Origin of the sequence: Streptomyces sp. NRRL F-5630 (assembly GCF_000719475.1) — a bacterium.
Classification (GTDB): domain Bacteria; phylum Actinomycetota; class Actinomycetes; order Streptomycetales; family Streptomycetaceae; genus Streptomyces.
Window position 1 is genome coordinate 1 of the sequence record NZ_JOGO01000036.1, and the last position, 95669, is coordinate 95669.

The window sequence follows — 95669 nt, forward strand, 5'->3', positions numbered from 1 at the left end:
TCCCGCCCCCGCCCCCCGCCCCCTGCTCCCCCAGAGGGAGGGAAGGGCCCAGCACCAAGGGGTATCCCCGTGTCCCAGTCACCGCCGCCCACCACCGCGCCCTCCCCGGAGCGGCCGGGGCGCGCCCCCGCCCCCCGAGCCGGTCACCCCCGGGTACGCGAACCCGTCGTGTTCGTCGTCCTCGTGGTGCTCTCCGTCGTCGGCGCGGTCATCGGGGCCGACCTCGTCGCCAAACTCGGCATCTCCGCCAACACGTCCGTCGTCGGTGCGCTCATCGCCATGCTCATCGGCCGGATACCTCTCGCCGGACTGCGCTCGATGCGCGACGTGCACCGGCAGAACCTCGCGCAGAGCGCCATCTCGGCCGCGACCTTCGCCTCCGCGAACGCGCTGCTCACCTCCATCGCCGTGCCCTACGTCTTCGGGCGCCAGGACCTCGTCTGGCCGATGCTCATCGGCTCCTTCGCCGGTCTCCTCATCGACACCTGGGTGCTCTATCGCTCCTTCGGCTCCCGCCTCCTGCCCGCCGACGGCGCCTGGCCGCCCGGCGCGGCGGCCGCGGAGACCATCAAGGCGGGCGACAAGGGCGGCAAGCGCGCCCTGGTGCTCGGCGCGGGCACGCTCGTCGGCCTCGGCGGCACCCTCCTGAGCCTGCCGTTCTCCGCCGCCGGGGTGGCCTTCCTCGGCAACGTCTGGGCGCTGCTCATGTTCGGCGTCGGGCTCGGCCTCCGCGAGTTCGGCCCCGACCTCTTCCACACCGACCTCGGCGCGGGCTACGTGCCGCACGGCGTCATGGTGGGAGCCGGGATCGTCGCGCTCGGGCAGGCGGTCGTCATGCTGGTACGGCGCCGGGGGAGCGGCGGGACGAGCGCGAGCGCCGCGACCCGCACGGGTGCCGCCCCGAGCGGGAACGCCGCGACGGGTACGGGGGCCGCGGCGGGGCAGGCGGCGCCGGAGGCCGCCGACCCCACCACCGCGTACACCGTCGACGAGACGGCCCTGCGCCGCAGCCTCGTGCACGGCTACGCGCTCTTCGTCGCGGGCGCCGTGCTGCTCGCCGTGCTCGGCGGTCTCGTCGGCGACATGGGCCCGGCCGCCCTCGTGGGCTGGGTGCTCTTCGCCGCCTTCGCCGCGCTCGTGCACGAACTCATCGTGGGGCTCGCTGCCATGCAGTCCGGCTGGTTCCCCTCCTTCGCCGTCACGCTCATCTTCCTCATCCTCGGGCTGCTCATCGGCATCCCCTCCGTGCCCCTCGCCCTCCTCGTCGGCTACGTGTCCGCGACCGGGCCCGCCTTCGCCGACATGGGCTACGACCTGAAGGCCGGCTGGCTCCTGCGCCGCGAGCACCGCCCCTGGGACCCGTACGAGCGCGAAGGCCGCCGCGAGCAGTTCCGCGCCGCCCTCATCGGCTTCACCGCCGCCCTCGTCGTCGTCGCGGTGCTGTGGCAGTCCTACTTCCGGCAGGGCCTCGTGCCGCCCGTCGCCAAGGTCTACGCCGACACCGTGAAGAACGGCCTCGGTGAACCCGGCGTACTGCGCACCCTGCTGCTCTGGGCGATCCCCGGAGCGCTCGTCCAGCTCCTCGGCGGCGTGCGCCGCCAGATGGGCGTGATGCTCGCGACGGGCCTGCTGATCCTCACCCCGCACGCCTGCTGGATGGTCCTCGCCGCGCTCGCCGTGCGCGTCGGCTACCGCAAGTGGCGCGGCCCCCGCGCCGACGAGGAGCTGAACCTCGTGGGCGCCGGGCTCATCGCGGGCAGCTCCCTGGGCGACTCCGCCCAGATCGTCAAGGCGGGCTGAGCCCCCGCCCCTCGACCACCTCCCCGCACGGCGCCGCGCACCGGGGCGCCGGGCACCACGGTGCCCCGGAGACACCTCGCCGGAGCACCACCGCACCACCGAAGGAGACACCAGCACCATGGAGATGTACAGCCGCCTCGAACCGAGGCCCGAGTACCTGAGCTACGAACTCGCCCTCGCCGCCCGCAAGCTCGTCGAGCAGGTCATGCTCGTCAAGCCCGGCGAGCACGTCGTCCTCACCGGCGACACGAGCAGTGACCGCCGCGTCGTGGAGGCCACCGCGCAGGCGGTCGCCGCCGCGGGCGCCCACCCCGTCGTGGTCTGGTACGAGACGATGCCTGGCTCCTCGATGGAGCCGCCCCGCCCGGTCGCCGGGGCGATAGCCGACGCCGACGTGTGGATCGAGTTCGCCGTCTCCTACGTCATGCACTCCGACGCCTTCCGCCGCGCGATGGCGAACGGCTGCCGCTACACCAACCTGACCGCGATGGACGTGCACATGCTCGTCGCGACGGTGGGCCGCCCCGACTTCGAGGGCGTCATCAAGCTCGGCAAGGCCCTCGTACGGCTCCTGGAGCAGGCCGAGGAGGTGCGCATCACCTCCGCGAACGGCACCGACATCCGCGGCCGCAACGGGGACCGGCCGATCAACCTGCGCGGCAAGCCCGCCGAGAAGCCCGGCGAGACCGTCATGCTCTCGGGCCAGATCTCGTGGAACCCGCTGGAGGAGACGCAGGAAGGCGTCCTCGTCTTCGACGGCGCCCTGTGGCCGCCGGACCAGCTCGGGCTGCTGCGCTCCCCGGTGCGCTGCACCGTCGAGAAGGGCGTCGTCACCAAGATCGAGGGCGAGGGGCAGGACGCGGAGATCTTCCGCCGCTGGATGGCGTCCTGGGAGGACCCGAACATGTACCGGGTCGCGCACTGGTCGCTCGGCTTCAACCCCGGCGTCCCGGCGCCCACCGGGCGCATCGTCGAGGACGAGCGCGTCTTCGGCTGCGTGGAACTCGGCATCGGTACCAAGGGCGCCTGGATAGGTGGCGAGCCCTGGGTCTCCGCCGCCCACACCGACGGCTCCGTCCTCGGCCCCTCGCTCCACCTCGACGGCGAGTGCGTCGAGCGCGACGGCGTCTACGTCCACCCCGAACTCGTGGAGATCTGCCGCGAACTGGGCGTCGCCGGCTACTGAGCCCGGCCCCGCCCGCGCGCCGCACGCGCCCGCCCCACCCGTCACCCCCGCACTGGAGCCGGACTTGACCGACCTGACCACCTACCGACACAACGGGCTCGTCTGCACCGACCACACCCTCGACGTCCCGCTCGACCACAGCAGGCCCGAAGGAGCGCGCCTCTCCCTCTTCGCCCGCGAGGTCGTCGCCGAGGGTCTGGAGGGCCGCGCGCTGCCGCGGCTGCTCTGGCTCCAGGGCGGGCCCGGCGGGCGCGCCGAGCGCCCGAACGCCGCGGGCGCCTGGCTGCGCCGCGCGCTGCGGGACTTCCGCGTCGTCCTCCTGGACCAGCGCGGCACGGGCTGCTCCACGCCCGCCGACCGCACCACCCTCGCCGCCTGCCCCGACCCGGCCTCCTACCTCGGCCACTTCCGGGCCGACGCCATCGTGCGCGACGCCGAACTGCTGCGCCGCCACCTCCAGGGCGACCGCCCCTGGACCGTGCTCGGCCAGAGCTTCGGGGGCTTCTGCACGCTCACCTACCTGAGCCTCGCGCCCGAGGGCCTCTCGCGCGCCCTGATCACCGGCGGACTGCCCACCCTCACCGGGCACGCCGACGACGTCTACCGGGCCGCCTACCGGCGCGTCCTGGACGCCAACTCCCATTACTTCGCCCGCTACCCGGGCGACCGGGAACTCGCGGCCCGGGTCATGGACCACCTCCGCGCGCACGAGGTGGCGATGCCCTCGGGCGAGCGGCTGACGGCCCGCCGCTTCCAGACCCTGGGCATCACCTTCGGCACGTCCTCCGCGTACGACTCCCTGCACTACCTCCTGGAGACCGCCTTCGTCCCGGGCCCGCACGGGCCCGCGCTCTCCGACCCGTTCCTGCGCGGCGTCGACGCGGTCGTCTCCTTCGCCCCCCGGCCGCTCTACGCCGTCCTGCACGAGGCGATCTACGCCCAGGGCGGCCGCGCCACCGCCTGGTCGGCACACCGGGTGCGTGCGGAGTTCCCCGAGTTCGACGCGGAGCGCCCGGGGCCACCGCTCTTCACGGGCGAGATGATCTACCCCTGGATGTTCGACGAGGACCCCGCTCTGGTCCCGCTCAAGTCCGCCGCCGAGACCCTCGCCGCGCGCACCGACTGGCCGGCCCTCTACGACCTCGACCGGCTCGCCGCCAACGAGGTTCCCGTCGCCGCCGCCGTGTACCGGCACGACATGTTCGTGGACCACGACCAGTCCCTGGAGACCGCCGCGCGCGTACGGGGCCTGCGCCCCTGGGTCTCCGCCGACCACCGCCACGACGGGGTGAAGGCCGACCCGCAGGTCCTGGACCACCTGCTCGGCCTCGGCTGAGGAACTGCCGGGGGAGGGGCGCGGAACCGGGAGAGCGGGGCCGCGCCCCCGCCCCGGCGGTGCGTGAAGGGCCGTCGCCGTCCGTGCCGCCCCGGCGCTGCGCGAAGGCGCGCCGCCGTCCGGCGGCGCCCCCTCACCCCAGCGCGGCCCGCAAGTACGTCGCCGTCCGGCTCCCCTCCGCCTTCGCCACGTCCTCCGGGCGGCCCTCCGCCACGAGGCGGCCGCCCTGGTCGCCGCCGCCCGGACCGAGATCGACGACCCAGTCCGCCGAGGCGACGACGGCCATGTCGTGCTCGACGACCACGACCGTGTCGCCCGCGTCGACGAGGCGGTTGAGCTGGCGCAGCAGCACGTCGACGTCGGCGGGGTGGAGGCCCGTCGTGGGCTCGTCGAGGATGTAGGCGGTGTGGCCGCGGTGCACGCGCTGCAACTCGGTCGCGAGCTTGATGCGCTGGGCCTCGCCGCCCGACAGCTCCGTGGCCGGCTGGCCGAGGCGCAGGTAGCCGAGGCCGACGTCGAGGAGCGTGCGGAGGCTGCGCGCGACGGCGGGGACGTCCGCGAAGAAGTCCGCCGCGGACTCGACCGTCAGGCCGAGTACGTCCGCGATGTTCTTGTCCCGGTAGCGCACTTCGAGCGTGTCGGGGTTGTAGCGGGCACCGTGGCAGTCCGGGCAGGGCGCGTACGTGCTCGGCAGGAAGAGGAGTTCGACCGAGACGAAGCCCTCGCCCTGGCACGTCTCGCAGCGCCCGCCGCTGTTGTTGAACGAGAACCGTCCCGCGCCGTACCCGCGCGCCCTCGCCTCCTCCGTCGCGGCGAAGACTTTCCGCACGGTGTCGAAGAGCCCTGTGTAGGTGGCGAGGTTGGAGCGGGGCGTGCGGCCGATGGGGCGCTGGTCGACCCGTACGACGCGCTGGACGCCCTCCGCCCCTTCGAGCGCCGTGTACGGCGGGGCGGGGCCCGGGTCCTCGCCGCGCGCCCGCGCGTCGAGCGCGCCCGCGAGGACGTCGGGCACGAGCGTCGACTTGCCCGAGCCCGACACCCCCGTCACGGCGGTGAGCACGCCGAGCGGCACGCGTACGTCGACGCCGTCGATGTTGTGCTTGCGCACCCCGCGAAGGCGCACCCACCCGGCGGGCTCGCGCGGCGGCGCCGGGCGCGGGCGCGGCCCGCCGAAGAGGTACTCCCTGGTCACCGAGGCGGCGACGTCCCGGAGCCCGGCGACGGGCCCGCTGTGCAGCACCTCGCCACCGTGCTCCCCGGCACCGGGGCCGACGTCCACGAGCCAGTCGGCGTGCCGCATGACCGTGAGGTGGTGCTCGACGACGAAGACCGAGTTGCCCGCCTGCTTGAGCCCGTGCAGGACGTCGAGCAGCGCCTCCGTGTCGGCGGGGTGCAGCCCCGCCGAGGGCTCGTCGAGCACGTACACGACACCGAAGAGCCCGGAGCGGAGCTGACTGGCGAGGCGCAGGCGTTGCAGTTCGCCGGCCGAGAGCGTCGGGGTCGCGCGGTCGAGCGAGAGGTAGCCCAGGCCGAGACCGATCACCGTCTCGACACGCGGGAGCAGGTCCTCCACGAGCACGCGCGCCGTGGTCCCGCCGCCCGCCTCGCGCAGCATCGCCGCGAGCGCGGTGAGCGGCAGCCGGACCGCCTCGGCGATCGTCCGCCCCGCGAAAGTCACGGCGAGGGCCTCCGGCTTGAGCCGCGTCCCGTGGCACACGGGGCACGGCTCGCTCACGAGGAAGCGCGCCGCCTTGGCGCGCAGCACGTCGCTCTTGGAGTCGGCGAAGGTCTTCATCACGTACCGGCGCGCGCTCTGGTACGTGCCCTGGTACGGGCGTTGCACCCGGCCCGCCTCGCGGACCGGCTCGACCGTCACGGTCGGTGTCTCGTCCGTGAAGAGGATCCACTCGCGCTCCGCCGGGTCGAGTTCCCGCCAGGGCCGGTCCACGTCGTGGCCGAGCGCGTCGAGCACGTCCCGCAGGTTCTTGCCCTGCCAGGCCCCGGGCCAGGCGGCGATCGCGCCCTCGCGGATCGTGAGGGAGGGATCGGGGACGAGCAGTTCCTCGGTCGTGCGGTGCACGCGGCCGAGGCCGTGGCACGCCGGGCAGGCGCCCACGGCCGTGTTCGGCGAGAACGAGTCCGAGTCGAGCCGTTCGGCGCCCTCGGGGTAGGTCCCGGCGCGCGACCAGAGCATACGGAGCAGGTTGGAGATCGTCGTCACGGTGCCGACCGAGGAACGCGAGGAGCCGGCCGAACGGCGCTGCTGGAGCGAGACGGCGGGCGGGAGCCCGGTGATCTCCCCGACGTGCGGGGCGCCGACCTGGTGGATGAGCCGTCTGGCGTACGGGGCGACGGACTCGAAGTAGCGTCGCTGGGCCTCGGCGTAGATCGTCCCGAAGGCGAGCGAGGACTTCCCCGAGCCCGAGACGCCGGTGAAGACGGCGAGGACGTCGCGCGGCACGTCGACGTCGACGTCCCGCAGATTGTTCTCGCGCGCGCCGCGCACCCGGACGCAGGGATCGTGGGGGCTCTCCATACGGAGATCGTAGGCAGGCGGGGGAGTCGCCGCAGGTCCGGGGCGGGGGAGCGGGGCGGGGCCCGTGGGCGAGAAGGTGACGGCCGCGAGGGCCCCGTACCGGGGGCGGTACGGGGCCCTCGCGGCCGTCACAGGGGCGCGGGCGTCACACGACGCTCGGCGCCACCGAACTGTTCGGGTCGAGGCTGTCCATGAAGGAACTCACCGAGAAGACGGCGTTGCCCGCCCCCGCCGGGCCGTAGCCGGGGGGCGAGGAGAGCCCGTACTCCTCCATCGTCGCCCGGTACGCCTGGAGCAGCCGGATGTGGTACTCCAGCGGCGCCCCGCCCGGATTGGTCTTGCCGAGCGGCGTGGTGGGCTCGGGGCACCACGTCGTGAAGCGCGGGGTGATCCCGTGCGACATGAAGAAGCGCAGGCCCTCGGTCGTCGAGGCGATCGCCTCGTCCACCGTCGTGAAGCCGAAGGGCTCGGCCATCTCGACGCCCGCGACGAAGTTCGGGATGACATTGCGCGCGCCGAAGATCTCGGCCGAGTCCAGGATGCGCTTGTGCCACTCGTCGCGGCCGACGTAGCGCTCCTTGCCGGGGCAGTACAGCTCGAAGAGCCGCCGGTCCCACACCTCGAAGTTGGGGTGGTAGATCTGCACCCCGTAGTCCTTGAAGCGCCGCACGTCGTCCTTGGGCAGCGCCTGGGCGACGACCTTGCCGATCCAGCGGCCGGGGAAGCGCTCCTCGATCGCCTTCGCGTAGTGCCCGTAGAAGTCCGCCTCGTCGCGCCCGGCGACCTTCGAGGTGATCGCGCCGCCCGTCAGCGTGTACGCGGTGGAGGTTTTCGCCGTGTCGTACTTGTCGATGATCTCCAGCGCCTCCAGGACCTCGTCCACGTCCTTGACGCCGGTGTACGGGCGGCCCGCCGCCTTGTGCTGGCGCCAGTTGTGGTTGATGTCGCAGTACTGGCACTCCTCCTTGGCACCGAAGTACTGGCACACCCGGAACACCGTGAGGTAGATCAGGTAGCCCCACTGGATCGTCGGCGCGACCTCCATCACCGACTTGCCGTTGGAGAGCTTGTGCTTGTAGTACTCCGGCATAGGCGGCACGCCCACGTCCGCGATCCGCTTGCCGTCGAGGAAGAGCGCGAGCATCCCGTCCTCGTCGGCGGCCACCCGGTAGGGCGAGGCGGGGTTCACGCGCACGGAGACGACGGTGCGGCGCAGGTCGTAGGGGCCTCCGGTGAGGACGATCTCCTCGGGCGGACGGCGCAGCGCGGCCTCGCCCAGCTCGGGGAGCGTCCCGTGGTCGAAGGAGAAGATGAAGTACGACTTCGGTTTGACCTCGCCCGACTCGTTGTCGCTCAGCGCCGACTTGTCGAAGGCCACGCCGCCGCGCAGCAGGTCCTCCTTGAAGACCGCTTCCCTCGGTACCCCGGGGAACCGGCTGAGCAGGTCCTCCACCAGGGCCGTACGGCTGTCCATCCTCACTCCTCACTCTCCCCCGTGTCCTGGCCGCCCACGGTAGACCCCCGTGCGCGACACCTCTGGCACCCCTCCTGCCCCTCATGGCCGGGGGCACCGGGGTCTATTGTCCGGTTCGCCCCGCGAGCCCCGTCAGCCGGGCCAGCCTCCGGTACGAATCGACGAGCGCGGCACGGTCGTAGGTGCTCGTCGTCACGAGGTACTCGTCGGCGCCCGTACGGGTCAGCAGCCGCTCCAGCTCCGCCGCGACCTCCTCCTCGGTGCCCGCGACGTGCCCGCGCAGCGCCTCCTCGTACAGCGGGCGCTCCCGCTCGCTCAGCGTCCGGCCCTCGATCTCTTCGGCGGGGACGAGCGGCGGGAAGACGCCCCGGGTACGGGACCACATCGAGGCGTACGCCTCCGGGAGGAGCAGCCGCCGCGCCTCCTCCGCCGTCCCGGCGACGGCGACCGTCCCGGAGAGGACGACGTACGGCTCCGGGTTCCCCGGCGAGGGGCGGAAATCCGCACGGTAGGCGTCGAGCGTGCGCAGCAACTCGTCCTCGCCGCGCACCGCCGCGATCACGAGCGGCAGCCCGGCGCGCGCGGCGAGGCCCGCGCCCCGCCCGGTGGCGAGCACGAAGAACGGCGGGCGCAGGCCCTCGGCGGTGACCGCGTGCACACCCCGGTACGTGGACTGCGTGCCGTCGAACCAGCCGCGCAGCTCCGCGAGCTGTTCGCCGAAGCGCTCCAGGGCCGCGTCCTCCTTGTCGTGCCCGAGCGCGCGCCGCACCTCGTTCGTGAAACCGACCGAGCGGCCGAGGCCGAGATCGGCACGGCCGGGGTGGAGTCCCGCGAGCACACCGAACTGCTCGGCGACGACGAAGGGCCGGTGGTTGGGCAGCATGACGCCGCCCGTGCCGACCCTGATCCGCTCCGTCGCCCCCGCCACGGCCGTCGCGAGCACGAGCGGGGCCGCCCCGGCGACACCGGGCACGCCGTGGTGCTCGGCGACCCAGAAGCGGTGGTAGCCGAGCGCCTCCGCCTCCCGGGCGAGGGCGACGGAGTCGCGCAGGGCCTCGCCCGCCGAGTGGCCCTCGCGCACGCGGGAGCGGTCGAGCACGGAGAACGCGGTGGTGTCGATGGCGGAACTCACGGTCGTGATCAACGCTCCGGGTGGGCGCGGGATTCCCGGCGGAGGGGTTCGCCGTACGGCCGGGACCGGGTCGGCAGGCGGCCCCGTACGGTGGGAGTGTGCGCGATACCCGGCCGCTGGCCCTCTTCGACCTCGACAACACCCTCTCGGACGCGGGGCACCGGCAGCACTTCCTGCGCGGCGCCCGCAAGGACTGGCCGGGCTTCCTCGCCGCCGCCGTGGACGATCCGCCGCTCGCCGACGGCCTCGCACTCGTCCGCAGGACGGAGGCGGAGGGCACCGCGATCGGCTACCTGACCGGGCGTCCGGAGCGCTGCCGGGCCGACACGGTGCGCTGGCTCGCGGAGCAGGGACTGCCGGAGGGGCCGCTGTGGCTGCGCGGCGACGCGGACCGCAGGCCGGCCAGGGTCACCAAACTGGAGCGGCTGCGCGCCCTGGCCCGTACCCGCCCGGTCGCCTTCCTCGCGGACGACGACGAACTCGTGTGCCGGGACGCGGAGGCGGCGGGCTTCCGCGTCGTCCGGGCGGTGTGGGGGCGCGAGGCGACGGAACTGCACGAGGCGCAGGAGAAGGACGGGCGGACGTGAGGGTCTCGCGGTGCCGTCACGGGGGCGGCGGGTAGCCCTTTCACGCCTGGGTTCCGGGACCCTCTCGCATGGCGACTACCGGGCCCAGCGTCTCCGCAGCGCCGCGAGCCGCCCGGCGTCCACCTCCGGGGGGACGTGGGCCCGGGCCCGTACCGCCGAGAGGAAGTCCACCGGGAGGCGGACGTGCGCATGGGCCACATAGTGCGCGAGGTCGAGACGCCAGACCCAGGTCCCGTCGGTGAGGAGCGAGGCCGCGCGGGTGAGCGGGGGCGTGTGCGGGGCGAGGGCGTCGGGGAGCGCGGCCCGCGCGGTGCGCAGGAGCAGGCCCGCGCGGAGGTAGGCGAGCAGTTCCGGCTCGTCCGACTCGCCCCGCGCCCGCGTGGCCGCGCGCAGCGGCCCCGCGTCGCGCGCCGCGCGGGGGCGCGCTCCGGGCAGCCCGGAGAAGAAGCCGAGCGGGAGCCCCGGCGCGGCGAGGCGGTGGGACGCCGCGTTCCGGGCCCGCAGGGCCCGTCTGCCCGCCACTCCTCCCGCCTCCTCAGGCCGCCGCGTCGCCCGTCGCCTCGTCGGCGCCGTCGATGCGGAAACCGACCTTGAGACCGACCTGGTAGTGCTCGATCTCGCCGTTCTCGATGTGCCCGCGCACCTGCGTCACCTCGAACCAGGAGGGGTTACCACTGACAAGTCCGGCTGCCATACTGTCTCCATGAGCGATGTGGAGCGACTCATCGACCTCTTCTGTCGTAAGTCGAAGGCGGTCCGAGTGCCCAGGAGGCACGGGGGCGTGCGGTGGCGGCCGAGCTGGGACTGACGGTCCGCCACGTCTGGATCGAGGTCGGCAGCGCGTCGAGGTTCAGCACCCGCAAGCGTCGTGACGAGCAGGACAAGGCGCTCCAGGCGCTCGTCAACGGTGAGACAGGCGCACTGTGGGTGTACAAGCTGGACCGCTGGGACCGGCGAGGGGCCGGCGCCATTCTGGAGATCATTGAGCCCAAGGACGGAATTCCCCGGCGGCTGCTGTTCGACAACGGAGATCCCGAGAAACCTGGGATCGAGCTTGATTCTACCAATCCCCGGGACAGGGGCGAATTGATCAGGCGCGCCGAGTCGGCCCGCGAAGAGACGGACAGGCTCAGTGACCGGGTACGTGACACAAAGGGCCACCAACGGGCGACCGGCCAGTGGATTCAGGGGAGGGCCCCCTACGGGGCGAAGGTCGTCATCGTGGAAGACCCGGAAGACCCCGAGGAGGATCTTCGAATTCTCGCGCCGGACGACGCACCTGCGATCACCGGTAAGCCGGACCCCACCAAGGCGGGAGTGGCGGCTCGGATTTTTGAAGACGTGGCCGAGGGGTGGAGTCTACGAAAACTGGCGGCCCAGCTAGACGACGAAAAGATTCCCGGGCCGCGCGGTGAAGGCACACACTGGGTTCACGCGACGCTACGGAAAATGGTCCACAACCCCATCTACGCGGGGTGGCAGCCCATCACACTCACGCCGGGTGGCAAGAGCGTGCAGTTTCGCGGGGAAGACGGTAAGCCGATCCGGGTGTGGGAGGGCCTCGTCAGCGACGAACTACAAGCACGTGCCGTCGCCAAGCTCGTGTCGGTAGAGCCCGACGAAAAGACCCAACGGCTTCTGACGGCGGGGGCATCGGGAGGGAAGGCCCGCCACCTCCTCACGGGGCTACTGGTCTGTGAAGCGGACGGCTCCCGGATGCCTCACCGAGGAAACGGCTACGCCTGTTGGCGGTGGGAGAACTGCCCGAAGCCGACGTTCGTGGGGACGAAACCGATCGAGACGTACGTACTCGATCGGTGGTTGACCCGCCTCTCGCAGGCCGACCCGGATGACCCCCTCCTCGAAAAGGTGGCCGCCCGGTGGGCCGCCCTAAAGCGACCCGACGAGACACGGGAGCTGCTGGAGGCCAAGGCGGCGCTGCACAGTGCACAGGAGGCCATGAAGCGGCTGGAACGGGACCGGCGCGCGGGGCTGTACGACGGACCGGCCGAGTCCCTGTACGCCCCCGCCATGCGGGAGACGATGGAGCTAGTAAGTCGGGCGTCGGCACTCGTGGCGGACGTGTCGAACGTCGGCGCTCCGGACGTGTCGTTCCTCTTCGACGAGGAGCTGTGCATGAGTGCCTGGGCGGTGGCCGATACATCCACGAGACGAGACCTCCTCCGACTGGCAGTCGACAGGATCGTAGTGGCCAAGGCGCCGTACCACGCGGCCCCGTTCCGAGGGCTTGAACGGGTGCTCATTCACTGGGTTGACGGGACGGCGGACTAGGACCCGCCGACGTCGGTGGAGGTCAGTTATCCACAGCCGGGCTGTGGATAACTCCACCGAGTAACCAATGAGGCCCTGAACCTCACCCTCCGTCCTCCCCCTCGTGCAGACCGCACGCCAAACCGCCAAACTAACCCCTGTTTTCATTTCTTCTCTAACGCGTTAGAGAGAAAGTGAAACTAGGGGTTAGTTTGGCGTTTTGGCACCGAGTCTGCACGCGGGGGAGGACGAGGACCCGGTCGACGGCCCGCGAGGGTCAGTTGGCAGGGTCGACGGTCCTTCAAGATCATTAAAACCAAACAGCTACACCATAACTAAGGTAGGAAGAGTTTTCGCAGCCGTCGCGACTGGCGGGCGGCTCGACTCCTCCCTGACGGCCGGCGCCGCTCCCGCTGTTCCCCCGCCCTCTCCTCCGGGGTTGAGCGCGGTAGAAGCGGCCCCGGCCGTCCCAAGCTTCCCGCCGACGACCACACCGCCCCGGCCACGAGCCGCGGAACGGTCCCTGTATCGGCGGGGGAGGACGCTACGCACCCTGGGACCTCTCGGGGCAAGCCTCTGGCGTCCAGGCGCTGGAGTGCACACCCAATGCGGCTTCGGCCGCACGTCCCTGCCCCAGAGGGCACGGCGAGTCGCTACGGCGCATCTCGCGCGGTGCCCGCTAGGTTTCTTCGGCTAACGGCAAGCCGCCCGTGTAGGCCCCCGAGGCCGAGGGGTAATCCCGGTTCGACTCCGGGCGGGACCACTGACGAATCGGAGTGATGCGCACACTCGCGCGGTAGCTGGCTGGCGCAGCGCTGGTCCCGTCGTTATGCGACGGCTTACCGGGGCAGGGGTTCGAATCCCCGCCGCGACGGTTCGTCACGCCCCTTCCCAAGCCTCTCTCGGACGCTCAAATGGGAAGGGCCTTGCTTCCGTAGCTCAGTGGCCAGAGCGTCCGCCTGTCGAGCGGAGGGCCGCCGGTTCGAGTCCGGTCGGGAGCGCTGCGGTACGTGATCGTCTAAAGCCGGTCGCGCCGGAGGGCGGAGGATCGCCTCCTCGACGTACCGCAACCTTGACGCGCGGCGTCCAAGGCAACTGGGTAGTACATTGCTCCTCGCCCTCCCCCGGGACTGGTGAGGCTAGGCAGTCTCCGGGACGTCGGGTCCTGCCTCAACAAAGACCCTGACGAGGAAGGTCGGGCACTGGCGTGCCAAGCGCTCCCGAAAAGCGTCACGGGGCAACCCGTTGGGGGTTCGACTCCCTCACCTTCCGCGCACCACCTGACGCGCGGCGCCCGAGGCAACCGGGCACCTTCCGCGCTCAGCCGGACGTGGGGCACCGCCCGCGACGTCCAACCCGAGCCCCGGTGGACCGCTGAGCCGCCCGCTGACGCGGGTGACACGTCGCCGGGGCCGAGCGGGCGTAGCTCAGTGGCAGAGCAGCGGTCTCCAAAACCGTGCACGGAGGTTCGATTCCTCCCGCCTGTGCAAGAGCGGCCCGCACCGCTCGGGCCCCGACCACCCTGGAGGCCCGATGCCGACGACCGCAGCAACTCCCGACGACCTCAACGCTATTGCGACGAGGACGACCGCCCTGGAAGGCGTAGTGAAGGCCCTGAGCGGCCCTCAGGCGTCCTCTGGGGCTTCGTTCGTCGTTCGCCCCGAGGACTACGGCGCGAAGCCCGGGAAGGACGCCACAGCGGCGTTCAGGGCCCTCATGGACGACGTGGACAAGCGGCTCACGCCCGACGCCGGAGGAGGCGTCCCCGTCGCCACGGTGACCGTGCTCCTGACGGGCGTCTACACCGTGTCGGGCAGCATCATGCGGCCGAAGAGCGGACGCGCGCAGGGGCTCACGTTCCGCGGGCTCGGGAAGCGATCGTCAGAGATCGTGATGACCGGCGCGGAGCCACTGCTCGTGAACGCCGACAGGTGGATGGGTGTCCGCTTCTACGACCTCTCGTTCCGATCCACGAACGCCAAGGCGTCGTTCCTCTACAGCTCCAGCACAGGAGCGTGTCAGGACTGGGCGTTCACGAACGTTGAGTGGCGCGGGAGCTGGAAGTACGGCATCGGGCTCGACGGCCCGCAGACGAGCAATACGAACAGCGAGTGGCGCTTCGACGGCTGTCACATCAACGGCGCGTACGACGTTGCGTTCCTGTGGTCGGGGATGACGCCGAGCGTCGCCCAGCAAGACCAGTTCCTCAACTTCTGGATCACCGGGTGCAAGGTGGAATACGCCTCCGGCGACGCCTTCCGCTTCGATCGCGGAGGTTTCATAACGGTCGACGGTGGCAGCTTCATCATCACGGGGCAGCGTCCCGATGGCGGCCTCAGCCGCTTCTTCAACTTCCCGGTCGCCGGCCATGCGGACTCGGTCCAGCACCTCAACGTGCGCGGCGTCCGCTTCGAGCTGCGCAACGCCAAGTCGCGCGTGATCGAGAGCCGGTGGACGGGGCAGATCGTTTTCGACGGCTGCGACGACACCGCACTCGGCTTCCAGGCGCACAGTCCCGCGCTCGTGGCGCACGACTACACGAACCCCGGGATCGTCGCCTACCGCAACTGCGACCTCGTGGGCCGGCACGCGTACCACCTGACGGCCGCACCGGCGCGCCAGGTGGTCGCCTATGAGATGTGCACGAGGAAGAACAACCGGACGGCGGCCTCGTTCCTCGTGGTCGACGGGGTGAAGGCGACGGCGAAGAGCACAACGAGCGCCCCCTTCGTTCACGTCAACGACGGAGACGGGATCAAGTAGTCGGCAGCTTCACCGTGAAGAACGGCGCTTGATCGTCGGAGGCGGCGTTGAGGAGCGACACCTCACCACCCCTCGCTGCGACGTCGAGCACTACGGTGCCGGTCACCGACTGCCCCGGCTTGTAGGTCGTCTCCAGGTCGGGACCTCCCAGCCCTTCCAGCGTGGTCGCGTCCTGCGCGGCGTGGTCAGCATCCTGCCAGTTCATCAGGCCGTAGACGCTGATTTGAGCCGGCGCCTCGCCCACGTTCTTCAGTGTGAGCGTCAGCGCGACGTACTGTCCCTGTTCCGGCTCGTTCCCGTTGATCTCCTCCGCCGTCACGTACTTCGCCTTGACGGCCGTGACGCTCATCTTCGTGACGATCTTGTAGTTGCTCTCGTCGTCCAGGTCGCCGAAGTCGAAGGTCTTCGTGTCCCCGACGTTGAGCACAGGTGCCGTGGGTGAGGCGTCAGTCTTCGACGCTTCCGGGCTGGGCTCCTTCTCCTTCGCCGGCTTGACCGTGGCTACCGCCTTCGGCTCCTGGTCCTTACCCGAGTCCGAGGACGACGAGCATCCCGCTACCAAGGCGACGGACAAAACAGCAGCGGCCCCCGCCGCACGCACCGCAGCACGCATGTGAACCCCCATGAGAACGGCCCCTGACGGCCCGTAGAGCGCCCATCGTAGGGCAGCACGGCAGCGGAGGTGGGCGAATGGCGTGGGAGGGCAGCACACGACGCCAGAGGCTCCCGAAGGACTGGCCCGCACGACGGCGCCGGGTACTGCGCAGGGACGGCCACAGGTGCGTCGAGCTGTACAGCGACGGACGACGGTGCACGCAGCCCGCGACCGACGTAGATCACATCGTGCCTGGTGACGACCACCGAATGGAGAACCTGCGGGCCCTGTGCTCGTGGCACCACGCACGCAAGAGTGCGCACGAGGGCGGCACAGCGGCGGCACGCACACGGGTCAGCTCGGCACGCCCGACGGCCAAGCATCCAGCACTGGAGGACTGACCATGCGCGGTGCCCATGTGGTGCTGGAGGAGGCGGACGACACGGGCGAGGACGGAGTCCAGGTGACGCGCGTACTCGTGGATGGTCACGACGTCGGCCGACTCGCACGAGCGCCGAAGGTCGCAGTCGGCTCGACGCGCGACCGGTCGGTCACGACCGTGACGCTCGTCCTCGTGCCGAGCCGCTTGGAGGTGCGGGGCGAGCACGCGGACGGCGTCCAAGATCGATCGGGCCCCCGGGCTGGCTTCGCGGCGAAGATCGACTAGCCCCGCCCCAGGGGGGTGATCCCCTCCGGGCAAACAGGCCGACCGAAGAGGTGCTGGGCCTCTCCCCGTGTACGGGTCTGGGGGATGTGGAGCGGCGCGTCAGGTCGGCAACGGAGAGCGCCCCGCAGGCGCCCGCCCGCAGCTCCCTGACCCCCTCGCAGCTTTGGCCGACCGCTCGAAGCGTGACCGGCCACCCTGATTCTCTCAACCAAACATGCAGGTGGGAGGCTTGAAAGTGTGACCGGCCCCCTGTACTCTGAACCCATGGACAGGACGTGCGAGCACTGCGAGGAGCCGATGCCGATCATGGCTCGCTCTCACGCGCGCACCTGTTCACCCCGGTGCCGCAAGGCACTGTCCCGCGCGAAGGCGCGCAACCCGCTCCCCGTCGAGCTGACGACCCGCGACAGGTGGGTGCGTCGCAGCGCGACGAAGGTCCCTTTGACGGCCGCCGGCATGGCAGCGTCTTCGACGGACCCGCGGACGTGGAGCAGCTACGAGGACGCCGCCGCTTCGACGGTCGGCGCCGGCCTGGGCTTCGTCCTGAGCGACGGGGACGACGTCGTGTGCGTCGACCTGGACCACTGCTTGAACCCGCTCACGGGCCGTCTGGCGCCGTGGGCCGCAGCCATCGTGCGCGACGCAGGGACCTGTTACGTAGAGGTCTCACCGTCCGGAGACGGCTTGCACATTTGGGGTCGCGCCAACGTCCGACAGGGGCGGAGGATTCGGCGCCCGGACGGCACTGCCGTCGAGATCTACGGAACCGGGCGCTACATCGCCATGACAGGTGTGCGGCTCCACCACAGCCCAAGAACACTAGGCGACCTGACCGACGTTGTGGGGTCGCTGACGACCTGAACCCGGAGGGCACGTGACTCACCCACTTGCAGATGTCCGCGCTCGCGGTGCCGTCAACGAACGGCTGAAAGCGCTCGGTGTACCTGCAAAGGCGTGCGCGTCATGTCTCGTGGTGAAGTCCTCAGAGCAGTTCGCGCCCTACGCGCGGACCAAGCTCGACGGTCGCCGTCCGTCCTGCCGACTGTGCCGAAGTGCCAGCCGGGCGGCCAGGGCTGAGAGTATCCGCCAGCAGAAGCGGGCACACCACGCCGCCAACCGCGACGAGATCAATGCGCACAGGCGAGATCGGTACCCCGAGATTGCCGGGAGCGAGCGCGAGCGCAATCGACAGTGGGCTGCCAACAACCCCGACAGGGTCCGCGCTAAGGGGCACCGTCGCAGGGCAACCCTAGCGAGCGCCACCGTGGTGCACTTCAAACCGAGCGATGTCCGCGACGACTGGGCAGAGCATGATTTGTGGAACTGCTTCTTCTGCGCGGGACCGTTGACGGACCTCGAAGAAGAGCACTTCTACCCCCTGACCCCGGCGCCTGGTGTGGTTCAAGGCATGCATTCCGTAGAGAACCTTGTCCCGGCATGCCAGAGCTGCAATAGGGCGAAGGGGAACCGCGATCCGTGGGATTTTCTTTGGTCCCTCCTCGACGCCCGCAGCGGGCCGAGCTGACGGTCTAGCACGAGTAGCACTGCTGACCACGACACCAGGAGGTGCCGCTATGGCCGGACGAGGACCCGCCCCCAAGAACCCGGCGACGCGCCGCAGGCGCAACGCCACGGAACCTGAGACCGTGCTCGCCCCTGACGACGAACTCCGCGGCCCCGAGCTGCCGGAGGGAGTCCTCGGCGCGGACGAGAAGACCGGCGAGGTGTATGAGTGGCACCCCATGACGCAGCTCTGGTGGACCTCCTGGCGCACCTCCGCGCAGGCTGCGCTCTTCACTGACACGGACTGGCTTTTCCTCATTGACACCGCCCTCATGCACCACACCATGTGGGCGAAGGGCCGATGGGAGTTTGCCTCCGAAGTCCGCCTGCGCGCAGCCAAATTCGGCGCAACCCCCGAGGACAGGGCCCGCCTGAAGATCAAGGTGGACGACCCGACGGCCTCCACCACCCGCGCACCTGCGCAGCGCCCCGACAACGTCTCGGACATCAACTCCCGGAGGGCCCGCCTCACCGGATAGCCGCGGAGAGGGGGCGCCATGCCGCGCGCAGTTGTACGCGCCCCCGGACACGACCGGAACCGCTCCCTCGGGTGGCTCGCGGTGGCGTGGATGGAGCACTTCGTGGTGCACGGCCCCGGCGATGTCCAGGGCGAGCCCGTACGCCACGGCGACGAGTACACCGGGTTCGTGGTGGACTGCTACGCCGTCGATGAAGACGAGGGCAAGCTCCTCTACGACTCCGCCTTCTTCTCCCGCCCGAAGGGCTGCGACAAGAGCGGCCTTGGCGCTCGTATCGGCCTCTTCGAAGCCTTCGGCCCCGCTCGCTTCGACCGGTGGGCCGAGGGTGGCGAGATCTACCGCGATCCCTGGGGCCTCGGCTTCGAGTACGTCTACGAGCCCGGGGAGCCGATGGGGCGCCCGGTCAAGGTGCCGTACCTCCGCATCATGGCGACGGAGGAGGGTCAGACGGGCAACGTCTTCGACACCATCCACTTCAACCTGACGGATGAGACGTCGCCGCTCTCTCAAGTGCCTAACACAGACGTCGGGTTGACGCGAATCATCCTGCCGGACGGCGGAGAGATCACACCATCCACTGCGTCTTCGTCCTCGAAGGATGGCGGCAAGGAGACATGGGTCTGCTTCGATGAGACCCATCTGTACAACACGCCCGAGCTGCGGCGCATGTATTCGACGGTCACCCGTAACCTGCGCAAGCGCAAGAGGGGCGCGCAGACGTGGTACCTCGAAACGACCACGATGTTCGCCCCCGGGCAAGACTCCGTCGCCGAGCGCACTTACGAGGAAGCGGGAGCGATCCGCGACGGCCGCAAGAAGCGCGGTCGGGCGAGGCTCCTGTACGACCACCGCTGGGGTGAGTGCAAGAACCTCAAGAACGAGGCTGAACTCCGCGCCGCCATCGTTGACGCCTACGGCGACGCGATGGAGTGGATGGACCTGGAGTCGCTGGTCGATGACTTCTACGACCTCCGCAACGACTCCGCCGACGGGAAGCGGTACTTCCTCAACAGCCGCACCACCGCCTCTGACGCGTGGATGGAGGCCGACGCCTGGGCCCTCTGCCGACGCGAGGAGGAGCTACAGCCCGGCGACCTCGTCACCCTCGGCTTCGACGGATCGATTCGCGACGACGCAACTGCCCTGACGGCGTGTCGAGTTACCGACGGGCATCTCCAGCTCCTCGGATGCTGGGAGAAGCCCGAAGGTCCCGAGGGCGACGGCTGGCAGGTGGACCGCGAGGCGGTCGACGCCGCTGTGGCCCGCGCCTTCGACCGCTACGAGGTGTGCGGCTTCTACGCCGACCCCCCGCACTGGCAAGACTACGTGGACGCCTGGACGCGCGACCACGGAGACGATCTCAAGGTGAGAGCCACGCAGTCGCGCCCCTTGGAGTGGTGGACGAACCGACCGACGGCGATGGAGTCGGCCCTCGATCGCTTCATGGAGGCCGTGGACGACAAGGCCCTGTCGCACGCCGAGACCCTGGACCCGGAGCACGAATCCGAGGCCCTGCGACGTGGTGCCACGCTCACCCGCCACGTGCTGAACGCTCGACGCCGCCCGATGGGTCGAAACCACCTCGGGATCGGCAAGGAACACCAGAAGAGCCCCAAGAAGATCGACGCCGCCATGAGCGCCGTACTCGCCTACGAGTGCCGTGCCGACGCCGTCGCACTCGGCATCACCAAGCGCAAGAAGCGCTCCCGCAAGCTCAACGCCTTCTAGGGAGGTCCGTGTATGCCTGTCGCAGCCGACGAGGTGGGGTCTCCCGGGTGGTGGCTGAAGCGGTTGGGCAAGAAGCTCCTCGATGAGCGCAACGACGCCCACGATGACGAAGGTGAAGTGACGCCAGGGCTCGACACCTTGAGGAAATACGCCGAGGGACGCGCACCGCTACCCACCCTGCCCGGCGTCGATCCGAAGGAGGTCGCCTCCTGGATGAAGGATGCGCGGACCAACTGGACCTCGCTCGTCCTTGACTCGCCTGTCGAGCGCTTGGGCGTAGACGGCTTCCGCTTCGGTGGTGCCGACGACCCGGACAGCAAGACCGCCGACGAGGACGCGAACCGCATCTGGCGCGAGAACGGGATGCGCGCGGACTCCGGCCTTGTGCACTACGGCGCCTTGTCCCAGCGGCGGGCCTTTGTCCTCGTTGAGAAGGGGGACGATGGTCGTCCCATTCTGACGCACGAAACTCCGCAGCAAGTAGCTGTAGAGCATGAGCCGGGCAACCATCGGCGTCTAGCGGCCGGCCTTAAGATGTGGCGGGACGACTGGACTGGCGGCACACGAGCGACTTTGTGGACCCCGAACCGAATCTACGGGTTCACATCGCGTCGCGAGAGCCCAGCCTTCGTCCTAAGCTCCGCAGCGTTGAATGAGTGGGACGCAGCAGCACTCCCGGGGGTTCGGGACTCGGATGTCGAAAACCTCCTCAAGCTGGTCCCCTTCGTTCCGTTCATCAACCGGCGCAACCGTCGACTGAGCGGATTCGCGGAGCACGAGGACGTCATCAGCGTCCAGAACCGAATCAACCTATCGTTGATTATGCTCATCGCTGCCATGAAGTATGGCGCCTTCCGACAGCGTTGGGCCGCGGGCCTGGAGGTGGACGAGGACCCGGTAACGGGCGCCAAGATCCAGCCCTTCACGCTCGACATCAAGAAGCTGTGGACGACCGAGGACCCCGAGGTGAAGTTCGGCGAGTTCGCCGCCACTGATCTGGTCCCCTACGTGCGCGCCGTCGAAGCCGCCGTGCAAGACCTCGCCGCCATCAGCCGGACACCGCCTCACTACCTGATCGGTGCCGTGGTGAATGTGAGCGGCGACGCCCTGAAAGCGGCGGAGACTGGTCTCGTAGCCAAGGTGAAGGACCGCCAAGCCAGCTTCGGCGAGTCCTGGGAAAACGTCATGCGCCTCGCCTTTCGCGTCCTCGGCGACGAGGAGAAGGCGAGCGCGTACGACCTCTCTACCATCTGGCGCGACCCCGAGTCCCGCACGGTATCCGAACTCGCCGACGCAGCCGTGAAGAAGGCTTCGGCTGGTGTCCCGTGGCGTCAGCGCATGGAGGACATGGGCTACACCCCGCAGCAGATCTCCCGCATGGAGATCGATCGCGCGGCCGACGCCCTGAACGCCGCTCCGACGGAGGACCTGCAGCCCGCATCCCTCCAGGCCGCCCGGGACGCCCGCCAGCAGCGGGACCCGCGTACCGTGATCGGACGGAGCACGGATGACCTCCCCGACGCCGCTTGACGCGCGGTACGGAGCCGCTGTGCGAGGCGTATGGACACCCGTCCTCGGGCGGGTGGGCCGTCTGTGGTCCGGCCTCGGCGCATACCGCGACGCTGACGTGACGCGCTTCCAGCGCCAGGCCCTCCCGCAGATCTTCGCGGGCGAGCGGCAGGTGGCCACGCTCACGGCGAGCTACCTGGAACAGCTCTACAAGGAGGTAGACGACCGCGCGCGACGGATCGCCCTCGACACTGACACGGTGACGGGGGAGGCTCTGCGCGGCGTCGACCCTCGCGAGGTGTATGAGCGTCCGTTCAAAGAGGTGTGGACGGCGCTCAGCAAGGACGAGCCGGTTGACGTCGCCGTTGACCGCGGAGCGCACCGCCTCGAAACGCTGGTGAAAACAGACCTTCAGCTCGCCCGAACGCACACCGTACGGGTGGTGGCGGAGAACATGCCCCGCTTCGAGTACACCACTCGCGTCCTCCAGGGCGAATACGACTGCGCCCTCTGCATCGTCGCCTCGACGCAGAGATACCGGAAGAAAGACCTCGCTCCGATCCACCCCGGCTGCGACTGCACCGTCAAGCTCGTCACCGCTGCCGAAGACCCTGGTCAGGTCGTGGACGAAGCGAAGCTGGAACAGATCCACGACGCCGTCCGCGCCGCACTCGGCCAGGCGGACGCCGGAGGCCGCGCGGTGGATTACCGCAAGATCCTCGTGACCAACGACCACGGCGAAATCGGCCCGATCTTGGGCTTCGCCGGCCAGAACTTCACGGACCGGACTGACCTCCGAATCCCGAAGTAACCTCCGCCCGCCATGGGTAACACTTCCGACTATCCCGACAGGGGAGACCTCGTCATGCCTCGACGCACTCTCGCGCGACACCGCCACCTTCTGACCTTCTCCGCACAGCCCTGGCACCTCTTCGAGGACGACCCGGGCGCCGGAAGTGGTGGCGGAGGCGGTGTCCAGCTCAACGAGCACGGATACCCGGACAACACTCCGACCGCCGAGATGTCCGCCGAACACCAGGCGGCGTACTGGAAGCACCACGCGCGCAAGCACGAGCAGCGCGCCAACGCCGCCCCCGACGCCGCCGAGCTGGAGCGTCTGCGCGCCGCCGATGAGGAGCTGAAGACCCGCAAGGCGGCGGAACTCTCCGACGTCGAGCGCGCGCAGGCCGAGAAGGACGCCGCCGAAACCGCCCGACAGACCGCCGAGCGCGAGCGTGACGAGGCCCGAGCCGAGGCCCTGCGCATCACCGTGGCGGCGGATAAGGGCCTCACTCCCGCCCAGGCCGCACGACTCCGAGGCACCACCAAGGAGGAGCTGGAGGCCGATGCGGACGCCTTGAAGGCGCTCTTCGGCACCACCACTCCGGCGCCCTCTCCCCGCTCCGGCGGCCCGCAGGGCGGCGACGTCGGGGGCACCACCACCGTCACCGCTGGCGCCGACCGGTATCGGCAGAAGTACGGCAAGCACTGACCACCACCTCGTAGGAGGAAACATGGACCTCAGCCTGAAGGTTGAGTCTTTCTCGCAGGACCGTCGTGACTGGCTGGGGTCTGCTCACGGCACCGACGCCCCGGTCTCCGTGACGCTCGACGTCGCGAAGTTCACCAAGGCGACGCACTACCCGGACGGCTACCTCAAGAGCGGCATCCCGCTCGGCAAGGTGACCGCCTCCGGGCTCTACGGCCCGTACGACGGCGCCGCCAGCGACGGCCGACAGACGGCCGTGGGCTTCCTCTTCACCGCCCAGGACGTGGACGCGCGACGGGTCGCCTCGACCAAGGTCGTCGGCTCCATGCTCATCCACTGCTTCATCCGCGAGGCGAAGCTCCCCGTCACCATCGACGCCGACGGCAAGGCGGACGTCGCCGGCCGCATCATCTTCGTCTGAGAGGTACTGACACATGCAGCTCACCACCGAGTACGCCTCTCCGGCGGAGCTGACGGGGTACGCCCGTGCCGCGCTCCGGGACCGGGAGGAGAACGCGCTCAGCCTGAACCGTTGGCTCCCGAACGCCACGATCAACGACCTCACCTACCGCTTCAACCGGGGCGGCGGTGGCCTCATCGAGGCGGCCGTCTACCGCGCGTACGACGCCGAGTCGGACATCGGCTCGCGGGCCGGCGCTGCGCGGGTGAGCGGCGAACTGCCGCCCATTTCGCGCAAGATGCCGGTTGGCGAATATGAGCAGATCCGCATGCGGAACGTCGACACGCAGGCGGCGGAACTCCGTGACGCGATGGAGTCCGACGCCGAGAAGCTGGTCAACGCCATCGCCGCCCGTGTGGAGCTGGCGCGCGGTGACGCGATCTTCAACGGCTCCGTGACCATCAACGAGAACAACGTCTCTGCGGGCGTCGACTTCGGCCGCAAGGCCGGGCACAGCGTCACGGCGGGTGTCTCGTGGAACCATAAGGACGGCGACGACGACTATGACGCCCCGGTGTACGACCAGCTCATGTCCTGGCTCGATGTGTACACGGACACCAACGGGGAGCTTCCGGCCGTCACGCTGATGTCGCGGAAGATCTACAATCTTCTGCGCCGGAACAAGCAGCTCCGAGAGCTTGCCTTCTCCGGCGCCTCGACGGCCCCGCCCGTGCTCACCCGTGATGGGCTGAACACGGTTCTCGGTGACTTCGACATCCCGCCCGTCGAGATCTACGACGCGAAGGTGTCGGTCGGCGGCACCGCTACCCGCGTGACGCCCGAGGACAAGATCGCATTCCTCCCGGCCCAGGGTGACGCCCTCGGGAAGACGCTGTGGGGCGTCCCGGTGGAGGCCAACGACCCTCGGTACGGGCTCCAGGGCGACGGTGCCGGCGTGGCGGTCGGCGGCTACAAGTCGGAGGACCCGCAGACCCTGTGGACCCGTGCGACGTCCATTGTCCTCCCCGTCGTCGGCGCCCCCGACCTCACTCTCGTCGCGGACGTGATCGCGTGAGTGATTCGCGCTGGGTCCGCATTAAGGACGCCAACACAGACCCGGAACGACGCACTGTCGACTTCAAGGATCTGTCGACAGTGACGGCGATCACCATTCGGCAGATCCCAGCGAACACAGGCATCGCACCCGGGTTCTACGTCGAGTTTGAGGGTGTTCGCACCCTCGGACCGTACCCGACATACGACGCCGCTGAAGATCTCGTGGCGGCGCTCATCGCCCCATACTTCCCGGATCTTCCCGCCTGAGAGGGGTGCCCGTGGCCAGACTAAAGTCCTTCGTCCACGTGACGGACGCCCACGGCGAGGCCCACGTGTTCGGCCCCGCTGACGACGTCCCGGCGTGGGCACAGGCCCTCATCACGAACCCGAAGGCGTGGGCCGAGGCGCCCGAGCCGGAGGCACCTGCCCCCTCTGGCGCTCCTCGCCCGGCCGCCAAGCGCGCGGCTCCGCGGAGGAAGGCATCCTGATGACCTTCTTCGCCCAGGCGGAACTAGAGGCCATGCTCGGGCGACAGGTCACCACTCCGCAGTACGAGCTAGCCCACGAGACCGCCCTTGACGTCATCCGCGTGGAAGTGGGCCCTCGGCTCACCGACCCCCCGCAGGACGGCGTACGGACGATCGCCCTCGCCCTCGCCGCGCGGGTCCTCACCAACCCGGGCGGCGTGCGGAGCGAGCAGGCGGGCGGATTCCTCGTCACCTATGCGGACGCGCAGACCGGTGCGGGCCTCTCCAGGGACGAGCGGCGCCGCCTTCGCCGTGCGGTGGGACTGCCGTCTAGCGCGTCGTCTCTGGACATCGCCCCCGCAGAACAGGCGTCCCGGCCGCCGACACCGTGGCGGGCGCCCTCGGGTGACGCAACCCCACCGGACACCACAACGCCGGTGTCGCTTCTCTGGCAGGCACTATGAGCCTCCTCGCCCAGCTCATGTCCGAGACGTGGTACATCGAGCGTCCCGGGGAAATGGTGCGCGACTCCACGGGGTCGTACGTCCCCGGGCCGCCTGTTCGCATCCCCGTCGAGCGGTGCGCCGTGGCCACCCCGTACGGCGTCACCGTCGGATCGTCCTCCGAGCAGAACGAGGGGCAGTCGACGGTGACCACCCGGCGCGTGCTCTTCGCGCCCATCGGAACGGACGTGCGCCCAGCCGACCACATCGTTCGCGGGGACGAGCGGTACGAGGTGGTGGGTCGCCCTGTGGTGCTCCCGCTGACGTCCCTTGCCCATGTAGAGGCGCAGCTTCAGGAGGTGACGGGGTGACCCAGTTCCGCAGCACGTACACCGGTAACTTCCGGGGCATGGGCCGCCTCCTCCAGCGCCCCGCTGTGCAGCTTGCCTGTCGCAAGGTGGCGGTGAAGATGCAGGCGACAGCGGAGGCGATGAGCCCCGTCGGGAACCCGACCAACGATCACCACTCGGGGAAGTACCGGTCGTCCTTCGTGGTGGTGCCCATCGAGAAGAACGTCCCTTTCCGCGGGCGGCCTCACCTCCGCGCGGGAGCGCGCCTGATGAATACGGCCCCTCACTCCCGGCACGTCGAGTACGGCAACGGCGAGACACCCCGGTATGCGGTCCTCTCGAAGACCATCGACGCCTTCAAGGCGGCGCACCATGGCTGACGTGGAGGCGATCCTCGCGCCGTGGATCGAGGCCCGATTCCCCGTGACCGCCGGCTCCGAGACGCCTCCTGACCTGGAGAAACGCCTTCCCTTCGTACGCGTCGAGCGCATCGGCGGAAGTGACGAGCGGTTCACTCAACGCCCCCGGGTTGCTGTCGACGTCTTCACCACCACGGCCGACGAGGGACGACACCTCTCCGGTGACATCCGGGACGCACTCCTCCTCCTCCTCTCCGGCCCGGTCGGTGGGGGAGTGGTGCAGAGCATCCGGTGTGACTCCGGCCCCTCCGCGCAGCCGTGGGCGGGCGACACCGTCCGGCGCCGTGGTGCCACCTACACCGTGACTCTCCGGGCCACCTGACCACCTGACCACCTGACTTTCAGACCCGCCGCCGACGAGGTGCGCGGGTCTTCACCATGCCCAGGAGGGCACATGGCGGACACCCGCAATGCCGATCTGACTTTCGGCGCAACCGACTACATCGTCTACGTCGCGCCGCGAGACACCGCGAGCCCCGTCGACTTCGCCGACCCCGCGACCCCCTGGCAGTGCATGGGGTGGATCACGCAGGAAGGCGGCACCCTCGGCGTCGATGAGGACACCACCGACGTCATGGCGGCCGGTAGCGTCGACCCGATCCGCACCCTGATGACGAAGAGCACCAAGACGCTCCAGGTCACCTTTCAGGAGGCCATCAACCCCATCGTGCGTGCCCTCTGGGACAACGTTCCGGTGTCGTCGCTGGAGCCGACGGACGGTGTCGCCACGTACTCCCTGCCCGACCAGCCGGCGGACCTCCGTTACGCCTTCGTCCTCGACAGTATCGACGGCGACAAGCGCAACCGCCTCTTCATGCCGAACGGGAAGGTCACGGCGCGAGGTGAGGAGCAGCCGCAGACCACCGACGTGTGGAACGTCCAGATGACCTTCACCTTCTCCAAGGGCCTGGTCCTGCCCGCTGTCACTCGCACCATCGACTACGGCGGCGTGGACGTGAGCGGCTTCTTCCCCGTCTCCGGCGGGGGCGGCGGATCCTGACGCTCCTCCGCTAGTCGACTAGCGGGGCCCGTATCTGCGCGGGTCCGGGCCCCGCTGCACCACCCCAACCGACCCGCGCCGCAACGCACTTAGGAGACCCGCGCATGACCGAGCAGACCCCCGCCGAGGCCCAGGAGACCGAGGCCACCCGCGAGTACGTGACCGCCGACCTGTGCGGCACCACACTCCGCGTCAAGAACATCACGGGGTGGCGACCTTCGTACCTCCGCGCTCTGCGCGAAGCGGATTATGACGCCTGGGCAGCGGGAGTGCTTCACGTTGATGACGTCCCGACGTTCATCGACCTGGACGCCACCTTCGAGGAGATCAACGGATTCGTCGGCGCCGCCATGGAGGCCGCCGGGGAGGCCCCGGGAAAGTCCAGTGGACCGCGCAGGTCCTCCAGGACCACGCGGAAGCGCTAGAGGCTGACCTCGCGTACCGCGGGATCGACCTCCTCGACGTCTACCGAGGACGCCTCTCCCTCCGTCGGCTCCGGGTGCTGATCACACACCTCCCGCCGGAGAGCGCGACGAAAACAGCCCTACGCCTCGCGATGACGGACGAGGAGCGGGCCGCAGCGCAGGACGGAGCGGACCCAAGTGCCGCTCCATGGAGTGGAGTTGAACTCCTCCTCGCGCAGCTCCGCGACGAGCTGGTGTTGTCCCGGGGCGTGGCCATCGCAGCCGCAGGGGGCAAGCCGCCAGCTTTCCAGCCGTACCCCCGCCCCGGGGTGGTGTCCGGCACCACCTCTTCGCGCCGACACCTCTCCGACGAGGACCGCGCGCGTATCGACCCACGCCTCCGGGCGGCCAGTGAGTAGGAGGCGTGGTGCCTGATCACGACATCGTAGGGACAGTCGGTGTCGACGTCGTCCCGCTCCTCGTCAACTTCCACCGGAGACTGCAAGAGCAGATCCTCCCCGCTGCCGAGCGCGCCGGGCAGGCGGCAGGGGACCGCATCGCCGACGCCATCGGCCGACAGGTCTCCTCCGCCCTCCCCGACGCCATTCGCGAGAGCGGCCGACGTGCGCAGGCCCAGGCGACGCGGAGCGGTGACCAGACGGGCGGCGCCTTCGCGTCGTCCCTGCGTCGTCGCCTCCGCGCCGCCATGGCGGCCCTCCCGGACATCGACGTCGGGATGGACGCCTCGGGGGTGGATGCCGAACTTGCGCGCATCCGGGCTGAACTGGCACGTCTCTCAGATCAGCGCATCGGCATCGGCATCGACACCGTCTCAGCGCGGGCCGACGTGGCGCACCTGGAGGAACGCCTCCGCGCGCTGGGGGAGCAGCACCCCAACCCCCGGGTTCGCGTTGACACCGCCACTGCTCGCGCGGCTCTCGCCGAGCTGCGCGCGGACATCGACGCTGCTACGCGTTCTGTGGACCTGGAGGTGCATGTCCCTGGCGGCGAGCTGGCGACTCGCCTGCGGTCCGCAGTACAGGCGGCACAGGCGGCCCTTCCCGACGTCCGGGTGGACGCCGACACCTCTCCCGCTGCCCGCGAACTCGCGGCTTTGCGCGGCGACCTGGCGGCGCTCGGTGAGGCGAACATCGGGGTGGACCTCGACGCAGGGGCCGCCATGGAGCGCATCTCCGCCATCGAGGTGCGGCTCCGCTGGCTCTCCGCTCACGACGCCGACATTCAGGTGCGCGTGGATGCGGCGGCAGCACTCGCCCGCCTCGCCACGGTGGGGGCGGCGGTGGAGGCGCTGAACCGCCGCGAAGTCAACATCAAGGTCGACACCTCGCAGGCGGTCTCCGCGCTCCTCGTGCTGAGTGCCGCCCTCGGTGGTGTCGCCGTTATCCCGGCCCTCCCTGCCATTGCCGCCGGCCTTGGAGCCGTTGCAGCAGCCGCCACGGCAGCAGCCGCAGGGCTAGGGGGTATGGCCCTCGTCGCCGTCCCCGCCATCAAGAAGGTCTCCGAGGTCTTCCAGGCGCAGGCGGCGGCGTCCGACGAGGCGGCGAAGTCGACGGACAACGGCGCTAAGGCAACCACTCAGGCCGCCCAACGAGCGCTCCAGATGGCCTCCGCGCAAGACTCCCTCGCTCAGGCTCACCGCCAGGCAGCCCGCTCCATCGCTCAGGCGAACCGCCAGGTGGAGAGCGCAACGCGCGCCGTCGAAGACGCACAGCAGCGAGCTGCGGACCAGCGGACGCAGAGTGCCCGTGCCATCGAGCGCGCGGAGCAGTCCATCGTCGACGCTCAGCGCGGAGTGGTGCGAGCCGAGCAGTCCCTCACCGACTCCCACCGCTCCGTCACCCGCGCTGAGCGGGACCTCTCTGACGCACAGAAGTCCGCCCGTCAGGCACAGGACGATCTCACTGCCGCTCGCAAGACGGCCGCTCGGCAACTCGCGGACCTGGACGACCAGCTCCGGGACGGCCAGCTCGATCAGCGAGACGCCACTCTCCGCCTCCAGGAAGCACAGGCGGACCTCACCAAGGCGATGAACGATCCGCGGTCGACGCAGCTCCAGCGCGACCGTGCACAGCTCGCCTTCGAGCAGGCACAGCAACACCTCAAGGAGCAGAAGCAGAGCTACAAGGATCTACAGACGGCCGCCGACGAGCAGCGCAAGGCCGGAGTGGAGGGCTCGAAGGTCGTCCTCGACGCACAGGCCAGGCTCACTCAGGCACAGCGCGCGCAGGTCGACGCCGTCCAGGCCGTGGCCGACGCCCAGCGCTCGGAAGCCGAGGCCGCTCAGGGCGTCGCGGATGCTCAGCGCCAGGTGCGCGAGCAGACGCAGGCCCTCGCCGACGCCCAGAAGCAGGCGGCCCGCGATCAGGTCGACGCCGCCCAGCGGGTCAAGGACGCTCAGCGGGGCGTTGCCGACGCCGTCCAGGCCGTGGCCGACGCACAGGCGGACGGTTCTCGTCAGGTGGAGGCCGCAGAGCGTGGTGTGCAGTCGGCCCGCCTGTCGGGTATCGACACCACCGTCAAGGCGGCCACCGCTCAGGACAAGTACCGTGAGGCCCTGGCGGGTTTGACGCCAGCTCAGCGAGCGCTCTACGACTCCGTAGTGCGGCTGAAGGCCGAATTCAAGGAGTGGTCGGAGTCACTACAGCCGGGTGTACTCGCGCTTTTCACACGCGGAGTCAATGCCGCTGGGAGGACGCTACCCGCTTTCACGCCCCTCGTGGAAGGCGCAACCCGGGCGGTATCGCGTCTCTTCGACGCCGCTTCCCGGAATCTTAAGACGCCCTTCTGGCGGGACTTCAAGAAGGACATTCAGACCTCCGCCGAGCCCGCTGTCTACGGATTCGGTGTCGCCTTCGGAAACGTTATCACCGGAATAGCCGGAGTGATCGACGCTTTCTTCCCGCACATGGACGGGATCTCCCGTCGCCTGGAGGACGCCACAAAGTCCTTCGCGGACTGGGGGAAGGGGCTCAAGGGGTCGCCGGAATTCGAGCGCTTCCTAAACTACGCCTCGACGAACGGTCCGATCGTGTGGCAGACGCTCAAGGACATTGGGGGCGCATTCCTCGACGTCGGAAAGGCACTCTCTCCCCTCTCCGGGCCGCTCCTCCAGATCATTGGTGGCTTTGCCAAGGTCATTGGTGTCATCGCCACAGACGCGCCATTTGCCGTACAGGCGATATGGCTAGTCATTGTGGCGACGAAAGCATGGACGCTCGCTCAGTGGTTGCTCAATGCAGCACTCAGGGCAAACCCCATCGGTCTCATCGTCACAGCCCTTGGCGTGCTGGTCACAGCCATGGTCGTCGCGTACAAGCGTTTCCCCGCCTTCCGTAAGGTGGTGGATACGTGCTGGTCGGGAATCAAGACCGCCTTTTCCCTCGGGTGGAAGCTCGTCAAGCCGATCTTTGACCTCTGGGTACTGGAGCTGAAGCTAGTCGGAAAGGTCTTCGGCTGGCTGTACAACACCATCATCAAGCCCATCGCGGACCGGATAGGGAAGCGGTGGAAGGGGCTTTACGAGAAGGACATCAAGCCTTTCTCTGACGCCGCCAAGAAGGTGTTGACGAGCCTCGGAAAGACTGGCTTCAAGTGGCTTGCTGACCTCGCCATCCTCAACCTGAAGGCCATGGGCACCGCTATCAAGTTCCTGGCGGACAAGGTGGTGCGGCCCGGATTCAGTGTGATGCGGACGGTCATCAAGGGGACGTGGAACGACGGCGTCAAACCGATATTCTCCGCGATGCGCAAGGGCGTCAAGGCCATCAGTGACTCCTTTGACACGGCACAGAAGGCCATCGGGAAAGCCTGGGGGAAGCTCAAGGAAATCACCCGGAAGCCCGTCGCTTTCATCGTTAATACGGTTTATAATAACGGAATTCGAGCCGTTTGGCGCAAGGTGGTTGACGCTTTCGGAGGCAAGCCACTCAAGAAAGTGGAAGGCTTCGCCCGAGGCGGATTCGTCCTCCCCGGCACCTCCTCTTTCCGCGACGGGGACGACCAGCTCGTCCCGATGAGAAAGGGCGAGGGCGTCTATGTCAGCGAGGCGATGCGCGACCCGTACGAGAGGGCCCGCCTCTACGCCGTCAACAAGGCCGCCATGCGCGGACAGTCGCTCGCCCAGTACCAGGGCGGGGGCGGCGGATTCGCGCTTGGAGGCATCTTCGACGGTCTGGGCGACGTTGCCTCGGATGCCTGGGACAAGGCGAAGAAGGGCGCGAAGTGGCTGAAGGACAGCTTCGGTGGTGCGGTCTCGTCCGGTGTGAAAAAGATCATCAACCCGCTGATCAACCGCATCCCTGGTGAGTCGCGGTTCACCGACGCCCTGAAGGACACCACTCGCGCTCTGGTGGACAAGCTCCTCGGCGCCGGGAAGAAGGCCGACAAGGAAGGCATTGCGCACGTCAACTACCGCGCTGACGCGGGCGTTGAACAATGGCGCCCCGTCGTCCTGCAGGCCCTTCGAGCGGTGCACCAACCCACCAGCCTCGCCGGCTCGACGCTCCGTCGCATGAACCAAGAGAGCGGCGGCAACCCGACGGTCGTCAACAAGTGGGATAGCAACTGGCAGGCGGGTCATCCGTCGGTCGGGTTGATGCAGGTCATCGGCCCCACCTTCGAGTCCTACGCGGGGAAGTACCGGAGCAAGGGACCGAAGATCTACGGAGTCTCTGTCGACCCCATGGCGAACATCTACGCCTCGATGCGGTACGCCTTGGGCAGCTACGGTTCCCTCTCCAAGGCGTATGACCGACCGGGCGGATACGCCAAGGGCGGATTCCCTCCCGTCGGCGAGAACGTCTGGGTGGGCGAGAACGGCCCCGAACTGGTCCGCTTCCTTGCCCCCGCGCAGGTCCACGACGCCAGCACCTCCCGGGCGATGGTCCGCGGGGTACAGGCAGGTGGTGGGGCCCCCAACATCACCGTGGAGTCCCACACCTACGTCGGCAATCGCGAGATCACCGACATCGTGGACCACAAGATCAAGGTGTACGACGCCAACTCCGCCCGTCTTCTGGACAACGGACGGTACTGAACACCACCCCACGAGAGGCCCGCTAGTCGCCTAGCGGGCCTCTCCTTTGCGAGGAGGACGCATGTCCGAGAGCACCCCCGAGTCGCCTACCGAGACCGAGGACGACGCCCCGTCGGGCATCGACGTGGTACCGGCCCCCGACACCCCGTACACGCAAGACCCGGTGGAGCCGTCGCCTGAAGTGGTGCCCACTGCTCCGGAGGCCCCGAACTATCCCGCACCTGGTGAGCCCGTGGAGGATTGATGGCGTACGGCAACCTCCTCTCTACGAACGTCGCCAGCATCGAGACGGACACGACGGGGTGGACGGCGCTCACGAACACGTCCGCCATCCTGGCGCGCTTCACCGGAGGCACCTCCGGTGGCTATTGCCTCCGATGGACGGCGACAGCGTCAGGCGATTCGCAGGTAGGGACTGCCGCACGAGTCCCCGTCACCGCCGGCGCGGAGTACTGGGCGTGTGCGAGTGTCTTCCCGCCGATCGCCTCGGCCTCCGCCCGCATTGAGGTCCGCTGGTACAGCTCCGCGGGGACGCTGGTCTCGACGTCGACCGGCCCGACGACTACCGGTCCGAGCCCTGGAACTTGGTTTCAGGTCGGCGTCATTGCCACGGCCCCCACAGGCGCCACCACGGCAATGGTGGTGGTCCGGTCCACGGCCACTGCGGCATCTCAGCCGTGGTACCTGGACCGTGTCCACCTCGGCCTGACTGCCGACGCGCGCACGAAGTACAGCCTCCTCCCGTGGCTCTCCGAGTCTGCGGAGACGGGGACGAGCGGGTGGACAGCGGACGCGAACTGCGCGCTGGGAGTGGCTTCGGCTGCGGTCTCCGCGTACCAGAGCCTCGCAGTCACAGCACTCGCATCGGGAGACCTGAGCGCGGGCACCACTCCTGCGGTCCCCGTCTCCCCGGGGACGGAGTACCTGGCGGCCCTGTGGGTGCAAACGGCGACCACGGCGACGCTCCGACCGACGATCCAGTGGCGAGACAGCACGGGCGCGGTGATCGCCGCCACGTCCGTGGACTGGGCGCCGTCCACCACATGGGCGCGAGTGGTTGCAATCGGAGTGGCCCCCGCCGGGGCGGCTACAGCTCGTGTCCTCCTCACCACCACGGCGACGGCAGCGGGGCAGTCCTGGGCGGTCGACGGGGTGGTGCTCCAGCGCACACAGGATCTCGCCCAGGTCGGGAACTTGCTGCCGTATGGAGACGCGAGTTTCGAGACCTCCGTCACCGGCTGGTACGTCACGGGGGCGACGAGGAGCCGGTCCTCCGTGCAGAAGCTCGACGGCACTTCGGCTCTCCGTCTGGATCGAGACGGGTCCTCGGAGATCGTGGTATCACTGTCAACCCCGGTCCCCGTCACCGCAGGACGGAGCTACGAGGTATCCGCCCCACTGTGGCGTAGTGACGGCAGCGGGCAGAGCGTCGTGCGGCTCGACTGGCTCGACGCATCTTCCGCCGTGATCCGCACGCGCTCGTACTCGTGGAGCGGATTGACCGAGCGGTGGCAGGTGGGGCCCTCTAGCGATCGAGCGCCGACCGGGGCGGTAGCACTGCGGCCGACGATCACCTTCCCCCCGGGGGCAGGCTCCACCACCTACCTGGACCGAATCTATATCGGGGAGGGTGGTCTCTCCGTGGTGGCGGAGGAGTCTGCGGCCCGCACCGTCAGCCTGCGTGTCTCTGGCCTCACGGTCGGCAGCTCGGGGTGGCGGTGGCGGCTGGAGCGGCTTCTCGAAGGACAGGCCCCGGCCCCTGTGCGCGGGTACACCGGAGACCTCATCGCGCAGACCATTGACTCGGACGTGGTGGTGGTGCCGGATCATGAGGCGCCCCTCGGAGTCCCTACACAGTGGCAGGTCACGGTCTACAACCCCAGTGGTCCCGGCGAGTATGGCTACATCTCCGACGCCCTGACGCTCCCGGCGGACCCGGACGTGGTGTGGATCAAGGACCCCACGCTCCCGGCCCGTTCCACGTCGGCGGTGGTGCAGACGCTCCCAGACTGGCAGCGAGCAGCACGTCAGGGGGTCTACGAGGTCCGGGGACGGGCGACCCCCGTCGTGATCTCCGACGTCCGCAGCTCCGCCACTGGCACACTCACCCTCACGACGGAGACCGCCGCCGAGCGTGACGCCCTCTGGTGGGTGCTCGACGCCGGCTCCACCATCCTCCTCCAGTTCCCTCCGGGCTGGCGCGAGCCTGACGCCTACGTGGCAGTCGGCGACGTCACGGAGTCGCACATCGTGGATCTGGCGGAGTACACCGACCGGGCGTGGTCCCTCTCCCTGACTGTGGTCGACCGCCCCGTGGGCGGCCTAGTCGGCAGTGTCGACCGCACATGGGCATCGGCTTCGACAGGTGGCACGTGGTCGGAGACGACCTACCCCTTCACCACGTGGCTCGCGTTTCTCACGGGAGGTGCCGTCTGATGTACGACGTATCCGACCGCTACCTCCGCGCACTCCCGTACCCGCACACCTCCGTGACGCAGGTCGACGCCTACTTCGGCGGGGAGCTGACGGCGAGAGACATCCCTATCTCCGACGGAGGGGTCACTGTCGACCGCGGGAGCAAAGCCCGGCGCTCACTCTCGCTGACCGTGCCGGACCTCAGCCTCGTCCCGTGGGACGCCACTGACCCGCTCGCGGTGTACGGGCAGCGGCTTGTGGTCCGGCGCGGAATCAAGTTCGCCGACGGAGTCGAATGGGTTCCGCTCGGTATCTTCCGCATAAATGAGCCGAGCGCCGATCTTTACGAGGGCCCGATCACGCTGACCGGCGTGACGGAGGAGGCGACGATATCCGACGACCTCTTCATGGCTCCCGTATCCACAGCGGGTTATCCCGGGGCCGTGGACGCCATCACGATGTTGATTCGGAGAACCATCCCGGATGCCGTGATCATCAACCAGACGTCGGACAGTCGGAATCCGAGCGTGGCAACTGTTTCGTGGGATGCCGGAACGGACCCGTGGGACGCCGTTGTTCAGGTCGCGACGGCAATGCGCGCAGAGATCTATGCCGACGCCCTCGGGAGTTTCGTAATTCGGGACTTGCCCGATCCGTTGACGTCCCCCGTTGTCTGGGAGATAGCCGACGGTGAGGGCGGAACGCTCATCGATATGGGCCGCCAGATGTCTCGAACGGCCGTTTACAACGCCGTTGTGGTATCCGGTGAGAACTCTGCCTCCGATGCGCCCCCTGTTTCTGGCGTTGCGTACGACAACGACCCCTCATCGCCGACGAGATGGGGCGGCCCATTCGGAAGGGTGCCGAAAATCGTCACGTCCTCCCTGGTGTACACGCAGGGGGATTGCAATTCTCTCGCCGCGTACATGCTCGGTGATCTCACAGCGCCGAACGTCGAGACCTCAATCTCCTCTGTTCCGAATGCCGCTTTGGAGGCGGGAGACTGCATCAGGACCGGGGCAAAGGGACGACGTCAACTTCACATCGCGCAGAGCTTCACCGTCCCCCTTGCGCCCACAGGGGATTTCCCGATAACTCTGCGCGGAGGAAAGGACGATGTCGATGTCTGAGCGCTTCCTCGCCTCGGTCTCACGCGTCGCCACACGCACGGTGGAGCAGGGTGCCGCCTCCTGGTTCCTGGCTACCGTGACGGCTGTCTACGCCTCCGGGCACGTCGACCTGACGACCGCCACGGGCCCCGTCACGAAGATCCGACGCCTCCGATCTTACGGAAACCCGCAGGTGGGGGACCGGGTAGTGGTTCGTCGCCGCGCGTCGGGTGACTGGGTGGTGGACGGGGCACTTGCCACTGCCTCCGACGCCTGGCAGCCCCTCACCCTGCGCGCCGGTCACACGCTGACGACCGGCCCGAACGACGCCCCGCCATCGGTGAAAAAGACGTCAGACGGCCTAGTAGCCCTCTCCGGAATGCTCGCCCCGAGCGGCCTGACGACGTCGGACAGTTTCGTTATCGCCGATATGCCGAGCGGAATTCGCCCGCAATACCGAGGTGCCTGTATGTGCGTCGGTGACGCCGTGTCCGTTCGCATCTACATCAACGTTGACGGGACCGTAAGTGCCCGTCTGATTACCGGCTCGTCCCCGTCGTGGATTTCCCTCGACGGGGCGCAGTGCCGATGACTCCCGAGGAGTAAAAAGAATGCCGAAGCCTGACGGGTACGGCCAGGGGATCAATTACCCCGTTCTCTCCGACGCACCGAACATCGAAACGGCCTTCCAAACGGTAGTAAACGGCACCGTTGCACGGACTATTCTCCGGTTCGCGAACTCCAACGAACGTGCGGCGACCCTTGTTGGCGATTACGCGCCCGTTCCCGGGATGATTACCTACCTCATCGCCGAGGACCGGTACGACCGCCGAGACGGAGACAACGTTTGGCGGCCGTTGTCGCCGGGTCCGTGGACACCGCTCACATACTCGTCGGGATACAGCGCCAATGCCGCAAACCCTGGGTACAGGATTGTCAACGGCGAAGTGCAACTCCGCGGCTCGGTCCGCCGGTCAAATGGCGCGGATCTCGCCACGGCCACCGAAACGCAGTTTCTGACGATGCCGAGCAACGCAAGGCCCATTGGTGGCGCAGTGTCGCTCATAGTCGCGTCGAACGTGTCAACAACTTCCGGCGTGAGCCGCTTGTCCGCCCGCCTGACGTTCAACGTCAACGGGTCGGTCACGTACTGGCTCGGCCAGAACTCTCATAGCGCCTGGGTGGCGCTGGACGGCGTTCGCTACAGCGTCGAGTAATCGACGCCGCACCTACATACAGCCCCGCAGCGACGGGGCTTTTTTCATGCCCTACGAGAGGACGAGCACATGGCACGCATGACCGGCGCCACCTGGCGCCCCATCCCCGTCAACTACACCGGAGGCGGACAGACCAGCGTCCGAGGCGTCGTCGTCCACATCATGGCCGGGACGCTCGCGGGCACGGACTCCTGGTTCCGCAACTCCGCCGCCCAGGCGTCCTCGCACTTCGGCACCGGCAGGTCGGGGGCCCTCTACCAATGGGTGGACACCAAGGACCGCGCCTGGGCGCAGGCGGACGGAAATCGCTCGTGGCTCTCCGTGGAGAACGAGGGTAAGGGCGGGGACGCGCTGACGGACGCGCAGCTCGACCGCAACGCGCAGGTGCTCGCGTGGGCGCACGAGGTCTACGGCGTCCCCCTCCAGGTCGCGAGCGGTCCCTCCGGCTCCGGCCTCGGCTGGCACGGGATGGGCGGAAGTGCATGGGGCGGGCACACCTCTTGTCCCGGCCCGAAGATCGTCGCCCAGCTCCCCGAGATCGTGAAGCGCGCGAAGGCGCTCGTCGGCGGGAGCGGCACGGCACCCCAGGGCGGCTCCTCCTCGACGCCGGTCACGCCCTCGGTATCCCGCGCGAAGGTCACGATCAACGGCCTGACGTACGGCTACGGCGCCAAGGGCGATCACGTGACGACCGTCGGCCGTGCCCTGGTAAAGAACGGATGCTCCGCCTACGTCAAGGGCCCCGGCCCGACGTGGAGCGACGCGGACACCCGGAGCTACCAGAAGTGGCAGACGAAGTGCGGCTACTCGGGTGCTGACGCCGACGGTGTCCCCGGTGAGGTCTCCCTGAAGAAGCTCCTGGGGAAGCTGCCGTCGAAGCCGGCGGCCAAGCCCTCGAAGCCGAAAGTCTCCCTGAAGAACGTCATCGCTGCCGCGCGCCGAGACCCCGGCCTCAGGCAGGGCGGCACCACGCACGCCGCTGACGTGAAGGTGGTGGAGGCGGCCCTCAAGGCAGAGAAGCTGCTCAGCGCCGCCTACGCCTCTGACGGCTCCTTCGGTTCCATCACCGTGGCCGCCTACGCGAAGTGGCAGCGCTCCAAGGCGGGCGGCTCGTACACCGGAAGCGCCGCCGATGGCATCCCGGGCTCGGACTCCCTGAAGCGCCTCGGCGCCCGGCACGGCTTCACGGTGGTCGCCTGATGGCTCCTGAGATCGTGACCGCCCTCGTCTCCTCCGCCGGCCTCGTGCTGGTGGCGGTGGTGGGGGTGGTCCCCGCCCTGGCCGCGCTGCGGCGCACCCGCGCGGCCGTACAGGAGCAGGCCGAAGAGACCCGGGGCGTCACCCTCGAAGCGCTCGACGCCGTCGGGTCCCGCCTCAGCGCACGCTTCGACGCCCGCGTGGACGACATCCGCGATGACATCGATGCCATCCGCGAGGACGTCGCGCGCGTTCGTGAGTGGCAGGCGGGCCACGACGCCGAACACCTGATCATCGGACGACACCACGGAGGCCCCACCGCATGACCATGCCCGACGGCATCGCAACCGTAACTCTGACCGGACGCTACATCCGCCCGGATGGCACCCCGGCGAGTGGCACCATCACCGTGGCTACTCCGTCCACGCTCACCATCCCGGACGCCGACACCATCGCCGTGGGCGCCGCAACGGCGGTCCTCGATGAGAACGGCCAGTTCTCCGTCGTGCTCATCGCGACGGACACCCCTGGGACGCAGCCCGAGGGGTGGAACTACACCGTCACCGAGCGGTTCCGCGGGAGCGCGACGAGGACGTACGGCATCGCGCTCCCGCAGGCGGTGCCTGTCGTGGACATCGCCGACATCGCCCCGGCCGACCCGTCCCAGGGAAAATACATCCCCGTTCAGGGCCCGCCTGGTGCCGACGGGAGGACGATCCTCTCCGGCGCCTCGACACCTGGCGCCGGCCTCGGCGCGGACGGAGACTTCTACATCCAGACCGCAGGCTCCACCTGGACCATCTACGGCCCGAAGGCGGGCGGCGCCTGGCCAGCAGGTGTCCCGATAGCCGGCGGGGGAGGTGGCGCCGTCGCGTCGGTGAACGGCAAGACGGGGACCGTCGTCCTCGCAGCCTCCGACGTCGGCGCCGTGGACACGTCGGACCCTCGCCTCACCGACGCCCGCACGCCCACCACGCACGCCACCTCGCACGGCTCAGGCGGCCCCGACCCGATCACACCCGCCGCCATCGGTGCCGCCTCCTCGACGGCCCTGACGTCGCTCACCACCCGCGTGAACGCCGCGGAGGCCACCCTCGCGCAGCTCCCGACCGGCATGGGGAGCGTGCGGAGGCAGATGGTCGACCCGGGCCTCACCGACCCGGTGATGGCCTCGCCGCCCGCGATCTCGCTGACGAAGGCGACAACGTCCACCATCTCCGGCGCCATCCGCTACGCCCCGGCGCCCGTGGTGCTGAGCGGGTCGGATGTCCGCGGAGACTTCCTCATCTGCGGTGCGACCGACATGCAGGTGGGGACGGTTGCACCTGACCCGAACTACGCGTTGCCGACGTCGAAGTACCCGCACACCTACGCGAGCGGGCAAAGCGCCTGGGCCTTCGAGTTCGTGACGGACGCGGACGCCTTCGAGCTGCGCTTCAAGGCGATCAACAACGCCGCGTACAGGCTGTCGGTCGACGGTGTCCCCGTCACCCGCGCCCCTGTTCCGACGGGTGCCCTCTCCGCCGACGCCGGCTCGGGGCACATGCTGAAGGTGTCATTCGGCTCGTCGGCGATCCGGCGGTTGCGCTTCGACCTTTTCACCGTCCCCTTCGGCGGCATCTACATCAACAGCGCCTTCCAGCTCTGGCGCCCCGTGTCGACCCGTGGGCGCCTCATGGTGCTCGGGGACAGCATCACGGACGGCAGCAACCAGAACTCCGGTCAGGGCATCGGCACCTGGCTCTACAAGGCCGCGCGCATGATGGGCGTGACGGACGTGTGGGACCAGGCGCGCGGAGGGACTGGCTACACGGTGGCTGGCACCACAGCGACGTTCGGCGACCGTCTGGCGGCCGACGTGGTGGCGTACCGGCCGGACACACTGGTGATCATGGGTGGCTACAACGACAACAGCGGCTCCCAGTCCGCCATCTCGTCTGCCGCCGCTTCCCTCTACAGCGCCGCGAAGGCCGCCCTTCCCGCCGCTCAGATCCTCGTCGTCGGCCCGCACGCTCCGACAGGTGTCCCGGCGACGAGCCTCGTCAACACGGACATCACCCTTCGCGACGCCGCTCAGGCCGCCGGGCTCCCGTACGCCTCCCTGATCACGGGGGAGACGAGGAACGGAGCGGGGACGGTGATCAGCACCCAGACGCCCTTCGTCACCACGGCGAACGCTTCCTCGATCATCGGCACCGACGGCGTGCACCCCACCGACGCGGGTCATGATCTCCTCGGCCGCTTCATGGTGCGCGCCCTAACGCCGCTCCTGCCGCTGTAAAAAGTCCAGGAGTCGCCGGAACATTTTCCGCGGACTGCACCACCACGTAGATGAACACCGCTACGAGGAGGCGCACATGGGCAACATCGGCTTGATCGGTCGGGCGAGGGTCGGCAAGGACACGGCGGGGCAGTGGCTCGTGGACAACCGGGGCTACCGTCGTGTGTCGTTCGCGGACCCGCTGAAGGAGGCGGCGCTGAGGATCAACCCGATTGTCCGCGCCGTTGGCGAGGGAGACGGCTTCGGCGCTTACACGATCGACCTACTGGAGGTCATCGAAGATCTTGGGTGGGAGGCCGCCAAGGACCAGTTTCCCGAGGTCCGCCGCATCCTCCAGGAACTCGGCATGGCGGTCCGTGATCTCGATCCCGAGTTCTGGCTGCGTCAGGCGCTCGCGAAGGTGACGGAGGCGAACGAGGCGGGCGTCCCCGTCGTCATCACCGACGTCCGTTTCCCGAACGAGGCGGAGTCTCTGCGACGGGCGGGGTTCCATCTCGCGTACATCGACCGACCGGGGATGCCGCAGCTCGATCACGAGTCAGAGAAGGCGCTGACTGTGGACGACGCCGACTACACCATTCTGAACTGCGGGCCCGTCGAAGACCTCCATGGCAAGGTGGAGGTCTTCGCGCAGCGCGTCTACGCCATCGAGTCCCGCCGCCACGGCAACCGGGTCTGGTGAGCGCCGTGGACTGGGCCGACTGCCGGTGCTGCTGGCCGCAGAAGCCAGCGATCCGCAAGGCCGTGGGGTGGCGACGGCTCGGAAAGACGCCGGACGTGGACGAGGCTATCCCGCCCTTCTGGTACCTCAAGATCGGCCCGTGGTCCCGCGGTCACTACGACACCTGGGAGGAGGCGCGAGACGCCGCCTTCTACTACCTCTCCGACGAGGGCGCGCACATCGAAATGAGCGCTCTCCTGATGTAAGGACCTTCCGTGAGTCGACTAGCAGACCTCTTCCACACCCTCTCCCTCCGCGCATACCTCGCGCTCCAGCGGTTCGCCGAACAGGAGCCCGTACGCCTGCGCTCCGCCCTGACGTCGGCAGTCCTCGCGCTTGCCTTCGTCATCCCCTCGATCTCGGCCCCGGTGGCTGAGCAGATCGGGATGATCGGAGCCGTCGCGCTGCCGATCCTCGTAGGCGAGAGCACTCGGGCGAAGGTGAGCCCGACGAAGGACGACGAGTAGGACCCGCAGCCCCCGGCCTCTTCGGAGCCGGGGGCTTTCGGCGTATGGAGACCAAGGCGAGTCCGCTCGCGGACAGGGCAGCACGGATGCGGTTCAACAGGGCGATGCGGGAGAAGGGGGTGGGGGCGAAGGTGTGCGGGAAGTGTTTTGTGGTGAAGGGGTTGGAGGCGTTCTCGTTCAAATCGAAGAGTGCGGGTAGCCGCATGAGCAAGTGCCGTGCATGTACGGCCACGGACACGCGTCGGTGGCGCGAGAAAAACCCCGATCGTGCCCGCCAGTGGCGCGATCAGAACCGAGAACGGGTGGCTGAGGCCAACCGTCGGTGGTACATGCAGAACCGAGAACGGGTGGCTGAGGCCCACCGTCAATGGTGCGAGCAGAACCGGGAACGGGTGGCTGAGGCCAACCGTCAGTGGTACATGCAAAACCGGGAATGGAAGGCTGAGTACGACCGTCAATGGCGCCAGGCCAACCCCGATAAGCACCGCGACAAAGCGCACCGACGTCGCGCTCGCCTCGCAGCCGCAACCATCGAGCCCTTCACCCCCGCCGACCTCTACGCCGACTGGCAGGAGCACGGCCTCTACGCCTGCTTCTTCTGCGCCGGTCCCGCTGAACCCCTTCACGTCGAGCACTTCTACCCCCTGAAGCCTGCCGACGAATCCGCCACCCCAGGCCCTCACGCCCTCTTCAACCTCGTCCCCGCCTGTCAGGCGTGCAACCTCTCCAAGGGCAACCGCGAGCCGTGGGCGTTCCTCCGCGACGCCCTGGCGGAACGGGGCATCGACCTCGACGCCTGCTTGGCGTTCTTCGACGTCGACTGACCCTAGGCCCCGTCTTCCCGCTGGGAGGGCGGGGCCTTTTTGCGTTGTGGCGCGGGACGAGCGTGTAACGTTTTACGCTCGTCAAGGGCCCTGCGGTGGTCGGATGGGAGCGCATCCTATGAGTACCCTCTCCGCCATGCCAACATCGACAACTGAGCCGCTCGCAATGGCTATCAGCCGATTGTGGGACCGACTAAGGAAAGACCATCCCGGTCTCCCCGCTGTGCAGCTCGTCATCGTCCCCGGGCGGGAGCCTCGGGACCACGGTCCGGACCGGTGGCGAACCCGCGACGACGACACGGTGGAAAGCCTGCTCATCCATGCCGAGACTGCGGAGGCCGGCGCGGACGCCGTGGTGGAGAGAGTCTTGCACGAGGCGGCGCACCTCCTGAACTGGCGACGAGGCGTACAAGACACGTCGTCCCGCGGGGCCTACCACAACACGCGATGGTTGGATGCTGCCGAGGAAATGGGTCTCGTACGCCCAAGCGATGCTCCGCAGGGTCGTGCAACTGGCGGCACGGGGTTCACCGCCGAACTGGCGGACGAGACCCGGTCGCGGTACGCAAAGGACATGGCGGCCATCCGCAACGCCCTGGCGGACGCTACAGATGCGCTGCGGGTACCGTCTGCCCCCCGCCCGAGCCGGGATTCCAGGCGCTCCCTCACATGTAAGTGCTCACCACCTCGCCTACTCCGGATGTCCCAGGCCGAGGCGGCGAGAGGTCCCGTTGTCTGCGGCGTGTGCAACGCGGAATTCCGGCGGCGTTAGGGTTGCCTCTGGAAGCCGCGAGGTTTTCACGCTATCTTCGGGACGATGTCTTACGAGAGGACACCATGAGCGCCGTCGAGCGGTCGAGGAAAGCTGCCCCCGCACTCCCGACGGGCGCCCCGGCACCGGAACTGGACATCCGGGATATCTCCCACGAGACCGTCGACGCGCTGGTGGCGAGAGGGACCGCCTACTCACGTGAGTATGTACGCGTACAGGACAGTGCCACCACTCTCAAGAAGAACGTGGCAGTGGTGTGTCTGGCGCTGCGACGCCAGATGGGGGACCTGGCCGGCGACTCCTACGAGTACCGGCGCCGGGTATCCGATATGTACGAAGCGGCGAACATCCCGGACGACCTCAAAGAGTCGATCCGCAGCGGGGTGCGCTATCACATCGGCAACCTGATGCGTGACGTGTACACACCGGACGAGCTGGCAAGCCTCCACCTCCTCAAGTCGAAGCCGGTCGACAGGATGCGGGAGCAGGCGACCCGTACGCGTGCGCTTGTGACGGCGATCCAGGTACAGGAGACCAGCCGGAAGAAGAAGCCGCCTCGCGCTGTCGAAGCCAAGCCCTCCGCAGCGTCGGAGAAGGGCCTCGCAGTCAAGGCGACTGCGGACCAACTGCGGCTCGCGGAGGCCGCGCGACGGGTTGTTGATCAGGTTGACGAAGAGGTAGTCCGGGACTCCATGACACCGGGGCAGCGCCAAAAACTGGACGATAACCTAGCCGCCATGGAGAGCCGCATCCGCTCCCTGCGCCGGAAGCTGAAGCGCATGGGCGACGGCACCTGACGTCGACCGGCTCCTCGTCCACCTCCTCCGGAGACAGACCTCGCACCAAACCGCCAAACTAACCCCTAGTTTCACTTTCTCTCTAACGCGTTAGAGAAGAAATGAAAACAGGGGTTAGTTTGGCGTTTTGGCGTGCGGTCTGCACGGATGCCGGGGACGAGGAGACCCGACGAAGAAACTCCCGCCGCCAGCGGAACATCCTCCTCGCACTGCACCACAACACAGGTGTAGACGAGAGGAGGCCACATGGCCGCAGGAGTGAGCACCCTACAGCGGGGCGGGTCCCGCTGGTACGTGAACCCGGACGACGGCCGGATCAAGGTTCCGGGCGTGACCAGCATCGTCGGAATGGCCCCGAAGGATTTCCTTCAGTTCTGGAACGCCAAGCTCGTTGCCGAGGCCGCCGTCGAGCACCGGGACACCGTCCTGAAGCTCGCCGAGCGAGACCCCGCAGGCGCCATCGACTACCTGAAGCGGGCGCCTCGGCGCTACACGCAGGAGGCCGCGGACCGGGGGTCGGCCGCCCACGACGTCTTCGAGCGCCTGGCGCGCGGGGAGGACATCAAGGACCGGCACGTCCACATGGACATCAAGCCGCACGTCCGCTGGTTCCGCGAGTTCCTGGAGGAGGTACAGCCCGAGTTCCTGCACCTCGAAGAGACCGTGTGGTCCGACGAGCACAGCTACGCCGGGTCGTTCGACGCCATCGCGAAGGTGGAGGGCGAGGCCGTCGGCATCGACTGGAAGACGTCGAAGTCCGTCTACGACTCGGTCGCCCTCCAGCTCTCGGCTTACCGGTACGCGAACCGCATCATCCTCGCGTCGACTGGCGAATCAGTTGACGTCCCGAAGTGGGACGGAGGCGCAGTGCTCCACGTTCGCCCCGAAGGTGCGTCGCTGGTGCCGGTCGAGTGCGGTGAGGACGTCTTCGACGCCTTCCTCCATCTTCGCCACACCTTCGATTGGGAGAAGGACGGCAAGAAGCGCGTGATCGGCAAGCCTGTGTGGCGCACTGGCGAGCAGCAGACCGGGACGCAGAGGCGGGCGGCGTGATGGAACTGCGAGAGCGTGTGGCACGAGCGCTGTTCGATCGGGCGCACCCCGGTGGTCGGTGGGACCGCGAGCCCGGCGGGCTGCATGATGTGTACCGGCGCCGGGCGGACTCCGCCCTTGGCGTCATCGAGACAGAGCTGACCGGCCTTCGCGCGGACCTTCTCACCGCCCAGCGCGACCGGGACCGCATCCACGCCGAGTTGGAAGCGGAGCGGAAGGAGTGGGCCGAGGAGCGTGAAGCGCTGACGCGACGACTGGAGACCGTGGGCCGCATCGACGCTGCGAAGACGTGGATTCCCCCGCTGGTCTGGCACACCTTCGCGAAGGAGACCGAGGCCAGTCTCCGCGACGTCATCGTTTCGCAGGCCCTGGAGATCACCCGGCTGAAGGGGGAGGACGCATGACGACCGCCCGGCAGGCACCGCGCACCACCAACGCCCCCGGTCCCGGCGTCGCCTGTGCCGGCGCCATCGTCGGCCTGGGATTCATCCCGTTCCACGCCTGGCTGCTCATGCTCGCGCTCGGGGCCGCGCACCACGAGGTGTCGGCTTCGGTCCCAGCGATGGGGTTCGGGGCGACGCTGCTGATCTTCCTCGGCGTGGGAGTGGTGGCCGGCGTGCTGCGGTCCCTGTTCCGGAAGACCCGATAGTCGACTAGCGGAGGAGAGAACGTGCACGAGTTCGTAGAGTGGCCGAAGACCCGGCGCCTGTTCCGCGACATCGTCGTGACGGAGAAGATCGACGGGACGAACAGCGCGGTGCACATCAGTGCAGTTCCCGGAGGTGTGGAACCGGGCGCCTACCCGGTGGAGTCGGCTGCCGTGGTGCTGGACGGCGTGCAGTACGTCCTCACCGCTCAGTCCCGGCGCCGGATCATCACCCCGGGCAAGACGACCGACAACTACGGCTTCGCCGCCTGGGTCTACGAGAACGCCGCAGACCTCGTGCGCATCCTCGGCGAGGGCACGCACTTCGGCGAGTGGTGGGGGCGCGGCATCCAGCGCGGGTACGGGCTGGAGGAGAGGCGGTTCTCGCTGTTCAACACCGACAGGTACGCCGAAATGTCGGCGCTTCTCGGCGGTGCGGAGGTCACCTCGGTGCCGGTTCTCTACCGCGGGACCTTCGCCGAGGCGGCCATCTTCCGGGCGATGACGGACCTGGGGGTCTACGGGTCCGTGGCCGCCCCCGGCTTCATGAGCCCCGAGGGCATCTGCGTCTACCACTCGCAGACCCGGGGCGTCTTCAAGGTGACGCTGGACAACCAGGATGCGGGCAAGTGGGAGGCGGCTGCGTGAGCGGAGCAGCGCTAGTCGTGCTCGTTGCTGCCCTCCTCATCTGGGCGTCCACGAAGGACCGATCAAAGTAACGCAACACCTCAGCCCCCGGTGACCTCGGTCCCGGGGGCTTTGGGCGTAGAACCACACACCACTTCACGAGGAGACGTCATGGAGCGCATCAAGGTCACGGCCGACGAGGTCATGAGCACCCTGCGGGCCGTCGTCGCCGAGCGGCCGGACTACGTGTACGCGAGGCCGGAGGCGGACAATCGTGCGGCTGCCTGCCTCTACGTTCACCACGACGACGGCACCGCGAAGCCCGGTTGCCTCGTCGGCACGGTGCTCCACCGACTGGGGGTGCCGCTGGTGGAGCTGGCGAAGTGGGAGGGGGAGGGAGCCTGCTCCATGGTGCCCTCCGTCACCAATCTTGAATGGGAGGACACCTCCACCCTGGCGCTCCAGACGGCCCAGGAGGCACAGGACGCCGGCGTCACCTGGGCCGAGGCCCTGGCCGCCGCTGAAGACGCCTTCGCCCGCTCCTGACCCACCGCAACAACACCTCGCCCCCGGCTGCTTCGGCACCGGGGGCTGAGTGCGTAGAAGCACCTACCGAGGAGGAGTCACCATGAAGACCTCACGCACCATCCACACCGCCAACGGTTCAACCGTCACCGTCTCCCCGCGAGGCATCGAGGTGGACCTCTGGGTCCGCGACGCCGCCGGACGGACCGTGGCCACCGTCGAGATGAGCCGTGCCGACGCCCTGGCGCTGCTTGACGAGCTGGACGAGGTGACGGCATGAACGCCCGCTCCCGCCTCGTCGTCACCCTCGCCAACACCTGGGCCGTCTCCCGTCGGGGCCGCATGACCGACTTCTACCGCGAGGCGGAGGAGCTTGTCGACGCCTTCGCGCACGAGCTGGCGGAGGAGGTCCGCGCATGGGCCGCCGCTACGTACCCTGCGCCCCGACAGCAGGCGCCGCTCAGGCACGTCGTAGACACGGCCGCCGACCTCATCGACCCGAGCAAGGAGACCCCATGACCCCGACCACCCTGGCCGCCCTCCGCGAGGAACTGGCGGACACCCGGTTCGCCCCCTCGGACGCGGATCTCTACCCCGGCGTCGCGTACGTCCTGGAGGCGCTGGACCGGGCGCTGATGCTCGTGGACCTTGTGGGGGAGACGGAGGCGAGGGACTGATGGCGCACTCGCGAGGAGGCACGTGTCCTCGCTGTGGCGGGTACACCGGCTTGGCTGTTCGCGGGGGTGACGACCCGGTGATGTACCAGCACCGCACGCCGCCTCCGTTCGGCTCGCGCTGCTCCGCAGGAGGAATCAGACGCAGCGAAGCGAGCGCGGGGTGGACGGCCCTCGGGCTCCGAACGTATCGGTGGCTTCTGGCCAACGAGCCTGACAAAGCGTCGGCGTACCGCGCTGCGCGCGTGCAGGAGGGTGCCGAGTGAGCCGCATGACGCGCAAGTCCCACGAGCTGCGGTGGTTCTGCTCGTGCTGCTCCATCGACAGCAGCCGCAGTCCGGTCGTGAAGCACATGGCGAAGAGGCGGGAGGAGCGGCGATGGATTCGGGAGGCGAGGGAGGAGACGAAGTGAGCGTCGAAGTCGAGACCACGGAAGGCATCGAGCGGGCCGCGGAGCAGCACCGCCGGGCGGATGTCTTCCGCTCGGCCCACGCTCTCGTGACGTCTCTGAAGTGGGACGAGACCGTGGGTGTGTACGACGTCCTGCAAGTGGCCAGGTTTCTGGAGGAGAGGGACTGATGGCAGTCATCAAGAGCGTCGGCAAGGTAGACGTGGAACTCGCCCTGTCGGAGCTGGAGTTGATCCGTCGCGCACTGCGGTTGGTCAAGGAATTCGGCGAGGTGGAGGACTGGGAGCCCGCTCGGGACCTGCTCGCAGATCTGGAGGCGCGCGCATGAGCATGGCTGACCTCGTCGCAGCCGGCGCCCCGGAGCTGCCAGAGGGGTACTTCTACCGGGTACGGCAGACGCTTCATGTTGGCTACAAGGTGGAGATTCGCGAGCAACGGCGCTTCATGTCGCGGCTGGTCGCGGACACGTTCGTTTTTGAGGAGCGTCACAGCAACATGGAGTCGGCCGTCGTCAAAGCCTGCCGGTACGCCGCCGCAACGATGCGTGAGCGAGCACTCAGGGAGTCGAAGGCCGCAACGCTGCGCGCGCTCGCTGGGGACCACGATCCGAAGGGCGGACGCTGATGTTCGGACGCAAGACACCCACCGTCGAAGAGCAGCGCGAGGCACTGTCGCTTGTCCTGCTCGAAGCCCGCGAGCACCTGGAGCCCATCCTCGACGCCGCTGACGGCCTCAAGGCTGACCTTCTCGCCCGCGGGCGGTCGCCGGCCGTCGTGGACCACATCGCGGGGACGTGGCTCGCGAGCGCCCTGAAGGCGGCGGTGGGCGGATGACGGTCAAGCTGATACGACCCACTCCGTACCTGACGTTTCCGGTAAGCGCGTACCTCCACCGCGTAGACATCGAAACCGAAGACATCGGTGCCACGATCGGGACGAGGCTGACGTACGCCGGGGTGAACGGACTGCGACGACAGGCAGTGCCGCTCGTGTCTTACCGCCCCGGCACGCGCTACGCGGACAGGGCGGAGGAGTGTGCCGTCGAGCACCTGGCGAAAGCTCTTGAGCGAGCGGAGTTGTCGGGCCGCTTCGACTTCGTGGACTTCACGACCTTGGCACTGGCACTGGCGGACGTCGTCCAGGAGGACGGCTGCCAGCTGTGGGACCCCGACGAGGATGGCGAATGGTGACTCTCGCGGAGGCAGTCCTCCGTCACGAAGCCTCGCAGCCCGGGGCGCTCAAGTGTGCCGGACGGTGCCGCCATCGGCGTCCACGAGAAGAGTTCCGCGAGACCCCCTGGCACGGCCGTGCCGCCGCCTGCAAGCGCTGTGAAGGGCTCGACTGGCGGGACCGTGAACTCATCGAGCAGCGATGGGAGCATGAGCAGACCCGTGCCCGGTTGCGTGCGTATGAGACGTACTCAAGGCGGCTGCGTGTGTTCCCGCTCTACCGGCAGCGGTACGTCATGGGCTGGGGCGCCCAGACAACGGCAGACCTCGTCCGTGCCTACGAGGCGCCCTTCGTGGGCGCTGTGCAACGCGCCGAGAAGCGATGGGGTCCCGTCATCGAACAGATGGTACGGCAGGCATCTGCCGTCGCAGAGGAGGACTACGCATGAACAAGTACACCCGTCGCCTCGTCTTCCGGCGCTGGGCCGTGCAGTTTGACCGGCCTGTGAACCCGCACCTCGTACACGAGGCCAACGCCGCCTTGATGCAGGAGTTCCCCCACCTGTTCGCGCCCGACGTCCCCGAGACGTTCCGAGGTCCGAAGTGGGGGACGAGGTGACGACGCCACTCCCGGGCGACTTCGGCCTCACCCGCATCGAGGGACTGACAGGCCGCCTCATCAACCTCGGCCAACACCTCATCGGCGACGGCGCCCCCGTACAACACGCCCTCGTCTACGTGGGTGGCGGCATGGTCGTCCAAGCGATGCCCGGCGGGGCGGAGCTGATCCCGCTGGAGGAGGCAAGCCCCGTTGTCGCGTGGTCGACGGGGGTCGTCCCGCTGACGTCCGAAGAGCGCGCAGCGATAACGCTTCACGCGCGATCCCTCGTCGGGACGCCGTACAGCTTCCTGGACTACGCCTCCATCGGCCTCGCCTTCTACCGCATCCGTCCGCGGTGGGTGCGGGACTACGTGGCGGACACGGGGCACCTCATTTGCTCGCAGTTGGTAGACGAGGTCTATCTCCGGGCCGGCGTGCACCTATTCAGTGACGGTCGGATACCGGGGGACGTGACCCCAGGGGATCTCTGGAAGGTGGTGTGCGGACGTGGCTGATGAGGAGTTCTACGAGCGCGCCCGGTCTGTCTGGGCGCGATACGACGACATCCAGAGTGAGGAGGCAGAGGCCGCAAAGCTTCGGGACGTCCTCGCCGTCGAGCACCGCCGCGCGACCGATGCCATCGAGCGGGAGACGGCGACCGAGAAGCACGCCGAAGAGCTGATGGTGGCGAATGCCCGTCTTCGCCTCGCCTGGACGTCGGCCCGACGGCGAGCGAAGGTCACCGCTGGGGCGTGGCGGTACCTCCGCGTCCAGGTACAGCGTCAGCGGGAAGAGGCACGCCGCCAGGACGAGTTCGCAGGCTGGCTCTGGCGTGAGATGTCCAAGCGTCGTCAGGAGCGAGACCGGTACCGCCTCGCCTGGCTCTCCGCCCGACGCCGTGCCCGCAGGGAGATCGCCCTCGCCCGGGAGGCTGTCGAACTTCTTCAGGAGGAGAACGCCCAGCTCAAGGCACGTCTCACATAGGAGCGTCAAACATTGCACGCTCCTGACGGAACATCTGGCGCCGACTGCACCACAACAGAGGTACAGGCCGCTACTGGCCACTCACCGTAAAGGAATCACGCTCCATGGCAAACAACATCTTCAAGCTGTTCGAGACCGACCCCGACGCCCGCCCCAAGCCGCGCTTCACCAGCGACATCGTGGGCCGCTTCCGGTCCGGCCGCCTCGTCGGCAAGATGCCGGAATCGCTCAACGAGTGGAGGGTCACGACCGGGGACCCGGAGGTGGCTGCCGAGCTGGCACGCCTCCTCGGTGGTGAGCCGGAGGAGTGGAACACGGACAGGGAGGACAACCTCGAAGTCCTCACCACCTCGAAAAGCGTCAACATCATCATCGAGTCGAGCGACAAGATCGACGCGAGCATGAAGCTCTTCAGCGCGAGTGGTCTCTTCCACCACTGCGACGGCGTCGCCTACCTCTCGCCGGAGGAGGACAAGGGGCAGGCGTGCGGCTGCCCCGAGTCGCTCCAGGAGCGCAAGGACAAGGCGCGCGTGGGTCGCGGCCCGAAGCCGAGCATCGACATCACGTTCCGCCTCACCGACGCCCCTGACCTCGGCCTCTTCCGCTTCAACTCCGGCTCGTGGGAGTTCGTCAAGGTGCTCCACGAGCTGATCGCCGACGTCGACGCCTACGACGGCCCGGTCCGTGCGACGCTCACGATCGAACACATCGAGTACACCGCGAAGTCGGGCAAGGATGTGGCGTACAACAAGCCCTCGGTCAAGGTCCTCGGAGCGTACGAGGCCGTCGGGGCGGACGACATTCCCAAGGCCGCCTGACCCGCACCACCACGCAGCGCGCCCGCTCCTCCGTACCGGCAATACGGAGGGGCGGGCGCTTTCACGAGTGTACGCACACAGAGGAGGTAGCCCGTGCCGATCCTCGAACTCTGCGCGGGATACGGGGGCCTTGGGCTCGCCGTAGAGGCCCTGACGGGCGACAGGGTCGCCTATGTGGCCGAGGTGGACGAGGCGGCGTCGAAGGTGCTCGCCGTCCGCTACCCGCACGCGCCGAACATCGGTGACATCACCACGTACGACTGGCGGCAGCTCATCGGAGAGGTGGACACCATCACGGCGGGGTTCCCCTGCCAGAACCTGAGCAACGCGGGCCGACGAGAGGGGATCAACGGTGACCGGTCAGGGATCTACCGGAATGTCGTGGAAGCAGTTCGCGTCCTTCGACCGCGCCTCGTCTTCCTGGAAAACGTCTCGGCCATCCGGTCGCGGGGGCTCTGGCAAGTCGTCGCCGACCTGGCCGAGATCGGGTATGACGTCCGGTGGACGTGCCTACGAGCTTCCGACGTGGGAGCCGCCCACCACCGCGACAGATGGTTCGCCGTCGCGGTACCTGCCGTCACCTCTGTCGGCTGACTCCAGGTCCAGCGCCAACTACCGGGCGGACGGAACCCCATACGGGAGTACCCACCCGCGGCCGACGCTGACCGACGCTGTTCGGCATCTGCTCAAGACCCCCACCGCCAACCTCGGCCGGAACGGCGCTGCTCAGCACCCCGACAAACGCAAGGCCGGCGGTCATGGGCCGACGCTCGACGACGAGGTGGTGTACCTGCTTCCTGCGGTGGAGGAGGCCGAACTCGTCCAGGACTGGGCGGACTTCGAGCCCGCCATCCGACGGCAGGAAGCTCTCTCCGGGCGGCCCGCACCACTCCCGACGGAGACCGGCCCCCGGGGCGGACGACGCCTCACCGCTCGCTTCGCCGAGTGGTTGATGTGGCTGCCGGACGGGTGGGTCACCGACGTACCGGATCTCGTCCCGAAGGGGCGCGACCCGCGGGCGAAGCAGCTTCACATCATCGGCAATGGCGTAGTGCCCGCCCAGGCGTACGCCGCCTTCAAGCACCTGCTCGAACTCGACGCGCCCGAGGAGAACTGATATGGCCAAGACCCGGCTCACCGACTTCACGGGGGCGGAGATCCGCCCCGGCAAGACCATCGTCTACGCCACGCGCCGCGGGAACCGGGTGCGGCAGACGGAGGCGACCGTCCTGGAGACCATGAGCGACAAGCGGGCGGGCCGAGTGATCCCGCGCCTGAAGGTCCAGCCGACCGGCCGTGACTCTGGCTTCTCGGCCCGCTCGACGCTCGCCCCGCAGTACGTCAGCGCCGAACACGTGGTGGTCATCGGCGACGCCGACACCACCGACTGACCCCACACCACCCCGGCCCCCGCGCACCGACGACGCGGGGGCCTTCGCACGCATGGAGGAGAGAGCATGGACGAGAAGACGTTCAAGGTCGGGGACAAGGTCACGAACGAGGTGTCCGGGCCCGGGGAGGTGGTGTTCGGCCCCTTCCAGGGGGTGGCAGGTGCGGGTATGTACCTTGTGAAGGACGAGGGTAGCCCGGTGCACTGGATGCTGTCTGCACGCAGCATCGCGCCGCTCCCCGCCTTCAAGGTCGGCGACAGGGTCACCGCCTATGGCACCCCGTCCGTCATCGTGGGCGGCCCGTATGACGAGGCGGGGAAGCGCCCCGTGTGGGTGGTTCGCACGGAGGATGGCACACTCTTCTTCCCGAACGAGCAGCGCGTCCGCCCCGCCCCGGCCGACGAGCCCGCCCTCGTCCCCGTCGGCACGCGAGTCCGGGTGGACCGGGCGAGGTACGCGGAGGCGAGTCACGGCCGGACGGGGGTCGTTACGAGCAACACGGAGACATGGGAGCCCTACGAGGGCGGGCCCCACCCCTACGAAGTCGACCTGGACGACGGCGGCACGTTCTACGCCGCCGAAGTCACCCCCATCGACGACAAGCCGGCTGCCGGCTTCGAGTACAACGGCGTCGTCTACGAGTACGGCGCGCTGTACCAGGGCCGAGATGGGGACCTCTTCCGGTTCCGGCCTGAGATCTCCGACGACGGCACCGGCACCCCACAGGGGCAGTTGGCGTACGGGACCGAGGACGACGGCTGCCCGTGGCACTGGAGCCTCGCCGAAACGGTCAGCGGCTACGGCCCTCTCACCAAGAAGTAGCAACATCCCAGCCCCCGGCGCCCACGTGGCCCGGGGGCTTTGGGCGTAGGAGCACCACCGACTACGAGGAGAACCCATGGCATCCGCCGCGTACGAGACCACCACGCGCACCATCGAAGAGACCACCGTCGTGCTCCGGCTGACGGAGCACGAGGCCGACGAGCTGCGAGTGCTCGTCGGCGAGAGTGACGCTACCCGAGTCCGCTTGAACATCCTCCAGGCTCTCCAGGAGATCACCTCGCCGGTCGCCGCTACCGCCTCCGACACCGTCGAGTACGACGGCAAGACGTACGAGCTGGGCGCGAGGTACCGAGACGTTGACGGCGACGTGTGGGAGTTCCGGCGTAACGAGGGCGGCCAGGTAGAGGGACGGTACTCGACCGCGTACCCGTGGAGCGACGACTACTACCCGGGCTACGTCGAGCGCACGTTCGGCCCCCTCGCCAAGCTGTGACCCTCACCATCTCCACCACGGCGCCGGCCCTCGGGGACATCCGCTCCCTCGGCAGGGGCGACGCCGTGGTGGTGTACAGGGCGGCCACTGAGCGGCGGGACTGGGCTCGGTACTGGGAGGCCGTGGGCGTGGCAGTGAGCAGGGGAGCGGTGTTGAGGATGGAGGAGAGCTGATGAGCATCTTCGATGGCGAGCTGTACCGCTTGAGCGTGCGGTTCGTGAACTCGGACGGCAACACCGTGCGCGTGTCCGAACACTTCACCTACGACGCTGACGAAGTACCGGACATGGTCACGATCCTGGCAGCTCGTCCCAACGTGGCGGCTGTGGCGGTGCACAGGCTGGAGTACGTCGAGACGGCGGCTCGGACAGATTCCGGGCTGACGTACGGCGACGTGTCGGACTGGGAGGAGTGGTGACCCACGAGCCCAACACCCGCGTCGTCCGCGCCCTGCCTGACACCGAGCCCGTGGAGCGTCTGCCCCGCGCGGCGATGGCGAAGTGGCCGTGGTTGACGGAGGAGTTCTTGAACGAGCTGGAGGACGAATGAGCTACATCAACGTGCACAAAGTGAGGACCACTCAGGCCGAGGTCGGAGCCACCAACCAAGTGATGCTCCAAGGGCTGCACGAGGGCAATGAGGTGGTCAGTTCACGCGAGGGGGAGGAGCTGTCGACGGCGGCAACGATCCTCGACCTGTTGCGCGAGCTGGACAACGGCGAAGCGCTCGTGATCACCGTCGACATTTTCTGAGGGGGACGGATGAGCTGGAGACGCCGTACAAACCCGGAGCCGGTGCGGGGACTGCCGCTCGACGGACCCGAGTTGAGGATCAACGGCGGCACCCAAGTACTTCACGCCTCGTCGTGGCTCGCCTGGCGTGGGTACCGCTGCATCGAGGGGATGAACGGAATTGCCTTCAGCCGTGGTGGCGGTCCCGCGTACCTCGCGACGTGGGGCGACACGCTGGTGGATCTCGGCGGTGCGGTAGTGGTGAAGGGGGCGGGGACGTGACGACCCACATCGACGGCGAAGACTGGAACATCTCTCCGGAGGTGTGGGCCCTCTTCGGTCACTGGTACGGCGACAAGGCGTACCGCAAGGCGGCGTTCGTTGCCGAGTTCGAAGCGGCGGTGCGCACGAGAGTGGCCTCCGAGATCAGCGAGCGGGGCTACGAACTGCGCTCGTCCGACGAGGGCATAAGCCGGGAGGAGTGGGCCTGTTACGGCGAGGCGGCCGAGATCGCCAGGATAGGGCTAGCCCGTGTCCGAGACGAGTGACCGGCCGACGGACTACGAGGTCCGAGTTCAGCAGCCCAGCCCCGTTGCCCTCTCCTACGGCTGCGACTACCCGCTGTACGTCGTCTGGGACCTCGTGAACGACAAGCGGGTGCCGTTCGGCAACTACCGCCGCCACGACCAGGCGGTGGCACGCATTATCCGGATGAGAGACCGACGGAAGGGTGCCGATGGCCAACCCCAGTAAGCAAAAGGGCTCCGCCTGGGAGTCCGCCTACGTCGCCTACCTCCGAGAGCATCACAACCCCGACGCTCACCGCAACGTGCAGATGGGCGCCAAGGACATCGGCGACGTCTCGGGCCTGTACCTCCACGCCGCCGAGCTGAAGGCCGAGAAGACCATCACGCTCGCCTCGTACATCGCCCAGGCGAACCGCGAGGCGATCAACGCCGGCCAGCCCTTCGGCTGTGCGGTCGTCAAGCGCCGCATGAAGGGCACGGCCGACGGCTACGTGGTGCGCGATGTGCGGACGGACGTCCGGCTGATGAACCGCTTCCGCGACGCGGAGCGCCTGCTCCAGCACCACGCACCCGCCGAGGTGTGGGAAGCGCACGACGAGAAGCACCGCTAGTCGACCAACGGAGGCACCGTGAAGAAGGCAGTGATTCAGTTCTCTGGGTACCTCGCCGTCTACCCGGACGGCGACGAGTACGAGGGCGGGGAGCTGACGATAGAAGATGCCCACGGCTGGGTGGAGCACGCCATGTCGCGGGGTGACAAGCACGCCGGGAACTTCCTGACGTCAGCGAGCGCGGAGAGCGTCGAGTACGAGGACTGCGACGAGGACGCGTAGATCCGGCAACAACACACGCACAGGGGCCGTCCTTCGGGGCGGCCCCTTCGCCATGCACTGAGAGGAGAGATTGTGCGACTGTCGGAGATCCTGTCCCGCCTCGACGGGGTCACGGAGGACCACGACGGGCACATCACACTGTGCCCCGCGCACGCGGACCGGCGCCACCCGAGCCTGAAGCTCACCCTGAAGGAGGACGGACGCCTCCTCGTCGTCTGCCGAGCGGGCTGCGAGACGAAGGACATCCTTCGGAAGCTGCGACTGAACCCCGGCGACCTCTTCAACGTCGACGGCCAGGGCGCGCGCACCATCAGCGCCAGGGCGCCCGAGACCGTCGGCCCCGGAGAGATCGCCGGGCTGCGGATGTTCGTGGACGAGACGGCGGGGAGGCTCCAGCTCCCGGGCGCCGCTGAGGAAGCGCGAGCCTACGCTCTCCGTCGCTTCGGCCTGACGCCGGAGCAGGCGGAGGACCTGGGCGTCGGCTACTCCCCGGCCAGTGACCGCCCTCAGCCGTGGCTCAGCCGTGGCTTCACCCGGTACCCGCGGCTGACCGTGCCCCTCGCGGGCTTCGACGGTGTGGTGCGCGGCCTCCAGGGACGTGACCTGTCCGGCAAGTGCCCCGCTCGGTGGGTCTCCCTGGCCAACACGGAGGGCCGCACGTGGGCCAAGTACGGCGTCCTGCGCTCCGGCGCCGGGTACGACACCGTCCTCATCTGCGAGGGCCCAGGAGACGCCCTGACGGCGTGCGGCGCGGGTTATGACGCCGTGGCGGTACGAGGCGCCGGGCTCGCCAGGAACGCCGCTCTCGTGGCCGAACTGGCGGCCGGCCTCGCGGGCTCCGACGTCGTGGTGGCCGGTGATCAAGACCGTGCGGGAGCGCGGTTCACCGACTCCCTGGCGCTCGCGCTGACGAGGGCGGGTGTCATGGTGCGCCGCCTGGAGATCCCGCACGAGGGCGACGACCTGACCGATTGGCGCGCGCGGGACGTGGAGGGGTTCCCTGCGGCGCTGCATCGAGCCGTGAGGGAGGCGGGAGTGATGGGTGTCGAGAAGAAGGAGAGCGTCGAGACGAAGCCCGCCCCCGCAGAGGACGGACTCCTTGTCCCCGCCGACCGGCGCGAGGCGTTCGACGGGACCGACGTCGGCGTGGCAGTCCGCCTCCGCGACTACATGGCTCGTGAGGGCGGGGGAGTGCGGTACGCGAGCGGCCTCGGATTCCTCGTCTGGGATGGCACGGTGTGGGTCCCGGGTGGGGACGAGGTGCGCACGGCGTTGCTCCGCATGGGCGCTGAGCTGATCAGCTCGGGCGACGACGGCGCGCGGAAGCTGGCGCTGAAGGCGCTGACGAACCGGAGCATCGAGGACGTAATCAAGATCTTGCCCTCGGTGCCCGGAGTCCCCGCCCGGGCGGCCGACTTCGACGCCGACGAACACCTTCTGAGCGTGGCCAACGGGACCGTTGACCTTCGTACCGGATCGCTGCGCGAGCACGACCCGCGCGACATGATCACGCGTCGCCTCGACGTCGCGTACCGCCCGGAGGCGGAAGCGAAGCGGTGGGAGCAGTTCCTCGTGGAAGTGTTCCCGAACCACCCGGAGCTGCCTGCGTACATGAGACGGCTAGTCGGCTACGGCATCACGGGGTCGACGGCGGAGGAGTGCTTCGTCTTCCTCCACGGGGACGGCAAGAACGGGAAGAGCAAGTTCCTCGGGGCGCTCATCGACACCTTCGGGGGCGTCACGAAGAGCACGGAGTTCTCCACCTTCGAGAGCCGGGTCAGCGTTGGCCAGGCATCCCCGGAGGTGGCGGCCCTACGCGGCGCGCGCCTCGTAACGGCGAGCGAGACGGAGAAGTACAGCCGGCTCGCCGAAGGGCTGATCAAGCAGCTCACGGGCGGCGACCCGGTGACGTGCCGGGCGCTCTACGGGGCGCCGTTCACGTACGTGCCGTCCTTCCTCCTCATGGTGGCGGGGAACTACAAGCCCGCCATCTTGAGCCAGGACTACGGCATCTGGAGGCGCGTCAAGCTCGTTCCTTTCGAGGCGAGCTTCAAGGGCGCGAAGGCGGACCTGACGCTGGCCGCGCAGCTCCGCGCGGAGCGGGAGGGCATTCTCGCGTGGGCTGTCCGAGGGGCCCAGGAATGGTACGCGAACGGCCTCGGCGAGCCTGACACCGTCGCCACCGCCACGCAGGACTACCGCGAGAGCGAGGACCGCCTCGCGGAGTTCCTGAACGCCCGGTGCGTGCGCGAGGACGGCGCCCGAGTGGCGCCCATGGCGATCCGCCGGGCGTATGCGGAGTGGGCCGAGGATGCCGGCCTGAGCCGGAAGGAAGTGCTCAGCGGCTGGGCCCTCGGCGTCGAGCTGGAGTCGCGGGGGTTCGTGAAGGACAAGCGCGGGAGCCGCTGGGGGTTCAACGGACTCCGGCTCATGACGGACGAGGAGAAGGAACGCGCGAGTCGGCTGGATGAGAGCACCGACGAACCGCACGCCATTGACGGACCGACTGACATCTTCGGCCAGGCGAAGGAGGCAGCATGATCAACCACTCGTTCCCCGTGCTGGGGCAGCCGATCCCGGTCAGGGTTCCGCAGACCGTCGAAGACTTCCAGGAGTTCCAGCGGTACGTGCTCGACCGCGCGAACGCTGGGGAGCGCGTCGCCTACGACACGGAGACAACCGGCCTGGACACCTACAGTTCCGGATTCCGCATCCGCACCGCGCAGTTCGGCACCCCGAACGAGGCGTGGGTGCTCCAGGTGGAGAAAGGTAGCGACCTTCAGCGTCTCGCCTCGTGGGCTCTGCGCACCCTTCCTGCCCTCTCCATGCAGAACCGCAACTTCGACATGCTCGCGTCCGACCGGCACATCCCCGGGATCACGCTGGAGGAGCTGGCGCCGAAGACGCTGGACACCTACATCTACAGCCACCTCGCCGACCCCCGGCGCCGGGATCAAGGAGGCGTGGGGAACGGGCTCAAGGACGCCTCCGCGCACTACGTCGACCCGTCCGCGCCGGACACACAGGGCGGGTTGATCGAGGAGTTCCACAAGATTGGCTACACGAAGGACACCGGGTGGCCTCACATCGACATCGACAACCCTCTCTACCTCTCTTACGCCGGCGGTGACGTGATCCTGACGTCCCGGCTCCTGCCGAAGGTGGAGGCGCGGGTCCGGGAGCTGGGGATCAACCCCGCGCTTCCTGCCTTTGAGCACGCCGTGGGGTTTGTCTGCGCCCTCATCGAGCGCAGAGGAATGCGCATCGACCGCACGTACACGGCTCAGCTCTCCTCCGACCTCCGAGAGGAGGCCACGCACTGGGCGGCGGAGGCTGCTCGGTACGGCGTCGCCAACATCAACAGCACTCGGCAGGTGTCGGAGGCGCTGCTCGGGATGGGGGAGAAGATTCCGGAGCGCACGGCCGGCGGTGCCGTCCAGGTCAACAGCACCGTCCTTAAGCGCCTGGCGGACGTTGACAAGGACTGGGAGCCCATCGAGTCCCGCACGCCCAACCCGCTCGCTATGGCGATCCTCCGCAGCAAGCGGGCGTCGAAGTGGCGCACGTCGTACGCGGAGGCGATGCTCCGGACGGCCGACGAGAACGACAGGGTGCATCCGAAGATCGGGGCGCTCGCGGCGCGCACGGCCCGCATGTCTATCTCGGACCCGCCCTTCCAGCAGCTCCCGTCGGGGAAGTGGGAGGTGCGGCACGCTGTCCGTGCTGACGACGGGTGCCGCATGATCTCTGTCGACTACTCGTCGGTTGAGCCGCGGGTCATGGCGGCGCTGAGCGGTGACGAGCGCATGACGGCCGCTATCCTCCGGGGCGACGACCTTCACAACCTGACGGCGGCCTCCGTCTATGGGCCGGGCTTCACCCCGGGGCAGCGCAAGGTCGCGAAGGTCGTTCAGCTTGGCGTGGCGTACGGCGGCGGGGCGAAGACGATTGCGGCACAGACCGGTCTCACGCTCGCCGCTGCTCAGTCCGCGGTGAAGGGCTACAAGCGGACGTACCCCCAGCTCGCCCGTTACATCCGGGACTTGCAGCGGCAGGTGGTCCGCGACGGCTACACCCTCCGGACTCCGTCCGGGCGGCGGCTCGTCTTCGACCGGGACGCCGCCTACGCCTCGTTCAACGGTGAGATCCAGAGCACCGCGCGCGACATTTTCGCGCAGGGTCTCTTGGAGATCCACGCCCGAGGGCTCACTCCGCATGTGCTTCTCCCGGTCCATGACGAGATCATTGCGGATGCCACTGACAACGAGGCTGAAGAGGTGGGGCGAGAGATCGGCGAGGCTATGACGATGACCCTGCGCGGCATCCCGCTCGGTACCGACCCCGACGTGGGCGGCGCGTCGTGGGGCTCCCTCTACATGAAGAAGGCCGAGGTGATGACGGCGAACGACGAGTGGTACGCCGCGCACCCCGACGAGGCGCGCAAGGCGGAGGAGGCGCGTAAGTGACCCGCCTCGCCCCCGTCTTCATCCCCCGGGCGGTCAAAGTCGATCGCTCCGTGGCGCAAAGACGACCCCGTACGGCCCGTCAGGTACCGCGTCTGATCCATGTCCTGCCTCCTCGCCGTGGCCAGGAACCGCCCTCCGGACCCTCCCGCCGTGACGTTCTGCGACGGTGGGAGGAGCTGGAATGGTGGTCCTGCGTCTACTGTGACCGCTCATTCGGGCAAAGGGTTGCACTAGAGATCGACCATATTCGTCCGCTGGCGAGCGGTGGCCTTCACGAGTGGTCGAATCTGGCGCCCTCCTGCGCCCGTTGTAACCGAGCGAAAGCGGATACCGACGTAGCGGCGTGGCTCGCGTCCTCGCTGGTGACAGCCTTGTGACACATCGCGTTCCGCTACCGGGCAACTACGCACTGGCGCCACGACACATGCTCGCGAGCCCTTCATGGGACCTTCACAAGGTTACAGTTCGGTAACGCGATCTAAGGCCACAGATGTTAGGGCGGCGGACATAACCGCAGGTGAACTGAGTGACTGACGAGTAGTCATACAAACGCCACTTCGCCTACATCGGGCATCCAGTCCCAAATCCCCCAGTCACACCGCGCGTTTCGCGACGCACGGCAATTGCCGGAGGCCCCCGCGTGACCTACCTTTCAGATCCGAGCACGACCGAGCAACGCTTGTCGGACCTCGTCACCGCCCTTCAAGAAGCGGTCGATGAGGTGCGTCAGATGGTCGTCATCTATTCCGACGCAGTACACATGCCGGGCCTCGGGCCCGAGCAGGACCCCGACGGCACCGGGCGCAAGGCAACCACCGGACCGTCGAGACCGACAGAGCGGACGGCGCTGGACGAGCGCCGCCAGGCCCTCCGGGACGAACTCAACAAAGGCGCTTCCCAACTGCCCTACGCGATAGCGGTAGTTCGTGGCGTCGCAGCATCCATGGACCGAGCCCTTGCATGTTGGGAGGGGGAGGTCCCGGCTATCTCGGGGGATGGTCAGCATGATTCTGATTACCGGGCCGCAGACCACGGCCCACGAGCGTGAGGACCTAGCCGAGGCCGCCGGCTTGCTGGGCGCCTACGCGGTGACGAGTCCCGACGTCATGTGGGCCGAGGTCACGGCGGTGTACTACCTCGACGGCTGCGACGGCTGCTCGCGCGCGACGGCCGACCTGGCGGTGGCTAGGGCGCTTGGCCTGGAGCCCGTCCCCGTGGCATGACCGAGGAGCGTGCAACGTTTGACGCTCCTCCACCAAGACAGTGTGCGGCGGGCCTGATGGCCCGTGGCGAGGCCCGCCGCTCTCTTGGTCGACGTGTGACTCAGGTCACACCATAGCGCCGGAACATTCCGCGCTGACTGCACCACAACCCCAGCACAAGCGCTAACAACTCACGGAGGCTCCCATGTCTATCGTCGTCACCCCCGCCACGGTCCGGTCCGCTCAGGGCGGCGACTCCGACGCTACGTGGGACGTGGTACAGGCGCTTGACCCCGTCATCCGGGCCGCCATCCGTACTGCGGACAGGTCGGGGACGGCGTCCGCGTCGGACCGGGAGGACGCCCTCCAGGATGCCCGAGCGGCGGTGCTGACGGCGCTTCGGTCGTACGACTCCGAGGTGGGTGCGAGCCTCATCACTTACATGACGCCGATCATTGTGGAGGCCGTGGCGAACGAGCTGACGCGAGGACGGTGCTCGGTGACGCGGGACCCGAAGGTGGTTCGGACCGTCCGCCACGCCCTGGCCGTCGCGGACGGAGACGTTGAGCAGGCATGGGCCGCTCTCGAAGGACGTAAGACCGTGAGTCGTGCGCGCTTCCTCGCCGTTCTGGAGTCGGAGCGTGAGCCTCTGACGTGGGACGCCCCCGCCGGGGGTGACGGCGAATCCATCACGCTCCAGGAAGCCGTGCCCGCCCCGGAGCCCGACACCGACATGGAGCGTCGCGACTACGCCCGCTGGCTGCTCACGCAGATCGCCCCCCGTCAGTCCTTCGCGCTTCGCGCCTTCTACGGCGTGCAGATGACGCAGCGACACGACACCGAAGCCAGTTTCGAGATGGGCGTCACGCCTGCGCGCCTGCGCCGCCTTCGCTTCGACGGCTGCGAGTCCGCCCGCCGTGTCGCAGCCCAGTACAGCACCCTCTCCGACCTCGCTGCCTGAGTAGCGCGAGTCCTTCACGAAAGGCTCACCGATCATGAACCGCCTCCCCTCCCTCGACACCTACGACCTCCAAGGCATCGCCACCGACGAGGCCGCCCTCTGGGGCGACGACGTCCGGTACGCGGTAGAAGACCACCTCGACGCCGAGACCCTGCGCCTGATCGCCGACCTGCGCTGACCCGTTCCGCTAGTCGACTAACGGACCTACAGAGGAGAGAACGAATGAACGCCGAAAAAGTAACCATCACCTGCCTGTACAACATCGACGACCGGGCCCGCGTGCTCGTGTTGGGGGCGGAGGTGGCCTTCGAGATCGAGAGCCGCGACGCCGTGGTTAGCGTCGTCGCCACCCCCGATACCGCCCGCGAGTTCGCCCAGGGCATCCTGCGCCTGGCCGACGAGGCGGAGCCGGCGGGAGACAAGGAGGCCCCGGCCCCGACGCTGCTTCCGAAGGTGGGGGATCGGCTCCGGGTGACGCGGGATCAGCCTCTGAGCTGCCCGGTTACGGCGGGCACCATCGTCACGGTCGTCGAGACCGACTACGAAGAACCGAGCGGCGAGCTTTACGTGCGCGCCTACCTGCGCGATGGCGACAGCTTCGCGTGGTTCCTGCCCCTCGACGCCGTCGAGCCGGCCGACGAGCCTCCCACGCCCTCCGACACCCCTCGCACCCGCGCCGACTACGCCCGCGAGGCGGGCCTCATCCTCGGCCCCGGCGCCCCGGGCATTCTGGAGCTGGCGCAGTGGCTTGCGGAGGAGCGTGCAACGTTGCACGCTCCTCACCGTTAGGGGTTGTGGTGGCCACGCCTCGTGTGTCATAGTCGACGCAGCGCGAAGGTCTAGCACAAGTCGGGGCGCCTCACTCGGAGGCGCCCCAGGGGAGGGGTGGCGAGATGATCCGCGAGACGTACAAAGGCCGCACCATCAAGATCACAAAAGGATCGCAAGCGCTGCATGTCCGGATCGTCGTCAACGGCGAGGACTTGGGGGAGTGGGTCGGGTCCGAGGTCGGCGAACTCGATTGGGTGCGTCGGACCATCGACGCTGTGGAAGCAGACAGCCGTACTGGTCGCCCTTACGCGGCTTGCTGGTACGCGGCCACAGCATGAGCCGAAACGCCCTTCGGGGCGTTGGGCGGGAATGGTCTCCCGCCCCTGATGAGGCAGGCCGTAGGAGGAGATATGTCAAAGCACCCGATGACCCGCACGCAGATGAAGGAAGACGCACAGAACACCCTCATGCACGGGATCGCGAACGCGCTGGGGTACTTCGAAGAGGTCTACGCGCCGATCGGGTGGGACGGCTGGACGGAGGCTCAGCGCGACGAGTACCGGCGCGTCATGCGACGCGAGGCCGACCGAGTGGCGAAGCTGTTCGGCTTCGAAGAGGCGTGGTCCAACTAACCCACTCGCCCCGTCTAGGCATCGCCCGATCACCCCGGCACCCCCAGTGCCGGCGGGCGCGCGGTTCGAATCCGCGGCGGGGCACTCGAAGACCCATCGCAGAGGAGAAAACATGACTGCCGAGTTGATGAAGCGCACGTTCCTTCGCACCCACCGCTTCGGTGTGACGAGGCAACTGGACGAGAAGCGTTTGCGTGGGGCGGCGCGCAACAGCCGCAGCCCCCAGGGACGAGAGCTGATTGCGTCGAACATGGTCTACCGCAAGCGCCTTACGAAGTAGCCGACACAGCCCCGGGACGGTTCAGCCGTACGAGCGTCATAGCTCGCCCGGGGCGCGCAAGTCACCCACGCACCCCACACGCGGAGGCACAGCCATGACCTACAGCGAGATCTACCGACTGACGCGCATGGCCCCCGACGGCACCCTCACCGCCCGCGAGTTCCAGCCTGCCGAGGAGGAGGCCGCACGGCAGCTCTTCGAGCATGAGTCGGCGTACCTGGAGCGCGGGGAGGGGATCACCCTGGAGCGGGTCATGGTGGTCGTCCTCGGCCGCACCTACAAGGCCCGCTAGCTGTGTACCGCGTGACGACCGAGGGTGGCGCCCACGGAACCGTCACGGACCTCGGCCGGCGTCGGCTGTTGCGGGTCGCAGAGCGGGCAGGGGCGACGCTCACGAGGGTGCCGCGTGGTGTAGTGATCGCTTTGCCCGGAGGGCAGTTGATCGCCGTCCTCCGCTAGTCGACTAGCGCGACTCGGGTTAGGGGGTTGTGGTGGCCACGCCTCGTGTGTCATAGTCAGTGCAGCGCGAAGGACTAGCGCAGTGAAGAAGGGAACTGAAATGGTAAGCACCCTCGGCACCGGCGAGCGCACGATCTACGCCGACGACGACCAGGGCATGGAGTGGGCGCGGACGATCACGGGCGAGCGGTACCTCTTCGAGGTGACGCACCCGTACGCCGGTGGACTCGGACGTCTCGTGGTCCGCCGGTGGGTCGAGTGGTCCCAGGTGTGGGACACGGTTCGCGTCAGTTACTTCTAGCCGAAACGCCCTTCGGGGCGACCAACGAGGCCCCCTGCCACCAGCAATGACAGGGGGCCTCCCCCCGCACACCAACACACGCTCACCACTCACGAACCGAGGACTCATGAGACCGCTCCTCCGCCGCCTGGACCCCATCCTCATCCAGGCCGTCATCGCCGCTGCTCTCTCCTTCGCCCACATCCACGACATCGCGGAGGCGGCCGGGCAGGGAGGGTGGAAGGCGTGGGCGTACCCGATCTCCGTCGACCTCCTCATGGTGATGGCCTGGCGACGCATCCGGACGCCCGACGCCAAGCACGGCGGTGCCTGGGTCTGGTTCATCGTCTCGCTGACGGCGTCGCTGGGTGCCAACATCGCCACCGCAGGTGTGCTCGACATGGCGCACCTGCCCGTCGCCCTGCGCGTCCTCGTCGCCGGGTGGCCAGCGCTCGCGTTCCTCGGCGGGTCGCTCCTCGTGCACAGCGAGGTGAAGAAGCCGGAGGAGGGGGACGTCGAGACGGCCGACGAGGAGGTGGTTCTCGACCCGCCCATGGTCGAGGTCGAACAGGTCCCCGCCCCGCCGAAGCCCGTCCTCGTCACCTACGCCGAGGCGGCCCGCGCGCTCGACGTCGCACCCGAGACCGTACGGGGGGCGGCCAACGGCGCCAACCCCCGCCTGACGAAGTACAGCACTGGTCCCCGCGATGTCCGCGTGGACCTGACCGAGGCCCGTAAGGTGCTGGGCAAGCGCCCTGCGGGCGTCTAAGCACCACCACCGAAGCCCCTGCCGGGATCACCTGGCAGGGGCTTCTTTGCGTTCAGCGGCCGACGAGCGGGGGCTACGCCCACGCCTTCCGTGCGTCCTTCCAGAGGGCGTCCACGTGTCCTGCGAAGCGGTCGAAGAGGCCGTCCGGCCCGCGCCGTCGGAGGTGGAGTGTGGGGGACTCGTGGCCGAGGAGCGACGACAGGTGAGGCGTCACCAGCATCTCCCCGTCGAATCGGAAAACCGACAGGGCGATGTGACGATCGCTGATCCGTGTCTCCAGGCCGGCCGGGGGATCGTCGCCCCGGAGGCGCGTCAGGGCGTCCATCGTGATGCTGATGCGCGTCGTGAGGGTGAGCGGCACCCCCTCGACGGCCTCGCGCTGTGCGGTCACAGGGGAGTCGACATCCCCGACGAGGAAACGAACGGCGCACCCCGCTTCCAGCTTCGCGCGGAACTTGTCCGCGATCCTTGGGTGCTCCTGCCAGATGAAGTAGTTGGTGTATCCGGCGAACTCGATGCGGGTAGAGGCCGAGTCGATCAGGCCGGACCACACCGACGTAGGGCAGGCGGCTCGGTACGGGTAAGTCGCCACGATCTCTCGGTCAGGGCCAGTCTTGACCACCTGTCGGACCGCGTGGGGCCATAGCACGTTCTCGTCCACCCCCAAGAGGCTGGCAACATCCGCGCGCGTGCGAGCGTGCGGGATTCTGGCACCGTCATTGAGCCATCGCTCGACGGTCTTGGTTGCGACTCCGATGCTACGCGCCAGTTGTCCGGGTCTGACTCCGGCACCTGACATAGCGTCACGAAGGGCAGTATTCAAGAGGACCCCCGGGGACGTTTGGGACGGTCTGAGGTGTGCTCAATTACTGTCCCACACGTCCTTGACACTGGGCGTGACTATCTGCGGGAGTGGAGAGATTATTAGGGCATGACGCGGATCACTTCGGACGGCGCACTACGTAAGAGCCGAGACCCCTCTCTGTGCGGGTCAAGTTCTCATCCCGGAGGGCTCGAAGAGCCTTCTGCGCCGTCGCCACGGCAATGCCGAATTCCTCGGTGAGCTGCAGCACGCTCGGCACGCGCCCGCCCACTGGGTAGGTCCCGGCGGCGATACGTGCCCGGAGTAAGTCCGCCACCTGTACCCATTTAGCACGAGTGTCATCAAGATCCACTACCGCACCGTAGAGCGCGGCAGCATTCCAGGGCGATCCGTAGTGTGCTAGGGAATGCTATAGCGTACTAGGGGAGGAGAAGGTATGAGTGCCGAGCTGACGTCCTTTGTCGAGAGGCTTCCCGACACCCCCGATCGCTGCCCCGTCTGTATCGAGGAGGCGCAGAGGTGGGTGATGGCGCGGAGCCGCTACGACTACTCAGCCGCCACCGACGCCGCCGTGCGCATTCGTCGGCATCCGGACCACGAGGAGGGGCGCTGATGGGCCCGCATACGGGGGACCCTGGCTACCTCACAGTGCCCACTCGCCCGAGGCCGTACGTGCCCGCCTCCGGGCGTGGCGAAGAGGCGGGCGGGAAGAGTGCCGGGGAGAGTTCCGCACGTCGCTGTGGGGCCTCTGGGACCGTCTCGGCCATCGTGCGCGAGGTGATCCGCGAGTCGTGTCACCGAGGGGTCGATCCTCAGGTTCGATGCGACCTCCCGCCCCACCCGGAGGGTACCCAGCACGGCGTGGACCTCCCCGGAGTCCCGCTGCGCTACCACTGGCCCTGACGGGCCCACAGACCCGTGCGACGAGGGGGTGCTCTCCACGTCGCACGGAGGGCAGGACGGCCGCTGTCGATGTTGGCGCGGAGACCGGTCGTCCTGCCCGCTGCACCCTCCCGAGATCCACTACCCCGGTCGACGCCCCCCGTCGTGACCGGGGTAGTGCTGTTTGCGCAGGTCAGCGGACAGATGGCTTGGTTGTTCGGCATCACTTGTAAGTGTGAACTTCTCCCAGGCGTCGTCGCAGCCCTCGGTCGAGGTGCCGACGATCTCGGTGACCCGGTAGACGTGCTCGCTCATCGCGTCGCTCTCCTCGCAGTCGTACGGTTCCGGGCGGTACGTCCCGGACGCCGCCCGCCGTGACGGGCGCCGCCCGGCGGGTGCCCGTTCCACGGTGACGCACTCCCGGCGAGGGCGCGAGGCGAGGCCGAGACGGGGAAAGGAGGGCGCCTGGGAGTGCGGGAGGGGGTGGGAGCGCGTCCAGGAGGGGGGAGCGGATCGGGGAAGCCGTGGACAGCGGGTGATCACTTCGTGTCTTTCTTGTGTCCCGAACACCCCTTGACCCCCGCAATGGTCCATACCAGACTCGGGACACGCCCGTCACGCGCCGCAGGCGTTCCCCCACGCCGGGTCCCCCCTGCCTGTTCGCGGACAGAAAGCCACCCTCGTGAAGAACCGCCGCCTGCTCGCCTCCGCCGCGCTGCTCACCTCGACCGCCGTCCTGTGCGGTTGCGGGGTCCTGCCGGGCTCGGGCGAGGACCGCAAGACCGTCACCGTGTGGCTCATGAAGGACAGCGCGTCCGCCTCCTTCCTCAAGCGCTTCACCGAGGACTTCGAGAAGCAGCACGACGACCTGAAGGTCGAGGTCGAGATCCAGTCCTGGAACGGCATCGTCGAGAAGGTCGGCAAGGCGCTCAAGGGCGGCCCCGGAGTCGAGGTGCCCGATGTCGTGGAGGTCGGCAACACCCAGGTGGCGCGGTACGTCGACCAGGGCGGGCTGTACGACCTGACGCTGGAGTCGATGCGCGACTTCGGTATGGACGACTGGCTGCCGGGCCTCGCCGAGCCGGGCCGCTTCAACGGCACGCAGTACGGCGTGCCGTGGTACGCGGCCAACCGCGTCGTCATCTACAACAAGGAGCTCTTCGACCAGGCCGGCATCGCCAAGCCCCCGCGCGACCGCGCCGAGTGGCTGCACGACACCGACCTGCTCAACCGGGACGGCAACCAGGGCATCTACCTCGCGGGACAGGACTGGTACACCCTCTCGGGCTTCATCTGGGACGAGGGCGGCGACCTCGCCAAGGACACGGGTGCCGGCTGGAAGGGCAGCATCGACAGCCCCAAGGCGCTCGCCGGGATGGACTTCTACGCCCAGCTCCAGGCCCTCGGCAAGGGCCCGAAGACCGCCGACGAGGAACACCCGCCGCAGACCCAGGTCTTCGCCAAGGGCGGCGTCGGCCAGATCATCGCGGTGCCCGGCGCGGCCTCGCTGATCCTGGAGCAGAACCCGGAGCTGAAGGGCAAACTGGGCTTCTTCCCGGTCCCGGGCAAGACCGCTGCCAAGCCGGGCGCCGTCTTCACCGGCGGCTCCGACCTCGTCGTCACGCGCCGCTCCGACAACCACGCGGCGGCGCTCAAGGTCGTCGCCGAACTCGCGGGGGAGCGCTGGCAGAAGGACCTCGCCAGGACGATGAACTACGTCCCCAACAAGACGACCCTCGCCGGCGCCGTCTCCGACGAGCCCGGCGCCGCCGCGATGGCCAAGGGCGCCAAGTCGGGTCACGCCACGCCCAACTCGCCCCGCTGGGCCAGGGTCGAGGCGGACAACCCGATCAAGACCTACATGACGAAGGTCCTCACCGGCGGCGACAAGCAGGCGGCGGCGCGCGAGGCGTCGAAGGCGATCACGAAGGCGCTCGACGTGAACAGGACGGGCTGAGACCGGGGCGGCGAGCCCGCGCCCGCACGCGGTCCGGTCCGCCCGCACCCGTAGCACCCCGTTCCCGCCCCGGGCCCCGGGGCGGGAACGCGCCCCGGGGCCCCGGTGAGGTCCGTGCCGCGTCGGCCCGTGCCGTCGGCGCGGCGATGGCCGACGGGAAGCGGGCCTCGCCGCGGCTCAGTCCGCCGACACGCCCCACAGCGACAGCGCGAACCGTCCCGCCCGGTCCGTCCACCACCGCGCGGGGGAGAAACCGGCCGCGGCGAGTTCCGCGCGCAGGCCCGCCGGGCGGAACTTCGCCGAGACCTCCGTGCGCAGGTCCTCGCCCGCGGCGAACGGCACCGTGAGGTCGAGGGCCGGGATCTTCACCGTCATGTCGCGCAGCGCCCGCAAGCGCATCTCGATCCATTCGCGCTCCGCGTCCCACACGGCGACGTGCCGGAAGGAGTCCGGGTCGAAGTCCGCGCCGAGTTCCCGGTTGAGGACGTGCAGCACGTTCTTGTCGAACTCGCTCGTCACGCCCGCCGCGTCGTCGTACGCGGCGAGCAGCGTCGCCTCGTCCTTCACCAGGTCCGTGCCGAGGAGCAGGAGGTCGCCGGGTGCGAGCACGGCGCGCAACGAGGCGAGGAACGCGGCGCGTTCGAGGGGCACGAGGTTGCCGAGCGTGCCGCCGAGGAAGGCGAGCAGACGCGGTCCCGGCGTCGCGGGAAGGACGAGCGGGGCGGTGAAGTCGGCGACGAGCGCGTGCACGGCGAGCCCGTCGTGCCGGGCGGCGATCGCCTCGCCCGCCTCGCGCAACGCGCTCTCGCTCACATCCACGGGCACGTAGGCGCGCAAGTCCCGCATGGCGTCGAGGAGATGGCGAGTCTTGTCGGAGGAGCCCGAGCCCAGCTCGATGAGCGTGCCCGCCCCGGAAGCGCTCGCGATCTCCTCGGCGCGGTCGAGCAGGATCTCCCGCTCGGCGCGCGTCGGGTAGTACTCGGGCAGCGTCGTGATCTCGTCGAAGAGCCGCGAACCCCGCGCGTCGTAGAACCACTTGGGCGGCAGCTCCTTGGGCTTCGACGTCAGTCCGGCGCGGACGTCGGCGCGCAGCGCCTCGCCCGTCGAGTCCACGGGCAGGGTGCGGGTCAGGGCGAACGGGCTCACTGCGAAGGCTCCTTGAGCGGGGTCAGGACCAGATCGGCGCGGTCGGCTTCGAGCAGGGTCAGGTCGTCGGCCGTGCGCCAGGCGCGGTCGTCGTCGTACGGCTCGGAGGCGACCACGACGAGGCCGGGCGCGCGCAAGTACGCGAGCGTGTCGCCCCACGCGGTGGCGACGATCCGTTCCCCGTCCGTCATGAGGAGGTTGAGCCGCGCTCCCGGCGCCGCCTCGGCGACCTCCGTGACGGTCGCCGCCAGGGCTTCCCCCGGGGGCACCCCGGCGTCGAGCCGCCGCCGGACGAGCGCCCACACGAACGCGGCGTCGCAGCGCGCCTCCAGGCCGAGCAGCAACGTCGCGGGCAGTCCGGGGACGAGCGGCGCGAGACTCTCCGGCCAGCCCGGGACCGCGCCGTTGTGGCTGAAGAGCCACCGCCCCGCCGCGTACGGCGCGCTCGCCGCCTCGTCGTCGGGCCCCGGCTCCGTCGCGTCCCGCACGGCCGCGAGCAGCGCCCGGCTGCGTACGACGCGGCACAGGTCCCGCACCCCGGGATCGCCCCACAGCGGCCCCGGCCGCCGGTAGCGGGCCGGGACCGGATCACCCTCCGCGTACCACCCCACCCCGAAGCCGTCCGCGTTGACCGTCCCGTGCCGCTGCGCGCGCGGCGCCCAGGACTGCCGGTGCAGCCCGTGCGGCGGCAGAAGGAGCCGGGTGCCGAGCGCTTCGGGAGCCTGGCTCAGCACCGCCACGTGCCGGCACATCAGACGCCCTCGCCGGGAGCCGCGTCGCGCGCGGTGCGGAAGCCCGCGAAGATCTGCCGCCGGACGGGGTAGTCCCAGTTGCGGAAGGTGCCGCGCACGGCGACCTCGTCCGCGCCGAAGGAGCCCCCGCGCAGCACCTTGTACTCCGGTCCGAAGAACACCTCCGAGTACTCCTTGTACGGGTACGTGACGAAGCCCGGGTACGGCAGGAAGTCACTCGCCGTCCACTCCCAGACGTCCCCGATCAACTGCCGTACTCCATAGGGCGACGCGCCCTCCGGGTAGCTGCCCGCCGGAGCGGGGCGCAGGTGGCGCTGGCCGAGGTTGGCGTGCGGGGGGCGCGGTGGCTCGTCGCCCCACGGGAAGCGCCGCGCGCGCCCGGTCGCCGGGTCGTGCCTGGCCGCCTTCTCCCACTCGGCCTCCGTGGGCAGCCTGCGCCCGGCCCAGCGCGCGTACGCGTCCGCCTCGTACCAGCTCACGTGCACGACGGGCTCCTCGTCCCGCACCGGCTCGACGTGCCCGAAGCGCCGCCGCAGCCACGTACGGCCCTCGCGGCGCCAGAACAGCGGGGCGCGCAGGCCCTGTTCGCGCACGAGCCGCCAGCCCGCGGGGTGCCACCAGCGCGGCTCCTCGTAGCCGCCGTCCGCGAGGAACTCCGTGTACCGCCCGCACGTGACGGGCGTCGTGTCGAGCCAGAAGGACGGGATGTCCCGCCGGTGCGCGGGGCGCTCGTTGTCGAGCGCCCAGGGCTCCGTGGAGGTGCCCATCGTGAACTCGCCGCCCGGGACGAGGACTTCGGCGGGCAGGCCGCGCGTGTCCGCCGGGGCGGGATCGGGCGCGCGGAGCACCGGGGGGCCGGAGCGGAGCTGGTGCGTGATGAGCATCGTCTCGTCGTGCTGCTGCTCGTGCTGGGCCACCATGCCGAAGGCGAAACCCGCCTCCGTGAGCCCCGCGCCGAAGCCGCCGCCCCCGAAGCGTGTTCCTTCGAGCAGGTCGAAGACCCGTCCGCGCACCTCGGCCGCGTACCGTCGCGCCTCCGCGGGCGGCAGCAGCGGCAGCGAGGGCCGCTCGGCGCGCGGGTGCTCGAAGGCGTCGTAGAGCGGGTCGATGTCCGGGCGCATCGCCTCCCGTCCCGCGACCGCGCGCAGCAGCCACAGCTCCTCCTGGTTGCCGATGTGCGCGAGGTCCCACACGAGCGGGGACATGAGCGGCGAGTGCTGCGCCACGAGGTCCGGCTCGTCGACCGCGTCCGTGAGCAGCGCGGTGCGCGCGCGGGCCCTGCGCAGGCTGCGCACGGCGAGTTCGCGCAGCGCCTCCGCGTCCTGGCCCGGTTCCTGTACGGCGGTCATGACAGCACGTCCTTCCTGCCGCGCGGGGCCGTCGTGCCCCACAGGCCGGGCGCTTCGGCGAGTGAGTCGAAGGGATGGGCGAGCAGGTCGTCGGCGGGGCAGCGGCCCCGTGCCACGTACCGCTCGGTGAAACGGGCGACGAGGGCGCGCATCGCGGGCGGTGCCCCGAGCCGTTCCAGCGCCCCGGCCGCGGCCTCGAAGCAGGCGCGCGCCGCTTGCGCGAGACCGGGGTCGGCGAGCCCGTCGCGCGCCGCCGTGAGCCACAGCGGCGAGCGCGGCGGCGGTACGTCGCCGAGCCGCTCGGAGAGCGGAACGACCGCCCGGTACGCCGCCTCGGCCGCCTCCTCGTCGTCGAAGAGCGCGCCGACCACGGCGAGCGGCACCGCCCACCCGTCCTCGCCCGGCTGCGCGTCGATCATCCGCAGCTCCAGGTGTCCGCGCGCCCGCACGGGAGGGAAGAGCGTCGAGACGTGGTAGTCGAGATCGGCCGCGACGGGCGCCCGCCCGGCCCCCTCGGCCCGTGCGCCCTCGCGCGCCCACGCGCGCAGCGTGAGCCCTTCGGGCAGGGGCCAGGGCCCCTCCTCGGATCGTACGCACATGACCGGGGTGTCCAGGACGTGGCCGCTCCACGCCGTCCGCGCGTCCGCGCCGAGCGCGGGTGCCGCCGTGCGACCGGGTTCGATCGCCGCCCACAGCGCCTGCCGCGTCGAGCGCCAGCCGGTGGCGCGCCCGCTGAGGAAGGGGGAGTTGGCGAAGGCCGCGACGAGGACGGGGCCCAGCAGGTGGGCCAGGCGCCAGCGGCGCTCGAAGCCCAGCGGGCCGGGGCCGGGGAGCCCCGCGTCCACGCACACCTGGACCGACGCGGAGCAGCACATCATCGCGCGCCCCGATGTACCGGTCCGGTCGAGCACCCGCTCCATCGCCTCGTACCGGGGCTCGCGCAGCCGCCGCAAAGGGGCGCGCCAGGGGTCGGTGGCCGTGCCGGTGAGCGCGAGGCCGAGCGGGGCGAGGGCGCCCCGGACGGCGGCGAGGTCCTCGCGCATGTCCCGCCAGCAGGCGCCGAGCGAGGGGGCGGGCCGCGAGCTGAGTTCCAGCTGCCCGCCGGGTTCCACGGTGAGCGGCGCGGAGAGGGGCAGGGCCCGCACGGCGGCCAGCGCCTCCTCGTACTCCGCCGCGCTCAGGACATGGCCGGGCCGCTCGGGCGCGTGCACCAGCCACTCCACCTCGACCCCGACCGCACGGGGCGGTCCGGTCTTGAAACAGACGCCGCGTACCAGGGCCTCCAGCTCGGCCTCGCTCACGGCCACCTCGTCCGGCATCGCGTCCTCCGGCCTCACACGTTCCCGTACTTTTCCCTGTGCGAAGCCTCAAGCCAAGACCAGCCCTCGGCATCCCACAAGGGCGCGGGGCGGCCCGCACCGCCGCCGAACGGGTGAAGCGGTGCTTTTCGGCCCTTTACGGGGGCGGGGTGGCCGGGGGAGGGGCCGGCGGTGGAAGCGGCGGTCGCGGGGCCGGAGGGCCGCGAGGCCGGTGGACGGAGCCGTGGCCGGGAGGCGGGGGACCGGCGACGCCGTGCCCCCGGCCCCCGCGCGCTCAGTGCCAGCCGTACCGCTCGCGCAACCGTGCGACGACCGTGTTGAAGCGCATCCGGTCGAGCGCGCACGCCTCGCGCCGCATCCCCTCCTCGTGCAGCCGCAGGACGCGGTGCAGGGCGACCCACGAGTCGCGGCCCGTACGGTCCCAGGGGCCGCTGCCGAGGAAGACCCAGTCCCGGTCGTCCGCGTGCGGCTTGCTGGAGAGCTGGACGGCGAGCAGCGTGCCCGCCTCCTCGCGGGCCACGACGAGCACGGGACGGTCCTTGCCGCGTCCGTCGTTCTCGCGGTAGGGCACCCAGGTCCACACGATTTCGCCCGGGTCCGGGTCCCCGTCGTGCGCGGGCGCGTAGGAGGTGTACACCCGGCCCACCTCGGCGGCAGCCGCCTCGCGCGTCGCGTGCGCGCCGAAACGTCCCGGCACCACGTTCTCGTCCGCCGGTCCCGGCGCTTGATCATCCGTGAAAGCAGTCACGAGCACACCGTAGTTGCCGCCTAGCGGCGCTCCCGCACCGCGTCCGCCGTGGACGCGGCGGACGCGGTGCGGGGAATGGACCGCCAACTCGGCTGATTCGCAAGGCCGGAGGGAATGCTTCCGGCGAGAGAGGGGAGAAAGGCGGGTTGCCGACCGCCGGTCGAGAGCGCGGCGGGACCCATCGGCCCACGGTCAATTGCCGTGGCCGGGATGATCGTTGCTCGACCGGATCCGACCGGTGGTGAGCGTTCGGCGGCGACTCGGTGACGCGCGGGAGACCGCCCGGGGCCTGGAACTCGCCGAGCGCGGGCGGACCGGGATCGTCCACCCATCAACGACCAGACCGTCCACGACGAGCCCGTCGCTCCCTTCGGCGACCTCGGCACCTCCGGCGACGGCGCCCGTCCGGGCGGCGAGGCGCACCTCGACGCCTTCACCGGGACGCGGTGGGCGACGGTCCGCGCGGACGGCGGCCGCTTCCCCGTTCTGGCGGGGTTCCGGTGCAGCGCCGGGGGCCCGCCGCGCAGGAGAAGGGGCGCACGAGAAACCGCCCCCTTCACCCGAACGGGTGAGGGGGGCGGTCCAGGGCCGCGGGAGGCCGGTACGGAAGGGGGGTGCTCCGGCCCTCGCGCGGACCCCGGTCCTGGTGCCGTCGCCGGAGTGGCTCAGGCGGTCTCGCCCGGCTGCGGGGACTCCCCGCCCGTCGCCTTCTCGGCCTCGGCGATCGACTTGCGGACCTCGTCCATGTCGAGCGCCCGCGCCTGCCCGATGACGTCCTGGAGCGCGGCCTCGGGCAGCGCGCCCGGCTGCGCGAAGACGGCGACCTGGTCGCGGACGATCATCAGCGTCGGGATCGACTGGATACCGAAGGCGGCGGCCAGCTCGGGCTGTGCCTCGGTGTCGATCTTCCCGTAGACGAGGTCCTGGTTCTCCTCGGACGACTTCTCGTAGACCGGGGCGAAGGAGCGGCAGGGACCGCACCAGGACGCCCAGAAATCGATCAGGACGAACTCGTTGTCCGTCACGGTCTGGTCGAAATTCTCCTTGGTCAGCTCCACAGTGGGCATACTTCTCCTACTTCCTGGTCTGTCCTGGCACATCGATACGGCCCGGATGCGAACCCGTCAGGACAACGGTGCCGCAGCAGGGCGTATTCCGTCCCCGCTACCCCCGTGGCGGGGACGCACACACTTCGACAGACTGGAGTCATGACGGACACCGGAACCGAGGCCCAGCAGCAGACCTACGACGTCGTGGTGGTGGGCGCGGGCCCCGTCGGCGAGAACGTCGCCGACCGCACCCGCGCCGCGGGCCTGAGCACCGTGATCGTGGAGAGCGAACTCGTCGGCGGCGAGTGCTCCTACTGGGCCTGCATGCCCAGTAAGGCGCTGCTGCGGCCCGTACTCGCACAGGCCGACGCCCGCCGCCTGCCGGGGCTCGCGCAGCAGGTCACCTGGCCCCTCGCGGCGGGCCCCGTGCTCACCCGCAGGGACTCCTTCACCTCGCACTGGAAGGACGGCGGCCAGGTCGGGTGGCTGGAATCGGTCGACGTGCCCCTCGTGCGCGGCCACGGACGGCTCGACGGGCCGAAGACCGTCGCCGTCACGACCCCCGAGGGCACCGTCACGCGGCTCACGGCGCGGCAGGCGGTCGTCCTCGCCACCGGCAGCCGCGCCAAGCTCCCGCCCCTGCCGGGGCTCGACGAGGCCAGGCCGTGGACGAGCCGCGAGGCCACGAGCGCCCAGCGCGTGCCCAGCAGGCTCGCGATCGTCGGCGGCGGCGTCGTCGCCGTCGAGATGGCCACGGCCTGGCGCGGACTCGGCGCGCACGTCACGCTTCTCGTACGGGGCGGCGGCCTCCTCGACCGCATGGAGCCCTTCGCCGGGGAACTCCTCGCCAAGCAGCTCGCCGAGCACGGCGTCGACATCCGCCCCCGCACCTCCGTCGCCGAGGTCTCCCGCCCCGGCGGCACCGGCCCCGTCACGCTGACCCTCGGCGACGGCTCGACCCTGGAGGCCGACGAAGTCCTCTTCGCCACCGGCCGCGCCCCGCGCAGCGAGGACCTCGGCCTGGAGACGGTCGACCTGGAGCCCGGCGCCTGGGTGGAGTCGGACGACAGCTGCCGCGTCCCCGGCACCGACTGGCTCTACTCGGTCGGCGACCTCAACCACCGCGCGCTCCTCACCCACCAGGGCAAGTACCAGGCCCGCATCGCCGGCGCCGCGATCGCCGCCCGCGCCAAGGGCGGGGCGGTCGACACCTCGCCCTGGTCCCCGGAACAGACCACCGCCGACCACGCGGCCGTCCCGCAGGTCGTGTTCACCGATCCGGAGGTCGCGGCGGTCGGCCTGACCCTCGCCGAGGCGGAGGCGGCGGGCCACCGCGTCCGCGCCGTGGACCAGGAGATCGGCTCGGTCGCGGGTGCCGCCCTCTACGGCGACGGCTACACGGGCCGCGCCCGCCTGGTCGTCGACGAGGATCACGGCTTCCTGCGCGGCGCCACCTTCGTCGGCCCCGGCGTGAGCGAACTCCTCCACTCCGCGACGATCGCGGTCGCGGGCGAGGTCCCCCTCGCCCGCCTGTGGCACGCGGTCCCGTCCTACCCGACGATCAGCGAGGTGTGGCTGCGCCTCCTGGAGGCGTACCGGGACGGGAACTGACGAACGGGAGAGGGCGGGGCGCGGGGGCCGCCAGGTTCCCGCGCCCCGCCCGCGGCTACGCCGCGCCCCTCCCGTACCGCCGGACGAAGCGCCGCTGCCACGGGGTCTCGACCGCGCGCGGGTGGTAACCGGCCCGTACGTACGCGACCGCCCCCTCGGGCGGGACGCCGTCCAGGACGGCGAGGCACGCGAGCGCCGTGCCCGTCCGGCCGATCCCGCCGCCGCACGCGAACTCGACCCGTTCCACCGCCGCCCGGGACAGCGCCACGCGGAGCACCGCCGTGAACGCCTCGCGGTCGCGGGGAAGGCGGAAGTCCGGCCACCGGACCCAGCGCGCCTCACGCCCTGACACACCCGGGTCCCGGCCCAGCAGGTACACCCCGAAGTCCGCGCCCCCACCCGGCGGCTCCCCGAACCGCAGCCCGCGCCCCCGCACCAACAGCCCCGAGGGCAACCGCAGCACCCCGGCCCCCTCCGCCTCCCAGCTCGTCCCCATGCCCGGACGGTAGGGGCAGGGGGAAGCCCTCGCAAGGCCAGCGCCCTCGTCGGCTCGGGGGTTCGGCATCCCGGGCCGGGGGGGGCTCGATTGGGGGAAGGCACGGGAACCTTGATCGCGGGACGGCGAGGGAACACGGTGCGGCCCGTACGTGAGGGCGCTGCGGCTCGTCGCCCCGGAGGAAGAGGCGGGGCCGGGAAGGACGGGGGCCGACGATGCCGTGGCGGCGGCCCCTCCGTGGCTCAGCTTGCCCGGGCCTCCGCGCGGGCCGGGGGCGCGGGGCTCTCCAGGGGACAGGGCGCCTCGCGGTTCAGCGCGTCGCGGTGGACCAGCTCGGGGACCTCCCCGCCGGGACCGGGGTCGCCCGTGCTGAAGGTGCCGCCGCACGGACACGTAGCCGATGCCATGAGTCTTCCCTTCGCAGAATCTGGGCGATCCTATGCCCCGCCCGCCTTCGCGTCATGCACCTTCCGCCGGACGGGGGAGGACCCGTGGAAAGCCCGGCACGCCGGGCGGTACGGGCGTACGGTACGCGCCCGCCGCCTTCAGTAGCCCTCGACGCCCGAAGGGACGTACCGCGCCTCGGCCACCCGGGCCCGTGCCGCCGCCTCGAAGGCCGGTCGCGGGCAGCCCGTCCCCGCGCGCTCCTCCAGGAGGTCGAGCTGGGCCACCATGAGCCGCGCGTAGCGCTCCCGTTCCGCTCCCTGCGGCACCGCCGCCCGAGCCCGGCGGCGCCCGCGCCGGGTCAGCAGGCGTTCCGCGCCCGGCGCGACCCCCGGCGCACGCAACTCCGCCCGCGCACGGTGGCGGTAGGCGTGCCGCAGGACGATCCAGAAGCTGCCCGCCAGGAGGAAGTCGAAGGCCGCTTTGACGCCCGTGCCGAGCCCTCCGCCGAGGAACGGCGCGTTGAACTGCCAGTGCATCCCGACCGCCGTCAGCACGCACGCCGCCGCCCCCGCGCGCCGCCGCCGCGCCGGCCCGGGCGAGCGGCTCAACAGCAGCCCCACGCCCGTCCCCGCGACCGCCGACATCGTCCAGTGCGAGCCGAGCCCCGTGTAGAGCACCCGGCCCACCACGGACTGGAGCGCCGCGTCCCCGGGCGCGGTGCCGCCCGTCCCGACGATGCCGTTGAGCGCATACGTCCAGTTCTCCGCCATCTGGAAGCCGAGCCCCACGAGCGCCCCGAGCACCCAGCCGTCCAGCGGCCCGCGCATCCGCGCGGGGAACGCCACACCGAGCAGCACGATGCCCGCCGTCTTGATGCCCTCCTCGTTGAGCGGCGCGGTGAGCGCCGCGCCCCACGAGGACGTGAAGTCGATTCCCGCTGTCCTGGACCACACCGCCGTGAGCCCGCCGTTGGCGAGCAGCGCGCAGCCCGTCGCCGCCGTGGCACCCCAGGCGACCCCGGCCCAGCTCCACTGCCGCGGCGGTGTGCGCACCGGCCGCACCCGGCGAAGCAGCGTGAAGGCGACGTACAGCACGACGGCGAGGAGGAAGGCGGACAGGAGCGCGGGCCCGGGGAAGGCCCGGGCGGTGCCGGAGAAGTTCCACACGAGCACGCCGAGCCCGAAGAGGCAGAGGAAGACGATCGCCGCGCCGAGGCGGCGGCGCGCCGCCCAGGCCCGTACATCGCCGAACCGCGCGGGCCCCGGGATCGGTGCGGTGGCCGGAGGGGCGCTCACGCCGCGCCGCCCTCGAAGCGGGCGCTGCGCGCCAGCGCGTACCCGTCCCGCAGCGCCGCCGGCTCCGCCCCGGGCCCGCCGAGTACCACGACCGTCACGGCGAAGTCCTCGCCCGGGGCGGCGAAGGCGAAGGCGCGTCCCGCGCGCCCGCCCTGTTCGGCGCTCCCGGTCCACCCCCGGCGGCCCCCCGTCGTGCGGGTCCCGGCGGGCGCCCCGAGCCGCGCGCCCGCGTCCGAGGCCCGCAGCACGTCCCGCAGCCCCGGCCACAGCCGACCCGCAGCGTCCGTCGTGAGCAGATCGACACGGCTCGCCCTGAGCCGCACACCCGCGCGGCTGAGCAGGTAACCGCTGTCCGGGTCGCTCGCGGACCGGGCCAACTCCCAGCCGCCGCCGCGCACCCGCAGGATCACGCGTCCCGTGCCCTGCGGGCCGATCGTGAGCCGCGCCCCGTCGCGCAGCGCCTCCCCGTCGGGCAGCGCCCGCGCGACGAGCGGCCACCCGGCGACGAGCGCCACGACGGTCGCGAGCGCGAGGAACACGGCGGCGGGCCGCAGACGGGTCCCCGAAACGACCGGGTCCGGGGGCGGTGGCGGGTGCACGGGCGGGTGCGCGGGGCTGGGCATACGCCACTGTGGGCACGGCGCCGAGGAGGCCGCGCGGGCGGTACGGCCGTACGGTCGACAAGCGCCACCGATCCGGGGAGGGGGCCCGCGTCCGGGCCCCCGTGTGCCCTCAGCCCTTCAGCGCGTTCCCCACGACCCCCTTCGCCTCCTCCTGCACGAGTTCCAGGTGCTCCGGGCCGCGGAAGGACTCCGCGTAGATCTTGTAGACGTCCTCCGTGCCGCTCGGGCGGGCCGCGAACCAGGCGTTCTCGGTCGTGACCTTGATGCCGCCGAGCGGGGCGCCGTTGCCGGGGGCCTCGGTGAGGACGGCGGTGACGGTCTCCCCCGCGAGGGTGTCCGCACCGATCTGCGCGGGCGAGAGCTTGGCGAGGACCGCCTTCTCCTCGCGCGTCGCGGGCGCGTCGATACGGGCGTAGGCGGGGTCGCCGAACCGGGCCGTCAGCTCCGCGTACCGCTCGGACGGCGTCTGCTGGGTGACGGCGAGGATCTCGGAGGCGAGGAGGGCGAGGAGGATGCCGTCCTTGTCGGTGGTCCACACCGAGCCGTCCTTGCGCAGGAACGAGGCGCCCGCCGACTCCTCGCCGCCGAAGCCCAGCGAGCCGTCGAGCAGCCCGTCCACGAACCACTTGAAGCCGACAGGGACCTCCACGAGCCGCCGCCCCAGCTCTCCCGCCACCCGGTCGATCATCGACGAGGACACGAGCGTCTTGCCGATCCCGGCCGCGGCCGGCCACTGGGGGCGGTGCGCGCAGAGGTAGCCGATCGCGACGGCGAGGTAGTGGTTCGGGTTCATCAGCCCGGCGTCGGGGGTGACGATCCCGTGCCGGTCCGCGTCCGCGTCGTTGCCCGTCGCGAGGTGGTAGCGGTCGCGCTGCGCGATGAGCGAGGCCATCGCGTAGGGCGAGGAGCAGTCCATGCGGATCTTCCCGTCCCAGTCCAGCGTCATGAACCGCCAGGTGGGGTCGGTGTGGGGGTTGACGACCGTCAGGTCGAGTCCGTGCTGCTCCGCGATGCGCCCCCAGTAGGCGACCGAGGCGCCGCCGAGCGGGTCGGCGCCGACGCGCACGCCCGCCGCCCGTACCGCCTCCAGGTCCACGACCGTGGGCAGGTCATCGACGTAGACGCCGAGGAAGTCGTACCGCTGCGTCGTCTCCGCGGCGAGCGCGCGCGTGTAGGGGATGCGCCGGACGTCCTTCAAGCCGTCCGCGATGATCCGGTTCGCCCGCTCCTGGATCCAGCCGGTCGCCTCCGACCCCGCGGGGCCGCCGCTCGGCGGGTTGTACTTGAAACCACCGTCGCCCGGCGGATTGTGCGAGGGCGTCACGACGACGCCGTCCGCGAGGTCGCGGTCGCGGCCCTTGTTCCGGCGCAGGATGGCGTGCGAGACGGCGGGCGTCGGGGTGTAGCCGTCGTCCGCGTCGATCAGCACCTGCACGTCGTTCGCGGCGAAGACCTCCAGCGCGGTGACGCGCGCGGGCTCCGAGAGCGCGTGCGTGTCGGCGCCGAGGAAGAGCGGGCCCGTGGTGCCCTGCCTGGCCCGGTACTCGCAGATGGCCTGGCTCGTCGCCGCGATGTGGTCCTCGTTGAAGGCGGTGTTCAGGGAGGAGCCGCGATGCCCGGAGGTGCCGAAGGAGACTTTCTGGTCCGCGTCCGCCGCGTCCGGGTGGAGGGCGTAGTAGGAGGTCACCAGTGCGGGGATGTCGGTCAGGTCCTCGGGCAGCGCCGGCTGTCCTGCTCTGTCGTGGGGCATGTGCCACTCCTCGTCGTGGTGCGGTCGCGGGGCGCGGGTGCGCTGCGGGAGACGGTCCGCTCCCATCATTCAGCGTCCCGCCCCACCCCCGCACCTGCCCCGCCCGCGCCCGGGCGACGCACACCCCGCAGGAGTGTGCCCGGGCGCACAGCGCGGTAGGAACGCCGCATGCAGACCTTTCTGCCCTTTCCCGGCTTCCCGGACACCGCCCGCGTCCTCGACAGGCGCCGCCTCGGCAAGCAGCGCGTCGAGGCGCTCCAGGTGCTGCGCGGCCTCACCGTCCCCGGCCACGGCTGGCGCCACCACCCGGCGGTGGTCATGTGGCGCGGCTACGAGGAGGCGCTCGTACGGTACGGGCTCGACATGTGCGCGGCCTGGACGGCGCTGGGCTTCGCCGACACCGTCGCGGCCTCGCTGCGCGGCGACCTGGCCGAGTCCCGCGCGGTCCGCCGCGTCCGCACCCAGCCCGTGCTGGCCCGCGCGGGCGAACTGCCCCCGTGGCTCGGCGCCCCCGCCTTCCACCTGAGCCACCGCTCGGCCCTCGTCCGCAAGGACCCGGAGCACTACGCGCCCCTCTTCCCCGGCGTCCCCGACGACCTCCCCTACGTATGGCCCGAGTCGGACCGGTGACCCGCGCGGGGGCCCGGACCGCGGCGGTGACCCGCGCGTACACCCCGGCCGGGACCGGTGACCGGCGCACGGGACCGGGTCATAGGGTGAACGCGGCCACCGGCACCGAGGGAAGGAACACCGTGCGCATCGCCGTCCTCGACGACTACCAGCACGTCGCCCACCGTTACGCGGACTGGCAAGCGCTCGGCGCGGACGTGGAGTTCCTCCACGAACACCTCGCGGGGACCGAGGAGGTCGTCGCCGCGCTCGCCGACGCGGACGTGGTCGTCGCGATGCGCGAGCGGACGCCCTTCCCGCGCGAACGCCTCGCGCGGCTGCCGAAACTGCGGCTGCTCGTCACGACCGGCATGGTCAACGCCTCGATCGACCTCGAAGCCGCCCGGGAACTGGGCATCACGGTGTGCGGCACGCAGAGCCCGGTCTCCGCGACACCGGAACTGACGTGGGGCCTGATCCTCTCGCTCGTACGGCAGATCCCCGCCGAGGCCGCGGGGATGCGCGCGGGGGAGTGGCAGCACACCGTCGGCGGGGACCTGGACGGGCGTGTCCTCGGCGTCGTCGGGCTCGGGCGGCTCGGCGCGCGCGTCGCCGCGATCGGCCGCGCCTTCGGGATGCGCGTCCTCACCTGGAGCGAGAACCTCGACCCGGAGCACGCGCGCTCCCTCGGCACCGATCCGGTCACCAAGCGCGAACTCTTCACCGCCGCCGACGTCGTGACGGTGCACTACAAGCTGAGCCCGCGGTCGGCGGGCCTCGTGGGCGCGGCGGAACTCTCCTGGATGCGCCCCTCCGCGTATCTCGTCAACACCTCGCGCGGTCCACTCGTCGATACGACGGCACTCGTCGCGGCACTGCGCGAGGGCCGCCTCGCGGGCGCGGGCCTCGACGTCTACGACATCGAGCCACTGCCCGCCGATCATCCCTTGCGCACCGCGCCGCGCACGCTCCTCACCCCGCATCTGGGCTACGTCACCGAGGGCACCTACGAGGTCTTCTACGCCCAGGCGGCCGAGGCGGTACGCGCGTGGGCGGAGGGGACACCGGTGCGGGTCCTCGGCGGCTGACGGGACGTGTCGGCGCGGGCGCCCGCGAGGTGCCCCGCGACCGGGCGGTCGCGGTGGTGCGGCCGGGGGCGGGGCGGGTCCGCGTCCCGGGGCAGCGGCCGGGCAGGTGCTCTCGCCGGGCTCGCGCAGTCGCTCACGGCCGCTTGCGCGCGAGTGTGTCCCGTTCGACCCGGCCTGTCACGCGTCCCGTGCCCGTCACGCGGTGCAGGGCGGCGCCGAAGCGCTCCTCCTGCTCCTCCAGGGCCGCGCGGGCGCGGACGTCGTTGGCGTAGCAGGTGCCGACGGGGAGCGCCACGGTCGGCCCGGTGGTCCCCGCCGCGTGGACGAGTTCGCGGTGCAGCCTGCCGAGCGGTTCGAGCAGTTCCGGGGCGAGGAGCCGGCGCAGCGCGGCCGGGCCGCCCAGGGCCCGCAGCGGCACGTCCTGCACGATGGCGACGAGCGCGCCGAAGGGCAGCAGCCGCACCGCCGCGCCTTCGGGGTGCCCGGTCAGGTGCACATCGCCGCCGCAGCGGCGGACCGCGAAGACGTAGGTGGCCATGTCGGGAGCGGGGGCGCTCATGGGGTCCTCCTGGGCGAAAGGGGCAGTCGCCGAACGCGTCGGCGCGCTTCCGCCTCACCACCCTGCCGAGCAGGCGGGGCGCCCGCCCGAGGTGGTGGACCGAACGAGGGCCGGGCGAGCACCGTCACGGTGCCCGCCCGGCCCTCGAAGACGCCGTGCGGCTCCGCGGTCGCCGCGGGTCGTCCGGCCCTGCTCGCTCTTCCCCGGTCCTACTCGCCCCCGGTCATCGCGGCGGCGAGCCGCAGGTACGGGGCCGCCTCCGCGTCCCTGCCCTGGCGCTCCAGCGTGCGGCCGAGCAGGAGCGTCGCGTACGCCTCGACGGGGTCGCGGTCGAGGATCGCCCGCAGCTCGGTCTCGGCACGGCCCAACTGCGCCGAGTGGTAGTACGCGCGGGCGAGCAGCAGTCGCGCCGCGGTGTGCCCGGGAGCCTCCGCCACGAGTCCGCGCAGGATGCGCACGGCGGTGGTGTACTCCTTCGCCTCGAAGAACATCCCGGCCCGGTCCCAGCGGTCCACGGGGGTGCCGAACTCGAAGTACGTGTCCTTCACCGGTGCCTCCCGTCCTGCGGCGACGGCCTGTCCGTCGTGCCTCCCCCTGCAACGAGCAGGGGTGGTTGAACATTCCACCAAGCAAAGTGAACGACACCGTATCGTTTCTTTGCTTTCCCTTGGTAGGCTCGCCCGCGGTCCGGTCGGGTGCGAGGGTGCACGGGAGAGGCGCGGTGGTTGCGGTGGTGGGCGAGGTCAGGTCCGGCAGGCTCGGGCCCGGTCGCGCCGAGGAGTTGTACCGCGCCGTCGTGGACCTGCTCACCGAACAGGGCTACGGGGCGCTCACGATGGACGCGGTCGCCTCGCGCGTGCACATGAGCAAGGCCACCCTCTACCGGCAGTGGGGCGGCAAGGACGGGCTCGTGGCGAGCGCGCTGAAGCACTTCGTGACCCCCATCGCCCAGGACATACCCGACACCGGCAGCCTGCGCGGCGACCTGGACGCCTTCGTCGACGGCTTCGACGACGCGGAGACGGCCCGCAGGGCGGGCCTCGTGCGGGGCATCGGGCAGGCCGCGCACGAGGACGCCGAGCTGGAGGTGGCCCTGCGCGAACTCATCGTCGAGCCCTGCCTGCGCTACTTCACGCCGATGCTCCGCCGCGCCATGGCGCGCGGCGAACTCGCCCCGGAGAACGCGGCGGTGGACTTCATCGTGCACATGGTCCTCGGCGGAGTCCTCGCCCCGGAGATCATGGAGGGCAGCATGGTGACGCAGGCGGGGTTGCGGCGGTACGTCCACGCGGTGGTGCTGCCCGCGCTCGGGGCGGCCTGAGCGGCAGGTGGGGGAGGGGCCGGAGAGGCGGGACTCGGGGAGCCGAGCCGGTGTCCGGCCGGGAAGAGTTCGCGGAGGGCTCGTTGCCCGCGCCCAGGAGGGCCCGGCGGGCGAGAAGCCGGGCGGGAGAGGCGGGGCGAGCTCGGCCGGGCGGGAGCGGCGGGGCGGAAAAGCGGGAGCGCCCCTCCGTGCCGTCCTGTTACGGTGGGCGCAGGACTTGTCTCCCGTAAGGAGCGGAACAGTGGTGGGTGACGACGACATCTCCGGGTGATACCCGGCGTGTCAGGCCACCGGCAGGCGCACGAGGCGCCGCCCGCGTGGCCTCCTGAGCGTCCCTTCTCCCACTCAGCGGTACGAGTCCGGGCCCCGCCATCCGTGCCGGCCCCTCGTCCTGCGCGCACCCGTGAGGTCCGCCTTCCCATGTCCGACGCCTACGTCGTCAGCTCCGCCCTGTCCTTCTCCTGGCCCGACGAGACCCCCGTCTTCGACCGGCTCACCTTCACCGTCCCCGGCGGCCGCTCCGGTCTCGTCGCGCCCAACGGCAGCGGCAAGAGCACCCTTCTGCGGCTCATCGCCGGTGAACTGACCCCGACATCCGGCTCCGTGACGGTCAACGGCACCCTGGGCCACCTGCCGCAGACCCTCCCGCTCACCACCGGTCTCACCGTCGCCGAAGTCCTCGGCGTGGCCGGGGTCATCGCCGCGATCGACGCGGTGGAACGCGGCGAGGTGGACGAGGAGCACTTCACGACCATCGGCGAGGACTGGGACATCGAGGAGCGCACCCGCGCCGAGCTGGACCGGCTCGGGCTCGGCCGGCTCACCCTCGACCAGGGGCTGGAGAGTCTGAGCGGCGGCCAGATCGTCACCCTCGGCCTCGCCGCCCACCTGCTCGCCCGCCCCGATGTCCTCCTCCTCGACGAACCCACCAACAACCTCGACCTCGACGCGCGGCGACGCCTCTACGGGGTCGTCGACGACTGGCGCGGCTGCCTCCTCGTCGTGAGCCACGACCGCGCGCTGCTCGACCGCATGGACCGGATCGACGAACTGGAAAGCGGCGAACTGCGCTCCTACGGGGGCAACTTCACCGCCTACGAGGAAGCGGTCGGCGCGGAGCGCGAGGTGGCCGAGAAGAACGTGCGGCACGCCGAGGCCGAACTCAAGCGCGAGAAACGGGAGATGCAGCAGGCACGCGAGCGCGCCGAGCGCCGCGCCGGGAACGCCGCGCGCAACATCAAGAACGCCGGGCTGCCCAAGATCCTCGCGGGCGCCCGGCAGCGCAAGGCCCAGGAATCGGCGGGCAAGGCCGGGAACACCCACGCGGACCGGGTGGGCGAGGCGCGCTCCAGGCTCGACGAGGCGGGGCGCGCGGTACGGGACGACACCCGGCTCGTGCTCGACCTCCCGGGCACCGAGGTCCCGGCCGGGCGCACCCTCTTCGACGCCCAGGGGCTGCGGCTGCGGGGGCTCTTCGCGGGCGAGGGCGTGGACCTGTCGGTGCGCGGCCCCGAGCGCATCGCGCTCACCGGGCCGAACGGGGCCGGAAAGTCGACCCTGCTGCGGATCGTCACGGGAGAACTCACGCCGGAGGAGGGCGAGGTGCGCCGCGCGGACGGGCGGATCGCGTACCTCTCGCAGCGGCTCGACCTGCTCGACCCCACTCTGAGTGTCGCGGAGAACCTGGCCGCCTTCGCGCCGGGGATGCCGGAGGCCGAGCGGATGAACCTGCTGGCGCGGTTCCTCTTCCGGGGCCAGGGCGCGCACCTGAAGGCCGGGGCGCTCTCCGGCGGTGAACTCCTGCGCGCGACGCTCGCCTGCGTCCTGAGCGCCGAACCCGCCCCGCACCTGCTCCTGCTCGACGAGCCCACCAACAACCTGGACCTCGTCAGCGTCGGCCAGTTGGAGAGCGCCCTCACCTCCTACCGGGGCGCCTTCCTCGTGGTCAGCCACGACGAGCGCTTCCTCGCGGAGGTGGGGGTCACCCGCTATCTGCGCCTCGCGGAGGGGCAGTTGCGGGAGGTCGCGGCTCCGGAGGCGGGGGAGTGAGCGGGGGCGGTGGCCGATCCCCGGGACCGGCCACCACCCCCGTGCCGCCGCGTCACCACTCCGCGAGCCGGTCCACCAGCCTCTCCGCGAGGGCCACGTCGGTGGTGAGGGGCCGGTCCCGGGGATCGGCCGGAAGGGTGTCGAGGGCGAGCGCGAGGGCCTGTGCGGCCGGGGTCCCCGGCGCCGGCTCCCGCCCGCTCATCCGCAACGCCCGCACGGCGGCGACCAGTTCGCAGCCGAGCACGTGCCGCAGCAGGGGAGGCAGTCGCAGTGACTGCGCGGCGGAGAGCGAGGCGAAGCCCGCCTGTTCCTCGACGCCGCGCGAGAGCACGACGTGTCCGAGGCTCGCGGGCTGCGCGAGGGCCTGCGTCTCGGCGACCGCCGAGGCCGCCGCGTACTCCAGGATCATGACGCCGGAGGAGGCGGTCGCCGTGTCGCCCAGGAAGGGCCGCAGGCCGGTGTAGGCCGGTTCGCAGAGCGCGGCGAGGCGCGCGGCGGCGGAGCGGGCGACGGGCAGGAGCGCGAGGCGGAAGGAGTCGAGCGCGAGGCCGAGCTGGCCCGCGTAGAAGTTCCCGTGGTGGTAGGCGGCTCCATCCCGCGCGCTGATCAGTGGGTTCTCGGCGGCGGCCGACAGCTCCACGGCGAGGACCGCGTCGAGCGCGTCGGCGGCGTCGTAGGCCGGGCCGAGTGTCTGGGGCAGGCAGCGGAAGGCGAAGGGGTCCTGGATACGGCCCGCGGGGGGAGCGGGCCGCGCGGGCAGGCCGAGCCAGTCGCGCATCCGCGCCGAGGCGAGGAGCTGGCCCCGGTAGGGGCGTGCCGCCGCGACGGCGGCGGCGAAGGGTTCCGCCGAGCCGTCCACGGCGAGGAGGGAGAGCGCGGCGATCCCGTTCGCGGCCCGCAGCAACGTGCGCGACTCCTCCAGGGCGAGGCAGGCGCGGCCGAGGGCGAGCGCGTTGGAGCTGATGAGGGCGAGCGCGTCGTTCGAGTCGAGCGCCAGGGGCCGCGGCGGGGTGCCGCCCTCCCAGGCGCCCTCCCCGGTGAGGGCGAGCCCGAGCTGGGCGAGGGGGCCGAGGTCGCCGGTGCCGACGCCGCCGTACGTGTGCAGGACGGGCGTGGCGCCGGTGCGCAGTGCCTCGGTGAGCGCGACGACGACACGCGGGTCGAGCCCGGCGCCCCCGGCGAGGAGCTGCTGCGCGCGCACGGTGAGCAGGGCGCGCGCCTCACGGGTCGGGACGCGGGGGCCGATCGCCCCGGCGTGGCTGCGCAGCAGCCGCAGCCCGTGGTCCGGGTCGTGCACGTCGTCGGTGCGGTTGGCGCCGACACCCGTCGACCGTCCGTACACCCGGCCCGAGGCCGCCAGCTCGCGGGCCGCGTGCCAGGCGCGACGGGCGGGGGCGAGCTGGGCGGGCGTGAGCCGAGCGGGCCGCGCTCCGTCCACGACGCGCACGACATCGGCGGCGCGCGGCGCGAGCCCGTCTCCCTGCCCGCTCCCCCCGCCCGGGACGACATCCTCACCGGCTGAGGGGACGGGGAGGGGGGAACACGCGGTGGTGGCGGACGCGAGCGCACCGCCGAGCAAGGACACGGAGACGGGATTCTCAGCCATGACACGCGGCTTTCGGGCACGGGGGAACGAGACGACCGGGGCGGGTGCGGAGAATCCGCCCCCGGTCGCCACCGACTCTGCACGAGGAAAGGAGTCCGTATCAAGGGAGGTGGGAGAAGTTTTTGTGCATCCCTATTCAAGAAGCGGTAGCTCGAATACGGTCATTCGCATCCCCCAACGGCAGGCGAGGTGTTCCCTCCGATGACGAAGACGGCCGAACGCGCCACCCCTCCCACCCCGCTCGCGCCCTCCCTGGACGAGGCGCCCCTGCGGCCCTTCCACCTGAGGGTGACGGCGACGACCTTCGGCGCCAACTTCTCCGACGGCTACGCGCTCGGCATGATCGGCGCCGTACTCGCGACCCTCACCGACGCCTGGCACCTCTCCGGTGTCTGGCAGGGCCTCCTCGGCGCCTCGGCGCTCATCGGCCTCTTCTTCGGCTCCCTCGTCCTCGGGCGGGTCGGCGACCTCGTCGGCCGCCAGCGGCTGTACGTGTGGAACTTCGTGCTCATCACGGTGGCCTCCGCCCTCCAGCTCTGGGCGGACGGCCCGGTCCTGCTCTTCGTGCTCCGCGTGCTCATCGGCTTCGGCCTCGGCGCCGACTACGCGGTCGGGCCCACGATGCTCTCCGAGTTCGTCCCGAGCCGCCTGCGCGGCCTCCTGCTCGGCGCGCTCACCGTGCTGTGGACGGTCGGCTACGTCGTGGCCGAGATCCTCGGCGCGGTGTGGGGCGGCGAGGAGCACGCCGCGAAGCTGCTCCTCGCCAGCGGGGCGCTGCCCGCGCTCCTCGTCCTGCTGCTGCGCATCGGCACCCCCGAGTCCCCGGCCTGGCTGCTGAGCCAGGGCCGCGCCGAGGAGGCCCGCGAGGTGGCCCGGCGTCACCTGCGCGCGGAGATCGGCCCGCAGGCCGAGGAACCTCCCGCACCGCGGGCCGCCTTCCGCGAGCTGTTCGCCAAGGGCCAGGCGGTCCGGACGTGGTTCGGCTTCGGCTTCTACAGCGCGCAGGTCCTGCCCTACTTCGCCATCTACACCTTCATGCCGGTCATCCTCGCGGCCATGGAGGTCTCCGACCCCGACGCGCAGAACATCACGCTGAGCCTCTTCCTGCTGCTCGGCGGGGTCGCCGGGCTGTGGTTCGTGCAGCGGTGCGGGCGGCGCCCGTTCACCATCGTGACCTTCGGCGTGATGACCGTGGCCCTCGCCCTCATGGGGGCGCTCAGCCACGCTCCCGCCTGGGTGCTCATGACACCCTTCCTGCTCTACACCTTCGTCATGGCGGGCGCGTCGAACATCACCCAGGTCTATCCGCCCGAGCTGTACCCGACGCACCTGCGCGCCACGGGCGTCGGTTTCCTCAACGGCTCCAGCCGCATCGCCTCCGCCGTCGGCACCTTCGTCCTCCCGGTGAGCCTGGAGCGCTTCGGCCTCAGCGTCTCCATGTACGGGCTCGCCGCCGTGCTCCTCGCGGGCATGGTCCTCTCCCTCCTCTGGGCCCCCGAGACGAAGGGCTCGGTGACGGCCGCCGCGCACTGACTCCACGGCTTTGACTCGCGCCGCCCCGGTCCCGCGCGCTTTCCGCGCGGGACCGGAGCGCGTCGCGGGCCTGCGGGGCGTGCCGCGCGGGCCACGCCCCGCAGGCGTCGTGCCGCGCGGCTCGCCCGTAGGCGGCCGTTCGGGCCGCGGTGAGAGCGAGCTGGTGCCGCGGAGGTTCGGGAGGCGGCGGATCGGCCGCGGAGGACCTTCCGTCCTTCGGGGAGCGAGGTGTGCCGGGCGGATGTCTCCCGCGCGGGTGACTCCGTGTCCGCCATCGGTTGCGCCGGAGGGGTGTCACCGGGTGGCGCGCCGCCCGGCGCGGTACGCATCCCGCGCACGCGTACGTCGCAACGCCCCCGATCGTCCATGAGCACCGCAGGGAGTACCGGATGGCCAACCAGTTCGCGATCGACGTCACCAGAATCCGTGAACAGGCGCGCAAGCACATGACGGAGGGCCCCGTCACGAAGACCTACGACGCCGACCGCTCCCGGATCATCGAGGTCCTCAACGATGTCGTCGCGACCGAGGTGGTGTGCTTCCTGCGGTACTCGCAGAACGCCATCGCCGCGACGGGGATCGACCGGGCCCAGGTCGCCGCCGAGTTCCGCGAGCACGCGGGCGAGGAGATGCAGCACGCGCTGCGCGCCGCCGAGCGCATCAGCCAGCTCGGGGACCAGCCCGACTTCGATCCGGGGACGCTCGTGGCCCGCGCGCACACCGAGTACGTGACGGCGGAGGAGCGCGATCTGCAGAAGATGCTGCGCGAGAACCTCGTCGCCGAACGGATCGTCATCACGACCTACCAGGAGATCATCCGGTGGATCGGGGACGGGGACCCCACCACGCGGCGCCTCATGGAGTCGATCCTCGAAGAGGAGGAGGAGCACGCCGACGACCTCAACGACCTGCTCGCCGGCTGAGACCCGCCCGTCGGCTGAGCGCTCCGAGCTCGTCCTCAGGATGCCACCCCCCTTGTCGTCGCCTTGACGAGAAGGGGGGTGGCGTCGTACGGTCACTCCCACGGAACGGTTCTCGTCGAAGTGACGAGAAATGAGGGAGGGAAGTCATGGCCGACATCAGCAAGCGCTTCGGCAGGCGGCACCTGCGCGGCACGTCGAGCGCCTGGGTGCGCCACCACCGTGCGGGCAAACTCGCCCACGAGGGCACGGGCCTCAGCTTCTGGTTCCGCCCGCTGACCGCCGCGCTCAGCGAGGTCCCCGTCGACGACCGCGAACTCGCCGTCACCATCCACGCCCGCACGGCCGACTTCCAGGACCTCGCCGTGCAGTCCACGCTCACCTACCGCATCGCCGACCCCGTCCGCGCCGCCGAGCGCATCGACTTCTCGCTGGACCCCGACACCGGCACCTGGCGCGCGGCCCCGCTCGACCAGCTCGCCGGGCTCCTCACGGAGACCGCGCAGCAGCACGCCGCCGAAGTCCTCGCGGCGACCCCGCTCGCCACCGCCCTCACCGAGGGCGTGGCCGCCGTGCACGCCCGCGTCACGGAGGGGCTCGCGGCCGAGCCCCGGCTGCCCGCGACGGGCGTCGAGGTCGTCGCCCTGCGCATCGTCGCGCTGCGCCCCGAGCCCGAGGTCGAGCGCGCCCTGCGCACCCCGACCCGCGAGCGTGTCCAGCAGGAGGCCGACCGCGCCACGTACGAGCGCCGCGCCGTCGCTGTGGAACGCGAACGCGCCATCGCCGAGAACGAACTCGCCAGCAAGGTCGAACTCGCCCGCCGCGAGGAACAGCTCGTCGACCAGCGCGGCACCAACGCCCGCCGCGCCGCCGAGGAGGAGGCGGCGGCCGACGCCGTGCGCGCGGAAGCCGAGGCGGCCCGTACGGTGCGGCTCGCCGAAGCCGAGGCGACGCGCACCCGGCGGCTCGCCGAGGCCGAGGCCGAGGCGCTGCGCACGAGCGGCGAGGCCCGCGCCGCCGCGCGCGCCGCCTGGCTCCGCGTCCACGAGGGCACCGCGCCCGCGACACTCCACGCCCTCAGCATGGACCGCGCGGCCGAACAGCTCCCGCGCATCGAGCGCGTCACCGTCACGCCCGACACGGTCGCCGACCTCATCGGCAAGTTCACCGGCGGGGAGCCCCGCGCATGAGCCTGGCCCCGCGCGTCGTCCTCGTCCACCGCGTCAGCGAGTACGAGGAACTGCTCGCCCGACACGGCACCCACGGCCAGGCCGCTTTCGTCCTCGGCAGCCGCGGCGACGACCTCGACGCCCTCGCAGCCCGCCACCACGCGACCCGCGACGCCCTCACCCGCATCGCCGCGCGCATCCCGCTCACCTGGCGGCAGGCGCGCGTCGAGCGCGCCGATCTCGACCGCTTCCTCTTCGCCCCCGAGGACATCGTCGTCGTCGCGGGACAGGACGGTCTCGTCGCCAACGTCGCGCAGTACCTCCACGACCAGCCCGTCATCGGCATCGACACCGATCCGGGCCGCAACCCCGGCGTCCTCGTCCGCCACCGCCCGCGCGACGCCGCGGCCCTCCTGCGCGCCGCCGCGGGACCGCGGGTCACCACCGAGGCCCTCACGATGGCCGAGGGCGTCACCGACGACGGCCGCACCCTCCTCGCGCTCAACGAGATCTACGTCGGCTCGGCCGGTCACCGCACCGCCCGCTACCGCCTGCGCCCCGGCGCCCAGGAGGGCGAGGAGGCGCAGGCCAGCTCGGGCGTGCTCGTCGGCACGGGCACGGGCGCGGGCGGCTGGCTGCGCTCGCTGTGGCAGGAACGCGGCGCCGCCCTGCCCTTGCCGAAGGCGACCGAGGACCGCCTCCTGTGGTTCGTGCGCGAGGCGTGGCCCTCCCCGGCGACCGGCGTCCAGCGCGTCGCCGGACTCCTCGCCGAGCGCGACCGCCTCACGGTCACCGTCGAGTCGGACCGCCTCGTGGCCTTCGCCGACGGCATGGAGTCGGACGCGCTGGAGCTGACGTGGGGGCAGACGCTGCGGACGGGGGTGAGCCAACGGAGGCTGCGCCTCGTCGTGTGAAGCCCGGGTCCACGCCCCCGTAGGGGCGGAAAGGGCAGGCGCGCGAGCGCTGACCGGTGACGACTTTTCGCCTCGCGCCCGAGCGGCGCCGCGAGGGGCGCGCACGGTGTCGAGCCGGTCGCGTACGGGGAAGGCGTTGCCGAGCGGGTCGGTCGGCGGCCGGGCCGCCGCTCGCCCCCGGCGCGGGGGACCGGGGGCGGAGGAGCGGCGCGCGGGGTTTGGCGGGCTTCCTTTCGTGGCAGACGGTACGTGGTACCGTCGCGGCGGTACGCGGTACCGCCCGAGTCGCGGCGGTGCGCGGGAGGAGCACGAAGGAGTGCGGGCATGAGCGGACGGACGGCGCGCGAGCGACTGGCGCACGCCGCCTTCCAGCTGTTCGACGAGCGGGGCTACGAGGGCACCACCGTCGACGAGATCGCCGAGCGCGCGGGCGTCGGCCGCACCACCTTCTTCCGGCACTACCGTGCCAAGGAGGACGTGATCTTCCCCGATCACGACCTCCTCCTGGAACGGATCGCGAGCCGCCTCGCCACCTCGCGCACCGACACCGCCCTCACCGCCGTCTCGGAGGCGGTCAGGCTCGTCCTGCTCCACTACGTGGACGAGGGCGAGGTCGCCCGCCGCAGGTACCGGCTCACCAGCAGCGTGCCGACGCTGCGCGATCGTGAGATCGCGAGCGTCGCCCGCTACCAGCGGCTCTTCAAGGAGTTCCTCGCCCGCTGGATGGGGGACGCGCCCGGCGCGGCACTGCGCGCCGAACTCATGGCGGCCTGCGTGGTCTCCGCGCACAACCACGTCCTGCGCCGCTGGCTGCGCGGTGAGGCCGCCGACCCCATGGCCGAGGTGGACACCGCCCTGCGCGAAGTGCTCGGGCTCTTCTCCGGCCGGATGGGCGAGGAGGAGACGCACGTCGTCGCCTTCACCAGCCGCCACCCGCTCGACCATCTCCTCCCGGCCCTCCGGCGTCTCGCGACGACCGGGCAGCCCGTGCCGGGACAACCCACTCAGAAAGAGGAGGACCAGGCGTGAGCTTGAGGATCGTTGTCTGTGTGAAGTACGTGCCGGATGCGACGGGTGACCGGCATTTCGCCGAGGACCTGACGTTGGACCGTGAGGATGTG

General features: G+C 70.1%; 116 protein-coding genes, 3 tRNA genes, 1 other RNA gene and 1 pseudogene. 99 read left to right on the plus strand and 22 right to left on the minus strand.

The genetic code is table 11. The annotated features are described in order from the left end of the window. The first annotated feature begins 69 nt into the window (after nt 1–69). The 3 genes from IF99_RS0117615 to IF99_RS0117625 all read left to right on the plus strand — a co-directional run bounded on the left by IF99_RS0117615 (nt 70) and on the right by IF99_RS0117625 (nt 4322). Nucleotides 70–1800 carry an OPT/YSL family transporter gene (locus tag IF99_RS0117615; protein WP_030997477.1) on the plus strand — a complete coding sequence of 577 codons (1731 nt, stop codon included), beginning with the start codon at nt 70–72 and terminating at the stop codon, nt 1798–1800. Nucleotides 1801–1918: 118 nt separating this feature from the next. After that, nucleotides 1919–2986: a hypothetical protein gene (locus IF99_RS0117620; protein ID WP_030997478.1), complete on the plus strand. Its 1068-nt coding sequence runs from the start codon at nt 1919–1921 to the stop codon at nt 2984–2986. 64 nt (nt 2987–3050) lie between these two features. Further along, a complete protein-coding gene (locus tag IF99_RS0117625) occupies nt 3051–4322 on the plus strand; it encodes an alpha/beta fold hydrolase (protein ID WP_030997479.1) in 1272 nt (423 codons plus the stop codon). A 133-nt stretch (nt 4323–4455) separates the two neighbouring features. Here the strand turns inward: IF99_RS0117625 and uvrA are convergent, their stop codons facing one another. The 3 genes from uvrA to IF99_RS0117640 all read right to left on the minus strand — a co-directional run bounded on the left by uvrA (nt 4456) and on the right by IF99_RS0117640 (nt 9476). After that, a complete protein-coding gene (gene uvrA, locus IF99_RS0117630) occupies nt 4456–6858 on the minus strand; it encodes an excinuclease ABC subunit UvrA (protein WP_030997480.1) in 2403 nt (800 codons plus the stop codon). A 145-nt stretch (nt 6859–7003) separates the two neighbouring features. Next, the gene (locus IF99_RS0117635; RefSeq protein ID WP_030997481.1) at nt 7004–8332 is read right to left on the minus strand and encodes a radical SAM protein; all 1329 of its coding nucleotides are present in this window, start codon (nt 8330–8332) and stop codon (nt 7004–7006) included. Nucleotides 8333–8435: 103 nt separating this feature from the next. Then, complete coding sequence (locus IF99_RS0117640) at nt 8436–9476, minus strand: LLM class flavin-dependent oxidoreductase (RefSeq protein WP_078655139.1); 1041 nt, start codon at nt 9474–9476, stop codon at nt 8436–8438. An 86-nt stretch (nt 9477–9562) separates the two neighbouring features. Here IF99_RS0117640 and IF99_RS0117645 point away from each other — a divergent pair, with 86 nt between their 5' ends. Next, nucleotides 9563–10051, plus strand: coding sequence for an HAD family acid phosphatase (locus tag IF99_RS0117645; protein ID WP_030997483.1), 489 nt, complete (start codon nt 9563–9565; stop codon nt 10049–10051). A gap of 75 nt (nt 10052–10126) precedes the next feature. Here the strand turns inward: IF99_RS0117645 and IF99_RS0117650 are convergent, their stop codons facing one another. Continuing rightward, the gene (locus tag IF99_RS0117650) at nt 10127–10573 is read right to left on the minus strand and encodes a hypothetical protein (RefSeq protein WP_234340732.1); all 447 of its coding nucleotides are present in this window, start codon (nt 10571–10573) and stop codon (nt 10127–10129) included. A 13-nt stretch (nt 10574–10586) separates the two neighbouring features. Beyond that, nucleotides 10587–10763 (minus strand): dodecin family protein, encoded by a 177-nt coding sequence (locus IF99_RS34325; RefSeq protein WP_234340741.1) that lies wholly within the window; start codon nt 10761–10763, stop codon nt 10587–10589. Between the two features lie 74 nt (nt 10764–10837). Between IF99_RS34325 and IF99_RS0117660 the strand changes: the two genes are divergently transcribed. From IF99_RS0117660 to IF99_RS0117675, 5 genes are all read left to right on the plus strand, one after another. Next, on the plus strand, nt 10838–12343 hold the full coding sequence (locus IF99_RS0117660) for a recombinase family protein (RefSeq protein WP_030997485.1): 1506 nt from the start codon (nt 10838–10840) through the stop codon (nt 12341–12343). Nucleotides 12344–13250: 907 nt separating this feature from the next. Continuing rightward, a tRNA-Asp gene (locus IF99_RS0117665) sits at nt 13251–13323 on the plus strand. 188 nt (nt 13324–13511) lie between these two features. Continuing rightward, nucleotides 13512–13594, plus strand: a tRNA-Ser gene (locus IF99_RS33970). Between the two features lie 144 nt (nt 13595–13738). Then, nucleotides 13739–13809: transfer RNA gene (locus tag IF99_RS0117670), tRNA-Trp, on the plus strand. A 46-nt stretch (nt 13810–13855) separates the two neighbouring features. Continuing rightward, entirely contained in the window at nt 13856–15085 is a 1230-nt protein-coding gene (locus tag IF99_RS0117675; RefSeq protein ID WP_158716603.1) for a hypothetical protein, read from the plus strand. On the opposite strand, the gene IF99_RS0117680 is transcribed toward IF99_RS0117675, so the two are convergent. Next, nucleotides 15078–15698, minus strand: coding sequence for a DUF4352 domain-containing protein (locus IF99_RS0117680; protein ID WP_158716604.1), 621 nt, complete (start codon nt 15696–15698; stop codon nt 15078–15080). The two genes, IF99_RS0117675 and IF99_RS0117680, sit on opposite strands and share 8 nt — an antisense overlap. 385 nt (nt 15699–16083) lie before the next feature. Here IF99_RS0117680 and IF99_RS0117690 point away from each other — a divergent pair, with 385 nt between their 5' ends. The 77 genes from IF99_RS0117690 (at nt 16084) to IF99_RS32455 (ending at nt 66593) form a co-directional block, all read left to right on the plus strand. After that, nucleotides 16084–16347, plus strand: a complete 264-nt coding sequence (locus IF99_RS0117690) for a hypothetical protein (RefSeq protein ID WP_030997489.1) — start codon at nt 16084–16086, stop codon at nt 16345–16347. Between the two features lie 264 nt (nt 16348–16611). After that, entirely contained in the window at nt 16612–17208 is a 597-nt protein-coding gene (locus IF99_RS0117695) for a DNA primase (RefSeq protein ID WP_030997490.1), read from the plus strand. 547 nt (nt 17209–17755) lie between these two features. Beyond that, a complete protein-coding gene (locus tag IF99_RS35755) occupies nt 17756–17872 on the plus strand; it encodes an HNH endonuclease (protein ID WP_420705682.1) in 117 nt (38 codons plus the stop codon). 49 nt (nt 17873–17921) lie between these two features. Further along, complete coding sequence (locus IF99_RS30880; protein ID WP_037827102.1) at nt 17922–18389, plus strand: hypothetical protein; 468 nt, start codon at nt 17922–17924, stop codon at nt 18387–18389. Between the two features lie 18 nt (nt 18390–18407). After that, a complete protein-coding gene (locus IF99_RS0117705; RefSeq protein ID WP_030997492.1) occupies nt 18408–20117 on the plus strand; it encodes a terminase in 1710 nt (569 codons plus the stop codon). A 12-nt stretch (nt 20118–20129) separates the two neighbouring features. After that, nucleotides 20130–21647, plus strand: coding sequence for a phage portal protein (locus IF99_RS0117710; RefSeq protein WP_030997493.1), 1518 nt, complete (start codon nt 20130–20132; stop codon nt 21645–21647). A 97-nt stretch (nt 21648–21744) separates the two neighbouring features. After that, nucleotides 21745–22437, plus strand: coding sequence for a hypothetical protein (locus IF99_RS0117715; RefSeq protein ID WP_234340733.1), 693 nt, complete (start codon nt 21745–21747; stop codon nt 22435–22437). Between the two features lie 54 nt (nt 22438–22491). Next, the gene (locus IF99_RS0117720) at nt 22492–23118 is read left to right on the plus strand and encodes a hypothetical protein (protein WP_234340734.1); all 627 of its coding nucleotides are present in this window, start codon (nt 22492–22494) and stop codon (nt 23116–23118) included. 22 nt (nt 23119–23140) lie between these two features. Then, nucleotides 23141–23536, plus strand: a complete 396-nt coding sequence (locus IF99_RS0117725) for a head decoration protein (RefSeq protein ID WP_030997496.1) — start codon at nt 23141–23143, stop codon at nt 23534–23536. 13 nt (nt 23537–23549) lie between these two features. Further along, nucleotides 23550–24590: a major capsid protein gene (locus IF99_RS0117730; protein WP_030997497.1), complete on the plus strand. Its 1041-nt coding sequence runs from the start codon at nt 23550–23552 to the stop codon at nt 24588–24590. Next, a complete protein-coding gene (locus IF99_RS33975; protein WP_158716605.1) occupies nt 24587–24838 on the plus strand; it encodes a hypothetical protein in 252 nt (83 codons plus the stop codon). The genes IF99_RS0117730 and IF99_RS33975 overlap by 4 nt, the downstream gene beginning before the upstream one ends. Nucleotides 24839–25058: 220 nt before the next feature. Next, the gene (locus IF99_RS0117740; RefSeq protein ID WP_234340735.1) at nt 25059–25502 is read left to right on the plus strand and encodes a hypothetical protein; all 444 of its coding nucleotides are present in this window, start codon (nt 25059–25061) and stop codon (nt 25500–25502) included. Beyond that, nucleotides 25499–25852, plus strand: coding sequence for a hypothetical protein (locus IF99_RS0117745; protein WP_030997500.1), 354 nt, complete (start codon nt 25499–25501; stop codon nt 25850–25852). Before IF99_RS0117740 ends, IF99_RS0117745 begins: the two co-directional genes overlap by 4 nt. Beyond that, complete coding sequence (locus IF99_RS0117750; protein ID WP_030997502.1) at nt 25849–26211, plus strand: hypothetical protein; 363 nt, start codon at nt 25849–25851, stop codon at nt 26209–26211. Before IF99_RS0117745 ends, IF99_RS0117750 begins: the two co-directional genes overlap by 4 nt. Beyond that, a complete protein-coding gene (locus IF99_RS0117755; RefSeq protein ID WP_030997503.1) occupies nt 26204–26572 on the plus strand; it encodes a hypothetical protein in 369 nt (122 codons plus the stop codon). The genes IF99_RS0117750 and IF99_RS0117755 overlap by 8 nt, the downstream gene beginning before the upstream one ends. 72 nt (nt 26573–26644) lie before the next feature. Next, nucleotides 26645–27250, plus strand: a complete 606-nt coding sequence (locus IF99_RS0117760) for a hypothetical protein (protein ID WP_030997504.1) — start codon at nt 26645–26647, stop codon at nt 27248–27250. Nucleotides 27251–27354: 104 nt separating this feature from the next. Next, nucleotides 27355–27675, plus strand: coding sequence for a hypothetical protein (locus IF99_RS0117765; protein ID WP_030997505.1), 321 nt, complete (start codon nt 27355–27357; stop codon nt 27673–27675). Nucleotides 27676–28081: 406 nt separating this feature from the next. After that, nucleotides 28082–32710, plus strand: a complete 4629-nt coding sequence (locus IF99_RS34960; protein ID WP_030997507.1) for a transglycosylase SLT domain-containing protein — start codon at nt 28082–28084, stop codon at nt 32708–32710. 61 nt (nt 32711–32771) lie between these two features. Continuing rightward, nucleotides 32772–32954 carry a hypothetical protein gene (locus tag IF99_RS0117780; RefSeq protein ID WP_030997508.1) on the plus strand — a complete coding sequence of 61 codons (183 nt, stop codon included), beginning with the start codon at nt 32772–32774 and terminating at the stop codon, nt 32952–32954. Continuing rightward, on the plus strand, nt 32954–35146 hold the full coding sequence (locus IF99_RS0117785) for a hypothetical protein (RefSeq protein WP_030997509.1): 2193 nt from the start codon (nt 32954–32956) through the stop codon (nt 35144–35146). Before IF99_RS0117780 ends, IF99_RS0117785 begins: the two co-directional genes overlap by 1 nt. Beyond that, on the plus strand, nt 35146–36255 hold the full coding sequence (locus IF99_RS0117790; RefSeq protein ID WP_030997510.1) for a DUF5047 domain-containing protein: 1110 nt from the start codon (nt 35146–35148) through the stop codon (nt 36253–36255). Before IF99_RS0117785 ends, IF99_RS0117790 begins: the two co-directional genes overlap by 1 nt. Continuing rightward, complete coding sequence (locus IF99_RS34330) at nt 36242–36826, plus strand: hypothetical protein (RefSeq protein ID WP_199806507.1); 585 nt, start codon at nt 36242–36244, stop codon at nt 36824–36826. The genes IF99_RS0117790 and IF99_RS34330 overlap by 14 nt, the downstream gene beginning before the upstream one ends. A 19-nt stretch (nt 36827–36845) precedes the next feature. Further along, on the plus strand, nt 36846–37451 hold the full coding sequence (locus IF99_RS33980; RefSeq protein WP_158716606.1) for a hypothetical protein: 606 nt from the start codon (nt 36846–36848) through the stop codon (nt 37449–37451). A gap of 69 nt (nt 37452–37520) precedes the next feature. Beyond that, entirely contained in the window at nt 37521–38651 is a 1131-nt protein-coding gene (locus IF99_RS33985; protein ID WP_051703546.1) for a peptidoglycan-binding protein, read from the plus strand. Then, nucleotides 38651–38974 carry a hypothetical protein gene (locus IF99_RS0117815; RefSeq protein WP_030997517.1) on the plus strand — a complete coding sequence of 108 codons (324 nt, stop codon included), beginning with the start codon at nt 38651–38653 and terminating at the stop codon, nt 38972–38974. Before IF99_RS33985 ends, IF99_RS0117815 begins: the two co-directional genes overlap by 1 nt. Further along, nucleotides 38971–40929: an SGNH/GDSL hydrolase family protein gene (locus IF99_RS31675; RefSeq protein WP_051703547.1), complete on the plus strand. Its 1959-nt coding sequence runs from the start codon at nt 38971–38973 to the stop codon at nt 40927–40929. Before IF99_RS0117815 ends, IF99_RS31675 begins: the two co-directional genes overlap by 4 nt. Nucleotides 40930–41005: 76 nt before the next feature. Next, a complete protein-coding gene (locus IF99_RS0117825; protein ID WP_037827104.1) occupies nt 41006–41611 on the plus strand; it encodes a hypothetical protein in 606 nt (201 codons plus the stop codon). Next, nucleotides 41608–41856: a hypothetical protein gene (locus IF99_RS0117830; protein WP_030997520.1), complete on the plus strand. Its 249-nt coding sequence runs from the start codon at nt 41608–41610 to the stop codon at nt 41854–41856. Before IF99_RS0117825 ends, IF99_RS0117830 begins: the two co-directional genes overlap by 4 nt. Nucleotides 41857–41865: 9 nt before the next feature. Continuing rightward, nucleotides 41866–42117 (plus strand): hypothetical protein, encoded by a 252-nt coding sequence (locus IF99_RS0117835; RefSeq protein WP_030997521.1) that lies wholly within the window; start codon nt 41866–41868, stop codon nt 42115–42117. Nucleotides 42118–42161: 44 nt separating this feature from the next. Then, entirely contained in the window at nt 42162–42941 is a 780-nt protein-coding gene (locus IF99_RS33990; RefSeq protein WP_158716607.1) for an HNH endonuclease, read from the plus strand. An 837-nt stretch (nt 42942–43778) separates the two neighbouring features. Beyond that, nucleotides 43779–44510 carry a hypothetical protein gene (locus IF99_RS0117850; RefSeq protein ID WP_030997524.1) on the plus strand — a complete coding sequence of 244 codons (732 nt, stop codon included), beginning with the start codon at nt 43779–43781 and terminating at the stop codon, nt 44508–44510. Between the two features lie 330 nt (nt 44511–44840). Continuing rightward, complete coding sequence (locus IF99_RS0117855; protein WP_234340736.1) at nt 44841–45563, plus strand: PD-(D/E)XK nuclease family protein; 723 nt, start codon at nt 44841–44843, stop codon at nt 45561–45563. After that, entirely contained in the window at nt 45560–45967 is a 408-nt protein-coding gene (locus IF99_RS0117860) for a hypothetical protein (RefSeq protein WP_158716608.1), read from the plus strand. The genes IF99_RS0117855 and IF99_RS0117860 overlap by 4 nt, the downstream gene beginning before the upstream one ends. Then, nucleotides 45964–46212: a hypothetical protein gene (locus tag IF99_RS0117865; protein ID WP_030997527.1), complete on the plus strand. Its 249-nt coding sequence runs from the start codon at nt 45964–45966 to the stop codon at nt 46210–46212. The genes IF99_RS0117860 and IF99_RS0117865 overlap by 4 nt, the downstream gene beginning before the upstream one ends. Nucleotides 46213–46233: 21 nt before the next feature. After that, nucleotides 46234–46857 (plus strand): RNA ligase family protein, encoded by a 624-nt coding sequence (locus IF99_RS0117870; RefSeq protein WP_030997528.1) that lies wholly within the window; start codon nt 46234–46236, stop codon nt 46855–46857. 150 nt (nt 46858–47007) lie between these two features. Further along, the gene (locus tag IF99_RS0117875; protein WP_030997529.1) at nt 47008–47382 is read left to right on the plus strand and encodes a hypothetical protein; all 375 of its coding nucleotides are present in this window, start codon (nt 47008–47010) and stop codon (nt 47380–47382) included. 82 nt (nt 47383–47464) lie between these two features. Beyond that, nucleotides 47465–47641 carry a hypothetical protein gene (locus IF99_RS34335; RefSeq protein ID WP_199806508.1) on the plus strand — a complete coding sequence of 59 codons (177 nt, stop codon included), beginning with the start codon at nt 47465–47467 and terminating at the stop codon, nt 47639–47641. Further along, entirely contained in the window at nt 47638–47880 is a 243-nt protein-coding gene (locus IF99_RS0117885; RefSeq protein ID WP_030997531.1) for a hypothetical protein, read from the plus strand. The genes IF99_RS34335 and IF99_RS0117885 overlap by 4 nt, the downstream gene beginning before the upstream one ends. Next, nucleotides 47877–48038, plus strand: coding sequence for a hypothetical protein (locus tag IF99_RS33995; protein WP_158716609.1), 162 nt, complete (start codon nt 47877–47879; stop codon nt 48036–48038). The genes IF99_RS0117885 and IF99_RS33995 overlap by 4 nt, the downstream gene beginning before the upstream one ends. 259 nt (nt 48039–48297) lie before the next feature. Next, entirely contained in the window at nt 48298–48447 is a 150-nt protein-coding gene (locus IF99_RS34000) for a hypothetical protein (protein ID WP_158716610.1), read from the plus strand. Continuing rightward, complete coding sequence (locus IF99_RS34340) at nt 48444–48614, plus strand: hypothetical protein (protein ID WP_199806509.1); 171 nt, start codon at nt 48444–48446, stop codon at nt 48612–48614. The genes IF99_RS34000 and IF99_RS34340 overlap by 4 nt, the downstream gene beginning before the upstream one ends. Continuing rightward, on the plus strand, nt 48614–48772 hold the full coding sequence (locus IF99_RS34345) for a hypothetical protein (protein WP_199806510.1): 159 nt from the start codon (nt 48614–48616) through the stop codon (nt 48770–48772). The genes IF99_RS34340 and IF99_RS34345 overlap by 1 nt, the downstream gene beginning before the upstream one ends. After that, nucleotides 48769–49068: a hypothetical protein gene (locus IF99_RS0117910; protein WP_030997532.1), complete on the plus strand. Its 300-nt coding sequence runs from the start codon at nt 48769–48771 to the stop codon at nt 49066–49068. The genes IF99_RS34345 and IF99_RS0117910 overlap by 4 nt, the downstream gene beginning before the upstream one ends. After that, nucleotides 49068–49277, plus strand: a complete 210-nt coding sequence (locus IF99_RS0117915; RefSeq protein ID WP_030997533.1) for a hypothetical protein — start codon at nt 49068–49070, stop codon at nt 49275–49277. Before IF99_RS0117910 ends, IF99_RS0117915 begins: the two co-directional genes overlap by 1 nt. After that, nucleotides 49274–49633: a hypothetical protein gene (locus IF99_RS0117920; RefSeq protein ID WP_030997534.1), complete on the plus strand. Its 360-nt coding sequence runs from the start codon at nt 49274–49276 to the stop codon at nt 49631–49633. The genes IF99_RS0117915 and IF99_RS0117920 overlap by 4 nt, the downstream gene beginning before the upstream one ends. A 245-nt stretch (nt 49634–49878) precedes the next feature. Beyond that, nucleotides 49879–50061 (plus strand): hypothetical protein, encoded by a 183-nt coding sequence (locus IF99_RS34005; RefSeq protein ID WP_158716611.1) that lies wholly within the window; start codon nt 49879–49881, stop codon nt 50059–50061. Then, nucleotides 50058–50231 (plus strand): hypothetical protein, encoded by a 174-nt coding sequence (locus IF99_RS34010; RefSeq protein ID WP_158716612.1) that lies wholly within the window; start codon nt 50058–50060, stop codon nt 50229–50231. The genes IF99_RS34005 and IF99_RS34010 overlap by 4 nt, the downstream gene beginning before the upstream one ends. After that, nucleotides 50228–50728 carry a hypothetical protein gene (locus IF99_RS0117935; RefSeq protein ID WP_037827112.1) on the plus strand — a complete coding sequence of 167 codons (501 nt, stop codon included), beginning with the start codon at nt 50228–50230 and terminating at the stop codon, nt 50726–50728. Before IF99_RS34010 ends, IF99_RS0117935 begins: the two co-directional genes overlap by 4 nt. Further along, complete coding sequence (locus IF99_RS0117940) at nt 50721–51197, plus strand: hypothetical protein (protein WP_030997537.1); 477 nt, start codon at nt 50721–50723, stop codon at nt 51195–51197. Before IF99_RS0117935 ends, IF99_RS0117940 begins: the two co-directional genes overlap by 8 nt. Nucleotides 51198–51301: 104 nt before the next feature. Continuing rightward, complete coding sequence (locus IF99_RS0117945) at nt 51302–52015, plus strand: hypothetical protein (protein ID WP_030997538.1); 714 nt, start codon at nt 51302–51304, stop codon at nt 52013–52015. Between the two features lie 93 nt (nt 52016–52108). Next, complete coding sequence (locus tag IF99_RS34965; protein WP_030997540.1) at nt 52109–52609, plus strand: DNA cytosine methyltransferase; 501 nt, start codon at nt 52109–52111, stop codon at nt 52607–52609. Between the two features lie 190 nt (nt 52610–52799). Beyond that, entirely contained in the window at nt 52800–53132 is a 333-nt protein-coding gene (locus tag IF99_RS34970) for a hypothetical protein (RefSeq protein WP_234340737.1), read from the plus strand. Nucleotide 53133: 1 nt separating this feature from the next. Next, nucleotides 53134–53406: a hypothetical protein gene (locus IF99_RS0117960; RefSeq protein WP_030997542.1), complete on the plus strand. Its 273-nt coding sequence runs from the start codon at nt 53134–53136 to the stop codon at nt 53404–53406. A gap of 66 nt (nt 53407–53472) precedes the next feature. Next, entirely contained in the window at nt 53473–54228 is a 756-nt protein-coding gene (locus tag IF99_RS0117965; protein WP_030997543.1) for a phiSA1p31-related protein, read from the plus strand. A 76-nt stretch (nt 54229–54304) separates the two neighbouring features. After that, on the plus strand, nt 54305–54682 hold the full coding sequence (locus IF99_RS0117970) for a phiSA1p31-related protein (protein WP_030997544.1): 378 nt from the start codon (nt 54305–54307) through the stop codon (nt 54680–54682). A gap of 172 nt (nt 54683–54854) precedes the next feature. Beyond that, nucleotides 54855–55100 carry a hypothetical protein gene (locus tag IF99_RS0117980; protein WP_030997545.1) on the plus strand — a complete coding sequence of 82 codons (246 nt, stop codon included), beginning with the start codon at nt 54855–54857 and terminating at the stop codon, nt 55098–55100. Then, entirely contained in the window at nt 55097–55231 is a 135-nt protein-coding gene (locus IF99_RS35480) for a hypothetical protein (protein ID WP_267882244.1), read from the plus strand. Before IF99_RS0117980 ends, IF99_RS35480 begins: the two co-directional genes overlap by 4 nt. 20 nt (nt 55232–55251) lie before the next feature. Next, the gene (locus IF99_RS0117990) at nt 55252–55434 is read left to right on the plus strand and encodes a hypothetical protein (RefSeq protein WP_158716613.1); all 183 of its coding nucleotides are present in this window, start codon (nt 55252–55254) and stop codon (nt 55432–55434) included. Nucleotides 55435–55443: 9 nt separating this feature from the next. After that, nucleotides 55444–55695, plus strand: coding sequence for a hypothetical protein (locus IF99_RS0117995; protein ID WP_158716614.1), 252 nt, complete (start codon nt 55444–55446; stop codon nt 55693–55695). Further along, nucleotides 55692–55961: a hypothetical protein gene (locus IF99_RS0118000; RefSeq protein ID WP_030997548.1), complete on the plus strand. Its 270-nt coding sequence runs from the start codon at nt 55692–55694 to the stop codon at nt 55959–55961. Before IF99_RS0117995 ends, IF99_RS0118000 begins: the two co-directional genes overlap by 4 nt. Before the next feature lie 188 nt (nt 55962–56149). Next, nucleotides 56150–56551 (plus strand): hypothetical protein, encoded by a 402-nt coding sequence (locus IF99_RS0118010; RefSeq protein WP_030997550.1) that lies wholly within the window; start codon nt 56150–56152, stop codon nt 56549–56551. Nucleotides 56552–56581: 30 nt separating this feature from the next. Beyond that, the gene (locus tag IF99_RS0118015) at nt 56582–56773 is read left to right on the plus strand and encodes a hypothetical protein (RefSeq protein ID WP_030997551.1); all 192 of its coding nucleotides are present in this window, start codon (nt 56582–56584) and stop codon (nt 56771–56773) included. A 72-nt stretch (nt 56774–56845) separates the two neighbouring features. Further along, nucleotides 56846–59314, plus strand: a complete 2469-nt coding sequence (locus tag IF99_RS0118020) for a phage/plasmid primase, P4 family (RefSeq protein WP_030997552.1) — start codon at nt 56846–56848, stop codon at nt 59312–59314. Then, nucleotides 59311–61239: a DNA polymerase gene (locus IF99_RS0118025; RefSeq protein ID WP_030997553.1), complete on the plus strand. Its 1929-nt coding sequence runs from the start codon at nt 59311–59313 to the stop codon at nt 61237–61239. The genes IF99_RS0118020 and IF99_RS0118025 overlap by 4 nt, the downstream gene beginning before the upstream one ends. A 50-nt stretch (nt 61240–61289) precedes the next feature. Further along, a complete protein-coding gene (locus tag IF99_RS35760; RefSeq protein WP_420705683.1) occupies nt 61290–61616 on the plus strand; it encodes an HNH endonuclease in 327 nt (108 codons plus the stop codon). 263 nt (nt 61617–61879) lie between these two features. Next, nucleotides 61880–62287, plus strand: coding sequence for a DUF7169 domain-containing protein (locus IF99_RS35765; protein ID WP_420705681.1), 408 nt, complete (start codon nt 61880–61882; stop codon nt 62285–62287). Beyond that, nucleotides 62244–62462, plus strand: a complete 219-nt coding sequence (locus tag IF99_RS0118030) for a hypothetical protein (RefSeq protein WP_158716615.1) — start codon at nt 62244–62246, stop codon at nt 62460–62462. Before IF99_RS35765 ends, IF99_RS0118030 begins: the two co-directional genes overlap by 44 nt. A gap of 184 nt (nt 62463–62646) precedes the next feature. Continuing rightward, entirely contained in the window at nt 62647–63402 is a 756-nt protein-coding gene (locus IF99_RS0118035; RefSeq protein ID WP_030997555.1) for a sigma factor, read from the plus strand. Nucleotides 63403–63436: 34 nt separating this feature from the next. After that, entirely contained in the window at nt 63437–63580 is a 144-nt protein-coding gene (locus IF99_RS34355) for a hypothetical protein (protein ID WP_199806511.1), read from the plus strand. A 44-nt stretch (nt 63581–63624) separates the two neighbouring features. After that, nucleotides 63625–64191 (plus strand): hypothetical protein, encoded by a 567-nt coding sequence (locus IF99_RS0118045; protein ID WP_030997556.1) that lies wholly within the window; start codon nt 63625–63627, stop codon nt 64189–64191. Nucleotides 64192–64295: 104 nt separating this feature from the next. Continuing rightward, entirely contained in the window at nt 64296–64511 is a 216-nt protein-coding gene (locus tag IF99_RS0118050; RefSeq protein ID WP_030997557.1) for a hypothetical protein, read from the plus strand. Next, nucleotides 64511–64574, plus strand: an RNA gene (locus IF99_RS32450) — hammerhead ribozyme type II. The genes IF99_RS0118050 and IF99_RS32450 overlap by 1 nt, the downstream gene beginning before the upstream one ends. A gap of 9 nt (nt 64575–64583) precedes the next feature. Next, on the plus strand, nt 64584–64805 hold the full coding sequence (locus tag IF99_RS0118055; RefSeq protein WP_158716616.1) for a hypothetical protein: 222 nt from the start codon (nt 64584–64586) through the stop codon (nt 64803–64805). A gap of 112 nt (nt 64806–64917) precedes the next feature. Then, the gene (locus IF99_RS34015; protein WP_158716617.1) at nt 64918–65085 is read left to right on the plus strand and encodes a hypothetical protein; all 168 of its coding nucleotides are present in this window, start codon (nt 64918–64920) and stop codon (nt 65083–65085) included. 94 nt (nt 65086–65179) lie between these two features. Continuing rightward, nucleotides 65180–65377: a hypothetical protein gene (locus IF99_RS0118065; RefSeq protein ID WP_030997560.1), complete on the plus strand. Its 198-nt coding sequence runs from the start codon at nt 65180–65182 to the stop codon at nt 65375–65377. Nucleotides 65378–65644: 267 nt separating this feature from the next. Next, entirely contained in the window at nt 65645–65845 is a 201-nt protein-coding gene (locus tag IF99_RS0118070; protein WP_030997561.1) for a hypothetical protein, read from the plus strand. A 106-nt stretch (nt 65846–65951) separates the two neighbouring features. Next, nucleotides 65952–66593 carry a DUF2637 domain-containing protein gene (locus IF99_RS32455; protein WP_078655143.1) on the plus strand — a complete coding sequence of 214 codons (642 nt, stop codon included), beginning with the start codon at nt 65952–65954 and terminating at the stop codon, nt 66591–66593. Between the two features lie 73 nt (nt 66594–66666). Here the strand turns inward: IF99_RS32455 and IF99_RS30885 are convergent, their stop codons facing one another. Together IF99_RS30885 and IF99_RS32460 are read right to left on the minus strand one after the other, a co-directional pair. After that, nucleotides 66667–67185 carry a hypothetical protein gene (locus IF99_RS30885; protein WP_234340738.1) on the minus strand — a complete coding sequence of 173 codons (519 nt, stop codon included), beginning with the start codon at nt 67183–67185 and terminating at the stop codon, nt 66667–66669. A 349-nt stretch (nt 67186–67534) separates the two neighbouring features. Continuing rightward, the gene (locus IF99_RS32460; RefSeq protein ID WP_234340739.1) at nt 67535–67768 is read right to left on the minus strand and encodes a GntR family transcriptional regulator; all 234 of its coding nucleotides are present in this window, start codon (nt 67766–67768) and stop codon (nt 67535–67537) included. 84 nt (nt 67769–67852) lie between these two features. Here IF99_RS32460 and IF99_RS34020 point away from each other — a divergent pair, with 84 nt between their 5' ends. Next, nucleotides 67853–68029, plus strand: coding sequence for a hypothetical protein (locus IF99_RS34020; protein ID WP_158716618.1), 177 nt, complete (start codon nt 67853–67855; stop codon nt 68027–68029). A 410-nt stretch (nt 68030–68439) separates the two neighbouring features. On the opposite strand, the gene IF99_RS34975 is transcribed toward IF99_RS34020, so the two are convergent. Beyond that, nucleotides 68440–68706 (minus strand): dodecin family protein, encoded by a 267-nt coding sequence (locus IF99_RS34975; RefSeq protein ID WP_234340740.1) that lies wholly within the window; start codon nt 68704–68706, stop codon nt 68440–68442. Between the two features lie 274 nt (nt 68707–68980). On the opposite strand from IF99_RS34975, the gene IF99_RS0118095 reads away from it, so the two are divergent. Beyond that, nucleotides 68981–70255, plus strand: a complete 1275-nt coding sequence (locus tag IF99_RS0118095) for an extracellular solute-binding protein (RefSeq protein WP_030997564.1) — start codon at nt 68981–68983, stop codon at nt 70253–70255. 177 nt (nt 70256–70432) lie between these two features. On the opposite strand, the gene egtD is transcribed toward IF99_RS0118095, so the two are convergent. The 6 genes from egtD to trxA form a co-directional block, all read right to left on the minus strand. Then, nucleotides 70433–71401, minus strand: a complete 969-nt coding sequence (gene egtD, locus IF99_RS0118100) for an L-histidine N(alpha)-methyltransferase (RefSeq protein WP_030997565.1) — start codon at nt 71399–71401, stop codon at nt 70433–70435. Next, complete coding sequence (egtC, locus tag IF99_RS0118105; RefSeq protein WP_030997566.1) at nt 71398–72153, minus strand: ergothioneine biosynthesis protein EgtC; 756 nt, start codon at nt 72151–72153, stop codon at nt 71398–71400. The genes egtD and egtC overlap by 4 nt, the downstream gene beginning before the upstream one ends. Next, complete coding sequence (egtB, locus tag IF99_RS0118110; RefSeq protein WP_030997567.1) at nt 72153–73502, minus strand: ergothioneine biosynthesis protein EgtB; 1350 nt, start codon at nt 73500–73502, stop codon at nt 72153–72155. The genes egtC and egtB overlap by 1 nt, the downstream gene beginning before the upstream one ends. Beyond that, nucleotides 73499–74821 (minus strand): ergothioneine biosynthesis glutamate--cysteine ligase EgtA, encoded by a 1323-nt coding sequence (gene egtA / locus IF99_RS0118115; protein ID WP_030997568.1) that lies wholly within the window; start codon nt 74819–74821, stop codon nt 73499–73501. Before egtA ends, egtB begins: the two co-directional genes overlap by 4 nt. Before the next feature lie 274 nt (nt 74822–75095). Then, a complete protein-coding gene (locus tag IF99_RS0118120; protein ID WP_030997569.1) occupies nt 75096–75569 on the minus strand; it encodes a type II toxin-antitoxin system PemK/MazF family toxin in 474 nt (157 codons plus the stop codon). Nucleotides 75570–76234: 665 nt separating this feature from the next. Continuing rightward, nucleotides 76235–76636 carry a thioredoxin gene (gene trxA / locus IF99_RS0118125; RefSeq protein ID WP_030997570.1) on the minus strand — a complete coding sequence of 134 codons (402 nt, stop codon included), beginning with the start codon at nt 76634–76636 and terminating at the stop codon, nt 76235–76237. Nucleotides 76637–76777: 141 nt separating this feature from the next. Between trxA and IF99_RS0118130 the strand changes: the two genes are divergently transcribed. Next, nucleotides 76778–78229, plus strand: coding sequence for a dihydrolipoyl dehydrogenase family protein (locus IF99_RS0118130; RefSeq protein WP_030997571.1), 1452 nt, complete (start codon nt 76778–76780; stop codon nt 78227–78229). Between the two features lie 55 nt (nt 78230–78284). On the opposite strand, the gene IF99_RS0118135 is transcribed toward IF99_RS0118130, so the two are convergent. The 4 genes from IF99_RS0118135 to pgm form a co-directional block, all read right to left on the minus strand. Next, nucleotides 78285–78725: a protein-tyrosine phosphatase family protein gene (locus IF99_RS0118135; protein ID WP_030997572.1), complete on the minus strand. Its 441-nt coding sequence runs from the start codon at nt 78723–78725 to the stop codon at nt 78285–78287. A gap of 545 nt (nt 78726–79270) precedes the next feature. Continuing rightward, on the minus strand, nt 79271–80407 hold the full coding sequence (locus IF99_RS0118140; RefSeq protein ID WP_030997573.1) for a PrsW family intramembrane metalloprotease: 1137 nt from the start codon (nt 80405–80407) through the stop codon (nt 79271–79273). Further along, nucleotides 80404–81030, minus strand: a complete 627-nt coding sequence (locus IF99_RS0118145) for a hypothetical protein (protein ID WP_051703548.1) — start codon at nt 81028–81030, stop codon at nt 80404–80406. Before IF99_RS0118145 ends, IF99_RS0118140 begins: the two co-directional genes overlap by 4 nt. A 109-nt stretch (nt 81031–81139) precedes the next feature. Beyond that, nucleotides 81140–82780 carry a phosphoglucomutase (alpha-D-glucose-1,6-bisphosphate-dependent) gene (gene pgm / locus IF99_RS0118150; RefSeq protein ID WP_030997575.1) on the minus strand — a complete coding sequence of 547 codons (1641 nt, stop codon included), beginning with the start codon at nt 82778–82780 and terminating at the stop codon, nt 81140–81142. A gap of 168 nt (nt 82781–82948) precedes the next feature. On the opposite strand from pgm, the gene IF99_RS0118155 reads away from it, so the two are divergent. Further along, the gene (locus IF99_RS0118155) at nt 82949–83410 is read left to right on the plus strand and encodes an MSMEG_6728 family protein (RefSeq protein WP_030997576.1); all 462 of its coding nucleotides are present in this window, start codon (nt 82949–82951) and stop codon (nt 83408–83410) included. 122 nt (nt 83411–83532) lie between these two features. Then, the gene (locus IF99_RS0118160; protein ID WP_030997577.1) at nt 83533–84477 is read left to right on the plus strand and encodes a D-2-hydroxyacid dehydrogenase family protein; all 945 of its coding nucleotides are present in this window, start codon (nt 83533–83535) and stop codon (nt 84475–84477) included. A gap of 133 nt (nt 84478–84610) precedes the next feature. Here IF99_RS0118160 and IF99_RS0118165 read toward each other — a convergent pair whose 3' ends face one another. Beyond that, nucleotides 84611–85036: a GvpL/GvpF family gas vesicle protein gene (locus tag IF99_RS0118165; RefSeq protein ID WP_030997578.1), complete on the minus strand. Its 426-nt coding sequence runs from the start codon at nt 85034–85036 to the stop codon at nt 84611–84613. Between the two features lie 209 nt (nt 85037–85245). Next, complete coding sequence (locus tag IF99_RS0118170; protein ID WP_030997579.1) at nt 85246–85584, minus strand: tetratricopeptide repeat protein; 339 nt, start codon at nt 85582–85584, stop codon at nt 85246–85248. A 182-nt stretch (nt 85585–85766) separates the two neighbouring features. Here IF99_RS0118170 and IF99_RS0118175 point away from each other — a divergent pair, with 182 nt between their 5' ends. Beyond that, the gene (locus tag IF99_RS0118175) at nt 85767–86357 is read left to right on the plus strand and encodes a TetR/AcrR family transcriptional regulator (RefSeq protein ID WP_030997580.1); all 591 of its coding nucleotides are present in this window, start codon (nt 85767–85769) and stop codon (nt 86355–86357) included. 420 nt (nt 86358–86777) lie between these two features. After that, nucleotides 86778–88406 (plus strand): ABC-F family ATP-binding cassette domain-containing protein, encoded by a 1629-nt coding sequence (locus IF99_RS0118180; protein ID WP_030997581.1) that lies wholly within the window; start codon nt 86778–86780, stop codon nt 88404–88406. A 52-nt stretch (nt 88407–88458) separates the two neighbouring features. Here the strand turns inward: IF99_RS0118180 and IF99_RS0118185 are convergent, their stop codons facing one another. Beyond that, nucleotides 88459–90012 carry an aromatic amino acid lyase gene (locus tag IF99_RS0118185; RefSeq protein ID WP_030997582.1) on the minus strand — a complete coding sequence of 518 codons (1554 nt, stop codon included), beginning with the start codon at nt 90010–90012 and terminating at the stop codon, nt 88459–88461. Between the two features lie 201 nt (nt 90013–90213). On the opposite strand from IF99_RS0118185, the gene IF99_RS0118190 reads away from it, so the two are divergent. The 6 genes and pseudogenes from IF99_RS0118190 to IF99_RS33475 all read left to right on the plus strand — a co-directional run. After that, on the plus strand, nt 90214–91545 hold the full coding sequence (locus IF99_RS0118190; RefSeq protein WP_030997583.1) for an MFS transporter: 1332 nt from the start codon (nt 90214–90216) through the stop codon (nt 91543–91545). Nucleotides 91546–91934: 389 nt separating this feature from the next. Then, nucleotides 91935–92468, plus strand: a complete 534-nt coding sequence (locus IF99_RS0118195; protein WP_030997584.1) for a ferritin-like domain-containing protein — start codon at nt 91935–91937, stop codon at nt 92466–92468. Nucleotides 92469–92614: 146 nt separating this feature from the next. After that, nucleotides 92615–93655, plus strand: coding sequence for an SPFH domain-containing protein (locus IF99_RS0118200; RefSeq protein WP_030997586.1), 1041 nt, complete (start codon nt 92615–92617; stop codon nt 93653–93655). After that, entirely contained in the window at nt 93652–94548 is an 897-nt protein-coding gene (locus IF99_RS0118205) for an inorganic polyphosphate kinase (protein ID WP_030997587.1), read from the plus strand. Before IF99_RS0118200 ends, IF99_RS0118205 begins: the two co-directional genes overlap by 4 nt. Before the next feature lie 324 nt (nt 94549–94872). Beyond that, on the plus strand, nt 94873–95577 hold the full coding sequence (locus IF99_RS0118210; RefSeq protein WP_030997589.1) for a TetR/AcrR family transcriptional regulator: 705 nt from the start codon (nt 94873–94875) through the stop codon (nt 95575–95577). Continuing rightward, a pseudogene (locus tag IF99_RS33475) lies at nt 95574–95669 on the plus strand (electron transfer flavoprotein subunit beta); the annotation flags it as partial. The gene IF99_RS0118210 and the pseudogene IF99_RS33475, both read left to right, overlap by 4 nt.

What these genes read in the sequence shown, in the direction of transcription:
- IF99_RS0117620 (WP_030997478.1), top strand. Translation starts at nt 1,919, where the DNA reads ATGGAGATGTACAGCCGCCTCGAACCGAGGCCCGAGTACCTGAGCTAC.
- uvrA (WP_030997480.1), bottom strand. Translation starts at nt 6,858, where the DNA reads ATGGAGAGCCCCCACGATCCCTGCGTCCGGGTGCGCGGCGCGCGCGAG.
- IF99_RS0117635 (WP_030997481.1), bottom strand. Translation starts at nt 8,332, where the DNA reads ATGGACAGCCGTACGGCCCTGGTGGAGGACCTGCTCAGCCGGTTCCCC.
- IF99_RS0117675 (WP_158716603.1), top strand. Translation starts at nt 13,856, where the DNA reads ATGCCGACGACCGCAGCAACTCCCGACGACCTCAACGCTATTGCGACG.
- IF99_RS0117680 (WP_158716604.1), bottom strand. Translation starts at nt 15,698, where the DNA reads ATGCGTGCTGCGGTGCGTGCGGCGGGGGCCGCTGCTGTTTTGTCCGTC.
- IF99_RS0117690 (WP_030997489.1), top strand. Translation starts at nt 16,084, where the DNA reads ATGCGCGGTGCCCATGTGGTGCTGGAGGAGGCGGACGACACGGGCGAG.
- IF99_RS0117695 (WP_030997490.1), top strand. Translation starts at nt 16,612, where the DNA reads ATGGACAGGACGTGCGAGCACTGCGAGGAGCCGATGCCGATCATGGCT.
- IF99_RS35755 (WP_420705682.1), top strand. Translation starts at nt 17,756, where the DNA reads ATGCATTCCGTAGAGAACCTTGTCCCGGCATGCCAGAGCTGCAATAGG.
- IF99_RS30880 (WP_037827102.1), top strand. Translation starts at nt 17,922, where the DNA reads ATGGCCGGACGAGGACCCGCCCCCAAGAACCCGGCGACGCGCCGCAGG.
- IF99_RS0117705 (WP_030997492.1), top strand. Translation starts at nt 18,408, where the DNA reads ATGCCGCGCGCAGTTGTACGCGCCCCCGGACACGACCGGAACCGCTCC.
- IF99_RS0117710 (WP_030997493.1), top strand. Translation starts at nt 20,130, where the DNA reads ATGCCTGTCGCAGCCGACGAGGTGGGGTCTCCCGGGTGGTGGCTGAAG.
- IF99_RS0117720 (WP_234340734.1), top strand. Translation starts at nt 22,492, where the DNA reads ATGCCTCGACGCACTCTCGCGCGACACCGCCACCTTCTGACCTTCTCC.
- IF99_RS0117725 (WP_030997496.1), top strand. Translation starts at nt 23,141, where the DNA reads ATGGACCTCAGCCTGAAGGTTGAGTCTTTCTCGCAGGACCGTCGTGAC.
- IF99_RS0117730 (WP_030997497.1), top strand. Translation starts at nt 23,550, where the DNA reads ATGCAGCTCACCACCGAGTACGCCTCTCCGGCGGAGCTGACGGGGTAC.
- IF99_RS0117740 (WP_234340735.1), top strand. Translation starts at nt 25,059, where the DNA reads ATGACCTTCTTCGCCCAGGCGGAACTAGAGGCCATGCTCGGGCGACAG.
- IF99_RS0117745 (WP_030997500.1), top strand. Translation starts at nt 25,499, where the DNA reads ATGAGCCTCCTCGCCCAGCTCATGTCCGAGACGTGGTACATCGAGCGT.
- IF99_RS0117755 (WP_030997503.1), top strand. Translation starts at nt 26,204, where the DNA reads ATGGCTGACGTGGAGGCGATCCTCGCGCCGTGGATCGAGGCCCGATTC.
- IF99_RS0117760 (WP_030997504.1), top strand. Translation starts at nt 26,645, where the DNA reads ATGGCGGACACCCGCAATGCCGATCTGACTTTCGGCGCAACCGACTAC.
- IF99_RS0117765 (WP_030997505.1), top strand. Translation starts at nt 27,355, where the DNA reads ATGACCGAGCAGACCCCCGCCGAGGCCCAGGAGACCGAGGCCACCCGC.
- IF99_RS0117780 (WP_030997508.1), top strand. Translation starts at nt 32,772, where the DNA reads ATGTCCGAGAGCACCCCCGAGTCGCCTACCGAGACCGAGGACGACGCC.
- IF99_RS0117785 (WP_030997509.1), top strand. Translation starts at nt 32,954, where the DNA reads ATGGCGTACGGCAACCTCCTCTCTACGAACGTCGCCAGCATCGAGACG.
- IF99_RS0117790 (WP_030997510.1), top strand. Translation starts at nt 35,146, where the DNA reads ATGTACGACGTATCCGACCGCTACCTCCGCGCACTCCCGTACCCGCAC.
- IF99_RS34330 (WP_199806507.1), top strand. Translation starts at nt 36,242, where the DNA reads ATGTCGATGTCTGAGCGCTTCCTCGCCTCGGTCTCACGCGTCGCCACA.
- IF99_RS33980 (WP_158716606.1), top strand. Translation starts at nt 36,846, where the DNA reads ATGCCGAAGCCTGACGGGTACGGCCAGGGGATCAATTACCCCGTTCTC.
- IF99_RS33985 (WP_051703546.1), top strand. Translation starts at nt 37,521, where the DNA reads ATGGCACGCATGACCGGCGCCACCTGGCGCCCCATCCCCGTCAACTAC.
- IF99_RS0117815 (WP_030997517.1), top strand. Translation starts at nt 38,651, where the DNA reads ATGGCTCCTGAGATCGTGACCGCCCTCGTCTCCTCCGCCGGCCTCGTG.
- IF99_RS31675 (WP_051703547.1), top strand. Translation starts at nt 38,971, where the DNA reads ATGACCATGCCCGACGGCATCGCAACCGTAACTCTGACCGGACGCTAC.
- IF99_RS0117825 (WP_037827104.1), top strand. Translation starts at nt 41,006, where the DNA reads ATGGGCAACATCGGCTTGATCGGTCGGGCGAGGGTCGGCAAGGACACG.
- IF99_RS33990 (WP_158716607.1), top strand. Translation starts at nt 42,162, where the DNA reads ATGGAGACCAAGGCGAGTCCGCTCGCGGACAGGGCAGCACGGATGCGG.
- IF99_RS0117850 (WP_030997524.1), top strand. Translation starts at nt 43,779, where the DNA reads ATGAGCGCCGTCGAGCGGTCGAGGAAAGCTGCCCCCGCACTCCCGACG.
- IF99_RS0117865 (WP_030997527.1), top strand. Translation starts at nt 45,964, where the DNA reads ATGACGACCGCCCGGCAGGCACCGCGCACCACCAACGCCCCCGGTCCC.
- IF99_RS0117875 (WP_030997529.1), top strand. Translation starts at nt 47,008, where the DNA reads ATGGAGCGCATCAAGGTCACGGCCGACGAGGTCATGAGCACCCTGCGG.
- IF99_RS34335 (WP_199806508.1), top strand. Translation starts at nt 47,465, where the DNA reads ATGAAGACCTCACGCACCATCCACACCGCCAACGGTTCAACCGTCACC.
- IF99_RS0117885 (WP_030997531.1), top strand. Translation starts at nt 47,638, where the DNA reads ATGAACGCCCGCTCCCGCCTCGTCGTCACCCTCGCCAACACCTGGGCC.
- IF99_RS33995 (WP_158716609.1), top strand. Translation starts at nt 47,877, where the DNA reads ATGACCCCGACCACCCTGGCCGCCCTCCGCGAGGAACTGGCGGACACC.
- IF99_RS34345 (WP_199806510.1), top strand. Translation starts at nt 48,614, where the DNA reads ATGGCAGTCATCAAGAGCGTCGGCAAGGTAGACGTGGAACTCGCCCTG.
- IF99_RS0117910 (WP_030997532.1), top strand. Translation starts at nt 48,769, where the DNA reads ATGAGCATGGCTGACCTCGTCGCAGCCGGCGCCCCGGAGCTGCCAGAG.
- IF99_RS0117915 (WP_030997533.1), top strand. Translation starts at nt 49,068, where the DNA reads ATGTTCGGACGCAAGACACCCACCGTCGAAGAGCAGCGCGAGGCACTG.
- IF99_RS0117920 (WP_030997534.1), top strand. Translation starts at nt 49,274, where the DNA reads ATGACGGTCAAGCTGATACGACCCACTCCGTACCTGACGTTTCCGGTA.
- IF99_RS34010 (WP_158716612.1), top strand. Translation starts at nt 50,058, where the DNA reads ATGAACAAGTACACCCGTCGCCTCGTCTTCCGGCGCTGGGCCGTGCAG.
- IF99_RS0117945 (WP_030997538.1), top strand. Translation starts at nt 51,302, where the DNA reads ATGGCAAACAACATCTTCAAGCTGTTCGAGACCGACCCCGACGCCCGC.
- IF99_RS0117960 (WP_030997542.1), top strand. Translation starts at nt 53,134, where the DNA reads ATGGCCAAGACCCGGCTCACCGACTTCACGGGGGCGGAGATCCGCCCC.
- IF99_RS0117965 (WP_030997543.1), top strand. Translation starts at nt 53,473, where the DNA reads ATGGACGAGAAGACGTTCAAGGTCGGGGACAAGGTCACGAACGAGGTG.
- IF99_RS0117970 (WP_030997544.1), top strand. Translation starts at nt 54,305, where the DNA reads ATGGCATCCGCCGCGTACGAGACCACCACGCGCACCATCGAAGAGACC.
- IF99_RS0117980 (WP_030997545.1), top strand. Translation starts at nt 54,855, where the DNA reads ATGAGCATCTTCGATGGCGAGCTGTACCGCTTGAGCGTGCGGTTCGTG.
- IF99_RS0117995 (WP_158716614.1), top strand. Translation starts at nt 55,444, where the DNA reads ATGAGCTGGAGACGCCGTACAAACCCGGAGCCGGTGCGGGGACTGCCG.
- IF99_RS0118010 (WP_030997550.1), top strand. Translation starts at nt 56,150, where the DNA reads ATGGCCAACCCCAGTAAGCAAAAGGGCTCCGCCTGGGAGTCCGCCTAC.
- IF99_RS0118025 (WP_030997553.1), top strand. Translation starts at nt 59,311, where the DNA reads ATGATCAACCACTCGTTCCCCGTGCTGGGGCAGCCGATCCCGGTCAGG.
- IF99_RS0118030 (WP_158716615.1), top strand. Translation starts at nt 62,244, where the DNA reads ATGATTCTGATTACCGGGCCGCAGACCACGGCCCACGAGCGTGAGGAC.
- IF99_RS0118035 (WP_030997555.1), top strand. Translation starts at nt 62,647, where the DNA reads ATGTCTATCGTCGTCACCCCCGCCACGGTCCGGTCCGCTCAGGGCGGC.
- IF99_RS34355 (WP_199806511.1), top strand. Translation starts at nt 63,437, where the DNA reads ATGAACCGCCTCCCCTCCCTCGACACCTACGACCTCCAAGGCATCGCC.
- IF99_RS0118045 (WP_030997556.1), top strand. Translation starts at nt 63,625, where the DNA reads ATGAACGCCGAAAAAGTAACCATCACCTGCCTGTACAACATCGACGAC.
- IF99_RS0118050 (WP_030997557.1), top strand. Translation starts at nt 64,296, where the DNA reads ATGATCCGCGAGACGTACAAAGGCCGCACCATCAAGATCACAAAAGGA.
- IF99_RS0118055 (WP_158716616.1), top strand. Translation starts at nt 64,584, where the DNA reads ATGTCAAAGCACCCGATGACCCGCACGCAGATGAAGGAAGACGCACAG.
- IF99_RS34015 (WP_158716617.1), top strand. Translation starts at nt 64,918, where the DNA reads ATGACTGCCGAGTTGATGAAGCGCACGTTCCTTCGCACCCACCGCTTC.
- IF99_RS0118065 (WP_030997560.1), top strand. Translation starts at nt 65,180, where the DNA reads ATGACCTACAGCGAGATCTACCGACTGACGCGCATGGCCCCCGACGGC.
- IF99_RS0118070 (WP_030997561.1), top strand. Translation starts at nt 65,645, where the DNA reads ATGGTAAGCACCCTCGGCACCGGCGAGCGCACGATCTACGCCGACGAC.
- IF99_RS32455 (WP_078655143.1), top strand. Translation starts at nt 65,952, where the DNA reads ATGAGACCGCTCCTCCGCCGCCTGGACCCCATCCTCATCCAGGCCGTC.
- IF99_RS34020 (WP_158716618.1), top strand. Translation starts at nt 67,853, where the DNA reads ATGAGTGCCGAGCTGACGTCCTTTGTCGAGAGGCTTCCCGACACCCCC.
- egtC (WP_030997566.1), bottom strand. Translation starts at nt 72,153, where the DNA reads ATGTGCCGGCACGTGGCGGTGCTGAGCCAGGCTCCCGAAGCGCTCGGC.
- egtB (WP_030997567.1), bottom strand. Translation starts at nt 73,502, where the DNA reads ATGACCGCCGTACAGGAACCGGGCCAGGACGCGGAGGCGCTGCGCGAA.
- egtA (WP_030997568.1), bottom strand. Translation starts at nt 74,821, where the DNA reads ATGCCGGACGAGGTGGCCGTGAGCGAGGCCGAGCTGGAGGCCCTGGTA.
- trxA (WP_030997570.1), bottom strand. Translation starts at nt 76,636, where the DNA reads ATGCCCACTGTGGAGCTGACCAAGGAGAATTTCGACCAGACCGTGACG.
- IF99_RS0118130 (WP_030997571.1), top strand. Translation starts at nt 76,778, where the DNA reads ATGACGGACACCGGAACCGAGGCCCAGCAGCAGACCTACGACGTCGTG.
- IF99_RS0118135 (WP_030997572.1), bottom strand. Translation starts at nt 78,725, where the DNA reads ATGGGGACGAGCTGGGAGGCGGAGGGGGCCGGGGTGCTGCGGTTGCCC.
- IF99_RS0118145 (WP_051703548.1), bottom strand. Translation starts at nt 81,030, where the DNA reads ATGCCCAGCCCCGCGCACCCGCCCGTGCACCCGCCACCGCCCCCGGAC.
- pgm (WP_030997575.1), bottom strand. Translation starts at nt 82,780, where the DNA reads ATGCCCCACGACAGAGCAGGACAGCCGGCGCTGCCCGAGGACCTGACC.
- IF99_RS0118155 (WP_030997576.1), top strand. Translation starts at nt 82,949, where the DNA reads ATGCAGACCTTTCTGCCCTTTCCCGGCTTCCCGGACACCGCCCGCGTC.
- IF99_RS0118165 (WP_030997578.1), bottom strand. Translation starts at nt 85,036, where the DNA reads ATGAGCGCCCCCGCTCCCGACATGGCCACCTACGTCTTCGCGGTCCGC.
- IF99_RS0118180 (WP_030997581.1), top strand. Translation starts at nt 86,778, where the DNA reads ATGTCCGACGCCTACGTCGTCAGCTCCGCCCTGTCCTTCTCCTGGCCC.
- IF99_RS0118185 (WP_030997582.1), bottom strand. Translation starts at nt 90,012, where the DNA reads ATGGCTGAGAATCCCGTCTCCGTGTCCTTGCTCGGCGGTGCGCTCGCG.
- IF99_RS0118190 (WP_030997583.1), top strand. Translation starts at nt 90,214, where the DNA reads ATGACGAAGACGGCCGAACGCGCCACCCCTCCCACCCCGCTCGCGCCC.
- IF99_RS0118195 (WP_030997584.1), top strand. Translation starts at nt 91,935, where the DNA reads ATGGCCAACCAGTTCGCGATCGACGTCACCAGAATCCGTGAACAGGCG.
- IF99_RS0118200 (WP_030997586.1), top strand. Translation starts at nt 92,615, where the DNA reads ATGGCCGACATCAGCAAGCGCTTCGGCAGGCGGCACCTGCGCGGCACG.
- IF99_RS0118205 (WP_030997587.1), top strand. Translation starts at nt 93,652, where the DNA reads ATGAGCCTGGCCCCGCGCGTCGTCCTCGTCCACCGCGTCAGCGAGTAC.
- IF99_RS0118210 (WP_030997589.1), top strand. Translation starts at nt 94,873, where the DNA reads ATGAGCGGACGGACGGCGCGCGAGCGACTGGCGCACGCCGCCTTCCAG.